This window comes from Pantoea agglomerans (genome assembly GCF_021397715.1).
Taxonomy (GTDB): domain Bacteria; phylum Pseudomonadota; class Gammaproteobacteria; order Enterobacterales; family Enterobacteriaceae; genus Pantoea; species Pantoea astica.
Genome location: NZ_CP090207.1, coordinates 627,282 through 741,227 on the forward strand (window position 1 = coordinate 627,282; position 113,946 = coordinate 741,227).

At 56.0% G+C, this 113,946-nt stretch carries 107 protein-coding genes, 1 tRNA gene, 1 other RNA gene, 1 pseudogene and 1 riboswitch (1 of these 111 cut by a window edge); of the genes and pseudogenes, 57 read left to right on the forward strand and 53 right to left on the reverse strand.

Annotated features, from left to right (window positions below; all coding sequences use genetic code 11):
* Positions 1–62 precede the first annotated feature (62 nt).
* Positions 63–806 carry a 3'(2'),5'-bisphosphate nucleotidase CysQ gene (cysQ, locus tag LZU96_RS03095; RefSeq protein WP_233987018.1) on the forward strand — a complete coding sequence of 248 codons (744 nt, stop codon included), beginning with the start codon at positions 63–65 and terminating at the stop codon, positions 804–806.
* 61 nt (positions 807–867) lie between these two features.
* On the opposite strand, the gene LZU96_RS03100 is transcribed toward cysQ, so the two are convergent.
* A complete protein-coding gene (locus LZU96_RS03100) occupies positions 868–1,425 on the reverse strand; it encodes a YtfJ family protein (protein WP_233987019.1) in 558 nt (185 codons plus the stop codon).
* A 315-nt stretch (positions 1,426–1,740) separates the two neighbouring features.
* Here LZU96_RS03100 and LZU96_RS03105 point away from each other — a divergent pair, with 315 nt between their 5' ends.
* Positions 1,741–1,947 carry a DUF1107 domain-containing protein gene (locus LZU96_RS03105; RefSeq protein ID WP_003855513.1) on the forward strand — a complete coding sequence of 69 codons (207 nt, stop codon included), beginning with the start codon at positions 1,741–1,743 and terminating at the stop codon, positions 1,945–1,947.
* 179 nt (positions 1,948–2,126) lie between these two features.
* On the opposite strand, the gene LZU96_RS03110 is transcribed toward LZU96_RS03105, so the two are convergent.
* On the reverse strand, positions 2,127–3,449 hold the full coding sequence (locus LZU96_RS03110; protein ID WP_233987020.1) for a hemolysin family protein: 1,323 nt from the start codon (positions 3,447–3,449) through the stop codon (positions 2,127–2,129).
* 519 nt (positions 3,450–3,968) lie between these two features.
* Here LZU96_RS03110 and tamA point away from each other — a divergent pair.
* The 3 genes from tamA to LZU96_RS03125 are packed head-to-tail and all read left to right on the forward strand — an operon-like array spanning position 3,969 to position 9,807.
* The gene (tamA, locus tag LZU96_RS03115) at positions 3,969–5,684 is read left to right on the forward strand and encodes an autotransporter assembly complex protein TamA (RefSeq protein WP_233988119.1); all 1,716 of its coding nucleotides are present in this window, start codon (positions 3,969–3,971) and stop codon (positions 5,682–5,684) included.
* The gene (tamB, locus tag LZU96_RS03120) at positions 5,681–9,451 is read left to right on the forward strand and encodes an autotransporter assembly complex protein TamB (protein WP_233987021.1); all 3,771 of its coding nucleotides are present in this window, start codon (positions 5,681–5,683) and stop codon (positions 9,449–9,451) included. The genes tamA and tamB overlap by 4 nt, the downstream gene beginning before the upstream one ends.
* A gap of 2 nt (positions 9,452–9,453) precedes the next feature.
* The gene (locus LZU96_RS03125) at positions 9,454–9,807 is read left to right on the forward strand and encodes a gamma-glutamylcyclotransferase family protein (protein WP_233987022.1); all 354 of its coding nucleotides are present in this window, start codon (positions 9,454–9,456) and stop codon (positions 9,805–9,807) included.
* A 59-nt stretch (positions 9,808–9,866) separates the two neighbouring features.
* Here LZU96_RS03125 and ppa read toward each other — a convergent pair whose 3' ends face one another.
* The 3 genes from ppa to LZU96_RS03140 all read right to left on the reverse strand — a co-directional run bounded on the left by ppa (position 9,867) and on the right by LZU96_RS03140 (position 11,422).
* Positions 9,867–10,397 carry an inorganic diphosphatase gene (ppa, locus tag LZU96_RS03130; protein WP_003855519.1) on the reverse strand — a complete coding sequence of 177 codons (531 nt, stop codon included), beginning with the start codon at positions 10,395–10,397 and terminating at the stop codon, positions 9,867–9,869.
* A 100-nt stretch (positions 10,398–10,497) separates the two neighbouring features.
* Positions 10,498–10,947: a DUF441 domain-containing protein gene (locus tag LZU96_RS03135; RefSeq protein ID WP_233987023.1), complete on the reverse strand. Its 450-nt coding sequence runs from the start codon at positions 10,945–10,947 to the stop codon at positions 10,498–10,500.
* 64 nt (positions 10,948–11,011) lie between these two features.
* Positions 11,012–11,422, reverse strand: a complete 411-nt coding sequence (locus tag LZU96_RS03140; protein WP_233987024.1) for a lysozyme inhibitor LprI family protein — start codon at positions 11,420–11,422, stop codon at positions 11,012–11,014.
* Between the two features lie 171 nt (positions 11,423–11,593).
* Between LZU96_RS03140 and LZU96_RS03145 the strand changes: the two genes are divergently transcribed.
* Together LZU96_RS03145 and LZU96_RS03150 are read left to right on the forward strand one after the other, a co-directional pair.
* Positions 11,594–13,153, forward strand: a complete 1,560-nt coding sequence (locus LZU96_RS03145) for a methyl-accepting chemotaxis protein (protein ID WP_233987025.1) — start codon at positions 11,594–11,596, stop codon at positions 13,151–13,153.
* Positions 13,154–13,345: 192 nt separating this feature from the next.
* Positions 13,346–14,032 carry a hypothetical protein gene (locus LZU96_RS03150; RefSeq protein ID WP_233987026.1) on the forward strand — a complete coding sequence of 229 codons (687 nt, stop codon included), beginning with the start codon at positions 13,346–13,348 and terminating at the stop codon, positions 14,030–14,032.
* Between the two features lie 22 nt (positions 14,033–14,054).
* Here LZU96_RS03150 and fbp read toward each other — a convergent pair whose 3' ends face one another.
* Positions 14,055–15,062: a class 1 fructose-bisphosphatase gene (gene fbp, locus LZU96_RS03155; RefSeq protein ID WP_094120585.1), complete on the reverse strand. Its 1,008-nt coding sequence runs from the start codon at positions 15,060–15,062 to the stop codon at positions 14,055–14,057.
* 168 nt (positions 15,063–15,230) lie between these two features.
* Between fbp and mpl the strand changes: the two genes are divergently transcribed.
* Both mpl and LZU96_RS03165 read left to right on the forward strand, forming a co-directional pair.
* Positions 15,231–16,583, forward strand: a complete 1,353-nt coding sequence (mpl, locus tag LZU96_RS03160) for a UDP-N-acetylmuramate:L-alanyl-gamma-D-glutamyl-meso-diaminopimelate ligase (protein WP_233987027.1) — start codon at positions 15,231–15,233, stop codon at positions 16,581–16,583.
* Positions 16,584–16,936: 353 nt separating this feature from the next.
* Positions 16,937–17,677 carry an oligogalacturonate-specific porin KdgM family protein gene (locus LZU96_RS03165; RefSeq protein ID WP_233987028.1) on the forward strand — a complete coding sequence of 247 codons (741 nt, stop codon included), beginning with the start codon at positions 16,937–16,939 and terminating at the stop codon, positions 17,675–17,677.
* Positions 17,678–17,717: 40 nt separating this feature from the next.
* Here LZU96_RS03165 and yjgA read toward each other — a convergent pair whose 3' ends face one another.
* Positions 17,718–18,260: a ribosome biogenesis factor YjgA gene (gene yjgA / locus LZU96_RS03170; RefSeq protein ID WP_233987029.1), complete on the reverse strand. Its 543-nt coding sequence runs from the start codon at positions 18,258–18,260 to the stop codon at positions 17,718–17,720.
* Positions 18,261–18,374: 114 nt separating this feature from the next.
* Between yjgA and pmbA the strand changes: the two genes are divergently transcribed.
* From pmbA to LZU96_RS03225, 11 genes are all read left to right on the forward strand, one after another.
* Positions 18,375–19,715, forward strand: a complete 1,341-nt coding sequence (gene pmbA, locus LZU96_RS03175) for a metalloprotease PmbA (RefSeq protein WP_233987030.1) — start codon at positions 18,375–18,377, stop codon at positions 19,713–19,715.
* A 67-nt stretch (positions 19,716–19,782) separates the two neighbouring features.
* Positions 19,783–20,169, forward strand: a complete 387-nt coding sequence (gene cybC, locus LZU96_RS03180) for a cytochrome b562 (RefSeq protein WP_233987031.1) — start codon at positions 19,783–19,785, stop codon at positions 20,167–20,169.
* 296 nt (positions 20,170–20,465) lie between these two features.
* Entirely contained in the window at positions 20,466–20,801 is a 336-nt protein-coding gene (locus tag LZU96_RS03185) for a glycine dehydrogenase (RefSeq protein WP_233987032.1), read from the forward strand.
* Between the two features lie 13 nt (positions 20,802–20,814).
* Positions 20,815–21,171 carry an SFCGS family glycine-rich protein gene (locus LZU96_RS03190; protein WP_009087404.1) on the forward strand — a complete coding sequence of 119 codons (357 nt, stop codon included), beginning with the start codon at positions 20,815–20,817 and terminating at the stop codon, positions 21,169–21,171.
* A gap of 2 nt (positions 21,172–21,173) precedes the next feature.
* On the forward strand, positions 21,174–21,473 hold the full coding sequence (locus LZU96_RS03195) for a DUF4312 family protein (protein WP_233987033.1): 300 nt from the start codon (positions 21,174–21,176) through the stop codon (positions 21,471–21,473).
* A gap of 131 nt (positions 21,474–21,604) precedes the next feature.
* Positions 21,605–22,381: a DUF4311 domain-containing protein gene (locus LZU96_RS03200; RefSeq protein WP_094120579.1), complete on the forward strand. Its 777-nt coding sequence runs from the start codon at positions 21,605–21,607 to the stop codon at positions 22,379–22,381.
* A gap of 12 nt (positions 22,382–22,393) precedes the next feature.
* Complete coding sequence (locus tag LZU96_RS03205) at positions 22,394–23,035, forward strand: DUF4310 family protein (protein ID WP_094120578.1); 642 nt, start codon at positions 22,394–22,396, stop codon at positions 23,033–23,035.
* 43 nt (positions 23,036–23,078) lie between these two features.
* Positions 23,079–24,209: an amidohydrolase/deacetylase family metallohydrolase gene (locus LZU96_RS03210; RefSeq protein WP_233987034.1), complete on the forward strand. Its 1,131-nt coding sequence runs from the start codon at positions 23,079–23,081 to the stop codon at positions 24,207–24,209.
* Complete coding sequence (locus LZU96_RS03215) at positions 24,193–25,314, forward strand: DgaE family pyridoxal phosphate-dependent ammonia lyase (RefSeq protein ID WP_233987035.1); 1,122 nt, start codon at positions 24,193–24,195, stop codon at positions 25,312–25,314. The genes LZU96_RS03210 and LZU96_RS03215 overlap by 17 nt, the downstream gene beginning before the upstream one ends.
* The gene (dagF, locus tag LZU96_RS03220) at positions 25,311–26,051 is read left to right on the forward strand and encodes a 2-dehydro-3-deoxy-phosphogluconate aldolase (protein WP_233987036.1); all 741 of its coding nucleotides are present in this window, start codon (positions 25,311–25,313) and stop codon (positions 26,049–26,051) included. The genes LZU96_RS03215 and dagF overlap by 4 nt, the downstream gene beginning before the upstream one ends.
* Before the next feature lie 125 nt (positions 26,052–26,176).
* Positions 26,177–28,087, forward strand: a complete 1,911-nt coding sequence (locus LZU96_RS03225) for a BglG family transcription antiterminator (protein ID WP_233987037.1) — start codon at positions 26,177–26,179, stop codon at positions 28,085–28,087.
* A gap of 37 nt (positions 28,088–28,124) precedes the next feature.
* On the opposite strand, the gene LZU96_RS03230 is transcribed toward LZU96_RS03225, so the two are convergent.
* Entirely contained in the window at positions 28,125–29,024 is a 900-nt protein-coding gene (locus LZU96_RS03230; protein ID WP_233987038.1) for a LysR family transcriptional regulator, read from the reverse strand.
* Positions 29,025–29,153: 129 nt separating this feature from the next.
* On the opposite strand from LZU96_RS03230, the gene LZU96_RS03235 reads away from it, so the two are divergent.
* Positions 29,154–29,858: a pirin family protein gene (locus LZU96_RS03235; RefSeq protein ID WP_233987039.1), complete on the forward strand. Its 705-nt coding sequence runs from the start codon at positions 29,154–29,156 to the stop codon at positions 29,856–29,858.
* Between the two features lie 53 nt (positions 29,859–29,911).
* On the opposite strand, the gene dolP is transcribed toward LZU96_RS03235, so the two are convergent.
* Genes dolP through LZU96_RS03255 form a run of 4 tightly spaced genes read right to left on the reverse strand, consistent with a single transcriptional unit; the run spans position 29,912 to position 33,523 of the window.
* Positions 29,912–30,484, reverse strand: a complete 573-nt coding sequence (gene dolP / locus LZU96_RS03240) for a division/outer membrane stress-associated lipid-binding lipoprotein (protein WP_233987040.1) — start codon at positions 30,482–30,484, stop codon at positions 29,912–29,914.
* Between the two features lie 14 nt (positions 30,485–30,498).
* The gene (diaA, locus tag LZU96_RS03245) at positions 30,499–31,086 is read right to left on the reverse strand and encodes a DnaA initiator-associating protein DiaA (protein ID WP_233987041.1); all 588 of its coding nucleotides are present in this window, start codon (positions 31,084–31,086) and stop codon (positions 30,499–30,501) included.
* A 14-nt stretch (positions 31,087–31,100) separates the two neighbouring features.
* Positions 31,101–31,496: a YraN family protein gene (locus LZU96_RS03250; protein ID WP_233987042.1), complete on the reverse strand. Its 396-nt coding sequence runs from the start codon at positions 31,494–31,496 to the stop codon at positions 31,101–31,103.
* Positions 31,454–33,523 carry a penicillin-binding protein activator gene (locus LZU96_RS03255; protein WP_233987043.1) on the reverse strand — a complete coding sequence of 690 codons (2,070 nt, stop codon included), beginning with the start codon at positions 33,521–33,523 and terminating at the stop codon, positions 31,454–31,456. Before LZU96_RS03255 ends, LZU96_RS03250 begins: the two co-directional genes overlap by 43 nt.
* A 62-nt stretch (positions 33,524–33,585) precedes the next feature.
* Between LZU96_RS03255 and rsmI the strand changes: the two genes are divergently transcribed.
* Both rsmI and rnpB read left to right on the forward strand, forming a co-directional pair.
* Positions 33,586–34,449 carry a 16S rRNA (cytidine(1402)-2'-O)-methyltransferase gene (gene rsmI, locus LZU96_RS03260; RefSeq protein WP_233987044.1) on the forward strand — a complete coding sequence of 288 codons (864 nt, stop codon included), beginning with the start codon at positions 33,586–33,588 and terminating at the stop codon, positions 34,447–34,449.
* 33 nt (positions 34,450–34,482) lie between these two features.
* Positions 34,483–34,861, forward strand: an RNA gene (gene rnpB, locus LZU96_RS03265) — RNase P RNA component class A.
* Between the two features lie 413 nt (positions 34,862–35,274).
* On the opposite strand, the gene LZU96_RS03270 is transcribed toward rnpB, so the two are convergent.
* The 10 genes from LZU96_RS03270 to LZU96_RS03315 form a co-directional block, all read right to left on the reverse strand.
* Positions 35,275–36,249: a glutathione S-transferase family protein gene (locus tag LZU96_RS03270; protein WP_233987045.1), complete on the reverse strand. Its 975-nt coding sequence runs from the start codon at positions 36,247–36,249 to the stop codon at positions 35,275–35,277.
* Positions 36,250–36,325: 76 nt separating this feature from the next.
* On the reverse strand, positions 36,326–36,739 hold the full coding sequence (locus LZU96_RS03275) for a DoxX family protein (RefSeq protein ID WP_233988120.1): 414 nt from the start codon (positions 36,737–36,739) through the stop codon (positions 36,326–36,328).
* 203 nt (positions 36,740–36,942) lie between these two features.
* Complete coding sequence (locus LZU96_RS03280) at positions 36,943–37,227, reverse strand: YqjK-like family protein (protein WP_233987046.1); 285 nt, start codon at positions 37,225–37,227, stop codon at positions 36,943–36,945.
* A complete protein-coding gene (locus LZU96_RS03285) occupies positions 37,227–37,622 on the reverse strand; it encodes a phage holin family protein (RefSeq protein WP_233987047.1) in 396 nt (131 codons plus the stop codon). Before LZU96_RS03285 ends, LZU96_RS03280 begins: the two co-directional genes overlap by 1 nt.
* A gap of 2 nt (positions 37,623–37,624) precedes the next feature.
* Positions 37,625–37,930 (reverse strand): DUF883 family protein, encoded by a 306-nt coding sequence (locus LZU96_RS03290; protein WP_031377216.1) that lies wholly within the window; start codon positions 37,928–37,930, stop codon positions 37,625–37,627.
* Between the two features lie 35 nt (positions 37,931–37,965).
* On the reverse strand, positions 37,966–38,340 hold the full coding sequence (locus LZU96_RS03295) for a DUF1090 domain-containing protein (RefSeq protein ID WP_233987048.1): 375 nt from the start codon (positions 38,338–38,340) through the stop codon (positions 37,966–37,968).
* 195 nt (positions 38,341–38,535) lie between these two features.
* A complete protein-coding gene (mzrA, locus tag LZU96_RS03300; RefSeq protein ID WP_233987049.1) occupies positions 38,536–38,883 on the reverse strand; it encodes an EnvZ/OmpR regulon moderator MzrA in 348 nt (115 codons plus the stop codon).
* A complete protein-coding gene (locus LZU96_RS03305; RefSeq protein ID WP_031377213.1) occupies positions 38,883–39,557 on the reverse strand; it encodes a DedA family protein in 675 nt (224 codons plus the stop codon). The genes mzrA and LZU96_RS03305 overlap by 1 nt, the downstream gene beginning before the upstream one ends.
* A 323-nt stretch (positions 39,558–39,880) precedes the next feature.
* Entirely contained in the window at positions 39,881–40,657 is a 777-nt protein-coding gene (gene exuR / locus LZU96_RS03310; protein WP_233987050.1) for a transcriptional regulator ExuR, read from the reverse strand.
* Between the two features lie 85 nt (positions 40,658–40,742).
* Positions 40,743–42,047 (reverse strand): MFS transporter, encoded by a 1,305-nt coding sequence (locus LZU96_RS03315; protein ID WP_233987051.1) that lies wholly within the window; start codon positions 42,045–42,047, stop codon positions 40,743–40,745.
* 398 nt (positions 42,048–42,445) lie between these two features.
* Here LZU96_RS03315 and uxaC point away from each other — a divergent pair, with 398 nt between their 5' ends.
* The 3 genes from uxaC to LZU96_RS03330 are packed head-to-tail and all read left to right on the forward strand — an operon-like array spanning position 42,446 to position 46,807.
* Positions 42,446–43,861: a glucuronate isomerase gene (gene uxaC / locus LZU96_RS03320; RefSeq protein ID WP_233987052.1), complete on the forward strand. Its 1,416-nt coding sequence runs from the start codon at positions 42,446–42,448 to the stop codon at positions 43,859–43,861.
* Positions 43,862–43,863: 2 nt separating this feature from the next.
* Entirely contained in the window at positions 43,864–45,312 is a 1,449-nt protein-coding gene (locus tag LZU96_RS03325) for a tagaturonate reductase (RefSeq protein WP_233987053.1), read from the forward strand.
* Between the two features lie 4 nt (positions 45,313–45,316).
* Positions 45,317–46,807 carry a UxaA family hydrolase gene (locus LZU96_RS03330; RefSeq protein ID WP_233987054.1) on the forward strand — a complete coding sequence of 497 codons (1,491 nt, stop codon included), beginning with the start codon at positions 45,317–45,319 and terminating at the stop codon, positions 46,805–46,807.
* 471 nt (positions 46,808–47,278) lie between these two features.
* Here LZU96_RS03330 and sstT read toward each other — a convergent pair whose 3' ends face one another.
* From sstT to LZU96_RS03345, 3 genes are all read right to left on the reverse strand, one after another.
* Positions 47,279–48,511, reverse strand: coding sequence for a serine/threonine transporter SstT (gene sstT / locus LZU96_RS03335; protein WP_233987055.1), 1,233 nt, complete (start codon positions 48,509–48,511; stop codon positions 47,279–47,281).
* Positions 48,512–48,746: 235 nt separating this feature from the next.
* The gene (locus tag LZU96_RS03340) at positions 48,747–49,715 is read right to left on the reverse strand and encodes a TerC family protein (RefSeq protein WP_233987056.1); all 969 of its coding nucleotides are present in this window, start codon (positions 49,713–49,715) and stop codon (positions 48,747–48,749) included.
* Positions 49,716–49,970: 255 nt separating this feature from the next.
* Positions 49,971–50,957, reverse strand: coding sequence for a Gfo/Idh/MocA family protein (locus LZU96_RS03345; protein ID WP_233987057.1), 987 nt, complete (start codon positions 50,955–50,957; stop codon positions 49,971–49,973).
* A 146-nt stretch (positions 50,958–51,103) separates the two neighbouring features.
* Here LZU96_RS03345 and LZU96_RS03350 point away from each other — a divergent pair, with 146 nt between their 5' ends.
* Positions 51,104–52,792, forward strand: a complete 1,689-nt coding sequence (locus tag LZU96_RS03350; RefSeq protein WP_233987058.1) for a chloride channel protein — start codon at positions 51,104–51,106, stop codon at positions 52,790–52,792.
* On the opposite strand, the gene LZU96_RS03355 is transcribed toward LZU96_RS03350, so the two are convergent.
* Positions 52,789–53,292 carry a M48 family metallopeptidase gene (locus tag LZU96_RS03355; protein WP_233987059.1) on the reverse strand — a complete coding sequence of 168 codons (504 nt, stop codon included), beginning with the start codon at positions 53,290–53,292 and terminating at the stop codon, positions 52,789–52,791. The two genes, LZU96_RS03350 and LZU96_RS03355, sit on opposite strands and share 4 nt — an antisense overlap.
* 82 nt (positions 53,293–53,374) lie before the next feature.
* On the opposite strand from LZU96_RS03355, the gene rlmG reads away from it, so the two are divergent.
* The gene (gene rlmG, locus LZU96_RS03360) at positions 53,375–54,493 is read left to right on the forward strand and encodes a 23S rRNA (guanine(1835)-N(2))-methyltransferase RlmG (RefSeq protein ID WP_233987060.1); all 1,119 of its coding nucleotides are present in this window, start codon (positions 53,375–53,377) and stop codon (positions 54,491–54,493) included.
* On the opposite strand, the gene LZU96_RS03365 is transcribed toward rlmG, so the two are convergent.
* Both LZU96_RS03365 and LZU96_RS03370 read right to left on the reverse strand, forming a co-directional pair.
* Complete coding sequence (locus LZU96_RS03365; protein ID WP_233987061.1) at positions 54,494–56,515, reverse strand: NADPH-dependent 2,4-dienoyl-CoA reductase; 2,022 nt, start codon at positions 56,513–56,515, stop codon at positions 54,494–54,496.
* Positions 56,516–56,660: 145 nt separating this feature from the next.
* Positions 56,661–57,368 (reverse strand): polyphenol oxidase family protein, encoded by a 708-nt coding sequence (locus LZU96_RS03370; protein ID WP_233987062.1) that lies wholly within the window; start codon positions 57,366–57,368, stop codon positions 56,661–56,663.
* 108 nt (positions 57,369–57,476) lie between these two features.
* Here LZU96_RS03370 and LZU96_RS03375 point away from each other — a divergent pair, with 108 nt between their 5' ends.
* The 4 genes from LZU96_RS03375 to LZU96_RS03390 all read left to right on the forward strand — a co-directional run bounded on the left by LZU96_RS03375 (position 57,477) and on the right by LZU96_RS03390 (position 62,674).
* Entirely contained in the window at positions 57,477–58,286 is an 810-nt protein-coding gene (locus LZU96_RS03375; RefSeq protein ID WP_233988121.1) for a 5'-nucleotidase, lipoprotein e(P4) family, read from the forward strand.
* Between the two features lie 582 nt (positions 58,287–58,868).
* The gene (locus LZU96_RS03380; protein WP_233987063.1) at positions 58,869–59,504 is read left to right on the forward strand and encodes a carbonic anhydrase; all 636 of its coding nucleotides are present in this window, start codon (positions 58,869–58,871) and stop codon (positions 59,502–59,504) included.
* Positions 59,501–60,976, forward strand: coding sequence for a SulP family inorganic anion transporter (locus LZU96_RS03385; protein WP_233987064.1), 1,476 nt, complete (start codon positions 59,501–59,503; stop codon positions 60,974–60,976). Before LZU96_RS03380 ends, LZU96_RS03385 begins: the two co-directional genes overlap by 4 nt.
* A gap of 276 nt (positions 60,977–61,252) precedes the next feature.
* Complete coding sequence (locus LZU96_RS03390; RefSeq protein ID WP_233987065.1) at positions 61,253–62,674, forward strand: GGDEF domain-containing protein; 1,422 nt, start codon at positions 61,253–61,255, stop codon at positions 62,672–62,674.
* A 20-nt stretch (positions 62,675–62,694) separates the two neighbouring features.
* On the opposite strand, the gene ddlA is transcribed toward LZU96_RS03390, so the two are convergent.
* A complete protein-coding gene (ddlA, locus tag LZU96_RS03395) occupies positions 62,695–63,792 on the reverse strand; it encodes a D-alanine--D-alanine ligase (protein WP_233987066.1) in 1,098 nt (365 codons plus the stop codon).
* A 295-nt stretch (positions 63,793–64,087) separates the two neighbouring features.
* Here ddlA and LZU96_RS03400 point away from each other — a divergent pair, with 295 nt between their 5' ends.
* Together LZU96_RS03400 and LZU96_RS03405 are read left to right on the forward strand one after the other, a co-directional pair.
* The gene (locus LZU96_RS03400; protein WP_233987067.1) at positions 64,088–64,480 is read left to right on the forward strand and encodes a polymorphic toxin type 44 domain-containing protein; all 393 of its coding nucleotides are present in this window, start codon (positions 64,088–64,090) and stop codon (positions 64,478–64,480) included.
* The gene (locus tag LZU96_RS03405) at positions 64,458–64,895 is read left to right on the forward strand and encodes a hypothetical protein (RefSeq protein WP_233987068.1); all 438 of its coding nucleotides are present in this window, start codon (positions 64,458–64,460) and stop codon (positions 64,893–64,895) included. The genes LZU96_RS03400 and LZU96_RS03405 overlap by 23 nt, the downstream gene beginning before the upstream one ends.
* 31 nt (positions 64,896–64,926) lie before the next feature.
* Here LZU96_RS03405 and LZU96_RS03410 read toward each other — a convergent pair whose 3' ends face one another.
* Positions 64,927–65,409, reverse strand: a complete 483-nt coding sequence (locus LZU96_RS03410; RefSeq protein WP_233987069.1) for an Hcp family type VI secretion system effector — start codon at positions 65,407–65,409, stop codon at positions 64,927–64,929.
* A 594-nt stretch (positions 65,410–66,003) separates the two neighbouring features.
* On the opposite strand from LZU96_RS03410, the gene LZU96_RS03415 reads away from it, so the two are divergent.
* Positions 66,004–66,201 (forward strand): hypothetical protein, encoded by a 198-nt coding sequence (locus LZU96_RS03415; protein ID WP_409520467.1) that lies wholly within the window; start codon positions 66,004–66,006, stop codon positions 66,199–66,201.
* Between the two features lie 51 nt (positions 66,202–66,252).
* Here LZU96_RS03415 and LZU96_RS03425 read toward each other — a convergent pair.
* Positions 66,253–66,505, reverse strand: a pseudogene (locus LZU96_RS03425) (D-alanine--D-alanine ligase A); the annotation flags it as partial.
* Positions 66,506–67,423: 918 nt separating this feature from the next.
* Here LZU96_RS03425 and LZU96_RS03430 point away from each other — a divergent pair.
* Complete coding sequence (locus LZU96_RS03430; protein ID WP_233987070.1) at positions 67,424–68,758, forward strand: gluconate:H+ symporter; 1,335 nt, start codon at positions 67,424–67,426, stop codon at positions 68,756–68,758.
* 55 nt (positions 68,759–68,813) lie between these two features.
* Here LZU96_RS03430 and yjjJ read toward each other — a convergent pair whose 3' ends face one another.
* The 6 genes from yjjJ to LZU96_RS03460 all read right to left on the reverse strand — a co-directional run bounded on the left by yjjJ (position 68,814) and on the right by LZU96_RS03460 (position 73,394).
* Positions 68,814–70,118: a type II toxin-antitoxin system HipA family toxin YjjJ gene (yjjJ, locus tag LZU96_RS03435; RefSeq protein WP_233988123.1), complete on the reverse strand. Its 1,305-nt coding sequence runs from the start codon at positions 70,116–70,118 to the stop codon at positions 68,814–68,816.
* Positions 70,119–70,793: 675 nt separating this feature from the next.
* Positions 70,794–71,279: an Hcp family type VI secretion system effector gene (locus LZU96_RS03440; RefSeq protein WP_233987071.1), complete on the reverse strand. Its 486-nt coding sequence runs from the start codon at positions 71,277–71,279 to the stop codon at positions 70,794–70,796.
* 17 nt (positions 71,280–71,296) lie between these two features.
* Positions 71,297–71,635: a DUF1493 family protein gene (locus LZU96_RS03445; RefSeq protein ID WP_233987072.1), complete on the reverse strand. Its 339-nt coding sequence runs from the start codon at positions 71,633–71,635 to the stop codon at positions 71,297–71,299.
* Positions 71,629–72,087 (reverse strand): STM2901 family protein, encoded by a 459-nt coding sequence (locus LZU96_RS03450; protein ID WP_233987073.1) that lies wholly within the window; start codon positions 72,085–72,087, stop codon positions 71,629–71,631. The genes LZU96_RS03445 and LZU96_RS03450 overlap by 7 nt, the downstream gene beginning before the upstream one ends.
* A 238-nt stretch (positions 72,088–72,325) precedes the next feature.
* Positions 72,326–72,401, reverse strand: a tRNA-Ile gene (locus LZU96_RS03455).
* Between the two features lie 201 nt (positions 72,402–72,602).
* On the reverse strand, positions 72,603–73,394 hold the full coding sequence (locus LZU96_RS03460; protein ID WP_233987074.1) for an SDR family NAD(P)-dependent oxidoreductase: 792 nt from the start codon (positions 73,392–73,394) through the stop codon (positions 72,603–72,605).
* A 138-nt stretch (positions 73,395–73,532) separates the two neighbouring features.
* Here LZU96_RS03460 and LZU96_RS03465 point away from each other — a divergent pair, with 138 nt between their 5' ends.
* Both LZU96_RS03465 and mug read left to right on the forward strand, forming a co-directional pair.
* Complete coding sequence (locus LZU96_RS03465; protein ID WP_233987075.1) at positions 73,533–74,117, forward strand: TetR/AcrR family transcriptional regulator; 585 nt, start codon at positions 73,533–73,535, stop codon at positions 74,115–74,117.
* Complete coding sequence (gene mug / locus LZU96_RS03470) at positions 74,114–74,626, forward strand: G/U mismatch-specific DNA glycosylase (RefSeq protein WP_233987076.1); 513 nt, start codon at positions 74,114–74,116, stop codon at positions 74,624–74,626. Before LZU96_RS03465 ends, mug begins: the two co-directional genes overlap by 4 nt.
* A 78-nt stretch (positions 74,627–74,704) precedes the next feature.
* Here the strand turns inward: mug and rpoD are convergent, their stop codons facing one another.
* The 3 genes from rpoD to rpsU form a co-directional block, all read right to left on the reverse strand.
* Entirely contained in the window at positions 74,705–76,546 is a 1,842-nt protein-coding gene (rpoD, locus tag LZU96_RS03475) for an RNA polymerase sigma factor RpoD (RefSeq protein ID WP_094121968.1), read from the reverse strand.
* Positions 76,547–76,988: 442 nt separating this feature from the next.
* The gene (dnaG, locus tag LZU96_RS03480) at positions 76,989–78,734 is read right to left on the reverse strand and encodes a DNA primase (protein ID WP_233987077.1); all 1,746 of its coding nucleotides are present in this window, start codon (positions 78,732–78,734) and stop codon (positions 76,989–76,991) included.
* 118 nt (positions 78,735–78,852) lie between these two features.
* Complete coding sequence (rpsU, locus tag LZU96_RS03485) at positions 78,853–79,068, reverse strand: 30S ribosomal protein S21 (protein ID WP_001144069.1); 216 nt, start codon at positions 79,066–79,068, stop codon at positions 78,853–78,855.
* 277 nt (positions 79,069–79,345) lie between these two features.
* On the opposite strand from rpsU, the gene tsaD reads away from it, so the two are divergent.
* Positions 79,346–80,359 (forward strand): tRNA (adenosine(37)-N6)-threonylcarbamoyltransferase complex transferase subunit TsaD, encoded by a 1,014-nt coding sequence (tsaD, locus tag LZU96_RS03490; protein ID WP_233987078.1) that lies wholly within the window; start codon positions 79,346–79,348, stop codon positions 80,357–80,359.
* Between the two features lie 30 nt (positions 80,360–80,389).
* Here the strand turns inward: tsaD and plsY are convergent, their stop codons facing one another.
* Complete coding sequence (gene plsY, locus LZU96_RS03495; protein ID WP_233987079.1) at positions 80,390–80,995, reverse strand: glycerol-3-phosphate 1-O-acyltransferase PlsY; 606 nt, start codon at positions 80,993–80,995, stop codon at positions 80,390–80,392.
* Positions 80,996–81,103: 108 nt separating this feature from the next.
* Between plsY and folB the strand changes: the two genes are divergently transcribed.
* Together folB and bacA are read left to right on the forward strand one after the other, a co-directional pair.
* Positions 81,104–81,463 (forward strand): bifunctional dihydroneopterin aldolase/7,8-dihydroneopterin epimerase, encoded by a 360-nt coding sequence (gene folB / locus LZU96_RS03500; RefSeq protein ID WP_094120656.1) that lies wholly within the window; start codon positions 81,104–81,106, stop codon positions 81,461–81,463.
* A 192-nt stretch (positions 81,464–81,655) separates the two neighbouring features.
* The gene (gene bacA / locus LZU96_RS03505) at positions 81,656–82,474 is read left to right on the forward strand and encodes an undecaprenyl-diphosphate phosphatase (RefSeq protein WP_233987080.1); all 819 of its coding nucleotides are present in this window, start codon (positions 81,656–81,658) and stop codon (positions 82,472–82,474) included.
* A gap of 15 nt (positions 82,475–82,489) precedes the next feature.
* On the opposite strand, the gene LZU96_RS03510 is transcribed toward bacA, so the two are convergent.
* Both LZU96_RS03510 and LZU96_RS03515 read right to left on the reverse strand, forming a co-directional pair.
* Complete coding sequence (locus LZU96_RS03510; RefSeq protein ID WP_233987081.1) at positions 82,490–83,722, reverse strand: multifunctional CCA addition/repair protein; 1,233 nt, start codon at positions 83,720–83,722, stop codon at positions 82,490–82,492.
* A gap of 158 nt (positions 83,723–83,880) precedes the next feature.
* On the reverse strand, positions 83,881–84,501 hold the full coding sequence (locus LZU96_RS03515) for a TIGR04211 family SH3 domain-containing protein (protein WP_069729240.1): 621 nt from the start codon (positions 84,499–84,501) through the stop codon (positions 83,881–83,883).
* A gap of 272 nt (positions 84,502–84,773) precedes the next feature.
* Between LZU96_RS03515 and LZU96_RS03520 the strand changes: the two genes are divergently transcribed.
* The 3 genes from LZU96_RS03520 to hldE all read left to right on the forward strand — a co-directional run bounded on the left by LZU96_RS03520 (position 84,774) and on the right by hldE (position 90,468).
* Positions 84,774–86,090: an inorganic triphosphatase gene (locus LZU96_RS03520; protein WP_233987082.1), complete on the forward strand. Its 1,317-nt coding sequence runs from the start codon at positions 84,774–84,776 to the stop codon at positions 86,088–86,090.
* A gap of 28 nt (positions 86,091–86,118) precedes the next feature.
* The gene (gene glnE, locus LZU96_RS03525) at positions 86,119–88,971 is read left to right on the forward strand and encodes a bifunctional [glutamate--ammonia ligase]-adenylyl-L-tyrosine phosphorylase/[glutamate--ammonia-ligase] adenylyltransferase (protein ID WP_233987083.1); all 2,853 of its coding nucleotides are present in this window, start codon (positions 86,119–86,121) and stop codon (positions 88,969–88,971) included.
* 69 nt (positions 88,972–89,040) lie between these two features.
* Positions 89,041–90,468, forward strand: a complete 1,428-nt coding sequence (hldE, locus tag LZU96_RS03530; protein ID WP_233987084.1) for a bifunctional D-glycero-beta-D-manno-heptose-7-phosphate kinase/D-glycero-beta-D-manno-heptose 1-phosphate adenylyltransferase HldE — start codon at positions 89,041–89,043, stop codon at positions 90,466–90,468.
* Positions 90,469–90,510: 42 nt separating this feature from the next.
* Here hldE and ubiK read toward each other — a convergent pair whose 3' ends face one another.
* The gene (gene ubiK, locus LZU96_RS03535) at positions 90,511–90,933 is read right to left on the reverse strand and encodes a ubiquinone biosynthesis accessory factor UbiK (protein WP_233987085.1); all 423 of its coding nucleotides are present in this window, start codon (positions 90,931–90,933) and stop codon (positions 90,511–90,513) included.
* Between the two features lie 170 nt (positions 90,934–91,103).
* Positions 91,104–91,262, forward strand: a riboswitch (FMN riboswitch).
* A 110-nt stretch (positions 91,263–91,372) separates the two neighbouring features.
* Here ubiK and ribB point away from each other — a divergent pair.
* Positions 91,373–92,029, forward strand: coding sequence for a 3,4-dihydroxy-2-butanone-4-phosphate synthase (gene ribB / locus LZU96_RS03540; RefSeq protein ID WP_094120650.1), 657 nt, complete (start codon positions 91,373–91,375; stop codon positions 92,027–92,029).
* A 251-nt stretch (positions 92,030–92,280) separates the two neighbouring features.
* Complete coding sequence (gene ygiD, locus LZU96_RS03545) at positions 92,281–93,066, forward strand: 4,5-DOPA dioxygenase extradiol (RefSeq protein WP_233987086.1); 786 nt, start codon at positions 92,281–92,283, stop codon at positions 93,064–93,066.
* 38 nt (positions 93,067–93,104) lie between these two features.
* On the opposite strand, the gene LZU96_RS03550 is transcribed toward ygiD, so the two are convergent.
* From LZU96_RS03550 to tolC, 3 genes are all read right to left on the reverse strand, one after another.
* Positions 93,105–94,265 (reverse strand): glutathionylspermidine synthase family protein, encoded by a 1,161-nt coding sequence (locus LZU96_RS03550; protein ID WP_233987087.1) that lies wholly within the window; start codon positions 94,263–94,265, stop codon positions 93,105–93,107.
* A 7-nt stretch (positions 94,266–94,272) separates the two neighbouring features.
* A complete protein-coding gene (locus LZU96_RS03555) occupies positions 94,273–94,947 on the reverse strand; it encodes a DUF1190 family protein (RefSeq protein WP_094120647.1) in 675 nt (224 codons plus the stop codon).
* Between the two features lie 143 nt (positions 94,948–95,090).
* The gene (gene tolC, locus LZU96_RS03560; protein WP_233987088.1) at positions 95,091–96,557 is read right to left on the reverse strand and encodes an outer membrane channel protein TolC; all 1,467 of its coding nucleotides are present in this window, start codon (positions 96,555–96,557) and stop codon (positions 95,091–95,093) included.
* Between the two features lie 213 nt (positions 96,558–96,770).
* Here tolC and nudF point away from each other — a divergent pair, with 213 nt between their 5' ends.
* The 6 genes from nudF (at position 96,771) to LZU96_RS03590 (ending at position 102,222) form a co-directional block, all read left to right on the forward strand.
* Positions 96,771–97,403 (forward strand): ADP-ribose diphosphatase, encoded by a 633-nt coding sequence (nudF, locus tag LZU96_RS03565; RefSeq protein ID WP_094120645.1) that lies wholly within the window; start codon positions 96,771–96,773, stop codon positions 97,401–97,403.
* Positions 97,403–97,828 carry a DUF1249 family protein gene (locus tag LZU96_RS03570; protein WP_111139895.1) on the forward strand — a complete coding sequence of 142 codons (426 nt, stop codon included), beginning with the start codon at positions 97,403–97,405 and terminating at the stop codon, positions 97,826–97,828. The genes nudF and LZU96_RS03570 overlap by 1 nt, the downstream gene beginning before the upstream one ends.
* Positions 97,829–97,870: 42 nt before the next feature.
* Positions 97,871–98,698 (forward strand): 3',5'-cyclic-AMP phosphodiesterase, encoded by an 828-nt coding sequence (gene cpdA, locus LZU96_RS03575; protein ID WP_233987089.1) that lies wholly within the window; start codon positions 97,871–97,873, stop codon positions 98,696–98,698.
* A gap of 3 nt (positions 98,699–98,701) precedes the next feature.
* Positions 98,702–99,283 carry an esterase YqiA gene (yqiA, locus tag LZU96_RS03580; RefSeq protein ID WP_233987090.1) on the forward strand — a complete coding sequence of 194 codons (582 nt, stop codon included), beginning with the start codon at positions 98,702–98,704 and terminating at the stop codon, positions 99,281–99,283.
* 49 nt (positions 99,284–99,332) lie between these two features.
* A complete protein-coding gene (gene parE / locus LZU96_RS03585; RefSeq protein WP_233987091.1) occupies positions 99,333–101,228 on the forward strand; it encodes a DNA topoisomerase IV subunit B in 1,896 nt (631 codons plus the stop codon).
* Between the two features lie 94 nt (positions 101,229–101,322).
* Entirely contained in the window at positions 101,323–102,222 is a 900-nt protein-coding gene (locus LZU96_RS03590; protein ID WP_094120641.1) for a LysR substrate-binding domain-containing protein, read from the forward strand.
* Positions 102,223–102,350: 128 nt separating this feature from the next.
* Here LZU96_RS03590 and LZU96_RS03595 read toward each other — a convergent pair whose 3' ends face one another.
* Both LZU96_RS03595 and LZU96_RS03600 read right to left on the reverse strand, forming a co-directional pair.
* A complete protein-coding gene (locus LZU96_RS03595; RefSeq protein ID WP_233987092.1) occupies positions 102,351–102,659 on the reverse strand; it encodes a putative quinol monooxygenase in 309 nt (102 codons plus the stop codon).
* 48 nt (positions 102,660–102,707) lie between these two features.
* Positions 102,708–103,289: an NAD(P)H-dependent oxidoreductase gene (locus LZU96_RS03600; RefSeq protein ID WP_233987093.1), complete on the reverse strand. Its 582-nt coding sequence runs from the start codon at positions 103,287–103,289 to the stop codon at positions 102,708–102,710.
* Between the two features lie 161 nt (positions 103,290–103,450).
* Between LZU96_RS03600 and LZU96_RS03605 the strand changes: the two genes are divergently transcribed.
* From LZU96_RS03605 to ftsP, 4 genes are all read left to right on the forward strand, one after another.
* Positions 103,451–104,218, forward strand: coding sequence for a transporter substrate-binding domain-containing protein (locus LZU96_RS03605; protein ID WP_233987094.1), 768 nt, complete (start codon positions 103,451–103,453; stop codon positions 104,216–104,218).
* A 167-nt stretch (positions 104,219–104,385) separates the two neighbouring features.
* Positions 104,386–106,659 (forward strand): DNA topoisomerase IV subunit A, encoded by a 2,274-nt coding sequence (gene parC / locus LZU96_RS03610; protein WP_233987095.1) that lies wholly within the window; start codon positions 104,386–104,388, stop codon positions 106,657–106,659.
* 45 nt (positions 106,660–106,704) lie between these two features.
* Entirely contained in the window at positions 106,705–107,442 is a 738-nt protein-coding gene (locus tag LZU96_RS03615) for a 1-acylglycerol-3-phosphate O-acyltransferase (RefSeq protein WP_094120636.1), read from the forward strand.
* Between the two features lie 143 nt (positions 107,443–107,585).
* Entirely contained in the window at positions 107,586–109,016 is a 1,431-nt protein-coding gene (gene ftsP, locus LZU96_RS03620; protein WP_233987096.1) for a cell division protein FtsP, read from the forward strand.
* A 101-nt stretch (positions 109,017–109,117) separates the two neighbouring features.
* On the opposite strand, the gene dkgA is transcribed toward ftsP, so the two are convergent.
* Positions 109,118–109,945, reverse strand: coding sequence for a 2,5-didehydrogluconate reductase DkgA (dkgA, locus tag LZU96_RS03625; RefSeq protein WP_233987097.1), 828 nt, complete (start codon positions 109,943–109,945; stop codon positions 109,118–109,120).
* Positions 109,946–110,149: 204 nt separating this feature from the next.
* Here dkgA and LZU96_RS03630 point away from each other — a divergent pair, with 204 nt between their 5' ends.
* The gene (locus tag LZU96_RS03630) at positions 110,150–111,058 is read left to right on the forward strand and encodes an AraC family transcriptional regulator (protein WP_233987098.1); all 909 of its coding nucleotides are present in this window, start codon (positions 110,150–110,152) and stop codon (positions 111,056–111,058) included.
* A gap of 28 nt (positions 111,059–111,086) precedes the next feature.
* Here LZU96_RS03630 and LZU96_RS03635 read toward each other — a convergent pair whose 3' ends face one another.
* From LZU96_RS03635 to LZU96_RS03645, 3 genes are all read right to left on the reverse strand, one after another.
* Positions 111,087–111,749 carry a DedA family protein gene (locus LZU96_RS03635; protein WP_031376521.1) on the reverse strand — a complete coding sequence of 221 codons (663 nt, stop codon included), beginning with the start codon at positions 111,747–111,749 and terminating at the stop codon, positions 111,087–111,089.
* Between the two features lie 207 nt (positions 111,750–111,956).
* Entirely contained in the window at positions 111,957–113,147 is a 1,191-nt protein-coding gene (gene metC, locus LZU96_RS03640) for a cystathionine beta-lyase (RefSeq protein WP_233987099.1), read from the reverse strand.
* 135 nt (positions 113,148–113,282) lie between these two features.
* Positions 113,283–113,946, reverse strand: partial view of a TRAP transporter large permease gene (locus LZU96_RS03645; RefSeq protein ID WP_233987100.1) — the 3' portion only. Its footprint extends 623 nt past the window's final position; 664 of the gene's 1,287 nt are visible here — the last part of the coding sequence; the start codon falls outside the window, past its right edge; its stop codon occupies positions 113,283–113,285.

The following is a 113,946-nucleotide window of genomic DNA, read 5'->3' on the forward strand; positions in this document are numbered from 1 at the left end:
CTAAAATGTAACCATCAGGCGTTGAACTGAACGTGCAGCCGATGGACACAACGAGGTGAAAAATGTTAGAGCAAATTTGCCAACTGGCACGCGAAGCGGGCGACGCGATCATGCAGGTTTACGACGGCGCCGCGCCGCTTGACGTTTCTCACAAATCGGACGACTCGCCGGTGACTGCCGCCGACATTGCCGCGCATCAGGTGATTGTGAAAGGCCTGGCGCAGTTGTCACCGGCGATACCGGTCCTGTCAGAAGAAGATCCGCCCGGCTGGGAGGTGCGTCAGCACTGGCAGCGCTACTGGCTGGTCGATCCGCTTGATGGCACCAAAGAGTTCATCAAGCGTAACGGCGAATTTACCGTCAATATTGCCCTGATTGAAGAAGGCAAGCCGGTGATGGGCGTGGTCTATGCGCCAGCGCTGGGCGTGATGTACGCTGCCGCAGACGGTAAGGCGTGGAAAGAAGAGGGCGGCCGGCGTGAACAGATTCATGCGCAGGATGCCCGGCCACCGCTGGTGGTGGTGAGCCGCTCACACGGCGATGACGATGAGATGAGGCAGTATCTGAAGCAGCTCGGCGAACATCAGACGGTGGCGACCGGCTCATCGCTGAAGTTCTGCCTGGTGGCGGAAGGTAAAGCGCAGCTCTATCCACGCTTCGGGCCGACCAACATCTGGGATACCGGTGCGGGCCACGCGGTCGCCATGGCAGCAGGTGCTCATGTGCATGACTGGCAGGGCAAAACGCTGGATTACGCACCGCGCGAATCCTTCCTCAATCCTGGCTTTCGCGTTTCTCTGTTTTAGTCCGTTAAGCGGGAGGGCAACCTCCCGCCATGCGGTCGGCCTGGTGCGCCAGCAGTGAGGCTTAGTGCGCCAGCAGAGAGGTTACCAGGTTAACCACCTGCTGAACTTCCTCCTGCGTCAGCGGCCCATCCTTCACAAACTTCACTGCGCCATGTTTATCCAGCACCACAATGGCTGAGCCGCCCGGTTGCAGCTGCCAGGCACGCTGCACATTTCCCTTATCGTCGACAATAAACTGTGACCACGGATACTGCTGTTTATTGCTTTCGATGCTGCTGCGAACAAACATCCCGGTGCCGGGAATCGCATCATCAGTATTGACGATGGTGGTGGTCTGATAACGATCGTGCGGCAGTTTCGCGGCTTTGATCGCCTCGATTAACGCCGCATTCATCTGCTTCGCGGAAGAGCGCCCGGCGATATGCTGAATCACTCGAACTTTCCCGCTCAGCTGAGCACTATTCCAGTTTTTGTAGCTAAACTTATCCTGCTGCAGTAACAGCTCACCTTTGTCATTCACACCGGTGGCCGGAACGCGCGCATCCTGCTTCAGATCGTGCGCCAGAGCGCTTACCGGTATCAGTAACGACAAAACTATCGCTGCCAGAGTGATTCGCATCGTGGTTTCCTTAAGTGATCAGACCAGTTAGTCATTTTATTGCAATAGTAGGCAGGGATGATGCAGCTGTCCTGGAAAGGTGTCAGGTTTGTTATCAGCGCCACAATTCCGTAACGACTGAAGGTTTATACTGTGTTGTGTGAGCGTGATAACAGAGTGTTCTGTAATGATGTGTCAACTCAGTAAAAAAATTCATTTTTCGGAACATCAGCAGCGCTGAGTGTTCTATAGTTTATCCCGAATTCGCGCTTCATGGGCTCGTACCTAATTTGGAAACGGCGAAGCGTGCTTAAAATTGTACAGGAGTTAATCAGTATGAAGATCTTCCAGCGCTATAATCCGCTGCAAATAGCGAAATATGTAAAAACGCTGTTCAAAGGAAGGTTGTATATCAAGGATGTTGGCGCGTTTGAGTTCGACAAGGGGAAAGTATTAATCCCGCGCGTCAAAGACAAACAGCACCTGAGCGTGATGTCAGAAATTAACCGCCAGGTCGTTCGTCTGAAACTTGAGTTCAACTAATCACAAGGGCGCCGATGGCGCCCTTTGAGCCTGGCCTATCAGGCTATTTTATTTGCCATTCTGAACCTGGGCAGTGCTCACAATCCTCACGTACTACGTGTACGCTCCGGCTGTTCCGCGCTGTCCGTGTCCAGACTGTCTGCAACAATGACGCCTTATGGCGCAGGCCCTTAGTCATTCTACTCTTCTTCGCTTTTCGTCATGTTCAGCACCGGCGGCCGCTCATCAATGCGGGTAACCAGTAACTGATCGATGCGATAACTGTCTATATCGACCACTTCGAATTTATAACCGGCAAACTTCACAAAGTCGGTACGCTTCGGAATTTTACGCAGCATATACATCATAAAGCCGCCGATGGTTTCGTAGTTGCCTGACTGCGGGAAGTCATCAATGTCCAGTACCCGCATTACATCATCAATCGGCGTTCCGCCTTCTACCAGCCACGAATTTTCATCACGCGCCACAATCTGTTCTTCCATGCCCTGGCCGACCAGATCGCCCATCAGCGTCGTCATCACATCATTCAGGGTAATGATCCCGACCACCAGCGCATACTCATTCATGATCACCGCGAAGTCTTCACCGGCGGTTTTGAAACTCTCCAGCGCTTCAGACAGCGTCAGCGTATCGGGCACAATCAGCGCCGAGCGGATCTGCAAGCCGCTGTTCAGCGCCATACTCTGGTTTCCCAGCACCCGCAGCAGCAGCTCTTTCGAGTCAACGTAACCAACGATATGATCGATATCGCCACTGCAGACCAGGAATTTAGAGTGAGGATGCTGGGCGATTTTGGTTTTCAGACTGGTTTCATCTTCATGCAGATCAAACCAGACAATGTTTTCACGCGAGGTCATCGAAGAGGGCACGGTGCGTGATTCCAGCTCAAACACGTTCTCGATTAACTCATGTTCCTGCTTACGCAACACGCCAGCCAGCGCACCCGCTTCCACCACCGCGTAGATATCGTCAGAGGTGATATCGTCTTTGCGCACCATCGGCAGTTTGAAGATGCGGAAGAAGACGTTGGCCAGACCGTTGAACAGCCAGACCAGCGGGCGCATCAACAGCAGGCAAAAACGCATCGGGTTGATGATGCGCAAGGCGATGGTTTCCGGGGCGATCATACCGACCCGTTTTGGCGTTAAGTCGGCGAACAGAATAAACAGGCTGGTAACGATGGTGAATGAGCAGATGAAACTGAGTTGCTCCGCCAGTTCCGGCGCGACAAAACGGTTAAACAGGCTGCTGAAGGCTGGCGAAAAGGCGGCGTCGCCGACAATACCGCCGAGAATCGCGACGGCATTCAGGCCAATTTGCACCACGGTAAAGAACATGCCCGGCGTTTCCTGCATTTTCAATACGCGTTGTGCATTGACGTTGCCTTCATCCGCCAGCAGCTTGAGTTTTATCTTGCGGGCGGCCGCCAGCGAGATTTCCGACAGGGAAAAAAATGCACTGATTACGATCAGTAACAGGATGACAAGTAAGCTATCTAACATATGAGATCCAAAGGGTTATCCACTTGTCATTTTTGGCCTGGGCAGCGTGCAGGTGAGATCCGGAGCGATCTGCGTACCTGTCAAACAGGGCTATCCGTGCCAAAAATGTCTGCGCCAGTTCGACAGAAAAAACAGTGCCGGGGCAGAAATGAAAACAGGCGAAATGCCTGTGGTGGCCGATTATAGCAGGTGCTATCACCGGGCCGCCAGAGGACAAACCACCTGTTCCGATGGTGTGTTCCGCCGGACATGCCCGTCATCAGTTCAGATTAATCTGAGTGAACCTGCCAGCCGCGATCATTCGACGCCGCAGTTGTTGTATCGATCGCGTCATTTACCGACAATAGCCCGGTATTTGACTTAGATGATGATGTTGCCCCGCCGGTTACCATAAAGTGCGGCTATGATGAGGATGTTGCCGTCACGCCAGTGCGGGCAAAGATGATTAATAAGTGCCCCGCGGAAAAGGGGCCGGCATGATTAACAGGAGTACAGGTGCCACGATTTTATGTTTATTGCATGGCCAGCCTGCTGCTTGTCGCGCCAGCGCTTGAAGCGGCGACGGTACGATTACAGGTCGAAGGCTTAACCGGGGATTTGCAAAAAAACGTCAGGGCGCGCCTGTCGACCATCGGCAGCGATGAGGTCTCTAACGACGGCCGCTTTCGCGCACGCGTCTCGGTAGCGATAAAAGAGGGCCTGCGCGCGCTCGGTTACTACGAGCCGGTTATCGATTTTGAATCCCGTCCTGCGCCTGCGCGGGGTGGCCGTCCGGTGCTGGTGGCGCGCGTAACGCCCGGCGAACCGGTGAAAATTGGCGGCAGCAGTATCGTTGTTGAGGGTGAAGCCCGCAACGATGAGGATTACCGTGCCTGGGTAGCACAGGGACGACCCAAAGTGGGCACCCAGCTCAATCACGGGCAGTATGACAGTTTCAAAAGTGGCTTCTCAAATCTCGCGCTGCGTAATGGCTACTTCGATGGCCAGTTTAAAAAGAGCCAGTTAGGCGTATCGGTCGAGCGGCGTGAAGCGTTCTGGGATATCGATTACGACAGCGGCCAGCGCTACCGTTTTGGCGACGTCAGTTTTCAAGGCTCGCAAATTCGCGAGGAGTATCTGCAAAATCTGGTGCCCTTTAAGCAGGGCGACTACTACAGTTCGCGCGATCTGGCCGAGCTCAATCGCCGCCTCTCTGCCACCGGCTGGTTCAATTCGGTGGTGGTCGCGCCAGAATTTAAACAAGGGCGCAAAACCAAAGTTCTGCCGCTCAATGCGGTGATGTCACCGCGTACCGAAAACACCATTGAAACCGGGGTGGGTTACTCGACGGATGTCGGACCCCGGCTGAAAGGAACCTGGAAAAAACCGTGGATTAACGACCGCGGTCACAGCCTGGCGGCCAGCGCCTACGTCTCTGCCCCTGAGCAGCAGGTCGATCTGACCTATAAAGTCCCGCTGCTGAAAAGCCCGCTGGAACAGTACTATACCTTCTCGGGCGGCCTGAAGCGCACCGACCTCAACGACACCAAAGCCGATACCACGACGCTGGCGATGTCGCGTAACTGGGACAGCAGCAGCGGCTGGCAGAAGGCCGTTAACCTGCGCTGGAGTCTGGACCACTTTACCCAGGGCAGCGTCACCAACACCACCATGCTGCTCTATCCTGGCGTCAGCGTTAACCGTACCCGCTCACGCGGCGGCTTAATGCCTACCTGGGGTGACTCGCAGCGCTATTCAGTAGACGTTTCCGACACCACCTGGGGTTCAGACGTTGACTTCCTGATTATGCAGGCGCAAAACGTCTGGATCCGCACGCTGGGCGATAAGCACCGTTTTGTGGCGCGCGGCAACCTGGGCTGGATCGAAACCAACGACTTCGACAAAGTGCCGCCCGACCTGCGTTTCTTCGCCGGCGGCGACCGCAGCATTCGCGGTTACAAATATAAAGACATCTCTCCGCGGGATGATGACGGCAAACTGACCGGTGCTTCCAAACTCGCCACCGGATCGCTGGAATATCAGTACAACGTCAGCGGCAAATGGTGGGGCGCGGTGTTTGTCGACTCCGGCGAAGCGGTCAACGATATCAAACAGAGTAACGTTAAAACCGGCGCGGGCTTCGGTGTGCGCTGGTCTTCACCGGTGGGGCCAATCAAACTGGATATTGCCCGACCGATTGGGGATGACGAGGAACATGGATTGCAATTTTATATCGGACTGGGGCCTGAACTATGAAGCTGTGGAAAAAGGTCCTGATCGGCATTCTGATTTTTCTGGTGCTGCTATTAGGTGGCGTAGCCTTTCTGATCGGCACCACGCCCGGTCTGCACCTGCTGTTAAATGGCGCTTCGCGCTGGGTACCGGGTTTATCGATCAAACAGGTCGATGGCGGCTGGCGTAACCTGACCCTGAGCGGGCTGCGTTATGAGATGCCCGGCGTCAGTGTCGATGCCGGTCATATCCATCTGGCGGTTGACCTCAACTGTCTGCTGCACTCGTCGGTCTGCGTGAACGATGTCTCCCTGAGCGATATCAGCGTGGTGGTCGACAGCAAAAAGATGACGCCAGCCAGCGAGCCGCCGCCGGAAGAGGAGAGCGGCAACGCCAACCTCAGCACGCCGTATCCGATTACGCTGAAGCATCTCGGCCTGCACAATATCAATGTCAAAGTCGACGATACTGCCATCTCGCTGCTGGATTTCACCACCGGCCTGCAGTGGCAGGAACGCGCGCTGACGCTTAACCCGACCCATATTCAAAGCCTGCTGATTGCTTTGCCGAAAGCGGCGCAGGTGGCTAATGAGCAGGTGGTGCAGCCGAAAGTTCAGCAGCCGAAGCCGGCGGAGAAGCCGCTGGGTGAAACCCTGCAGGCGATGTTTGCGCAACCGCTACTGCCCGCGTTACCCGATTTTCAGCTGCCGCTGGATATTGATGTACAGCAGATCCTGGGCGAGCAGCTGCGCATCACCGGCGATACCGATATCGCCATCAGCCGGTTACTGCTGAAAGCGAAAACCGCTGACCGCCAGATGCAGCTCAGCACGCTGGAAGTGGACTCCAATCTCGGCAAGCTGAACGGCAGCGGACAGGCGATGCTGGCGGATAACTGGCCGGTCGATTTCTCGCTTAACGGTGAGGTAAACACCGATCCGATTAAAGGCGAAAAAATCGCGCTGAAGCTCAACGGTGCGATGCGCGATGAGCTGAAGCTGGCGCTCAACCTCTCCGGTCCGGTGAAGGCGCAACTGGATGCTACCACCCAGTTGGCGGTGGCGGGCTTGCCGCTGTCGCTACAGCTGACCAGTCCGCAGCTGCGCTGGCCGTTAACCGGCGCGGTACAGTACCAGGCCGATAACCTCGACTACCAGTTCAAAGGCAAAGCGACCGACTACGTGATGTCGCTGCGTACCGCGGTGAAAGGGGAAGCGGTGCCGCCCGCCAACATTTCGCTGACCGGTAAAGGTAATGTCGAACAGTTCAGCCTCGACAGACTGCGTATCGCGGCGTTGCAGGGCAACATCGATCTGACGGCGCTGGTGGACTGGCGTAAGGCGATCAGCTGGCGCAGCGAACTGACGCTGGCGGGCATCAACACCGCTCAACAATATCCCGACTGGCCCGCCAGGCTGGATGGCAAAATCACCACCCGCGGCAGCCTGTACGGCGGAAGCTGGCAGTTAAGCGTGCCGCAGTTGCAGCTGAAAGGAAATGTGAAGCAGAACGCGGTCACGGCGGAAGGCTCGCTCACCGGCAACAGCTACAACCAGTGGACGGTGCCGGGCATCAAACTGGCGCTGGGTCGTAACCATCTGGATGTGAAAGGCGCATTAGGTGAACAGCTGGATCTGGATGCCAGCATCGACGCGCCGCAGCTCGACAATGCGCTGCCCGGTCTGGGCGGCGTGGTCAAAGGCACGATCAAAGCGCGCGGAACCCTGAGTGCGCCGCAGCTGCTGGCCGATCTCAATGCCCGTGGCCTGCGCTGGCAGCAGATGCAGATTAACCGCGTCACGCTCAACGGGGATGTTCGCTCCGGCGAGCAGGTGGCCGGTAAGCTGCAACTGCGCGTCGAACAGCTGAAACAGGATGCGCTCAGCATTAATCTGCTGACCCTGAATGCAGACGGCAACGAGCACCAGCATCAGCTTAAACTTAATGTACAGGGCGAGCCGGTGTCCGGTCAGCTGGCGCTGAACGGCAGTTTCGATCGCCAGACGCAGCGCTGGAAAGGCGAACTGAACAACACCCGCTTTGAGACGCCGGTAGGAGAATGGCGTTTGACGCGGGCGATGGCCATTGACTACCTCAATAGCAAACAGACGGCCACCATCGGGCCACACTGCTGGCAGAACCCGAATGCGCAGCTCTGCGTACCGGAACCGGTTGAAGCCGGTCCGAGTGGCAAGGCGCACGTGGTCCTGAATCGCTTCGATCTGGCGATGGTTAAACCCTTTATGCCAGACGCGACCCAGCTCAGCGGCGTGTTCAGCGGCGACGTTCGTGTTAACTGGCTGGCTGGTAAAGGCCTGCCGACCGGCACGGTGTCACTGAAAGGTAACGGCGTCAAAGTCCAGCAGGATGTGCAGGGCAACACCCTGCCGATCGCCTTTGATACCCTGAACCTTAATGCGGCGCTGCGTGATGGACGTGCCCAGCTCGACTGGCTGATCCGCATCGCCAATAACGGCCAGCTCGATGGCAATGTTCAGATCACCGATCCGGAAAATCGCCGCACGCTGGGCGGCAACGTCAACATTCGTAACCTGTCGCTGGCGATGCTGAACCCGGCACTGATGCAGGGCGAGAAGATCAAAGGCAACCTCAACAGCAGCTTACGGCTGGCGGGCAGCGGGCAGCAGCCACAGGTGTTTGGTCAGCTTGGCCTGTCGGATGTCGATGTCGATGGCAGCTTCATGCCGGTCGATCTCACCGCCGCCAATCTCAATCTGGTGTTTAACGGCATGAGCTCGACCCTGAACGGGCTGATTCAGACCGCGCAGGGCAACATCAACCTCAACGGTAACGCCGACTGGAGCCAGCTCGATAACTGGCGCGCGCGCCTGGCGGCGCAGGGTAGCCGGGTGCGGGTCACGGTGCCGCCGATGGTGCGGATGGATGTCTCGCCGGATCTGGTGTTCGAAGCCACGCCGGCAGCATTTAACCTGTCGGGCCGGGTCGAGGTTCCGTGGGCGCGCATCACGGTGCAGGAAGTCCCGGAAAGCGCCACGGGCGTCTCGTCGGATGAAGTGATGCTGGATCAGAACCTCAAGCCGATTCAGCCGAAAACCGCCGCGATTCCGATCAACAGCAACCTGGTGATCCACGTCGGTAACGATGTGCGTCTCTCTGCGTTCGGGCTAAAAGCGAAGCTGAATGGCGACCTGAAACTGGTGCAGGATCGCTCCGGGCTCGGCCTCAACGGCCAGATCAACATCCCGTCCGGCCGCTTCCACGCCTATGGACAGGATCTGATTGTGCGTAAGGGCGAGCTGCAGTTTGCCGGACCGCCCGATCAGCCTTACATCAACCTGGAAGCGATTCGTAATCCGGATGCGACTGAAGATGACGTCACCGCCGGATTGCGGGTCACCGGCCTGGCCGATGAGCCAAAAGCCGAAGTCTTCTCCGATCCGGCGATGTCGCAACAGGAAGCGCTCTCTTATCTGCTGCGCGGTCAGGGACTCGGCAGCGATGGCGACAGTAATGCGTTAACCTCAGCGCTTATTGGCTTAGGGGTTGCACAAAGTGGGCAGGTTGTGGGTAAAATCGGTGAGACATTCGGTGTCAGTAATCTCGCCGTTGATACTGCCGGTGTTGGCGACAGCCAGCAGGTGCAGGTCAGTGGCTATGTACTACCGGGTCTACAGGTAAAATACGGTGTTGGCATATTTGATTCACTGGCGACGTTAACCTTGCGTTACCGCCTGATGCCTAAACTCTATTTGGAAGCCGTGTCCGGTGTGGATCAGGCTCTCGATTTGCTCTATCAGTTTGAGTTTTAGCAATGCGAATAATTGTCTACGGCAGTTTACGGCGCAAACAGGGAAACAGTCACTGGATGACGAATGCGCAATGGCTGGGTGATCACCAGATTGAGGGCTTTGAGCTTTTCAGTCTGGGCCATTATCCCGGCGTGATTGAGGGCAATGGAGCGGTACAGTGTGAAGTGTACCGCATTGATGCCTCAACCCTTGCGGAGCTGGATGCGCTCCGTACCAAAGGGGGAGAGTACAAACGTCATCTGATTCAGACGCCGTTTGGCAGCGCATGGCTTTACGTTTATCAACGCTCAGTGGCAGGTCGCCAGCGTATCCTGAGCGGAGACTGGCTAAAGCGTGATGAGGAGCCAGAGGCCTGAACAAAAACACCGTCCAGTTGGACGGTGTTTTTTTTTCGACTTACCGGCTGACAGCAGAATTACTTCTTCTGTGCGCGCTCGTAAGAGGAGATGATTTCAGCTTTGGCCGCTTCGGCATTATCCCAGCCATCCACTTTAACCCATTTGCCTTTTTCCAGATCTTTGTAGTGTTCAAAGAAGTGGGTGATCTGTGCGCGCAGCAGTTCTGGCAGGTCGTTCACATCTTTGATGTGATCGTACTCTTTAGAGAGTTTGGTGTGCGGAACCGCAACCAGTTTGGCATCTTCGCCAGACTCGTCGGTCATTTTCAGCACGCCAACCGGGCGGCAGCGGATCACTGAGCCTGGTACCAGTGGATACGGGGTCGGAACCAGTACGTCAACCGGATCACCATCCAGTGACAGAGTGTGGTTGATGTAGCCGTAGTTGCACGGATAGAACATGGCGGTAGACATAAAACGGTCTACAAACAGGGCACCAGACTCTTTATCAACTTCATATTTGATCGGATCGGCATTGGCCGGGATCTCAATGACAACGTAGATATCTTCTGGCAGGTCTTTACCTGCTGGCACCTGGTTCAAACTCATCGGGCATTCCTTCAGTAGTCGTATGTTGAGTGTCGGCTATTATAGCCAACTGACTCTGAAAGTATGCCCTCTTTTTGGCGTTTCGGAATGCACCCTAACGCTACTTAGCCGTCACAAACAGCGAAACTATCCCGGCCGCAATCAGCGGTCCGACCGGCACGCCACGGAAAAACGCCACGCCGATCACCGTACCAATCAGCAAGCCGCCGATGACTGAGGGCTGTACGCTCATAAAGTTAACGCCGCGTCCGCCCAGCCAGGCAACAAAAATGCCGACCAGAATCGCCACGATCGACTTCCAGTTGGCAAAAGATTTGAGTAACGCGGCTGCAGGCAGCGATCCGCTGGCCAGCGGTGCCATCACCGCCACGGTAAGAATAATGATGCCCAACGTAATGCCCTGCTTCTCCACGTAGGGGAAAAACTGCGCCAGCGGCGTGATCTTGATCGCCAGCAGCACCAGAATAGAGATAGTGACGGCGTTGTTGTGTACGAAATAACTGAGAACGGCGAGGCAGATCAGAATAATGGTCGAGGCATAAGCAGCCATGGTTTCTCCCTGAAAGTGAACACGTACGCTGACGACATCAGCCCGCGGATAATCCGGACGGTGATTAACAATCATCCGGGTTGGCGCAACTGCCTTGACTCAGCGATTGCAACATCAATGCCTGATTACGCACCAGGCTCAGGTTCTGTGCGCCCAGCGCGACGCTACCCAGCGTACCCTGATCGCTCAGCCGACTGCGGCTCGCGGCCAGCCAGCTGTCGCGGTAGCTGAGCCAGGCTCGCTGCGCCTGACGCAACTCTGTTTTCGAATCGCCGGTTAACTGATTCATCAGTTTGCCATACTGATTATTCATCTCCTGATCCCAGGCTTTACTGGCGGCGGCATAACATTGATTCATCGCCTGGGTGGTAGTCGCACCCTCCAGGCAACGATTAAGCGCGGCATCAGCAGGCAAATCCTGCGCCATCGCCACTCCGCTGGCAAGCAGCAGAGCCAGAAGCCATCCTGTTTTCATTATTCTTCTCCGGGGAACGCATCAGCGGCGATTAGCTTGATGGATGTCTCCGTGATGATCAAGCCGTTAACCATTCATTAAGGTTAAAGTTTAGCGAGGTGATGGCCGATACCTGTTCCGTTTTAGGGCCGCTGGAAATTTCGCCTTTTCTCATACACGGAAACTATCAAGATGAAACAGTTATCACTTCGCACGGGGTTGCTGGCATTGCTGGCATTTATGACACTGCTGCTGTTGGCGGTGAGTTTTATGGGTATCGTGGCAATCAACAAAGGGAACCGCTCGCTGGACGTGATCAACCGCATTCAGGGGGTTGAATTGAACAGTCTCTATCAGAGCAACGCCGATTTAATGCGCGCCCGCGCGAATGCGGCGCTGGCGGTACGGAAAATTGAAATTGGCTTGCTGGAAGAGGGCGCCGCGGTCACTAAACTGGCGCAGGCCGATGTGGTGGCATCACAAAAGAGCCTGAAGCGCTTTGTTGATGCGGGCACCGTCACGGCACACGGCAAAACGCTGGCGGATGCCGTGGCGGGCAGCTACAAGGCCTATCTTGAGCAGGGCATCAGGCCGATGATGAGCGCGCTGGATAAGCAATATACCGACGAATATTATCAGCTGCTGGAAGGCAACCTGGCCGCACTGGCCGCCCGCTACAGCAAAGCGGTGGACGATTTCGGTCAGTACGCGGATCAGGTGACCGCAGCCCAGCTGGATCAGGCGGCCTATAACGAAACCAAAATGAAAATTCTGATCGCAGTGGCGGTGGTACTGACGTTGCTGCTGTTAGTGCTGGCCTGGCAACTGCTGCGCCGGATGTTGCTCCAGCCGCTCAACAGCGCCATCGTCCATCTGGAACAGGTGGCGGCAGGGGATTTATCTCAAGCCCTGTCCGCGGCGGGCAACAATGAACTGGGCCGGCTCAATCATGCGCTGGCAGAGATGCAGCAGGCGCTGCGCGCGTCGGTCAGTCAGGTGCGTGAAGCCAGCCTGCAGATCGACATCGGCAGCCGTGAGCTGGCTGCCGGCAACGTCAATCTGTCGCAGCGCACCGAAGAGTCCGCGGCCTCGCTGGAGCAGACGGCGGCCAGCATGGAGCAGTTAACCGCCACGGTACGGCTTAACGCCAGCAACGCGCAGCAGGCGCATCAGCTGGCGAATGCGGTGTCGGATACGGCCGATCGCGGCGCTGAGGTGGTCTGCTACGTAATGGAGAAAATGCACGAAATCACCGACAGCGCCAACCGTATCGGCGACATTCTCAGCGTGATTGACGGCATCGCCTTCCAGACCAATATTCTGGCGCTGAATGCGGCGGTTGAAGCGGCACGCGCCGGTGAACAGGGCCGCGGCTTCGCGGTGGTCGCGAATGAAGTGCGCACCCTGGCGCAGCGCAGCGCCAACGCTGCCAAAGAGATCCGTACGCTAATCGGCGACTCACAATCCCGGGTTAAAGAGGGCAGCGAGATGGCGACGCGAGCCGGAGAGACCATGGATGAGATCTCGGGTGAAGTTATGCGCGTCACGGCGCTGATGAAAGAGATCTCTATGGCTTCTGATGAGCAGAGCCGCGGCATTGAACAGGTCAACCTGGCGGTGACGCAGATGGATGAAGCCGCGCAGCAGAACGCCGCGCTGGTGGAGCAGGCGACGGCAGCGACCCAGTCGCTGGAAGCGCAGTCTGGTCAGCTACAGGCGACTATGGCGCAGTTCCGCTTGCAGCCTGAGTAACACTGATGAGCGCATCCTCTATGCGCTCATTATCCCGCTGTTTTTTGCGTCTTATGCTGCGCCTGTCTCATAAGCAGTTTCCCCGCATCTCCCTCGCCGACGGTTTCTCCTTAGCCTGAATGGTGTTCAGTCCGGACCTTATTCGCTAACATTGCCCGCAGACCATCATGTTACAGAATCGGGAGCAAAGACGTGTACGCTTCAGTTATTGAAAACCTCGACAAATTATTGTCCACATATGAACATTCACCGCTCTTTTTTATGTTAATAGTGGGTCTGTTTTTTGTGGCGGGGATACTTCGCTGGCTCGCTAAGAATATAAAGGGCGAACACCTCTTCCAGCATACAATTAATAATAAAATGCGGTTCATAAAGAATGAACTCTGTGATGGGTTAGTGAGCGAGCGGGAACAAGCGCAGCTGACAAGCCGTTATATCACCCTGTTAAACCAGAAAATATATGGGGTAAAAAATAGCGCCATTCAGCAAGAAGTTATTAAAATTATCGATACATCCAGCGAAATCACAAATTTTAGATATTTTGCCGTACATCAGTATACGCTTAGCCTCAGCCGTAACGGCCGATTATACTTTAATAGAGAGAAGATAAATTCCCGGTTCTTTACTGCTATTGCGCTGTTAATCTGCAGCCTGTGCCTGCTGGCTCTGGGCTTTTTGATGATTTATGCGAGCCTTTTTATCGGGCTGGTGGTCTGCACGTTGAGTCTTGTTTTATATTTCGCCGGGCTGGATCACTTTCCGGCTAACCCACGTATGCGTAAGCGGGCAGAAGAAGAGATAGAAAAGTATTACCAGCATTGTGATGCCAGCGATAGCCGCGAAACGGAAAAAAATAAGCCTGCATTAAGCAGGCTTTGAATATGTCACTACCGACGCCAGATTATCCCTGACGGCAATCCGGGAACTCGGCCAGGAAACGCTCAACGTCGTTAACCATCGCCTCATTGCCGCAGTAGAACGGGCAGCGCTGATGCAGCGTGACCGGTGGAATATCCAGAATACGTTTCTGACCATCGCTGGCCTTACCGCCCGCCTGCTCAGCCAGGAACGCCATTGGGTTGCACTCATACAGCAGACGCAGCTTACCTTGCGGATGGCTGGCGGTGCTTGGATAGAGATAGATGCCGCCCTTGAGCAGGTTACGGTGGAAATCAGCGACCAGCGACCCGATATAGCGGGACGTATAAGGACGGTGTGTCGCGATATCCTCTTCCTGACAGAACTTCAGATATTTCTTCACGCCCTGAGGGAAACGGATGTAGTTACCTTCGTTAATCGAATAGGTATAACCGGTTTCCGGGAAGGTCATCCGCTCGTGGCTGAGGCAGAAGACGCCCAGTGACGGATCGTAAGTAAACGCATGTACGCCCGCGCCAGTGGTATAAACCATCATGGTCGATGAACCGTACACCACGTAACCGGCAGCGACCTGCTTGTTGCCAGGCTGCATAAAGTCAGCTTCGACCACCGGCGTACCCGGCTCGCTGACGCGGCGATAGATAGAAAAGATGGTACCGACAGAAACGTTAACGTCGATATTCGATGAACCATCCAGTGGGTCCATCAATACAACATATTTACCGTTTTCTTCACCTTCAAAGATAACGAACTCGTCCTCTTCTTCAGACGCGATACCGGCGACGATGCCACGGGCTTTCAATGCCGCTTTCAGTTTTTCGTTGGCGAACAGATCTAACTTCATCTGCTGCTCACCCTGAACATTCTCAACCCCACTGGCACCGAGAATATCCACTAAACCGGCTTTATTGATGTCGCGGTGGATAATTTTGGCACCCAGCTTGATGGCTGAAATCAGCGCCGTCAGTTCACCTGTGGCGTGCGGAAAGTCGTGTTGCTTCTCGACGATAAATTCGCCCAACGTTTTCATAACACATTCCCTGAATCTTCGATGGAGTGGCAGCATGCGTAACAGTCTGCCAACGTATGCGTACGCAGTTTAGCCGATTGAACTTCAAAAACCATAGTCCTAATCCGTTTCTTCCGTCTTCGAGCGGCGTTACACTGTGCGCCGAACTTTTGAGTAATGGATCTCGTTATGCGCATTCACATCCTTGGGATTTGTGGCACTTTTATGGGCGGTCTGGCGATGCTGGCCCGTTCGCTCGGCCATCAGGTGACCGGTTCGGACGCCAATGTTTATCCGCCAATGAGCACGCTGCTTGAGCAGCAAGGCATTGAATTAACAGAAGGTTACGACGCAGGCCAGCTCGACCCGGCGCCTGACTTAGTGATCATCGGCAATGCTATGACGCGCGGCAATCCTTGTGTGGAAGCGGTACTGGAACGCAACATTCCTTACCTTTCTGGCCCGCAGTGGCTGCACGATTTCGTGCTGCGCGATCGCTGGGTGCTGGCAGTGGCAGGAACCCACGGCAAAACCACCACCGCCGGCATGGCAGCGTGGATTCTTGAGGCCTGCGGGCTGGAACCCGGCTTCATTATTGGTGGGGTGCCGGGAAATTTCGACGTTTCCGCAAAATTAGGAAAAAGTCCATTCTTCGTTATTGAAGCGGATGAGTACGATTGCGCGTTTTTTGATAAGCGCTCCAAGTTTGTCCATTACTGCCCGCGTACCCTGATCCTCAATAATCTTGAGTTCGATCACGCCGATATATTTGACGATCTGCGGGCGATCCAGAAGCAGTTCCACCATCTGATCAGGATCGTGCCGGGACAGGGCAAGATCCTGCTGCCCGAGAACGATCACAACCTCAAACAGGTCATGGCGATGGGCTGCTGGAGTGAGCAGGAGAACGTTGGCGATCACGGTCGCTGGCAGGCCAGGAAGCTCACCGCGGATGCCTCGCACTGGGAAGTGTGGCTCGACGGTGCGAAAGTGGGCGAAGTGAACTGGTCGCTGGTCGGTGAACACAATATGCATAACGGGCTGATGGCGATTGCGGCAGCGCGGCATGTTGGCGTGAAGCCGGAAGATGCCGGCCAGGCACTGAACAGCTTTATTAATGCGCGTCGCCGGCTGGAGCTACGCGGCGAGGTCAACGGCATCAAAGTCTATGACGACTTCGCCCATCATCCGACCGCGATTCTGGCTACCCTGGCGGCGCTGCGCAGCAAAGTGGGCGGCACGGCACGGATTCTTGCGGTGCTGGAGCCCCGCTCCAATACCATGAAAATGGGCGTGAACAAAAACGAGCTGGCGCCCTCACTGGCGCGCGCTGACGAAGTCTTCCTGTTCCAGCCGCATCATATCCCGTGGCAGGTCTCAGACGTTGCTGACGCCTGTATGCAGCCTGCACACACCACGGCGGATATCGATACGCTGGTCTCAATGATCGCTAAAGCGGCACAGCCGGGGGATTCGATCCTGGTGATGAGCAACGGTGGTTTTGGCGGCATTCATCAGAAATTGCTGGATAAGCTCGCCTGAGTTAATAAGCGCCCGAATCGGGCGCTTATTTTATTATTATCTTTCTCATTTAATGATTTATTTAATCAGAAACAACGCCGCATAATTTGAATGTGATCTGCATACTCTTCCTGCTGTTGCCATATTGATCAACTTTCTGTCTAAAGCAGAAAGGCTTATCCCGTCAATAATTCCTAGCATCGTCTTTGTCATCATCGGATTAATAAACGGACTTTACGTTAATGAAATAATTAACCGGTGTTTATGATGTGCGCTTTATTATTTTGGCACGCTAATTTAAACGTACGTTAATTTTGGGTTAATTGAATGCGTTAAATTTAATGGCCCTGATGATTATGAATAAGGATGTTGTCATGGGAAAGAACAGATTACGGCGCGTCGCGCTGAGCATCATGCTACTGACCACTTCTGCCGCCGCGCTGGCGACGGCCACCGTCGATTACCGACATGAGTATCGTCTTCGGGATCGGACCCATTACGATAAGCTGGGGCTGAGCACCACGCTGCCGGATAATATGTGGCTTGGGGTTGAAACCAAATTTAAAACCGGCGGCGCCGATCCCAAAGATAAATATTATAACGACACGGTGTTAAACGTAGTGGAAGTGACCTTTCTGAAATCGTACTTCTGGGGAAACTGGACGCTATCGCCTTTTATTCAGCCGGAGTTTAACTCTTCACGCACCGAATGGAAGTTTGGTGTGGCGCCCTGGTATAAAGTTAATGAAAGCTGGTCTCTTGGTGGGCTCTACCGACTGGAACTGACCGATTATGCGCACGACGATCAATGCCGCACCGGCGGAATCGATTATTGCGATACCGATCGGCACCGTACCGCTAACCGGTTTGATCTCTATCTGCGCAATAAAACCGATCGGCTGACCACCACCTACAAGCTGGTCTATAAACATGCGGATGCCCGGCTATTTGCTAACCGGCATGATGATTATGAGCAGGAATTACAGTTCGACTATGCGCTCGGCGATCGGCGCGTCTGGGTGCCGTATGTGACCTTTGGCGATATTGGTCGCTCGGCCACCTCCAGCGAACGCCAGTTGCGATTGCGGACCGGCATTCTCTACATCTATCGCTAAGCAGCCTGAAGGCGGGCGATCCTGCCCGCCCCGACATCGCTTAGCTTTCGGCCAGCTCGCGCAGATACTGAAAGATCTGTCGCGCAGATTTCGGCGGCTTGTTGCCCGCTTTCTCTTTCTGCGCATTGCGGATCATGCTGCGCAGTTGCTGACGATCGGCCTGAGGATAAAGGGCGATCACATCCGTCATCGCATCATCGCCTTGTTCAATCAGGCGGTCACGCAGCATTTCCAGTTTATGGAACAGCGCAACCTGCTGGTTATGGCGATTATTGAGCTTATCCAGCGCGACGCGGATCGGCTCCACATCAATACTACGCAGCAGTTTACCGATCAGCTGCAACTGACGGCGGCGACCCTCTTTCTTGATGCGCTGTGCCAGTTCGACTTCGGCACGCAGGCGCTCATCCAGCGGGATTTTATCCAGCGAGTTTTTACCCAGATCAACCAGTTCGGCACCCAGGCGTTTCAGCTCTTCAGCGTCGCGCTTTATTTCGCTCTTGCTGACCCAGATAATCTCTTCATCTTCTTCTTCATGATTATCTGGCACATCGTCGAGCCACTCATCGGGCTGTTTGGTCATTAGTGGACTCCCAAAAAAAGAGGCTAATCCTACCAGTTTATCGGGTGACTGCGAAATTGTTCTCTGACTCTGATAGACTCAAATCATACATACATAAGATTAGACGGCAGGTCGATGAACGTATCTACTCAGGTTGCAGAACAGCGAAAAGTGTTGGAGCAGGCGATTGCGCAGGCGCTCGAACTGGCTAAAGCAAGCACTGACAGCGCGGAAGTGGCGGTCAGTAAAACCACTGGCATCGGCGTCAGCACCCGCTATGGTGAAGTGGAAAACGTCGAATTTAACAGCGACGGCGCGCTAGGCATCACCGTTTATCATCAGAATCGTAAAGGCAGCGCCTCGTCGACCGACCTCAGCCCGGATGCGATCAAGCGTACCGTGCAGGCGGCCATCGATATTGCGCGTTATACCTCACCTGATCCCTTTGCCGGTCCGGCAGATGCTGACCTGCTGGCGTATGACGCGCCCGATCTGGATCTCTACCATCCGTGGGAGATCGATGCCGATCGCGCCATTGAACTGGCGGCGCAGGCGGAACAGGCGGCGCTGCGGGCAGACAAGCGCATCATCAACACCGAAGGCGGCAGCTTTAACAGCCACGTCGGCATCAAAGTATTTGGTAACAGCCACGGTATGTTGCAGAGCTACTGCTCCAGCCGTCACTCGCTCTCCAGCAGCGTGATTGCCGGGCAGGATGGCAACATGGAGCGCGATTACGCCTATACCATTGGCCGCGCATTTGAAGATTTGCAGAGCCCGGAGTGGGTGGGTGCGGAATGCGCACGTCGTACGCTGTCGCGTCTGGCACCGCGTAAACTCTCTACCATGAAAGCACCGGTGATTTTTGCATCTGAAGTGGCCACCGGTCTGTTCGGTCATCTGGTTGGAGCGATCAGCGGCGGCAGCGTTTACCGCAAATCAACCTTCCTGCTGGATTCGATGGGCCAGCAGATCCTGCCAGAGTGGCTGACGATTAATGAGCAGCCGCATCTGCTGAAAGGGCTGGCATCGACCCCGTTCGACAGCGAAGGCGTGCGCACCCAGCCGCGCGACATCATTAAAGATGGCGTGCTGCAAACCTGGTTAATGACCAGCTACTCAGCCCGTAAACTGGGCCTGATCAGCACCGGTCATGCTGGTGGCATTCATAACTGGCGTATCGCTGGCCAGGGCCACAGCTTCGACGATCTGCTGAAGCAGATGGGCACCGGTTTAGTGGTGACCGAGTTGATGGGACAGGGCGTCAGCGCCATTACCGGCGATTACTCACGCGGCGCGGCCGGTTTCTGGGTTGAGAACGGTGAAATTCAGTATCCCGTCAGTGAAATCACCATTGCCGGCAACCTGAAAGAGATGTGGCGCAATATGGTGACCATCGGTGATGACATCGAAACCCGCAGCAATATCCAGTGCGGCTCGGTGTTACTGCCCGAAATGAAGATAGCGGGACGATAAGAAAGATGGATTCTGAAAGCAGCCGGTTGGCTGCTTTTTTTTCATCACAATAAGAAAGGAAAGAGCGATGCGTAAGCATGTGATTGCAATGTTGTCTGCTTCTCTGTTGTTCTCCAGTGCCAGCCTCTATGCGGCCGATCTGGAGCAGGATATGGATACGCTGAATGCCAATCTGAAGATCGTCAAAAAAACCGACGATGCACAGGAGATGCAGCAGGCGCTGACCAAAATGCGTACCGCAGCGCAGGATGCGCGACAGGGCACGCCGGATAAGCTGGAAGGCCAGCCGGCTGACAGCCCACAGGTGAAAGATTTCCATGCCGGTATCGACTCGCTGATCGCGCAGATCGATGTGGTCAGTGCGCTGGCGAAAGCCAACAACGTGGATGGGGCGAAACGCGAAGCCGCGAAGTTCGACGACATCCGCAACGCCAACCATAAGAAATTCCGTTAACGCCAGCGCCGGTCACCCCTGACCGGCGTTTTTCCATCATCACTTCTGCTTATTACCCGGCGTATTGCCACTTTCTCCGATCCATCCCACCGCACAGCCTGCGCACCTTATCCGCCCCATTTACGCATTTCACGCATTCTGCGATCTGTGTCGCACTAAGCGTGCAGCCTGCGATCTGGCGCACAGGCCTCACCTCGATTTCCACTTGATGCTGGAAATGTTGCGTCTCCACAGGCCGTGCTATCAGGGGTAATTTATTTTTAACGCGAATTATCCGGTCTGACAGGAGTAGCAAGGTGAGCAATAACGGCGTTCCGGTGCATGAAGCGCCACCGGAGAAAGTGCAGCAGCTGGCTGACAGGGTGATGGCGCAGATTGCGACGATCTACCAGCAGCACGGTATTGAGCCGAATGCGGTTCAGCAGCAGATGCTGCTGTCACATGTCGGAGCAATGGCGTCGCGTTCGCTGAGCGGTGAACCGCTGCCAGAAGTGGAAGCCGAGCTGTTTGAGGATATCCCGCCGGAAACGCTGCAGCTGGCGCAGCAGGTGGTGGATCTGTTTGGCAATCTGCCACGCGAAGAAGCATGGCTGCTCTCGGTGCATATCGAAGTTGCCCGATCAAACAACTGATGAGGAAGTGAACATGGTAACTGTAGTGATTGGCGATCGTTTAGGTAAAGGGCAGAAAGTCGCGGCAGGTATCGAGAAAGCCGGTGGACGCGCGGTCGTGGTACCCGGCGTGGCGGCAGACATGAAGCTCGGCGACGTGATGAAGGCGGAAAACGCCGACTTCGGCATTTCGTTCTGCGGCAGCGGCGGCGCAGGTGCGATTACCGCCCAGAACAAATATGGCTACAAGGCGAAACATGGCATGCGATCCATCGACGAAGGCGTCACCGCCATCAACGAAGGTGCCACCGTATTGGGTTTCGGTTTCATGGATAAAGAAGAGCTGGGCGAACGGCTGGTGCAGGCCTGGAACAAGAAGCACGGCAGCTGATCATGAAAGAACAATACGTTACGCAGGTGACGGTAGAGGGTAAAGGCGACAGCAAAGCGAAAGCCTTTGCCGATGCCCTGAGTCGCGTACAGAACCAGGTTCTGCGCGCGACGCAAAAAATTCTGCTGCGCATTGAGCCCCAGGATGTCCGGGTGCTGCGCGCACAGGAGAGCGTCAGAACCGAGAAATTTCTGTTCTTCTTTTTGGCGCGTCAACGGCGGAGCTACAGCGTCGAGCTGGAGATCACCGTCAGCGTCACCGTTTTCGACACCGAACAGGTGGCGTTTATCGTGACACCGTAAAAACAGAACCTTTTCACGTCAGAAAGCCGCTTGTCCGACGACGCGCTGGCCGTTTGTCACGCGACGGGCAGGCTGTGGCAAGGCGACGGCTGAGGCGTGCCGGGTAAAAACGACAACAAAGGTACAACAACATGTTTTTAATCATTTTGTTTAAGTCGTTGATCATTGGGGGGCTGGTGGGCGTCGGCGTCGGTGCTGGCGCGGCGCGGATGTTTCACGCGCCCACCACTCAGGGAATGGGCGCTTTTCGTACGCTGGGGGAACTCAACTCGTGCGAGGGCGATCCGGCTTCTCACTTCTCCTTTGGTCTTGGCTTCTTCTTTAACGCCTGGGCATCTTCTGTTGCAGCCGGATCGTTCACCCAGGATGTGGACCACCGCATCATTCCAAACTGGGGCGCCGCGGCGCTGATGGTCAAAAACCGCAACGTGGCGGAAACGCTGCACAACCCGAAAAAGATGGCTATCGCCTGCGGCATTATCGGCATGTTCGTGGTGGCCTTCCTCAACTCTACGGCATCAGCCGTACCGGCGGCGCTGCAGGTTACCGCAGTGAAAGTGCTGGTACCGGCGGCTAACCTGCTGGTCAATACCGTTATGCCAGTGATCTTCTGGCTGGCAGCGATCGATGCGGGTCGCAAATCGGGCTTCTGGGCCACCATTTTTGGCGGTCTGGCGCAGCTGATCATGGGCAACGCCGTACCTGGACTGGTACTGGGTATTTTGATCGGCAAAGGCGTGGAAGAGAGCGGCTGGAACCGGGTCACTAAAGTGATGATGACCGCCATTGTATTGCTGTTTGTTCTCAGTGGCTTCTTCCGCGGTTTCGACATGAAGTTGTTGCAGTCATTTCAGCTCGGCATCCCTGGCTGGCTCGATATGATCCACAACTCAGTCAGTGGCAAATAAGAGGCGATGCTGATGAACGAAAATAAAGGCTTCTGGTACGCCGACTGGTCATTCCCGATCTTTGTTGGCCTGCTCTCATCCGGCGTGTTTGCCGGTACGCATATGTATTACCTGTATGGCATCGGCGCCTTCAACGAGGTGGCATTTGTCTCAATGCTGCGTGCGGGCATGGAAACCGGCGTCTACGGCGCGGTCGCTGCATTCGGTGCCAGCTTCCTGTTCGCCCGCATCATTGAGGGATCGCTGGTCGGTATTCTGGATATCGGCGGTGCGATTCAGACCGGTGTCGGGCTGGGTGTACCGGCACTGTTGCTGGGGGCGGGCATCGTCTTCCCGGTGGCCAACTTCGCCGCCTCGCTGGCGACGGGCCTGGTGATCGGTGTGGCGATTGGCTACCTGATTATTCTGGCGCGTAAGTTCACCATCAATCAGAGCGACTCCACCTACGGTGCTGACGTGATGATGGGTGCCGGTAACGCCTCTGGCCGCTTCCTTGGACCGCTCATCATTCTGTCAGCGATGGCGGCGTCGATTCCGATTGGCCTCGGGTCGCTGCTGGGTGCGTTGCTGTTCTACCTGTGGAACAAGCCGATCACCGGCGGAGCCATCCTCGGTGCGATGATCCTCGGTGCGATTTTCCCCATCGCGCTCTGATGTCACCGGCGGCCCGGCAACGGGCTGCCGTTAAGGAGTCCCCATGTTCGATTTAATCATTCGCCGTGCGCGCCTCTGTGATGAACGGGTGGTGGATATTGCCGTACTGGACGGCAAAATTGCGGCCATCGGCGAAGTAAACGGCCAGGCACGCAGCGAGCGCGATCTGGCTGGCCGCGACTACCTCAGTGCAGGCTGGATCGATTCCCACGTTCACTGCTACCCAAAGTCCCCGATTTACCATGATGAAGCCGATGCTATCGGCGTCAGTCAGGGCGTCACCAGCGTGGTGGATGCTGGCAGCACCGGCGCGCAGCACATTGATGATTTTTATCAGCTGACGCGCGCCGCGCAGACTCAGGTCTATGCGCTGATCAATATCGCCCGCACCGGCATTGTTACCCAGAACGAACTGGCTGATATGTCACAGATTGATGGCGAGGCGGTGGCGCAGGCGGTGGCGCGACTGCCCGACTTTATCGTCGGCCTCAAGGCGCGTATCAGCAGCAGCGTCGTGGGTAAAAACGGTGTTCAGCCGCTGGTGAAAGCCAAAGCGATCCAGCAGGCGGTGGGCGGCCTGCCGCTGATGGTCCACATCGGTAACAATCCGCCCGATCTGGCGCAGATTGCCGATTTGCTGACCTCTGGCGACATCATCACTCACTGCTTTAACGGTAAACCCAACCGCATTCTGACGCCGCAGGGCGAGCTGAAAGCGGCGGTAAAACAGGCGATGGCCCGTGGCGTCAGACTGGATGTGGGTCACGGCAGCGCCAGTTTCAGTTTTGAGGTAGCCCGTGTCGCCATCGCGCAGGGCATTCTGCCCGACACCATCAGTTCCGACATCTACTGCCGCAATCGGCTGACCGGACCGGTTCACAGCCTGGCGCACGTGATGTCGAAATTTTTCAGCGTCGGCATGACGCTGCCGCAGGTGATTAACTGCGTCACCGCCCACGCGGCGGACGGACTGCGCCTGACGCGCAAGGGCCGGCTGGAAGTCGGTTACGACGCCGATCTGACCATTTTTACCGTGAAAGAAGAGACCCGACCCTTTATCGATTCAGAAGGTGAACAGGTCGCGGGTGAGCAGCATCTGGTCCCGCTGGCGGCAGTGGTCGCTGGCCGGTGGATCGCGATTAAAGAAGGAGCAGTGAATGAGCTCGGTATATGAAAAGTATGGCCTGAAGCCGGTGATTAACGCCTCTGGCCGTATGACGATTCTTGGGGTTTCAACTCCGAGCAGTGATGTGATCGATACGGTGAAATATGGTCTCGATCACTACTTCGAAATGAAGGATCTGGTGAACAAGACCGGCAGCTACATTGCCGGATTACTTGGGGTAGAGAATGCGCTGGTGGTCTCCTGCGCCTCCGCCGGCATCGCTCAGAGCGTGGCGGCGGTAATCGTCAAAGATAACGACTGGTTGCTGGACAATCTGCACGCGGCACCACTCAGCGTGCCGCATCATATCGTGGTGCCGAAAGGGCATAACGTCAATTATGGCGCGCCGGTCGGCAGCATGGTGACGCTGGGCGGCGGACATCTGGTGGAAGCGGGCTACAGCAATGAGTGTTCGCCAGCGCAACTGGCGGCGGCGATCACTCCGCAGACTGCCGCGATCCTCTATGTAAAATCGCATCACTGCGTACAGAAAAGCCACCTCGACGTGGCGCAGGCGGCGGCAGTGGCACGTCAGCATGGCGTGCCGTTGATCGTCGATGCGGCCGCAGAAGAAGATCTGCAATGTTATTACCAGGCGGGTGCGGATCTGGTGATCTACAGCGGCGCAAAAGCGATCGAAGGCCCGACCAGCGGACTGGTGATCGGCCGTCATGACTATGTCGAATGGGTAAAACGCCAGACCAACGGCATTGGCCGCGCGATGAAAGTCGGTAAAGAGGGCATTCTTGGCCTGACGCAGGCGATTGAAAACTATCTGACTCAGCCGAAGATCAGCGGCGCGCAGATGGTGGAAAAGATGACGCCGTTTATTGACCAGCTTAATCAACTCAACGGCGTCACTGCCCGCGTGGTGTGGGATGCCGCCGGACGGGATATCGCCCGTGCCGAGATCGCCTTTGATGAAGCCACGATCCGACAGCGCACCGGCGATCTGGTACAGGCGCTGAAAAACGGTGAGACCGCCATCTACTTCCGTGGCTACAAAGCCAACGAAGGGATCATTGAGGCGGACGTACGCAGCGTCAGTGCCGATCAGTTACAGACCATTTTTGCCCATATTCAGGCACTGTTAACCGGAGAGAAAAACGCATGACGCTGACACCCCATTTTTATCAGGATCGCCTGTGTCTCAACGTACTGGCGGGATCGAAAGAGAATGCGCGCGCTATCTGGCAGGCGGCAGAAGGACACGTACTGGTCGGCGTTCTGTCGAAAAACTACGCCAGCAATGAGGCGGCGATCGCGGATATGCGGGAATATGCCGCGCTGATCGACAATGCGCTGTCGGTCGGCCTCGGCGCGGGCGATCCGGGTCAGTCGCAGATGGTGAGTGAGATCTCCGCCGTGCTGCAACCGCAGCATGTCAACCAGGTGTTTACCGGCGTCGCCACCAGCCGTGCGCTGCTGGGTCAGTCGCAGACGGTGGTTAACGGGTTAATCTCGCCCACTGGCACGCCGGGCAAGGTAAAAATCTCCACCGGACCGCGCAGTGCGAAAAGTGATGACGCGATTGTCCCGATTAGCACCGCCATCGCGATGCTGCAGGACATGGGCGGCAGTTCAGTGAAGTATTTCCCGATGGGCGGACTGCAGACGGTGGAGGAGTATCGTGCCGTGGCGGATGCCTGCGCCAGACAGGATTTCTGGCTGGAGCCGACCGGCGGTATCGATCTGGATAACGTTGAACAGATCATTCGTATCGCGCTGGACGCCGGCGTCAGTAAAGTGATCCCGCACGTCTACAGTTCGATTATCGATAAAGCCAGCGGGGAAACCCGGATTGAAGATGTGCAGCAACTGCTGGCAATCTGTAAAAAGCTGCTGGCCTGAGGAGCCTCGTCTGACGCCAGCCCGTTGAATGGCGGGCGTCAGGCAATATGGACGTTGCCCCACGATCCCCGTAGGCTGACGGCTGAACGCCGGCTTTTTCCAACCGCAGCAACAGGTAAACCATCGTGAGATTTCCCAATCAGCGCCTTGCGCAACTGTTTGATGCCCTGCAAAACGAAACGCTGCCTCAGGATGAACTGGCGCGGCGTTTTGCCGTGTCGACGCGCACCGTGCGCACTGACATCACCGCGCTGAACGCGCTGCTGGCGCAGCACGGCGCGCAGTTTATTCTGAACCGTGGTGCAGGCTATCAGCTAAAGGTTGAGGATGCTCAGCGTTTCCAGCATCTGCAACAGCAGACTGCGTCACCGCTGCGCGTGCCGCGCACCTCGCCAGACCGTATTCGTTATCTGCTGACCCGGTTTCTCACCGCAGCCTACTCCATCAAGCTGGAGGAGCTGGCGGAAGAGTGGTTCGTCAGCCGCGCCACCTTGCAAAACGATATGGCCGAAGTGCGGGAGTGGCTGGGGCGCTATCACCTGACGATTGAGAGCAAACCGCACTACGGTATGAAGCTGTTTGGCAGTGAAGTGGCGATTCGTACCTGCCTGACCGATCTGCTGTGGGAGATCGATCAGGCGCAGCCTGACAGCCCGCTGCTGACCATCGAAGCACTGAACAGCGGGATGCTCGATACGCTGCGTCCCTTGCTGCAAAGCTGCTTCGCCCAGCACAATATCCGCATCAGTGATGAAGGCGAGCGCTACCTGCGGATCTACTGTGCGGTAGCGGTCCGGCGCATCAGCGAAGGTTATCCACTCAACGATCCCGGTGCTGAAGAAATTGGCGACGAAGTGCGGGAAGCGGCGCACCAGCTGATCACCCTGATGCGGCCGCTGGTGAGTAAGCCGATCTCACCTGCCGAAGAGAACTGGCTGCGGGTCAATATCGCCGCGCGGCGCATCCAGGCCATCGCACCCAGCGCGATCAATGCGGATGATGCTGACGCCCTGGTCGCTTATCTGCTCAGTTTTATCAACACCCATTACAACTTCAATCTGCAAAACGACCAGCAGCTGCGCGCCGATCTGCTCACCCATATCAAAACCATGATTACCCGGGTGCGCTACCAGATTCATATTCCTAATCCGCTGCTGAGCAACATTAAACAGCACTATCCGATGGCCTATGATGTGACGCTGGCGGCGGTGACCAGCTGGGGGAAATATACCCCGTATGTTATCAGCGAGAACGAGATCGGCTTTCTGGTGCTGCATATCGGGGTCGGACTGGAGCGTCACTATGATGTCGGCTATCAGCGTCATCCGCAGGTGCTGCTGGTGTGCGACAGCGGTAACTCAACTTTACGGATGATTGAGGCGATGCTGCTGCGCAAATACCCGCAGCTGCAGGTGACGGCCCGCTTGTCGCAGCGGGAATATGAGGCGCGCAGCCGCATTGATGAAGATTTTGTGATCTCTACCACCCGGCTCAGCGAAAAAGAGAAGCCGGTGGTGGTGATGTCGCCATTTCCGACCGGCTTCCAGCTGGAGCAGATTGGCAAGCTGGTGCTGGTGGATCGTACCCGACCCTATATGTTGGCAAAATTTTTTGATGCTCAGCATTTTCACATTGTCGACCGGCCGATGACCCAGTCTGCGCTGTTCCGGCAGCTCTGCGATCAGCTGGAAGCGGAAGGCTATGTTGATGCGGCATTTTATCCGTCGGTGGAGGAGCGTGAGGCGATCGTCAGCACCATGCTGGGTGAAGGGATTGCGCTGCCGCACTCGCTGGGGCTGCTGGCGAAGAAAACCGTGGTTTATACCGTGCTGGCGCCGCACGGCATCGCCTGGGGTGATGACACGGCCTACGTCATTTTCCTGCTGGCGATCAGCAAAAGTGAATATGAAGAAGCGATGGCGATCTACGACCTGTTCGTGACGTTTCTGCGTGAAAGAGCGATGACCCGGCTGCGCGACAGTACGGACTTCGCCTGCTTTAAGGCGGTGGCGATCGACTGTCTCAGCCGGTCATAGCTGGCATTTTCTCCCCGGCGGTGCGGGGAGCGCAGCATCAGCTCTTTTTCGCCAGCAGTCGCGGGATCTCGCGCAGACACCAGGCTTTGGCTTCACCCATGCTGTCACGACGCCACGCCATAATGATATCCACTTCACGGGTGTATTCCGGACTCACAACCCGCAGGCGACCTTCGGCAATATCCTGCTCAACCAGCGAATAGGGCATGGTGGCGATGCCCAGGCCCGCCAGCAACGCACGGCGCTTGTCTTCCATGCTGCTGACCGTCAGGCGCTGTTGCTTATCCAGCAGCTGTACGGTCAGCACCGGACGCTCACGCGCCGTGTCCGCCACCGCAATGCCGCGATATTTCACCCGCGTCACTTCCGACTGCGGTTCTGGCTCGTTATGAATCGGGTGGTCGGCGCTGGCGACGTAGACGCTCATCATGGTGTAGAGCTTGCGGGTATTGATTTCGGTCGAGGCGCGAAAGTGCAGATCGGGCGCGATCACAATGTCAGCCCGTCCCTGTTCCAGCCGCTCCCACGCGCCAGCCAGCACTTCAGTGACCAGCGAAAACTGGGTGTTGGCTTTATCTGCCAGCCGCGTCACCAGCGGAAACAGCGCTTCGGTCGGCACCAGCGCCTCGGTGACGATGGTCAGATGGGTTTCCCAGCCGCGCGCCAGGGCTTCCGCATCGGTGGTCAGCTTATCGGCCGCTTCCAGCAGCACCCGGCCTCGCTCCAGCAGCATGCGTCCCACGTTGGTAAATTTGGTGCGGTGACCGGAACGGTCAAACAGCACCACATCCAGCTCCTCTTCCAGCTTTTGCATGGTGTAGCTGAGCGCCGAAGGCACCCGCCCCAGTTCGTCAGCGGCTGCGGCAAAACTTCCGCGTCGATCAATCGCATCCATAACGCGTAAAGATTCAAGGGTTAACGCACGCTCTTTAGCCATCCCGGTTCTCTGTCAGGAAATTTGAACATGCCAGGCAGATTAACTGGCTAACAATCCGGCGTCCAGACTTTTACCATATGGGTATAAAGTCCGTGGCCGATCCTCGCCACCGGATGCTGGAGGTAAATCATGATAACAACACGCAGTGCGTCCGCTTGTGGTCAGGCCGATTTCGGTTGGTTGCAGGCGCGCTACAGTTTCTCTTTTGGCCACTATTTCGATCCCAAACTGATGGGCTATGCCTCGTTACGCGTCCTGAACCAGGAAGTGCTGGCTCCGGGTGCCGCCTTTCAGCCGCGCACCTATCCGCAGGTCGATGTGCTGAACATCGTGCTGCAGGGTGAAGCGGAATACCGCGACAGTGAGGGTAACCACATCATTGTCAGGGAAGGGGAAGCGCTGCTGCTCTCGGCCCAGCCTGGCGTCAGCTACAGCGAAATCAACCCGAGCAAAGATCGCCCGCTGACGCGGATGCAGCTGTGGCTGGCCGCCTGTCCGGAGCGGGAAAACCCGCGGATGCAGAAAATCGTGCTGTCGGAGGGAAAAACCGCGCAGTTGCTGGCCTCGCCGGACGGCACGGATGGCAGCCTGCAACTGCGGCAGCAGGTGTGGATTCATCAGGTTGAGCTGGCTCCCGGTGAACAGCATTCGATGCGGTTAAACGGACCCCGCGCCTATCTGCAATCGATTCATGGCTCGCTGGAGGCGATCTCCGGGACTGAGTATCAGGAGAAGCTGGGCTGTGGTGATGGCGCATTTTTGCAGGAAGAGCAACTGCTCAGGCTGACTGCCAAAACGGCAACTCAGGCGCTGGTTATTGATATTCCGGTCTGAGGATTCAGCGATAAGAAAAGGCGGCCAGGGCCGCCTTTTTGCTGTCCGGAGGTTTACTTCAGCATGGTGAAGGCGGTGGTTACGTGCTTCACGCCGCTCACCCGACTGGCCACATCGGCCGCCGCCTGCGCTTCCTGCGGCGTCACCAGACCCAGCAGGAACACTTCGCCATTTTCGGTGGTGACTTTGACGTTGGATGATTTCACCTGATCGCTGCCCAGCAGCTGCGAACGGATCTTGGTGGTAATCCAGGTATCCGAAGAGGAGGTCCCCAGCGTGACTTTCTGGCCGATACGAATTTCGTTATAGACCTCGGTTGCGCCATCAACACCCATGGTGATCTGTTTGGCACGATCGGCGATCTCCTGCGAAGGGGCCTGACCCGTCAGCAGCACTTTGCCCTGATAAGCGGTGGCGATCACGCGGGCATCACTTTTGATTTGCTGGTCTTTGGCTAAGGCGTTAGAGACGCGTAATTCCAGCGTGCCATCATCAACCTGGGTCCCGACGGTGCGGGGATCGGTGGCGGTTTTGGTGGCGACAGCGGCGCTGCCAGCAACCACGGCAACACAGCCTTGCAGCAGCATTGCGGCTAACAGAATGGCTACAGCGTTCAATGCTTTCATTGGTGCTCCTTCGGTCATTCCTGGTGTGGAAACAGGGTATTATCAATCAGATCGCACAAGCAGTTCAGGGTTAGCATATGCATCTCCTGAATGCGGGCACTGCGGTGCGACGGGATGCGAATTTCCACATCCTGCGGACCTAACAGTCCGGCAAGCTCTCCGCCATCATACCCGGTAAGCGCAACGATAGTCATATCGCGTGTAACGGCGGCCTCAACGGCTTTAACGATGTCACGGGTATTACCGCGGGTGGAGATAGCCAGCAGCACGTCGCCCGCCTGACCGAGTGCCCGCACCTGTTTGGCGTAAACTTCATCATGCAGGCGATCGTTGCCAATCGCGGTCAGCATCACGTTGTCGGCGCTTAACGCCAGTGCCGGTAAGCTGGGACGCTCGGTTTCGAAACGATTGATCATGCTGGCGGCAAAGTGTTGCGCATTGGCTGATGAGGCGCCGTTGCCGCAACTCAGGATTTTATTGCCGTTCAGTAACGACTGCACCAGCGTCATTGCCGCGCGGGAAATGGCATCGGGCAGCGCCTCAGCGGCGGCAATCTGGGTCTGGATACTTTCAGTAAAACACGCTTTAATTCTGTCCTGCACACGACCACCTGGTTCTAAACGTCTGCATTAAAGGCATTCGGCAGCCACTCGAGCGCCGTGCCGGTAATGGCGATGATGTCGAAACGGCAATTCACTGTTTCAAAACTGCCGCCGCGTTGTGCCAGCCACAGAGCAGCGGCACGCAGCAGCTTATGTTGTTTCTCGCGGGTCACGCTGGCGAGCGCGCCGCCGTAACGCGCATCGCGCCGGTAGCGAACCTCGACAAACACCCAACAGTGCCCGTCGCGCATAATCAGGTCAAGTTCCCCGCCGCGACAATGGACATTGCTGGCTTCCCATTTCAGGCCTGCCTGCTCAAGATAGCGACGGGCACGCTGTTCATGCCCGGCGCCAATCTGACGGCGATTTAGTTGGCTGGCGCGATTTCGCCCCGACGATACTGGTTCCATGTCAACTTCCTGTTGATCACACAATCCGCATCGGCGCTCAGCTTGCCGGTATTGCCATCCAGCGTAAAGCCCGGTGACTGACGCATCTGGTTAAAGTGATTCGCCAGCGTCCAGGCATCAATCCCCATCGCATACAGGCGAACCAGCGAATAGTCATTGTTAAAGGACTTCGATGCCTGCTGCATCAGGCCCGGATTGGTGCCGGAGAGCAGCGGGATATCGCTGAACTGCAGGCCATCCATCTCCAGCCGGAAGTCCGGACCGGCACCCGCCTGCGCACTACGTGAACTGGCATAGAGCGCGATGTTGCTGCGGCTGCCGGTACGCATGGTGATCATCGGTTTAATCAGCTGCAGCTCGCCTTGCGTCGAAACGATATAGACCGCATCGACCGCGCCGTCACCGCTGGTGCTGGCGACGTCTGGCGTGCTCTGCTGCGGGGCCGGAATGGTCACGCCCGCAATCGAGACGCCCTGAGGTTCGGCTGGCGCAGCATTCACCGGCGTGCCGGATAAGCTGATGCCTGCGCCGCTGTTGATACCCTGTTTCAGCTCGGCGGTGGAACCAAAACGCTGCTGCAACACGGTGCTGCCGCCCAGTGACTGCCACTCCTGCGCAAAGGCGTTAGTCACGCGATCGCCCAATCCACTGCGCGGTACCAGCAGCAGCGGCTGACGCTTGCCCTGATCCCAGATATGGTGCGCGGCATCGCGCGCTTCGTCTTCAGGAGAAAGCGCAAAGTAACAAACATTCGGATGGTTCTGGATCTTTTCCGGCTCGTTAAGCGCCAGCACATTGAGTGGCGTCTGGCTGTTAGCGACCTGCTCAACATCGCTCTTCAGCAGCGGACCAACCACGATGGTTGCGCCATCCTGCTGCGCCTGCTGCATCACCTGCTGAATCGGCTGGCTGCTGGTGTCGTAGACTTTGATCTGCGCGTTGCTGGCCGGTTCTGCGGCGGCCGGTGGCGTGGCAGCAGGTTGGGTTGCGGCAGGCTGGGCGGCGGCTGGCTGTTGCGTTGCCGTCCCGGCTGGCTGCGCTTGCGGCGCGCTGATTGGGGCGGCGGATGGACTGACCACCGCGTCAGCATTGGCGGCGGGCTGCGCACTGGCGGTAGCATCCGCTGTCGCGGGCTGTGCGGCCGCTGGCTGTGGTGCTGGCGTCAGCAGGCCATTCTTCGCGTCATTAAAGCCTTTCTGGATCGCATTGGCGAACACCTGCGCCTGACCGTTCAGCGGCAGCAGCAGCGCAATGGTGCTGGTCGAGGCTTTGGTGTAATTCTGCATCTGGCTCAGCTGAGTCGGTAAGGTCTTCGCCGCCGGGTTCTGTGGATAACGGGTCTGCCAGTCTTTAATGGCGGACTTCAGCATCTCAGCATCCTGGCTATTGGCACGCCAGACAGCGAGCAGATCCAGCCAGCCCTGCAGAACATTTTCGTCAGCGTTAATCACCAGATTACTGACTTCCTGCTGCGGCATCTGCGTCAGTGCCTGCCAGGTGGCGTCAATATTACTTTGGTGATCGGGACCTTTCAGCAGCGGCTCCTGCGCAATATAGGTACGCAACAGCGACAGCGAAGGACGGCCCTGCGCGCTGGCAATCTGCAAACCGTAGTAACGCGCCAGCTGATCCTGCGACAGCGCACCGGTTTTCACCTGCTGTAAGCGCGCCTGCGCCTCTTTGATCTGCTGTGTCGACAGCTGCAGTTGCGCTTGTAACAGCAGTAACTCCTGCTGCTGAGTCTCTGATAGCTGTTGTGGCAACTGGCTTAACTGCTGGGTCGCCTCAGGATACTTTCCTTCCTTCAACAGGGCGCGGATTGCAAGTAATTGCCAGTCGGTCTTGCTATCATCGCTGCTTTGCTGCGCTTGTTGCAGGTAATAGGCTGAATTAGCCGTGGCAGGCCCCTGAATATTGACGGTTGAGGTTTGCGGCCCCTGACCGCTACACGCGGCTAAAATCAGCCCGGCAAGAACGACAGGCAGAAAGCGTCCTGCTTTACGACGAACGACTTTTGAAGGAAGCATACTGTATCCAGTGATGTTTTTTTCAAGATGCTCAATATTAAATCGGCAATTCGGATGAAACAATGAAACAACTCGATCGGGCAGAGATTTCTGCCAGCACGCTCTACATCGTTCCAACCCCGATTGGTAATTTGGGTGATATCACCCAGCGGGCGCTGACGGTGCTTTCGAGCGTCGATCTGGTCGCTGCGGAAGATACACGTCATACCGGGCTGTTGCTACAACATTTCGCCATCAATGCGCGACTCTTCGCACTTCACGACCACAACGAACAGCAGAAGGCTGAGCTGCTGTTGACGAAGCTGCAAGAGGGGCAAAGCATAGCCTTAGTTTCCGATGCCGGCACGCCGCTGATCAACGATCCCGGCTATCATCTGGTGCGGCGTTGTCGCGAAGCCGGTGTCCGTGTCGTACCGCTGCCTGGTGCCTGTGCGGCGATCGCGGCGCTGAGTGCCGCTGGATTACCCTCAGATCGTTTCTGTTACGAAGGATTTCTGCCGGCCAAAACTAAAGGCCGTTGTGATGTGCTGCGCGCGCTGGTGCAGGAACCGCGTACCCTGATCTTTTACGAATCCACCCATCGCCTGCTGGACAGCCTGCAGGATATGGTGACCGAGCTGGGCGCTGACCGATACGTGGTGCTGGCGCGTGAGCTGACCAAAACCTGGGAGTCGATTTACGGGGCACCGGTCGGCGAGCTACTGGCCTGGGTCAAAGAAGATGAAAATCGTCGCAAAGGCGAGATGGTGCTGATTGTTGAAGGGCACAAAGCCGACGAAGAGGCGTTGCCGCCTGATGCGCTGCGCACACTGGCGCTGTTGCAGAAAGAGTTACCGCTCAAGCGAGCCGCTGCATTGACCGCTGAGATTCATGGCGTGAAGAAAAATGCGCTGTATAAGTATGCGCTGGAGCAGCAAGAGGCGTGACAAATGGCGGCGAATGCCCTATCATCCCGCGCCGAAGCTGACCAGACAGTCGCCGCTTTGTCGTCGTCCCCACTTGTGGGGAGACGGGCAGAGGGGAGGAAAGTCCGGGCTCCATAGGGCAGGGTGCCAGGTAACGCCTGGGAGGCGCAAGCCTACGACCAGTGCAACAGAGAGCAAACCGCCGATGGCCCAGTAATGGGATCAGGTAAGGGTGAAAGGGTGCGGTAAGAGCGCACCGCGCGACTGGCAACAGTTCGTGGCACGGTAAACTCCACCCGGAGCAAGGCCAAATAGGGGTTCACAAGGTACGGCCCGTACTGAACCCGGGTAGGCTGCTTGAGCCAGTGAGTGATTGCTGGCCTAGATGAATGACTGTCCACGACAGAACCCGGCTTAACGGTCAGCTTCGACTTTTTACCAAAAACCCCGCTCCGGCGGGGTTTTTGCTTTGCGATGCGCGGTGGCAGGATGAATGACGGTCCACGACGCTCTCTGTGAAAAGAACGCGGCTTAACGGTCAGCTTCGACTTTTTACCAAAAACCCCGCTCCGGCGGGGTTTTTGCTTTGCGGGCTAAGAGCCGACAGTGATGAATGACTGTCCACGACGCTCTCCGTGAAAAGAACGCGGCTTAACGGTCAGCGTCGACTTTTTACCAAAAACCCCGCTCCGGCGGGGTTTTTGCTTTGCGATGCGCGATGGCAGGATGAATGACTGTCCACGACGCTCTCCGTGAAAAGAACGCGGCTTAACGGTCAGCGTCGGCTTTTTACCAAAAACCCCGCTCCGGCGGGGTTTTTGCTTTATAGCGTGATGCGCAAAGAGCTTAACCGCGGCCGTGTGGCTCATCCCAGTCAAACGCCGGACCCAGCGAAATCACGCCGTTCGGGTTGATGGTCTTGTGGCTGCAATAGTAGTGGTGACGGATATGCGGCAGGTTAACCGTCTCTGCGATACCGGGCATCTGATAGATATCCCGCAGGAAACCGCTCAGATTAATGAAATCACCAATGCGATGACGATCGCATTTGAAATGGGTCACATAGACCGGATCAAAACGGACCAGCGTGGTCCACAACCGCAGATCTGCTTCGGTCAGCTGATCGCCAGTCAGGTAACGATGCTGACCAAGGATCTGCTCCAGCCGTGACAGCGAATGAAACAGCGCGGTGACCGCTTCGTCATAGGCCGACTGTGAAGTAGCGAAACCTGCTTTGTAGACGCCGTTATTCACTGTGTCGTAAATCCAGCCGTTCAGCTCATCGATTTTCTCCCGCAGGGCAACCGGATAGTAGTCGCCGGCGCGGGCGCCCACCGCATCAAACGCGCTGTTAAACATCCGGATGATATCGGCGGATTCATTGCTGACAATGGTGTTCTGCTGCTTGTCCCACAACACCGGCACCGTCACGCGGCCGCTGTAGTGCGGATCGGCGTGCAGATAGAGCTGATAGAGAAACTCGTTCTGATATAGCTTATCGCCGGTCGCTGCCTCAAACTCATCATCAAAGGTCCAGCCGTTTTCCAGCATCAGTGGATGCACCACGGACACATCAATCATGCTATCCAGCCCTTTCAGCTGACGCATCAGCAGAGTGCGGTGCGCCCACGGGCAGGCCAGCGAGACATAGAGATGATAACGGTCACGCTCGGCGGTGAATCCAGCTTTCCCGTCAGGGCCGGCACTGCCATCGGCGGTAACCCAGTTGCGCCATGCCGATACTGAACGCTTAAATCGTCCACCGGTAGATTTGGTGTCGTACCAGGTGTCATGCCAGACACCGTCAATTAACTGTCCCATATCGCCTCCAATGCAAACAGGGCGAGGTTATCTCCTCGCCCTGTTAAGTATATGTGTGAATACGCGTTACGGCAGATTAGCGTGCAATCGCAGCCTGTGGTTTTCTTTTGCTCAGCATGCGGTCGATGCTGTACGCGCCAGGACCCACCAGACCTAATACCAGGAAGCCGCCCGCAATGGAGAGGTTCTTCATGAACATCAGCTGGTTCACGCCTTCGGCAAAGTTACTGTGGAACAGAAACGCGGTCAGGATAGTGAAGCCGGCAGTAAACAGGGCGGTGAAACGGGTCAGGAAACCGAACAGAATCGCCAGGCCGCCGCCAAATTCCAGCAGGATAACCAGTGGCAGCATGAAGCCAGGCACGCCCATCGCTTCCATGTACTGCTGGGTTGCCGCATAACCGGTAATCTTGCCCCAGCCAGCGGTAATGAACAGAATTGGCATCAGGATGCGAGCCAGCAGCAGACCAGTATCTTCGAATTTTTTCATCATTTACTCCAACGCTATCAGTATTGCAGGGCAGGTTGCCCGCAGGGTTTATTCCCGCTGAAAGCTGTGCTGCCATTCATTGGGTTGATAGCTGGAGATGATAGTCGCGGCGTGGAAAGGTTGTAAGCGATATATACTGTCGATGTTTTTCAGAAATTCTGATGAAGAGAAGCCGGTCCGTTCAGGACCGGCTTTAAGCAGGATTAACGCGGCGGCAAAGCGGACTTGATCATGCGCCAGGTACTCCAGGCACCAAATCCGCGTTTTGCCCAGCGTAACAGCATGTTGGGACTGCGAATCGAGTAGATCGCCAGCGCGCTGCTGCCGATCGCCAGATAGCGCCGTAAACTGAGGAACGTAAACCAGCCGCGGTCGTAATGGGCGGTCCCTTCCAGCCAGTCACGGCGCGCAGCGCTTAAATCAAGTCGCTCCTGCTGCACATGCTTGAGCAGTTCATGGATGCGTTCTTCACGCTCGCGGCGGCTCATTAACGTTGATCCTCAAGTAAGCCGCGGTCGGTTTCCAGCTCTTTGCGCGTGTGGCGCAACAGCGTGGATTGACGCGATTTACGTAGCGTCCAGAGCCCGAAGATAATCGCCAGCAGGAACAGCGTGCCGGTGGTGATGGCGATGGCCATCAGACGATACTGCGCATCCACTGCCCAGATGATCAACACCATCAGACTCATCAGGCCAAAAGCGGTGAACAGCATCGTCAGGCCGACCATCAACAGCAGCTGTATCAGGTTAGCTTTCTCTTCTTCCAGTTCCACCACTGCCAGACGGACGCGCGTCTCAACCATACCCACCAGCGTGGTCACAATACGCTGGCCGATGTTTATGACCCCTTTAGCCGGGCCGTGGTTATGCTGTGAATCTGCCATAGTTATCGACGCGAAATGAGGATGCCCAGTGCGACGCCAATCGCTGCACCGATACCGACACCATGCCATGGATTTTCACGCACATAGCCTTCGGCTTTCTGCGCGGCTTCGCGGGTGGTGGCAGCGATACGCTCGCTGGATTCCCCTAAGCGCTCGCGGGAGCTGTCCAGCGCCACACGCGCTTTGTTACGCAGCTTATCCAGCTCGCCTTTGGATTTCTCAGTGCTGCTGCTCAGCACCTCTTCCAGCGTGTCAGCAAGGTTTTTCAGTTCAGCACGCAAATGTTCCGATGATGTGTCTTTAGACATAAAATACTCCTTTAACATCAGTAGATTAATTCCGATTAATAGGGCTCCGCCTGTAACTTCTTCAGCTCCCGGCGCGCTTCATCCAGTTTTTGTTGTCGCTTAGCAATCTTGTCCTTGTCATGGCCCTCATCACGCTCTTCCTTGAGTTCGTGTTCGCGCTCAGCCACTTTCTGTTTCTGAGCGTTAATTCTTTCCAGATGCGCTGCTTCCAGCTTCTTGTCGGTGCAGTCAGCGCGGACTTCAGTCAGGGCGCGCTCCAGGCCGTTAACGCGGCGCTGATTGTTATGCTTCTGCGCCACCGCAATTTCACGCTGGATATCCTGCTCTTTCTGCTGACACAGCGACTCCGCCGCCAGCAACAATCCTGACAGCGACAGCAGCGCCATTCCCAGTAACAGATGATATTTCATCAGGCTTGGTACCTTCCGTTGTTACCTGACCCGTCACCACGCAGCCTGTTTGCTTGCGGCGCGTGCTGAGAATCAACTCTCGGTTAAGCATAGACATCAGCGGTAAAAAGTTCAAAGAACACCGGGAGATAGAGTTCACCTCAGACCCGAACCCTGTGGGCAGGGTCTGAGGTGCGAACAGCGAGGAAGGGAAGATCAGGCCAGCGACAGGCGTTGAGACTGTTCGTGCTGCGCCACAATAAAGCCCTGAGGCAACAGACGACGCAACACTTTTTGCGCCGCCAGACTCTGTTCTTCACTGTCGAAATGAATAATCAGCGCGTCGCCAGATGGGGTGATGCTTTTGATGCGAATCCCCTGAGCGCTGAGCTGTTGGTAGAGGTAGAAGCCGTCGGGCAGGGTCGCGCCCGCATGGGAAACGCGAATCTGCACCACCGTTTCATGGCGCATCAGGGTTGGCGCCACGCCAATCGCAATCAGCGCAAACACGCCCGCGATCACCCAGGGTAACCACCGTTTCGGAATAGCCTGTAGTAATTTCATTACTCAGCTTTCCCGTTTTGATCCGCCTGTCGTTTACGCCACAACACCACCAGCGATCCCACCAGGCCAAACACCAGCAGCGCCAGCGGCAGCATCATCAGGAAGAACATCAGCTCATCCTCATAACGGCGGAAAATCGGCGTTTTGCCCAGGGCAAAGCCCAGCACGGTTAAAATGACGACCCAGAGGAAGGCGCTGACCCAGTTGAAGAACTGAAAGCGGGCATTGCTCAGACCGGACAATCCGGCGATGGTCGGCAGCAGAGTACGGACAAAAGCGATAAAGCGGCCAATCAGCAGGGCAGATAACCCGTGCCGGTGAAACAGGCTGTGGGCGCGAAGATGGTACTGGGCGGGCAGGTGTGACAACCATTTTTGCACCGTGGGCGTATTACCCAGCCAGCGGCCCTGAATATAGCTCACCCAGCATCCCAGGCTGGCGCCGGTGGTCAGCACCAGAATGGTTAGCGGAAAACTCATGGTGCCTTTGGCAATCAGTACGCCGACCAGAATCAGCAGACTGTCGCCTGGTAAAAATGCGGCGGGCAGCAGGCCATTCTCCAGAAACAGAATCATGAACAGCACGCCGTAAATGGCCCATACCAGCGTGGGGTCGGAAAGCGTTTCGTAGTCCTGTTGCCACAAGGCATGCAGCAACGCTTGCAAAATATCCATCAATCTTTCCTGAACATCATTGTTAAACATGTCCCACCGGGACTTGAGCACAGACTGGCAGTTAGTTGTAAATTTTAGGCGCGCAGCCTGGGCAGGATTTTCCGGATCCTTCCAGAATTGATCGTTAAATCAGCGACTTTATAAACCCCTGTCGCAAAGGGTAAGAAAAGGGCGATAACTGTAACAAAAATCACCTGTCCGAGACAGGAAAACTCGTCGGCGAACAGGAGTTTTACCTTGTGAAACGGCGTGTAAAAAGGAGCTTTACATGACCTGACACTATTGCAGATTAACTGACCATGTTGAGCGCTTTTTAACCACGGTTAGCGGGCGTTATTCGACCCGTCAGGCAGGATGACCGGATTTTCACCAAACATGTAACGGTCAACGTTAAATTCGAAGTCATCTGCCGTGGCATTGAACAGCATCTGTTTAGTATTTTCCAGATGTTGCCACATCGCCAGTTTACTGGCGGCCGGATCTTTACGCATCAGGGCTTTGAGGATTTGATCGTGGTCGTCGCACCAGCTGAGGATGCTGCGCTGATCGATGTGCTCGTGGAGTTTGAGCCAGTAAGGATTGTGCAGGCGATGCAGCCACATTTTTTCAACAATGGCGGCTAACGCGCTGTTCTGGGTCGACTGGGCAATACGAACGTGGAACTGCATATCCCATTCAGAGTCGCGAAAATGATCTTCCTGGCGCGCCTTCTCCTGAATCGCCATCAGGTCAATAATATCCTGACGCGTCACCTGGGTAGCGGCGAACTCGGCGACGTTACTTTCGATCAGCTGACGAGCCTGCAGTAACTCGAACGGGCCGAAAGTGGCGAACTCCAGCAGGCTGCTGGTGGGAGCAATGCGATGCTGCTGCTGGCTGGCCATCACATGGATACCCGATCCTTTGCGCACCTCAACATAGCCTTCGACTTCCAGCATGATGATCGCTTCACGAACCACGGTGCGGCTGACCTCCATCTCCTCAGCAATCAGACGCTCGGCAGGCAGCTTTTCGCCGATCGGATAGATCCCGGCTTCAATGCGGCGTTTCAGCTCGCTGGCCAGCTGTTGATAGAGTCGACGGGATTCAGTGAGGTCCATAGCACAGTCCAGGTAACAAACAGTGAGTTGTTATACCACTTCATGACGGGCGAGGAAATGGGCTGACTTGCGCCAGCCCGGCAGGTTAGCTGCGAACCACTGCACCCTGTGGCGCGGTTACCGCAGGCGTGAGCTCTGAAATTGGTTTATTTTTCAATACGGTCCAGATCACCACGGCACCCAGCAGATCGAATACCGCCAGCGCGGCGAACAGTGGACTGAAGCCCAGCGTATCCGCCAGCGCGCCGACCACCAGCGCAAACATGGTGCTGGCAGTCCAGGCTGCCATGCCGGTTAAGCCATTGGCGGTGGCGACTTCGTTGCGGCCAAACACGTCAGAGGAGAGGGTAATCAGGGCACCCGAGAGCGCCTGGTGAGCAAAACCGCCGACGCACAGCAGAGCGATAGCCACATACGGGCTGGTAAACAGGCCGATAGTACCAGGTGCAATCATTAACACCGCACCCATCGTCACCACCAGTTTACGTGAAACGATCAGGTTAACGCCGAACCAGCGCTGAAAAAGCGGTGGCAGATAGCCGCCAATAATGCAGCCAAAGTCGGCAAACAGCATCGGCATCCAGGCAAACAGCGCAATCTCTTTCAGATTGAAACCGTAAACCTTAAACATGAACAGCGGGATCCAGGCGTTGAAGGTACCCCAGGCCGGTTCAGCCAGAAAACGCGGCAGCGCAATGCCCCAGAACTGACGGTTACGGATAATTTCCAGCGCCGACATTTTGCGCGTGTTACCGGTCTGATGCTGCGCTTCCTGACCGGAAATGATGTAGTCGCGCTCCTCATCGCTGAGTTTAGTCTGCTGTTTCGGGTGCTTATAGAACACCAGCCAGCATAACGCCCAGGCCATGCTCAGGACGCCGGTGATGATAAAGGCCATCTGCCAGCTGTGCGCCATAATCGCCCACACCACCAGCGGCGGTGCCAGCATCGCCCCGATAGAGGAGCCGACGTTAAAGTAACCGACCGCGACCGAGCGCTCTTTAGCCGGAAACCACTCGCTGCTGGCTTTCAGCCCCGCCGGGATCATCGCCGCTTCCGCCGCGCCGACCGCACCGCGTGCCAGCGCGAAACCGCCCCAGCTGCCAGCCATCGCTGTTGCGGCGCAGAAGATGGCCCACAGCACGGCAAATACCGCATATCCGACTTTGGTGCCGAGCAGATCAAGTACGTAGCCCGCCACCGGTTGCATCAATGTGTAGCAGGCCGAATAGGCCGCCACGATGTAGGAGTATTGCTGCGTGGTGATATGCAGCTCAGTTTGTAGCGTGGGTGCTGCCACCGCGATAGTGTTACGGGTCAGGTAGCCTAACACCGTGCCGAGCGTTACCAGTCCAATCATGTACCAGCGTAACCCTTTGATTTTACGCATCCTCTACCTCTTCCAGTTCTGTATGCGGTCTTGCCGCTGTTGTTATCTGGAGCGGGACAGCTCGTGATGCAGCTCTGCTCACGCCCGCAGGTCCTGTCTGAGCGACCTTTAACTGACCTTGCCGTTTGTGAGTCAAAACACCCTCACGATGGAGCGAGAGCCTAACTTGTTATACAACTTTAAAAGTTGAGAGCCATCACAAAAACCCTTTCTGCGCTGTGGGATACTGGAAACCTGCGAAATGACAGCCATTTAGCACGCTACAGCCGACAAAAGTGTCCATAACCGTCGACAGAGAACGCCGTTTATGTGAGCAGGATCGCAAATAAATCCGCAGCGGGCTTAAATTGGTATGATAACTTTGGGCCATTAGCGGTTCAGTTGATGAGGATGTTGCTATGTCGCGTTTTATGACCGAGGATTTTTTGCTGGATAACGAGTTCGCCCGTCGTCTCTATCACGACTACGCGAAGGATCAGCCGATTTTCGACTATCACTGCCACCTGCCGCCGCAGCAGATTGCCGAAAATTATCGCTTCGCAAACCTTTATGACATCTGGCTGAAAGGCGATCACTACAAGTGGCGGGCGATGCGCGCCAACGGCGTACCGGAGGCGTTCTGTACCGGTGATGCCAGCGATCGTGAAAAGTTTGATGCCTGGGCGCGCACCGTGCCGCATACCATCGGCAACCCGCTCTATCACTGGACCCATCTGGAATTGCGCCGGCCTTTCGGCATTACCGATACGCTGCTGTCGGAAAAAACCGCGGATAACATCTGGCATCGCTGCAACGAACTGCTGGCGCAGGACAGCTTTACCACGCGCGGCATCATGCAGCAGATGAAGGTGAAGATGGTCGGCACCACCGACGATCCACTGGACGATCTGCGTCATCACCACGCACTGGCACAGGACAGCAGCTTCACGGTCAAAGTGCTGCCGAGCTGGCGGCCGGACAAAGCCTTCAATATCGAAGCGGAAACTTTCCTGCCGTGGATTGAGACGCTGGAGCAGTTGACTGACATCAGCGTGCAGCGTTTTGACGATCTGCGTAGCGCACTTAATCAGCGGCTGGATCACTTTGCGGCGCACGGCTGTAAAGTCTCCGATCACGCGCTGGACGTGGTCTGTTATGCCGAGGCGGACGACGCTACGCTGGACGCCATTCTGGCTCGCCGCCGCAGCGGTGCCGCACCTGACCCGCACGAGACCGCCCAGTTCAAAACCGCCGTGCTGGTGTGGCTGGGCAGTGAATATGCCCGTCGCGGCTGGGTGCAGCAGTATCACATTGGCGCGTTACGCAACACCAACCCGCGTCAGTATCAGCTGTTAGGGCCGGATGTCGGCTTCGACTCGATCAACGATCAGCCGCTGGCGGAACCGCTGGCCCGCCTGCTGGGGGCGCAGAACCTCAACAATGCGCTGCCAAAAACTATCCTCTACTGCCTGAATCCGCGCGACAACGAAGTGCTGGCGACCATGGCAGGCAACTTCCAGGGCGAGGGTCAGGCCGGCAAGATGCAGTTCGGTTCAGCCTGGTGGTTCAACGACCAGCTGGATGGTATGCAGCGTCAGATGACTCAACTGGCGCAGATCGGTTTACTCAGCCGCTTCGTCGGGATGCTGACCGACAGCCGCAGCTTCCTCTCCTATACCCGTCACGAATATTTCCGTCGTCTGCTGTGCCAGATGATCGGTCGCTGGGTAGAGCAGGGCGAAGCGCCAGCGGATGAGGCGTTGTTAGGCGAGATGGTGCAAAACATCTGCTTCAACAATGCCCGCGATTACTTTGGCATTGAGCTGGGAGCCTGAGAATGAAAAGGCTAAACCGTCACGACTTTCCGGGTGCGGTCTATCGCGACCGGGTGATCCAGTTCGGCGAAGGAAACTTTCTGCGCGCCTTTATTGACTGGCAGATTGACTGGCTTAACGAACATCAGGGCACCGATGCCGGGATCGTGGTGGTGCGGCCGCGTAACCGTGAGGTCAGCGATAGCCTGAATCAGCAGGATGGTCTCTACACCACGCTGATTCGCGGTCTGAACGACCAGGGCGAGTCGGTGAGCGAAACCCGGCTGATTCGGAGCCTGAACCGCGAGATTCAGCCTTATCAGCAGTTCGGGGATTTTATGGCGCTGGCGCACAACCCCGATCTGCGGATGGTATTTTCCAATACCACCGAGGCGGGTATCGCCTTTGTCGGGACGGATCAACTCACCGACCAGCCTGCCAGCAGTTTCCCTGGCAAACTGACGCAGCTGCTGTGGGCGCGCTATTCCCACTTCGGCGGAGCCAGCGACAAGGGCTGGCTGGTGGTGCCGTGCGAGCTGATTGACCATAACGGCGACACGCTGCGCGATAGGGTGCTGCGCTACGCCGATCACTGGCATCTGCCGTCAGAATTTAACACCTGGGTTCATCAGCATTGTGCTTTCTACAACACGCTGGTGGACCGCATCGTTACCGGCTTCCCGGCCGAAAGCGCGCAGATTGAAGCGGAACTGGGCTACGAAGATCGTTATCTGGTGGCGGGTGAAGTCTACTACCAGTTTGTGATTCAGGGGCCCTCGGCGCTGTTTACCGAGCTGAAGCTGAACGCGCTGGCACCGCAGGTGCGCCACGTCGATGACATTGCGCCCTATAAAGCGCAGAAGGTAGCCATCCTCAATGGTGCGCACACCGCGATGGTTCCGGTGGCGTTTCTCGCCGGGCTGGAGAGCGTCGGTGAGGCGATGGACGATCCGGCGATTGCCGGTTTCGTCGATGGACTGCTGCGTGACGAAGTGATCCCGACGCTCGACCTGCCCGCCAGCGAGCTGCACGCTTTTGCCGATGCGGTGCAGCGCCGGTTCCGCAATCCATTTATTCGCCATGCGCTGTTGTCGATTGCGCTGAACGGCATGACTAAATTCCGCACCCGGCTGCTGACACCGTTGCTGGCTGCGCATCAGCAAAACGGCGAATGGCCAACCCGCATTACCTTTGCGCTGGCGGCGCTGATCGCTTTTTATCGCGGCGAATCGGCAGAAAAAAGCTGGCCGCTGCAGGATGATGCACACTGGCTGCAGCGCTACGCCGAAGGATGGACGGCGCTGCAGGCAGATCAGATTTCACCGGAGCAACTGGTGCAGAGCGTACTAAGCGATACGCAACACTGGGGTGAAGATTTAACCCAGCGACCCGGACTGGTGGCTGTGGTGGCCCGACACCTGCAAAACATCATCGCCCACGGAATGCGTGAGGCGCTGAGTCAACTGAGATAACGCTATGCAAGACGCAATTAAAATACATTCCCGCGACAACGTCGCCGTGGCGTTGCGTGACTTAGACGCTGGCGCCACCATCGAGGTCTCTGCGCTCTCCGTGGCGCTGCAACAGGCGGTCGGGCGCGGGCATAAGTTTGCCCTGCAGCCGATCGCTCAGGGCGAGCTGGTGATCAAATATGGTTTACCGATCGCCCATGCAACCCAGCCGATCGTGGCGGGTGAGCTGATCCATTCACAGAACGCCCGAACCAACCTCAGCGATCTGGATCAGTATCAGTACCTGCCAGACTTCGTGACCATACCGCCGCAGCCGGGCGATCGCGAAGTGCAGATCTATCGTCGCGCAAATGGCGAGGTCGGTATCCGCAATGAGTTATGGATCCTGCCGACTGTCGGCTGCGTCAATGGCATTGCCCGACAGATCCTGCAACGTTTCCTTAAAGAGACGCAGCAGGCGGAAGATATCGATGGTGCCTTCCTGTTCAGCCACACCTTCGGCTGTTCTCAGCTGGGCCAGGATCATGAAAATACCCGTACCATGCTGCAAAACATGGTGCGTCATCCGAACGCGGGTGCGGTGCTGGTGATTGGACTCGGCTGCGAGAACAATCAGGTTGATGCGTTTCGCGACACGCTGGGTGCGTCTGAGAGCGACCGGGTTGAATTTATGGTCTGCCAGCAGCATGACGACGAAGTGGAAGCCGGAGTGGAACGCCTGCATGCGCTGTATGAAAAAATGCGCCATGACCAGCGTGAGCCAGGCAAGCTCAGCGAGCTGAAATTCGGTCTGGAGTGCGGTGGATCAGATGGTTTTTCAGGGATCACCGCCAATCCGTTGCTGGGGCGCTTCTCTGATCAGATGATCGCCAACGGTGGCACCACCGTGCTGACCGAAGTGCCGGAGATGTTTGGTGCGGAACGCATTCTGATGAGCCGCTGCCGTGACGAGGCGATCTTCGGTAAAACGGTCGCGATGATCAACGACTTCAAGCAGTACTTTATCGATCATCAGCAGCCGATCTATGAAAATCCGTCACCGGGTAATAAAGCGGGCGGCATTACCACGCTGGAAGAGAAGTCACTCGGCTGCACCCAGAAAGCGGGGCAAAGCCAGGTTGTGGATGTGCTGAAGTATGGTGAGCGGCTGAAAACGCCGGGCCTCAATCTGTTGAGCGCGCCAGGCAACGACGCGGTGGCCACCAGTGCTCTTGCCGGTGCCGGCTGCCACATGGTGCTGTTCAGTACCGGGCGCGGCACGCCGTATGGCGGCTTTGTCCCGACGGTGAAGCTGGCAACCAACACGCCGCTGGCCGAGAAAAAACCGCACTGGATCGATTTTGATGCCGGACGGCTGATTGATGGCATGAGCATGGATCAGATGCTGGAAGATTTCGTGGATACCATTGTGGCGATTGCCAATGGTCAGCTCACCAACAACGAAAAGAACGACTTCCGCGAGCTGGCGATCTTCAAAAGTGGGGTAACGCTGTAAGCTGGCAAAACTCGCCGTTGTCAGCGCTGGCGCGCTATACCGTTGAATATAAAAAGACGGCCTGCATGGGCTAATGCCCGTCAGTTAAGCGACCGGTGATAACGCAGTCTGGTGCCGTTCAGGGGCTGGCGGTCCTCACGCCGCTGCGCGGTTCCTTCACTTCATTCGCCTGCCTGACGGACCGCCGGGGATGGCACATCCTGTGCCGCCCCGCCTTTCGCCCGCGTCCTGCGGGCTCTCCTGACAGACTCATTCTGTTCAGCGCTGCGGATTGCCTGCCCCTGCCCAACCCCAGCCTGCTCTGAAGCTTCAGTGCGTGTTGTTAAAAAGGGCGCTCAGGCCCGCACTCCGGCACGCTCGCGCAAAAAAAAGCTGCCACGTTTGACCGCGGCAGCCTTTGCAAAGTTAACCTTAACTGATCAGCATCAGGCCTGCACGAGCCGCCTTTTTGCTGCTTTTTACCGCTGCTGATTACGCGCGACGCGGTTCGCGTTCGGCTTCCGCCTGACAGACCGCGGCGGTAAACAGAATGTCGGTAGAGGAGTTCAGCGCGGTTTCCGCTGAGTCCTGCAGTACCCCGATAATGAAGCCGACCGCCACCACCTGCATCGCCAGATCGTTAGGAATGCCAAACATATTACAGGCTACCGGGATCAGCAGCAGCGAACCGCCCGCAACACCCGACGCGCCACAGGCACACAGCGAAGCGACCAGGCTGAGCAGAATCGCGGTCGGCACATCAATGCTGATGCCCAGCGTATTCACCGCCGCCAGCGTCAATACCGTAATGGTGATTGATGCGCCCGCCATACTGATGGTCGCGCCCAGCGGAATGGAGACCGAATAGGTATCTTCATCCAGCCCCAGACGTTTCGCCAGCGCCATATTCACCGGAATATTGGCGGCCGAACTGCGGGTAAAGAAGGCGGTGACGCCGCTTTCACGCAGGCAGGTAAACACCAGCGGATAAGGGTTGCGACGAATTTTGCTGAACACCAGCAAGGGGTTCACCACCAGCGCCATCAGCAGCATGCAGCCGATTAACAGCGTCAGCAGATGAGCGTATTGCCACAGCGCGCCAAAGCCGGTTGAGGCGAGAATCGAGGCCACCAGACCGAAAATACCCACCGGCGCGCAGCGGATAACGCAGCGAACCAGCCAGGTCACCGCATGAGACGCATCATTGAGTAAGGTGCGGGTGGTGTCACTGCTGTGACGAAACGCCAGTCCGAGACCCATCGCCCACACCAGAATGCCGATGTAGTTAGCGTTCATCAGTGCCGTGATCGGATTGGACACCATGCTCATCAGCAGGCCACGCAGCACTTCAGTGATGCCGGAAGGCGGCGTGATTTCGGTGCTGCCAGCCGCCAGGGTCAGCGTCTGCGGCACCAGATGGCTGAACACCACCGCCACCACGGCCGCGAAAAATGTACTCAGCAGATAGAGCACAATAATCGGCCGGATATTGCTCTTTTGGCCATGCTGGTGGTTAGCGATAGAGGCGATCACCAGCATCAGGACCAGCAGCGGTGCCACCGCTTTCAGCGCACTGACAAACAGGTCGCCCAGCAGCCCAACGGCCAGCGCCGCATCGCGAGAAATCCAGGCGAGCGCCACACCGGCGATCAGCCCAACCATGATTTGCTTCACCAGGCTGCCTGTAAATAGCGCGCCCAGACGTGAGGAGAGAGTTTTCTGCATAGTATTTTCTATATTTTGTCGCGGATGTAGTTTTAGCGGCGATGTTTTGCAGCGGCTAAAGCGGTTTGCCCGGCGGAGTATAAGGAAAAGATCGCATGAGAAAAGAGATAATTCTGCCAGTGTGGCGGATGTCGGGTTTTTATTATGCTGGATATGGGAAGTGTGACAGAGGTATGAAATGTCGCTGCTGGTGGCGGCAAAATAAAACAGGGGCATCCGCTGCCCCTGTAGGTAATTATGGTGCGATCTTTTTCTGGTCTCTTTTGCGGTTAACCCAGGCATTAATCAGCAGGGTTGATGCCAGAATCAGGCCGACGACGCTCAGAGAGATACCGACCGGAATGTGGTAGATATCGACAATCAGCATCTTAATACCAATGAACACCAGCACGATGGCCAGGCCATATTTCAGCATCGAGAAGCGCTCTGCCACGTTAGCCAGCAGGAAGTACATGGCACGCAAACCGAGAATCGCGAACAGGTTTGAGGTCAGCACGATAAACGGGTCAGTGGTCACGGCGAAGATAGCGGGGATACTGTCGACGGCGAAGATAACATCGCTCAGTTCCACCATAATCAGCACCAGCAGCAGCGGCGTTGCAAACAGCACACCATTTTTGCGGGTGAAGAACTTCTCGCCATCAAGCGCGTCGGTCATGCGTAAGTGCTTACGCAGCCAGCGCACCACCGGCTTGTCGCCTACTGCGTGATCGTCCTCTTTCGCCATCGCCATTTTAATACCGGTAAACAGCAGGAACGCGCCGAAGACGTAGAGGATCCAGCTAAACTGCGTTACCAGCCAGCTGCCCGCGAAGATCATAATGGTACGCAGCACGATGGCGCCTAATACCCCGTAGATCAATACGCGGCGTTGCAGGTTCGCCGGAATCGAGAAGTAGCTGAACAGCATTAACCAGACAAAGACGTTATCTACTGCCAGCGCTTTTTCCAGCACGTAGCCGGTGAGGAAGGCGAGGGTCTGAGTGTTAGCGACTTCGCGCCCGGCGCTGCCTTCCAGATACCACCAGAACGCGGCGCTGAACAGCAGCGAAACTGACACCCAGACCAGCGACCAGACGGCGGCCTGTTTGAAAGTCATGGTTTGCGCGCCGCGGCGTCCCTGCAACAGCAGGTCGATGGCCAGCATAATCAGCACCACAACCGCAAAGCTGCCCCAGAGTAATGGCGTACCCACAGTTTGCATATTCGTATCCTGTCTGAAAAATAAAAAAAACGGCTGAAGTCAGAAGACGTCAGCCGCTTATTTTGTTGTAAGCAAACCTCGCCTTCCGGCAAGGTCTCACTTACAACTCAGAATCAATTCCGGGTTGCCTGATGACCGGATGCTTTCGCAACGTAGTGACGATCAATCAGCTTACAAGTTACTCCCCTTTGCAGTGGCGTAAGTTACGGCTTAGCCGGTCAGGAATCAATCATTGTCGTTAATATTTAGAAATATTTACACTGACAGCCGATCGGCTGGAAATTCCACGCCGGTCTGGCGGCGAATCTCAGTCAGCAGCGCGGCGGTAATGCGTGAAACCTCCAGTGCCGGATGGTCCACCTGCTGCTGCTCAACCAGCCGGACAAAAGTCTCAGCTTCATACAGCATGGTATTGATATGCTGCGGCTGGCTCAGCGCCTGTTTTTCCGCGCCGCGCGGGATGAAGGTGAGTTTCTGACACTCGGAGAGTTTTTCAATCACCAGCGCACCCGCTTCGCCCTGAATCTCACTCGGCAGGGAAGAGTCACTCACCTTGGAGTGCAGGATCGTCACGTCAAAATCGCCGTAGCTCAGCACCACCACGCCGTGCGCGTCAACGCCGCTCTCCAGCAGCGTGGCCGTGGCCTGTACCCGCTGCGGTTCGCCCCACAGCGCCACCGCCGACGCCAGACAGTAATAGCCGATATCCATAATCGAGCCGTTGGACCAGCGCGGATCAAAGGTGTTGGGGTTCTCGCCGTTGAGATAGCGCGGATAACGTGAGGAGTACTGACAGTAGCTCAGCAATGCTTTACGCAACTTACCCACTTCAGGCAGCGCCTGTTGCAGCCGGATAAAGTTAGGCAGGCTGGCGGTTTTAAAGGCCTCAAACAGGACCACCTGATGCTGGCGGGCGCAGGCGATCATCGCTTCCGCCTCCTGCAGATTCGAGGCCAGTGGTTTCTCACAAATCACATGTTTGCCGTGCGACATAAACAGCAGTGCCTGCTGGCAATGCAGAGCATTGGGACTGGCAAGATAGACCGCATCAATCTGCGGGCTGGCGGCCAGCGCCTCCAGCGAGGTAAAGGTCTGCTCACAGCGATAATCGTGGCTGAACGCCTCCGCCTGCTGCTGACTGCGTGAATAGACCGCACAGAGTTTCATTGCCCCGGTTTCATGGGCGGCATCAATAAACTGGCGTGTAATCCAATTTGTTCCCACAATGGCAAAACGAATCACGTCATCTCTCCGGCAGAAGTAAAGCGGCAGAGTAACATCTCTCTGGCCGGGTGCAATGGGGCCGGGCGGCCAGCAGCGGATCCTGCGATCCGCATTCCACTAATAGGATGACGCGATGATTTTCGGGGACAAAACAGGGAGCGCAGGTGAAAGCAAGTAAGCACGCATTAAACTGGACCACCTTACTGATCGCCATCCCGGTCGGGTGCGCGGCATCGCTGGTGACGCTGGCTTTTCGTGGCGTAATTGAGCTTATTAATCATCTGCTGTTCGCCAGTGGCGGCGAAATCACTGAATCCGTTCACCTCTGGCCGTGGATCTTCTGGCCGCTGCTGGTGGGTGGCGGCGGGGTGCTGGCGGGTTATTTTCTGCGCTACGCGGTCGCTATTGAGCAGCAACAGACGGTGAAAACCGACTACCTGGAGGTGATAAATGCCCGTCTCGATGCGGTTCCGACCAAAACCTCGCTTTTTCGCGCCTTATCCTCCATTGCCAGCATCGGTAGCGGCGCGTCAATAGGGAAAGAGGGGCCGATGGTGCAGCTGTCGGCGCTGTGCGGCAGCGCAATTGGCCGGATGCTGCCGGCGTCGCTTAACCTGAAAAACAGTGACGTGGTGGCGATGGCGGCGGCGGCCGGTCTGTCGTCGGTCTATCACGCGCCGCTGGCGTCAGCGATTTTTGTGGCGGAGATTGCCTTCGGTATTTCCGCGCTGCAGCGGCTGATACCGCTGATTATCGCCTCGGCCGTGGCGGTGATGACCATGTGGTCGCTGGGCTTTCGCAGTGCGCTCTATCCGCTGGCGGAAGCCAGCTTCCGGATGGATCTCAGCAGCCTGGTGATGACGGTGGTGATTGGTCTGGTTGCCGGTCTGGCCGGCTGGCTGCTGATTAAGCTGATTGCCCGCAGCAAGCGGTTGTTCAGCCGGGTAGCTTCATTGCCGCTGCGGCTCGGGGCAGGTGGCTTTGCGGTCGGTTTACTGGCGCTGATCTCAACCGATATTCTCGGTAACGGTTACGAAGTGATCGTCAAAGTGATGGCGGGCCACTATCTGCTGCCAGGGCTGCTGCTGTTACTGCTGCTCAAGACGCTCGCCACCAGCCTGTCGGTGGGCTCGAATGCGGTCGGCGGCCTGTTTACCCCTTCATTACTGATTGGCGCCTTGCTGGGTGTCATTATCGCCAGCGGCGGCGCAGCGCTGCATCTGCCGCTCGGCAATGTGCTGCTCTATGCCGCGATTGGCATGGCAGCGGTGCTGGCTGCCGTCAGCCAGGCGCCGTTAATGGCGATGCTGATGGTGCTGGAGATGACGCTCAACAGCAGTCTGCTGTTCCCGCTGATGATCGCCTCGGTGCTGGCGTCGATGGTGGTCTACCGGCTGCAATCGACCAGTACCTATCCGGTGGTGAGCCATCACTTCAACCGTTCCGAAGCCAAATATGATTTCGATAATATGCGCATCGCTGAGCTGATCATCCCCGGCGCGGCGTTGCAGCCTCACGAGTCGGTCGGCCAGGCGCTGGCGGTCAGCTCGCTGAAGCGCGAACGCTACGTCTATGTGATCAATGAAGTGGGGGCGTTTCTGGGCGTGGTCTCGATCCATGAGATCTCCCGCCGGGTGCTGGCGCAGGAGATCACGCTCGACTCACCGGTGCAGTGCGTGATGGATGACGAGTTTCCGGTGGTATACCAGAACCAGAGTATGCGCGAAGGCTGGGAGGCGTTTGCGGCGGTGACGCTGGAACGGTTGCCGGTGCTGAACAATCCGCAGGAACGGCGCTTTCTTGGGGCGCTGACCAAAACCAGCCTGATTCAGAAAGCGCAGGAGTTTCTTTAAGCGGCGTTACCGCGCATCGCCTGATCGGTCATCCACAGGCGGGCGTCAAATTCGAGCTGGTGGTAATCGGGCTCCATGTGGCAGCAGAGCTGGTAGAACGCTTTATCGTGATCCTTCTCTTTCAGGTGCGCCAGCTCATGCACCACGATCATCCGCAGAAACGGTTCCGGCGCGAGGCGGAAAAAGGTCGATATACGGATTTCGGCCTTGGCCTTCAGGTTGCCGCCCTGCACCCGCGAAATGGCGGTATGCAAACCCAGCGCATGCTTCATCACCTTGATTTTGTTATCCCAGATCACTTTACTGATCGGCGGCGCGTTGCGCATATAGCGGTTTTTCAGCGCCAGGGTGTAGTCATACAGCGCTTTATCACTCATCACATTGTGGGTGTCGGGATAGCGCTGTTGCAGAAATGCGCCTAAACGCTGATGGCTGATCAACGTCTCAACCTGCTCAAGAATAGGGGCAGGATAACCCTGAAGGTAGATCAGTGAGGACATTAGGGATTCCCGGCGAAAGACAGTATACTGCGCCCCCTTTTTGGGGCGAAAATCCATCAAAGTGTACCACGCCGGAGAATTCATGAGCCAACTTGAACTGAACGATCGCACACTGATCCTGCATCGTTTCCCGCAGATGCGTGACGAAAGTCCATTACAAGCCTGGGATGCGGCTGATGAATATCTGTTGCAGCAGACGCTGCCGGAAGGCCCGGTGCTGGTCTTCAACGACAGCTTTGGCGCGTTAACCTGCGCACTGAATCCGCGCACCGTCTGGCACGTCAGTGACTCCTGGCTGAGCCAGCAGGCGACGCGGCAGAACCTGGCGTTAAACGCGCTGGACGATGGCGAAGTCCATTTTCTCGATAGCCTGGCCGCGCTGCCAGCGGCTCCGGCCGCAGTGCTGATCAAGGTGCCGAAAACGCTGGCGCTGCTGGAGCATCAGCTGCGGGCTATTCGTCAGGTGGCGACGCCAGAGACGGTGATCCTGGCCGCAGCCCGCGCCAAAGAGATCCATAATTCAACGCTGCAGCTGTTTGAGCAAATCATCGGTGAAACCCGCACCTCGCTGGCGTGGAAAAAAGCGCGGCTGATTTACAGCCAGTTTACCCAGCCGGCGTTGCGTGAGGCCGAACCGACGCTGGTCTGGCCGCTGGATGGCACGCCTTATCAGATTCACAACTACGCCAACGTCTTTTCACGGTCGTCGCTGGATATTGGTGCGCGGCTGTTTGTGCAGCATCTGCCGGAAAATATTGAGGGTGAAATTGTCGATCTCGGTTGTGGTAACGGCGTGGTTGGGCTGGTGGCGCTGGAGCAGAACCCGCAGGCCGAGGTGCATTTCCTTGATGAATCTTATATGGCGGTCGCCTCCAGCCAGCGCAACGTGGAAGTGAACCGGCCTGAAGATCTGGCCCGCTGTCAGTTCCGCGTCAACAACGTGCTGAGCGGTTATCCGTCCGATCGTCTGCACGCGGTGCTGTGCAATCCGCCATTCCATCAGCAACATGCCGTCACCGATCACCTGGCGTGGCAGATGTTCCGCGATGCCAAACGCTGCCTTCAGTATGGCGGCGAGCTGCGCATTGTCGGCAACCGCCACCTCGATTATCACCACAAACTGAAAAAGCTGTTTGGCAACTGCACGCTGCTCGCCTCGAACCAGAAGTTCGTGGTGCTGCGCGCGGTAAAAATGCGCTAATCAGATGCTGAGCGCCAGCTGCGTCGCCTGCGCGATGGCACGGCGCGCATCCAGTTCCTGCGCCACATCGGCACCGCCAATCAGTGTAACTTTCTGACCCCTTTCCCGTAGCGCGGCTTCCAGTTCGCGCTGCGGTTCCTGTCCGGCGCAGATAATAACGTTATCAACCGCTAACAGCAGAGTTTCACCCTCGCGTTTCAGATGCAGCCCGGCATCATCAATCGCCAGATACTCCACGCCGCCCCACATCTGCACGCCGCGCGCCTGCAGGCTGGTACGATGGATCCAGCCGGTGGTTTTCGCCAGCCCGGCACCGGGTTTACCAGCCCGGCGCTGCAACAGCCAGAGTTGCCGCGTGGCGGCAGGCGGCTGCGGCGTTATCAGGCCGCCACGCTGGCTCAGACTGCGATCGATGCCCCATTCGCGATAGAAGGCGGCCAGTTCATCCTGATGCGGCGGCTGCGACAGATATTCTGCGGTGTCAAAACCGATTCCGCCCGCGCCAATAATGGCGACCCGTTGCCCTACCGGGCGCTTATCGCGCAGCACTTCAAGGTAGCTGAGCACGCTGGGGTGATCGATGCCGGGAATATCGGGTGTGCGCGGCTGAATGCCGGTCGCCAGAATCACTTCATCGGCCTCGCTGAGCTGATCAGCCTCGACCCGATGGCCGGTGACGACCTGCACACCGGCCGCCGCCAGCTGATAACGAAAGTAGCGCAGCGTTTCGCTGAACTCCGCTTTACCGGGGATCTGACTGGCAATATTGAACTGGCCGCCAATGTCGGGCGCGGCATCGTAAAGCTTCACCTGATGGCCGCGCTGCGCCGCCTGCAGGGCAAACGCCATCCCGGCCGGTCCGGCACCCACCACCGCCAGACGGCGCGGCGTGGTGGTGTCGATCACCGGCATCAGCGACTCATGGCAGGCGCGGGGATTGACCAGGCATGAGGTGACCTTGCCGGCAAAAACCTGGTCGAGACAGGCCTGATTACAGGCAATGCAGGTATTGATGCTGTTATCGTCGCCGCGCTGCGCTTTACTGACAAAGGCGGCATCGGCCAGAAACGGACGCGCCATCGACACCATATCGGCGCAGCCTGACTGCAACAGCTGCTCGGCGACGGCGGGGTGGTTAATGCGGTTGGTGGCGATCACCGGTACCTTCACCTGCTCGCGCAGGCGCTGCGTCACCCAGGCAAACGCCGCCCGCGGCACGCAGGTGGCGATGGTCGGGATGCGCGCTTCATGCCAGCCAATGCCGGTATTAAACAGCGTCACGCCGCACTGCTCCAGCTCACCCGCCAGCTGCAAGGTCTCGTCCAGCGTGCTGCCTTCTTTGATCAGGTCCAGCATCGACAGGCGGAAAATAATGATAAACGCCTCGCCGGTAGCGGCACGGACCGCGCGGGTGATCGCCAGCGCGAACTGCATACGCTGGCTGAAATCGCCGCCCCAGCGGTCGCTGCGCTGATTCGTCTGCTTCACCAGAAACTGATTAATCAGGTAGCCTTCCGAGCCCATGATCTCTACGCCATCGTAGCCTGCCTGCTGAGCCAGCCGGGCGCAGCGGGCAAAATCAGCAATGGTCTGTTCGATGTCGGCATCGCTCATCGCCTGCGGAGTAAAGGGATTAATCGGCGCCTGGCGGGCCGAAGGTGCCACCAGATCCGGCTGATAGCTGTAGCGGCCGGTGTGCAGGATCTGCAATGCGATTTTGCCCTGGTGCTGATGCACCGCCTCCGTGATCTGCCGGTGCCAGTCACACTGTGTTTCGTCGGTGAGCATGGCGCCGTGTGCGGTGGTCACGCCTTGTGGATTCGGGGCGATGCCGCCGGTAACGATCAGCGCCACGCCTTCACGCGCCCGCTCGCCATAAAACGCAGCCAGCCGGGCAGCGCCATCCGGATGTTCCTCCAGTCCGGTGTGCATCGACCCCATCAGAAAGCGGTTTTTAAGCTGGGTAAAGCCAAGATCCAGTGGCGTAAACAGCGCGGGATAGTGTGGATTGAGCTGGGTCATAATCACTCACGTCGAAGTGGTCGGATGAGTTGACTCTAGCTTCTTCTGTGTTAAAAAAAAGTGAAAGGATGTCAGGGTGTGAGTGAAATCAAAAATAACCGGCCTGGCGAAGCCGCGTTTCCAGGTCCGGTCAGGTTTAACGTGCTTAACGCCGACGAATCCACGAGTAGCGGGAGTGGTAACCGCGGGCAAAGTGGGTATTGTGACGATAGCTCGATCCGCTCTCCGCCATGCAATAGGTGCAGACGTTAACGTTCTCAATCTGCTGCTGCGGTACGCCAGCCTGTAACAGCATCTGTGTCGCCAGTGCGGGCAGGTCAAACCACACGCCCTGCTGCCGGGCTGTCGCCTGCGGACGTTGCGCCAGCGGGTTGACCGGCTGGTTGCGCTGCCAGCGTAGCCAGCCAGCAAGGGACGGGCGCCGCTGCATCTCTGCCAATTGCGGCTCGCCCAGCTCGTAACAGCAGGGACCCATCGCCGGACCGATCGCCACCCACAGGTTTTGCGGATCGCTGCCCTGTTGCTGCAGCGTCTCCACCGCGCGGGTCAGAACACCCGCCAGCGTGCCCTGCAAACCGGCATGGACCGCCGCTACCACTTTGCGCTGAGCGTCGGCGAACAAAACCGGCAAACAGTCAGCGGTGTAAACCGCCACCGGCCGGCTTCCCGTGCTGATAATGCCATCTGATTCGCAGCTTTTAGGCGGCCTGTTTTCAACATCAGTGACCACAATAGCGCTGTGACGCTGATGACCATAGGCCGCATCAGCTGGCGGAGGATCGCCGGCGGCCTGAAAGGCGTAATCGAGCCACGCCAGCGAATCGAGCAAGGTTGAGCGCGGGGTCACGGCCATAAGAATCTCCTGTCATAACGGCGTGCGTTGAGCTCCCCACAGCTTACGTTAACTGCTACATTTTTGAAGCTTTCCCACTCAGACCTTTCTCACCTTAAGGATGACATGATGAAAACCTCAGCAACCTTCGCCGCTTCCGCACTGGTCGCGCTGCTGTTAACCGGCTGTGCGACCTCGTCGCAGCAATCGGCTCAGCAACAACTTGGCCAGCAATCGGTGCTGGCGGTGAACTGGTTTCAGCAGTCAGGCGAATATCAGGCCCTGACCTGGCAAGCCTTTAACAGCGCGCGCCTCGCCTTTGACCAGGCACCGTCACTGACCGGTAAACCCAAGGCGGTGATTGTCGATCTGGATGAAACCATGCTGGACAACAGCGCCTACAGCGCCTGGCAGGCGAAGAACGGGCAGCCGTTCAGCAGTAAAAGCTGGTCTGCCTGGACCCAGGCGCGTCAGGCTAAAGCGGTGCCGGGCGCGCTGGAGTTTGCGCGTTACGTGACTCAGCATGGCGGCACGCTGTTCTACGTCTCGAACCGCGATCAGCAGGACTACGCCGCCACGGTGGCCAACATGCAGCAGCTGGGCTTCCCTAACGTCAGTGACAAAACGGTTCGTCTGAATACCGACAGCTCGAACAAGCAGGCGCGTTTCGATGCCATCAAAAATGAAGGCTATAACGTGGTGCTGTACGTCGGCGATAACCTTAACGACTTCGGCGGTGCCACCTGGCATCAGGGCAATCAGCAGCGTCGTGATTTTGTGAACCTGAACCATCAGCAGTTCGGCACACAGTTTATCGTGCTGCCTAATCCGTTGTATGGCGACTGGGAGAGTGGAATGGCGGAAAATTACAATAAACTGACGCCGCAACAGCAGCTGTCAGTGCGGGAATCGCGGCTGCAAAGCTGGAACGGTAAATAATTCGTCAAGAAAAAGAGCCTGACTTGTGCAGGCTCTGTTAACAAACGGCCCTGATTTACTTTCCTGCGTCACTATTTTGCTGCAAATCAAATAAATCATCTCTTGCTTCATTCTTATATTAATTAAAGCACGTTTCACTGCCTGTAACCGATTAAGGCGGTGAATTGTGCTAATGGTTAATTTTAGTAATTAAGAACAATCCTGGTATTTTGTCGGTTGGTTGGTATGGCAGTCGTCGGGGACATCAAAAATAATTGTATATATTTGTCAGTGTTATTTTTGGCTGAATATCCATTTATTCTTAATCTATTGATTAAATTGTTTTAATTTTGTATTTTTTTCGAGATCCCGAACCTGTCCTGCTTAATTAAATTTACATCTGGCTGACTTGAATTGACCTGTTATTGACATAACACCATGCACAACGGAGCCCGAAAATATTTATCGTGCATTGAAAATGATTAGCCCTTATAACCTTTTTTCGTGATTAGGTTCTTATTTCCCTATTGGTTCCCGCTTTATTTGTGAGCCGATACACCTTGTGGTTACCCAGGAACCGATATTCCCGGCAGTAGAGAGAAGATGATTGTGACGACACTTAAACCCTTATTAGCGAAAAATCGCAGTTGGGCATTACAGCGCCGCCAGCGTAATCCGGATTATTTTAAAAAATTTCTCCATCAGCAAAAGCCCCATTCGCTATGGATTGGCTGCTCGGACAGCCGCGTACCGGCAGAGGTATTAACCGGGTCCCATCCTGGCGAACTTTTTGTTCATCGCAATATTGCCAATATGGTGGTTGAGGACGACGACAATTTGCTGAGCGTGCTGCAGTACGCGCTCTTTTTTCTCAACGTGAAACGGATCGTATTAAGCGGACATTACGGCTGTGGTGGCGTGGAAGCGGCGCTCAATCTGCCCGGCAGCGTGCTGGAGCATCAGGACTCGGCGCTGGCGCGGCGCATCAGCGCGCTGCGTCACGATATTGACGCCGGTCTGGCTGAACAACCCGCAGCCGCAGAGGCGCAGAGCGAACTGCTCGACCGCCTGGTTGAGGCCAACGTGAAGGCACAATTCGCCAGACTGGTGCAGACCCAACCGGTACGGCAAATCTGGCAATCGGGCCAGGAACTGGAAGTGTTTGGTTGCGTTTATGACCTGCGCTCCGGCCATCTCAAAGAGTTGATCCAGCAATCTGCAGAGGAGCCTTCACCATGAATCTCGATACCCTTCGCCGCGATATCCCTGCGGGCCTGGTGGTTTTCCTGGTCGCGTTGCCGCTCTGTCTTGGCATTGCGCAAGCCAGCGGATTACCGCCGTTTGCCGGTCTGCTGACCGGTGTGATTGGTGGCCTGGTCGTCACCTCCCTGAGTCCGTCTCGCTTTGCCGTCAGCGGCCCGGCGGCCGGTCTGGTGACGATTGTGGTGGCCTCAATGGCCTCGCTCGGAAGCTTTTCCGCCTTTCTCACCGCGCTGATTCTCGCCGGTGCCTTGCAGTGCCTGTTTGGCCTGCTGCGCGCCGGGCGATTTATCTCGCTGGTGCCTGGCAGCGTCATTAAAGGCATGCTGGCGGCGATTGGCCTGCTGCTGATCATGCAGCAGATCCCGGTTGCACTGGGTGCAGCAGGGGATGCCGAACTGATTTCGCTGGTGACGGGCGAGATGACCTTCTCGCTGCCGGCGATGCTGGTGGCGGGCGTCGGGCTAGCCATCCTCTGCTTATGGACGACGGCACCCGTCAAACGCATCAAAGCTCTGGCCTGGATTCCGGGTCCGCTGATCGCCGTGCTGATTGGCTGTCTGGCCACGGTGGTGGGTGGACGCCTGTTCCCGGAGATGACGAGCGGCCTGGCGCGCATCTCACTGCCAGCGTTTGACAGCGTTTCTGCGCTGGTGGCGGAACTGGAAACGCCAGACTGGATGGCGTGGCAGAACCCACAGGTATGGGTCGTGGCGCTGACTTTAGCGCTGGTGGCTAGCCTGGAAACTCTGCTCAGCCAGGAGGCGCTGAAAAAGCTGCGTCCGCAGACGCCTGCGCCCTCGCCGAATAAAGAGATGTTTGCCCAGGGGATCGGTAACCTGGCCGCCGGCTTTCTGGGCGCCATGCCGATTACCGCAGTGATCGTCCGCAGCTCCGTCAACGTCAGCGCCGGTGCGCAAACCAAACTGTCAATTTTCATCCACGGTGTACTGCTGCTGATTTGCGGTATGTGGTTCAGCGAGATGCTGAATGCCATCCCACTGGCCAGTCTGGCGGCGGTGCTGCTCTATACAGGCTACAAACTGGCGACGCCGCGGCTGTTTGTGGAACAGTTCCGCATGGGCGCGCAGCAGTACGTGCCATTCCTCGCCACCATCGTCGGGATTATTACGCTGGGGATGCTGGTAGGGATTGGTATCGGTATCGCGACTCAGATCCTCTACAGCATCTATAAAAGTCATCGCAACGCGCTGCAGCTCACACGCTACGACGACCACTACGTGCTGCGCTTTCAGCAGAACCTGACCTTTATGCACAACCCTAAGCTGCAGGGGCTGCTGGACGAGATCCCGGAGAACAGCGTGGTGATTGTGGATAACGATAATGCTGAATATATCGATCCCGATGTTAAAGCAGTACTCAAGGATTTCGGCGATAATGCCGATAAACGGGGTATTCGCCTTAGTCAGTGGCCGGTTGCGGTAAAATAGCGCTAAGCGCAACGGTAAAATCGTCAGAACGGCAAAAATCGGATATCTCGGATATCCGGTTTTTTTATTTACGGGGCATAATTGGCCCCATTCCCGCTGCCGCCTGACGTGATTCACCTGTAAGGGGGCATTTTGCCTCAGTTTTCAAAGTTAGCCCATGAAGAGTGGTTTTATCGCAGGATGACTTTGGTGGCGCCCAGGATTAAATCATTCTGACGCCACGCCCGTTTCAGGCTGGCGTGGACAGCCCGTCTCTCTGCGACAAGGTCCGGATGTATGCGCGTTAAGCTGTTTGAAGAGCACAACGTTAAAAAAAATGCACTCTCGCTATTTTTAATCACCCTGTTGTTTAGCTTTATCGGCGGACACCTGCGCATTCCGCAGGAGCTGTCGCTGTTCTGGCCGGTCAATGCGATCGTCGCGGGAGTGATTGTCCGGAATCCCTTTCTGCATCAGGCTCGCTATTACCTCACCTGCTTCACGGCGATGGCGTTCAACGATATGGTCTTTTCCGGCTGGACGCTGGCGGCCCTGACGCTCAATGTGGCTAACCTGCTGTTTATCCTGGTCGCGGTCTCGCTGCTGGTGAAACATCTGCAGCATGATTCAGGCAGTGAACGCATCACCAGCGTATTACGCATTTTTCCGGCCTGCCTGCTGGCGGCGCTGGTGTGTGCTGCCTGGGGCGCGCTGGCGCAGCAGGCCAGGTTTGATGCCGCGCTGGCGACGGCCTGGGGCGACTGGTTCAGTGAGCAATTCTCTACCGGGCTGATGCTGTTACCCTTTCTGCTGACCCGCGACTGGCGAAACCTGTCGCTGCGGCAGTTACTGCACATGCGCAAACTTTCACCGGTGATCGCGGTGGTCTTGTCGCTGGTAGTCGGGGCGATGATGGGCGGCGCGGGCAGCCTGACATTCCCGGTGCCGGCGCTGGTCTGGTGCGCTATCGTCCTGCCGATGACGCTCACCAGCCTGGTGATTTTACTGACCGGCATTACCGAAATCATTCTGGTGTCGCACGGCGTGATGAACATTCAGGGCAATGATAATCTGCTGCCGATCAGCCATCTGACGTCAGCGCGGCTGGGTGTGGCGACGATTGCCATCAGTCCGCTGATTGTGGCTGCCAGCATGGATGCCATTCGTCAGCTTAATCAGCGTCTGGCGCTGCGGGCTAATTATGATTTCCTGACCCAGCTGCTGTCGCGGTCTGGCCTGTATGAGAGCCTGCGTACTGAGCCCTTTAGTTCGTCGCGTAAAGCCGGTGTGATCCTGCTGGATGTCGACTATTTCAAAACCATAAATGACAACTTCGGCCATGATGCCGGTGACAGCGTGCTTGAAGAGATTGCCCGGCGTATGCAGCGGGTAGTGGGTAAAAAAGGGCGTATCTGCCGTTTTGGCGGAGAAGAGTTTGTGGTGGTGTTGTTCGATCAGGACCCGGAAGCGCTCTATTTTCTCGCCGAGTCGATTCGTCAGACCATGGCGAAAGAGAAATTCTGGCTGCAGGGCAGTACGGTTACGGTGACGGTCAGCTTGGGTCTGGCACACGGCAGCGCCGGTAACGCGGGCGACTGGCCGCGGATGATTAACCGGTTAATTTCAGCGGCCGACAAGAACCTTTACCTGTCGAAACGCAATGGCCGTAATCAGACCTCACCGGTAAACCATCGCGCCATTACCAGCGACGTGGCCTGAAACCACGTCGCTGAGAGCGATTAGCTGACGCTGCTTTTCAGGCTGCTGGCCTGCTGGTGGCGTTCCATTGCCAGCTCAATCAGACGGGTGATCAGATCCTGATAACTCAGCCCGGCGGCCTGCCACAGTTTGGGATACATGCTGATGTTGGTGAAGCCCGGCAGCGTGTTGACTTCATTAACGATGATCTCACCCTCATCGGTCAAAAACACATCGACCCGCGCCATACCGAAACACTCCAGCGCCGTAAACGCCTTAATGGCAACTTCCCGGATCGCCTCGCTGGCCGCAGCGGAAATCGCCGCGGGCACCACCGTCTGTGCGCCGCTTTCAGAGATATATTTGGTGTCATACGAGTAGAACGCGTCATGCACCACGATCTCGCCGCAAGGGCTAGCCTCCGGAGCATCATTTCCCAGTACCGCACACTCAATTTCGCGGCCTTTAATGCCTGTTTCGATCAGGACTTTACGGTCAAAGGTAAAGGCCAGATCCAGCGCCGCCTCAAAGGCGTCCGCACTGTCGACTTTGCTGACGCCAACGGATGATCCCTGATTAGCCGGTTTGATAAACAGCGGCAGGCCAAGGCGATCAATCACCGCATCCGCATCCAGCGTGGCGCGCTGAGACTGGGTGACGCTCAGCCACGGCGCGACGTTCAGACCGGCATCGCGTAACAGGCGCTTGGTAAAGTCTTTATCCATACTGACCGCTGAACCCAGCACGTCAGAACCGACAAACGGCAGCGAAGCCATGCGCAGTAAACCCTGCAGTGAACCATCTTCTCCCAGCGTGCCGTGTACGATGGGGAAAATCACATCGATCTGCGACAGCGGATGCGCATCACGACGGGTAATCAGCGGTTGCTGCTGGTTGCCAGGTACCAGTGCGACATCTTCAGCCGCGCGATTCAGGGCAATCAGGGACGGATTTTCAGCGTTAAGTAAGAAGTTGGAGGCATCGTTCAGACGCCAGTGTCCCTGCTTATCAATCCCCAGCAACACCACCTCAAACCTGGTTTTGTCGATCGCATCAAGAATATTTTTGGCTGACTGCAACGACACTTCATGCTCAGCCGATTTACCGCCAAACACGATCCCTACCCGCAACTTTGTCATCAATTTCTGCCTGCTGAAAAATCAAAACAACAAGATAACATGCAGCTCTCAAATGAAAACAGGGTGGGGTAGCAGAATGTTGGGTGTGAGTTGCCAGGAGAGTATAAGCGGCGGCTGACAACTATCGTAATCGGGAAGACATCGTTCTGATGAAAATGCAGCTCTTTCGATTTGATTAAGAAAGATGTCTGTTTTTGCATTTATGTAATGCCTGCTTGATTGAGGTCACTATTCGTTCAGGTTAAACCTTTATGGTTCAAATCATGTTCCTCAGTCAGGATGACAGGAGTTTGACATGGCAGTTATTCCACTCATGCCCGGTGAGGGCTTTGATCTTCTTGCCAGAAACATCGCAGAGGCTCGTCGCGTTGGTATGCCGCGAAACATGGCGACGCCCCCGGTTTATTTGTGGTTTTATCTCAAGGTTCGAAATCATGGCCCCTGGGATTACAAACAAATGAATCCTGTCTGGGCAAATTTTGGTAACTTCAATTATGGCGCAACGGGAACGGCTGCCGGTATTCCTGCCAATGTTTTATACAGAGGCGGGGGATTCGCACAGAATCGGGCTAAAACGTCAAAAAAAGAGTGGGGGCATTGGTATGAACAAATACCCTATGGTGATGATCCTCGAGACCAGTATTGGATCAAACAGGGAATAGATTATGCCAATCAGCACGGCTATTAGGTCACTTCATTGGGCGGTAACGATCATATTAGCTTTGACTGTCGTAGTGATGGGTTATGTCTGGTATCTGAATTCTCGTCCGCCAGATGACGAACTCATCAGTAAGCGGCAGTTATCACAGGACGTCTGGCTCTATGTCACCCGATATAAAAATTCGAGTGCTACTGATAGCAACGTTTATCGCTATTATTTGAATCGTCATATTGAGCATCCTATGCCCATTATTCAGCAATCAGCGCCGGTATTGACTGCGGATGTCGGGGATGCAGCGGTAAAGGCGATTGGCGATCACGTGATGATCAGTGTAACAGGCAAGGTTTTTAACTATTCCAGTTCCGCATTTTACTATGACGGCTCTACCGTTGTAATGCCACGTATTGATTTAAACGCAACTGCCAGCAATCCATGGAAATGAAAACCGGGCTATTCATTGCCCGGTTGGTTCGTTATCTTTCGTTCCAGCAGTCAGAATGCTGAACGTTACCATCACAGTATTTCCAGGTTATTTTTTCATAAAGCAGAGAAACAGACTCAAGATGATTAATTTTTTCCACACCGGCCATCTTTATATTCGGCATTCCGGGGTTTACTGAAACGATCTTTACGCCTTCCAGTAACATATTGAAGTATTCAATTTCCTGCCCGGCATCACTGATTTTATACCACTTAAACTCAGCTGATTGCAGCGTCTGGCCTGATGTCACGGCTTTGTATAAGTAAGGGCTTGTTGAATCAAACTCCTTTTCCAGCGTAACAGGAGCATGAGTACGTATGCCTGTTATTCTGCCCGTCTGATAGTCAACCGGTAATGACACACCATGAGAAAAGCCAATTATTTCAATACTATTTTCTCGATTTTCTATATCGACGCTGCCTTTAATAAGTGCGCCACCATCATCTTTCAACCAGAGATAAGCTGGGATGGGCATAAGTAACTCCTTTTAGATTAATCCATATAAAAATTCATGCAATCCATGTTAAGTATAAGTATAAGGATAAGAGAAGTGGTGAGTAAACTTTATTCTTATTATAAATCGGAACGTATCTTCTTTGAGTGTTGCACCAATTTCAATGCAATGCCTGATGTGCAGCAATATGTTAAAATATAATGTATATTGTGATAGGGAGAGATTTTTTGTTAAAGGCCCGGCGGTTTAATAGATATAGGTTTAAAACTTAGTTGTTTATATAAGGCAAGTTATTTTCTTTTATTTGTTAACTGCTTTCGTGGGAATTAATAAAATCTAAGTCAGCCAGAAAATTCCTGAAGAGTATTTTTCTTACATAGATGTTGGAGACTGTGGTTTTGAGGCACAAGGGAATAGTGGGGTTAGCGACTAAAGCAGTTGCGCGGCCTGCAACGTGAGCACATGGCAATGGTAGTAGAGTAGGTACAGAAAGCCGCATCACCTTACGTTTCCCGCAGTACGCTGGCCGAATGGATTGAGCAGAAAAAACGTAACCGTGAATTCTTCTGCCTGATCCTGTTGTTCGGCTGCGTTAGCGACCGGCCATCGCCGGAGGTGAATCTTACCGTGAGTGTCTGTCCAAAAATCACGACCCGGCAGCGCCGCGTACTAACTGCGTCCTTCTGTTCTGCTGGACGAAACAGAGGTCGCCTGGGCTGCTGGACGGCATGTGCCGGTAAGGTCGATACCAACATCAGCTGTCAGGAAAAAGACGATAAACAAGTCGCAGTTCTTACGCAGTGCGCTAAATAAGTCGCTCCCTTACTTGGCCGATAAACCGGACCGCCTGCATTTGTTCGTGGACAGCGGTTGCTGTTGGTTGCCAGGTACCAGTGCGACATCTTCAGCCGCGCGATTCAGGGCAATCAGGGACGGATTTTCAGCGTTAAGTAAGAAGTTGGAGGCATCGTTCAGACCCCAGTGTCCCTGCTCCCAGCAACACCACCTCAAACCTGGTTTTGTCGATCGCATCAAGAATATTTTTGGCTGACTGCAACGACACTTCATGCTCAGCCGATTTACCGCCAAACACGATCCCTACCCGCAACTTTGTCATCAATTTCTGCCTGCTGAAAAATCAAAACAACATGCAGCTCTCAAATGAAAACAGGGTGGGGTAGCAGAATGTTGCGGGAGCGGCTGGCCAGCCGCTGCAAGGCGCCGCGCGGCAGGAGGCGTCACCCAGACCAGGATCGCAGCCTGATTTTGCGGAGATGACCGCGCGAGCGGGCCATGTATCACCTGACCGGCGAAATGCGAAAGGCGGCTTTGCAGTCTGATGGTTTTATCGCGACGGATAATTACTGAAATGCCGCAGCCAGCCACCGGGAATAAAAGCGTAGCCGCCTGGCTGAGATAATGGCAGCCGAAACACTCAGCCCTGGCCGCAGGATTCGCTGCTGAAGAAAATGTTAAAACTCACGCTTTAATGACTCAATTTCTTCATTATTATTCTCTTATTGTCCTATTTCAGATGATTATTGAGATTCCCCCTGGTATAGCCGATCAGACAGTCAACTTTCTTATTCAATATCCGCCGACATGCGCTGCTGTTGCAATTTTCAACAGTGTGAGCGCGGTCAAACCCATTCAGCAGAGATTTGAATATACTAGAATGGTAGGTCAGGTTTGACGCGCTGTAGAAAGCATGAACTGGCTCTTTAAAGCAGCCAGATAAACAGTTTATCAGCGATTGATGGAAGAAAATGACTTTCATTTCATTCGGTTAAACAACCATTTACCGAACCCGCTGTTTATACGGTTAATACCGAAGGCGAGAGGGTGTTGTCATTCCAGTGATGCGTTTTATCGCGTTATTGTTTCGGTCATTGATTATTCCGACCGGGAAGAAGTGAAAGGATATAACAGGGGTTACCAGAAAGGTAACAGAAGAGTGGCCGTAATTTCCAGGGATGTTTCAGCTCAAAATTTAGTTTTTAAATCACTATAACCTATCGCTATTTTGAGGCTATGTATGCTACCTTTTTTATCGCTTTTTTGGGTGCTGGCGGGGATCGTTATCCTGGTTGTACTTAATCTGAAGTATAAATTCCATAACATTTTCTCGTTGCTGATTGCCGGCATATTTGTAGCCATTATGGTCGGCATTCCATTAGGGGAAATTGTAACGGTTATTCAGCAGGGCATTGGCAGTATTATGGGGCACCTCGCGCTGATTATTATATTTGGCGCGATTATTGGCAAATTCATGACCGAATCCGGGGCCAGTCAGCAAATTGCTGATACGGTGATACGCCATTGTGGTACCCGCTATCTTTCTATTGGTTTGATGTTTATTGGGGTGATATTTGGTATCGCGATGTTTTATGAGGTTGCGTTTCTGATTGCCATGCCATTGGTGATGAACATCGCGGTGAAAGCCAACATTCCCTACATGAAACTGGTGATCCCGACGGTGGTGGGCGCGACGATGGGACACAGCCTGTTCCCGCCTCAGCCTGGCCCGGTAGCGTTAATCAGCGCGTTCAATGCCGATATCGTCCAGGTCTACCTTTATGGCGTGTTGGTGATTTTGCCAGCCTTATATTGTGCGGGTATCTTATTACCCAGGTTTCTGCCAGGCATTAACCGTATTCCGCTTAATTCGATTATCAAACCGATTGAAGAAATCGATCCCCAGCGACTTCCCTCTTTTAAAATCAGTATCCTGATTCCGTTGATTCCGGCCATCCTGATGATTCTCGCTTCCGTAGTGAGACCGCTGGCGGGTGAAGGTTCGATGCTGACTCAGGTGTGCAAGTTGACAGGCAGCGCGGAAATCAGCATGTTACTGGCGACCTTCACGGCGATCTGGTTTTTGGGCGTTAAGCGCGGCATGACGGCTGATGGCATTACGCAGCATGTCTCAAAATCGATTTCTCAGATTGCCAACGTGCTTTTTGTCATCAGTGCCGGTGGTATTCTGAAGCAGGTCATTATCGATTCTGATGTCGGTGACAGCATCGTTCAGCTGATGAGCCATGTTCCCTTCTCGCCCTTTATTATCGCCTGGTTAATCACTGCCGTTATCCGCATTCTTACCGGACAGGGCGCGGTTGCCGCCATCACCTCCGCAGGCATTGTCGCACCGATGATTGGCGCCTTCGATCTCAATCCCGCCTTAATGGTTCTTGCCGTCGCCTGTGGCAGTAACACCATTACCCTGATGTACGACGGTGGCTTTTTATTGTTTAAAGAGACGTTTGGTATCTCAATGAAGGACACCTTTAAAACCTGGGGATTGCTGGAGTTAATTAACTCAGTGGTGGGGTTGGGAATGGTAATGCTGATTAGTCAGTTTTTAGGGTAAGTGTCGACCCGCTTAGCTGAACTTTATGGTTTAAGCGGGCAGGTCATCTGCTTTTTTATCCCAGACGGGCGATACGCGAGCTGGCCTCGTCAAGATGATGGCGTAATGCCTCAAGGCATGGGGCGAAACTGGCGGAGAAACGCCCGCAACGGCTCGCTATAACAAAGAAGCTCTCTGCCTGGCCCAGCGCTTCCTGCCAGATATCCCGGCTGATTACTTCCGGTAGTGATGCTGGTCGAAGCGCGTTCACAATTGCGCCACCCGTGCTGGGCGCGAATCCCATCGGCAGAATATCGTAGGCCGGTGCAAGCTGATATGGGCGACCGTGACTGCTAATGAACGACAGGTTTCCGTGGTGCATGTCAGTATTGCCAATTAGCATCCCAAATGCCCAGAGCCGGGCAGTACCCGCTGCGGCATCAGGATGGACATGTCCTTCCTTAACAAGGCGGTTAACCAGAACAGGCCAGGAGGCGCTGGCATTGCCGACAAATTCTGACTCAAGTGCCCGCAGTGAGAAGATGCCAATACGTCCCAGTTTGCCAACGCGGTCGAATCGGGGGATCTCCAGGAATCGCTGACCACCAAAATCATATACCTCAGTCTCCACACCGAGCACCCTCAATGCCAGGTGCTCGGCTAGCAGGAGGTCGCGCCAACGTTCGCTAATCGGATTATCGTCCGGGGCTGAGAATTTCACTAAGACGTGACCGCGTTCTGTATAAGTGCAAAATTTCGGCTGTTCCCCGCCTGCAGATGATCCCGGTGCTTCACCGGCTCCAGCCGCTATTGCCAAAGCGGGGTAGGCTGTGGCGCGCTCAACGGGGATGGGTTCCGGCATTTCAAGGAAACGTTCCCGAGCCTGCTCTCCTATCAGCAGGTTGCCGATAGCATCATGGCCCTGTGCAAGCAATGCCCTGACGACATCCTGGTCTGCCCATTGTTCTGGATTCGCTGGCAGACCGAGAGCGGTCGCATAGGCTGATGCGTAGGCTCGCCCGAGATACCCTTGTGGACGCATATCAAACAGCCACCACGGCAGCCCGTCACTATGAAGACTTATTTTGTCGGTCTGTACCATGACAAATCCCTCAGGATGAACCGGAATCAGCTCGCCAAGGGGTCTGATGCGTCCTTCATCAGTGATGCGGTAAATGGGGGCAGATCGAAATCCGCGATAAACATCGCGCAGAACGTACTGAATAGATGGACCCGCTCCAATCCGAACAATGTCATCGCCCATATCTCTTATTGCGCGGGAGAGTGTTGGCTGGCTAATGCCCATTATTTCAATCAGTTGCCGAGCTTGCGTTGGCCCCTGGCTGAGTAATCGGCGTATCGTTTCAGAGCGAGTGGGCATAAAGGTGAATCGCTTTTTGAATAGATAAGTGAATAGATAGATGAATGTATACCCTATCACTTCTTCTACAATCCGTCACTCCAGAAGGGCATAGTCCCACGTCCTGATCGGGGACTCATTAGTGCAATCCGGATAATTAAATTCAACCATATCCATGGCAGGGCGGTCCTGTAAGTATCCCGCATAATCGTGCCATTCACATTTAGAGATCATCCGGCATAATCAATCTGCCAACGAAGGAGATCGCTATGCGTAAAGTCCGTTTTACTGAGCATCAGATCATCGCTGTGATTAAGTCGGGTGAAGCAGGATGAACTGTTAAAGATGTCTGCCGGGAGGCCGGTATTTCTTAATTGTTGTGGTCAATAAAAATTGGCCAGCTGCGCCAGAGCATTGCCGGGACGCGCCACTGCTGGCTTTCTGTCAGAGTTAGCCAACTGAAAAGAGTAAAAAGAATTTCAGTTTTTTCAGTGGAAAGGATCTATAGAGGATCTAATGAAAAACACAACTACCAGAGAAGTAATGAGGTTTTGTATTTTATGTGAGTCCGGAAGATCAAATTATGCGAGGGAAAACAACAAAGAAAAACCCGCAGAGTCTTAGCTGGTGCGGGTTTCAGCAGAGATTAACTGCTTTAAAAATCTGAAAACTGTTTCGCAGGGATAACCCCTTTCGCTATGCTGTAGGACGTTCGTTCCAGGAGTCATGCGCCAGCAAATTGCCGTCTTTATACAGGTGTGTAATCTTCTCGTAGTTCAGGGCGACTTCTTCCATATGACCTGTGCCCGGACAGCCTCGCGTGTCGTGCATTACCGGACTAACAGAAATTACTTTGACGTTTTCCAGTGTAATCCGGTAATACTCCACTTCCTGGCCTGAGTGGTTGATATGGTAGAAGCGGAACTCTGCACTTTTCAGCGTTTGGCCCGTTGCGGCTGCTTTGAACAGGTAAGGTGATGCGCTATCAAGCTCTTTAGTAAATTGAAATGGTGCGTGCTGACGTGTTCCGGTTACTTTCCCTGTCATTGGGTCAGTAGGGATAGTCAGGCTGTGGTGAAGTGTCCTTAACTCGATTGAGCCTTCGCGGTCTTGCACATCAGAGGAACCACGAATAGCAGCTCCGCCGTCGTCGGTCAAAAATAAATGTACTGGTACAGCCATTTCGTTAGCTCCTTGCGTTAATCATATAACCATTTACCGGCTCTGGCCGATTTAATAAACATGTCAATTGTGAAATCAGGAACATCGACAGGATCAGGTTTCCTGAATGGATTCCATGAATGTTTTATTTTGGGGTAGTAGGCTTCAAGATGGAAATCAGACATATCAACGGCAAATTCTTTTGAATAATCTTCAACTAATTCTTCAATATCATCCTGATCAAGCTGAACATCAAAATGAATATTTGCTTCTGGCGTGTACGTGCCATATTTCTTTTTCCTGAACATGTAGGCACCAGCACGTACAGAAAACATGCGTAGTACTCGTTGCTCAATGTCGTCTTCACCGATCACCATAACTTATCATTGCCTCTTGCTATGGTGTTATATTCGCGGATTGAATTGTAGGTTATCTGTGAAATATCAACCAAAAGAACAACCTCGCCAACTAACGGAATAGTACGGCCTACCCATGTACCGACCTTCCTCACCATCCTGCGTTTTACAGTCCACGGAGTGTAGCCGCCGATCCATGTAGGCATTTTCAATCCGAACGGGAACATTCTATTTCCGAATACTTTCCTCACACCTTTTGGAAGTCTGGATGTTCCTTTCAGTGCCGTTTCTGGTTTAGTCCGGGTAACCTGGTCATTTATACCTGCATACAGTGCATAGCTTGCTGAAATATCTTTAATGCCGAACTGATCAGCCGTGTTGAAAACAAACACCATGAAAAAGAGTTCAGAGGCGGTAAGATTCGATTTTCCCGCATAGAAGTATGTTCCGTTTAGTTCCTCTACTGTATCCATCAGTAACCCTTCAGACTGTAATGATTTGTTAACCATACTCCTGAGCAATCAGACGCGGGGGAAATTTTTTCCTGGAAATTTCTGTAACCATGAGGTTTTGCAGACGTCAGCTAGCTGGATCGTGGCTTGAGCACTTCAATAAATTATGTGAGGGGACAAAAAGGGGACACTAGCAATATAAATAGCAAAAAGACCGCTCTTTCGAGTGGTCTGACTGTATGTATTTACTGCTAAAATTTGGTGGCCCCTGCTGGGTTTGAACCAGCGACCAAGCGATTATGAGTCGCCTGCTCTAACCACTGAGCTAAGGGGCCAGCGGAGCGGGGATTATAAAGTATCTCTTCTGAGCGATCCAGCACTCAGCCACCGGTTGCTGAAATAAGCAGCAGGCAATTAGCTGCTGATTTTTATAACAAATATCCTGTCGGGCGGTAACAAGGTCTCAAAGTGGCACGGCAGGATACGCCGTACCAACCATAAAAATGCCCTCTGAGAACCCCCTGCCTGCGTCGGAGTTAGTTCTGGTGGTAGCGCGAAGCAGATTTGTTACGTGACAGGTGAGGCACCATCGTACCGCGCGCCCGGTCGTAATCCTGCCACATCTCCAGCTCTTCCAGCGGCGGAATGGTCACCGCTTCCTTATTGTCGAGGCCCGCCAGCGCCGCATCGACCATTTCATCCACTTCCATCAGCATTTCAGCAGGGATGGTCGCGATCGGCTGGCCGGCACGGTCAAATATCTCAGTGCGGGTTGCACCGGGTAATACCGCCTGCACCTGGACTCCGCTGTCAGCAAGCTCACGCTGCAATGCGCGCGTTAACGTCAGCACATAAGATTTAGTGGCGTTATAAGCGCCGTTGAACATCTCATGCACCAGTGCCAGCACCGAGGCGATATTGATAATGATGCCGTTGCCACGCGCTTTGAAGGCCCGGCCAGCAGCCTGCGCCAGGCGAGTTGGCGTGACGATATTTAACGTCAGCATAGTGTTGATGCGGTTGATATCCGCCTCAAGGAACTCTCCTTCTACGCTCATACCTGCGTTGTTCAGCAGCAGCGTAATGTTGCTATTGGTGACCAGCTCTGCCTCTACCCGTTGCACATCCTGTTCATCGGTTAAGTCAGCAGCCAGCACCTTAACCTGAATCGCGTGCTGCTCACTCAGCAACGCCGCCAGCTGATCCAGCCGCGCTTTGTCTCGCGCCACCAGAATCAGATCGTAACCGCGTGCAGCCAGTCGTTTCGCATAAGTTGCGCCGATGCCGCTCGATGCGCCGGTAATTAACGCTGTACCTGATGTTGACATAATGTACTCCTCGTATGATGGTCGTCATAATTCACACTAATATGACGATCATCATATGAGCAGTCAAGCTGGAATATGATGAGCGTAATAATTACTATAATAGCCAGAAGCAACGCATCTGAAACCGCAGGAGATGATATGGAAAAGCAGACCAGCAAAGCGCATACGCGGCAGCGTATCCTGAGTGAGGCTGCGCGAGTCATGCGTGAGACCGGCACCGAGGGCATCGGTGTGGCGGCTCTGATGAAGCGGGTTGGCCTGACGCACGGCGGTTTTTATGCGCATTTTGCCTCACGCGAGGAACTGGTACAGGAGGTACTGAAACACATGTTTGCCGAAGCGGGCAGTTTTGCGCCGGCGGAGCAGGTCACGCAGCCTGGCCAGCGGTTATCCGGGTTTATTGATACCTATCTTTCCGAAGCGCATCGTAATTCTCCCGCAGAAGGGTGCCCAATCGCTGCGCTGGTGAGTGAAGTCGCGCATCTGCCTGAGCAGACACGTACTATTTTTACGCAGGGGATTGATACGTTGCATGACGGCCTGGCGCAGATGCTGCGCGAGCTGGATCATGAAGATGCGGATGCGCTGGCCTCCAGCATGCAGGCTGAGATGGTCGGCGCGCTGGCACTGGCGCGTGCCTGTCCGGATGCGGATCATGCCAGCCAGCTGTTACAGCGCAGCCGCGATGCGCTGAAGCAGCGTGCCGGACTGGTGGCCGCATGAGCGAGCACAACATCCGCGACATCATCAGCGCCAACCTCAATGTCCTGTTCTGTGGCATCAATCCGGGCCAGTCAACGGCCCATCAGGGCTATCACTTTGCTCATCCCGGCAATCGCTTCTGGAGAGTCATCCATCTGGCCGGTTTTACTCAGCAGCTGCTTAAACCGGAAGAAGAACAACGTTTAACCGAGACGGGATGTGGCATCACTATGCTGGTTGAACGACCAACGGTACAGGCGAGTCAGTTAGCGCCGGATGAACTGCGGGATGGCGGCAAACGCCTGATCGACAAGGTGCTGCACTATCAGCCTGCGGCCTTAGCCATTCTGGGCAAAGATGCGTTCCGGCGTGCCTTTCAGCAGAGCAAAGTGGAGTGGGGCAAACAGCCAATATGTATGGGCAAAACGCAGGTGTGGGTATTGCCGAATCCCAGCGGCCTGAATCGCGCGTCACTGGAAGAGATGGTTGAGGCTTACAGAGAGCTGTATACCGCACTGCAAAACGGTTAAACAAAACAGTGGGGCGGGAAGGCGGATCGCTGACAGACAGGCATAAAAAACCCCGGCGAACCGGGGTTTTTGTCTGACTTAATCGTCGAGGAAGCTACGCAGCACTTCCGAACGGCTCGGATGGCGCAGTTTACGCAGTGCTTTGGCCTCAATCTGACGAATACGCTCACGCGTCACGTCAAACTGTTTGCCCACTTCTTCCAGCGTATGGTCAGTGTTCATATCGATGCCGAAACGCATGCGCAGCACTTTCGCTTCACGCGCGGTCAGGCCGGCCAGCACGTCATGGGTCGCTGAACGCAGGCTTTCTGAAGTAGCAGAATCCAGCGGCAGCTCCAGCGTGGTGTCTTCGATAAAATCGCCCAGATGCGAATCTTCATCATCACCAATCGGCGTCTCCATTGAGATCGGCTCTTTAGCAATTTTCAGCACTTTGCGAATCTTATCTTCTGGCATCAGCATACGCTCAGCCAGCTCTTCCGGCGTCGGTTCGCGGCCCATCTCCTGCAGCATCTGGCGCGAGATACGGTTGAGCTTGTTGATGGTCTCAATCATATGCACCGGAATACGGATGGTACGTGCCTGGTCAGCGATAGAGCGGGTGATAGCCTGACGGATCCACCAGGTCGCGTAAGTCGAGAATTTATAACCACGGCGATATTCAAACTTATCAACCGCTTTCATCAGGCCGATATTACCTTCCTGAATCAGGTCGAGGAACTGCAGACCGCGGTTGGTGTATTTCTTCGCAATCGAAATAACCAGACGCAGGTTTGCTTCCACCATCTCTTTCTTGGCGCGACGCGCTTTCGCTTCACCGATCGACATGCGACGGTTGATATCTTTGACCTGTTCAATGGTCAGGCCGGTCTCTTCTTCGATCTGCGCCAGTTTCTGCAGGGAACGCATAACGTCATCCTGCACTTCCAGCAGCTTCTCAGACCACGGCTTGTTCATCGCCAGCGCCGCTTTGAACCAGCTTTCGTTGGTTTCATTGCCGGTAAACAGGGTGATGAAGTTTTTCTTCGGCATTTTGCACAGTTCAATACACAGCTTCATGATCAAACGTTCCTGCGTACGGACACGTTCCATCATTTCGCGCATGTTGTTCACCAGGTAATCGAACTGCTTCGGTACCAGGCGGAACTGTTTGAAGACGTCAGAGAGGTTCTGAATTTCGGCAACGGCATCAGCGTGGCTGCGGCCTTTGCTTTTAATCACATTGCGGGTGGTTTCATACTGCTTACGCAGATCAGAAAACTTCTCGCGTGCCAGTTCCGGGTCGATAGAGTTATCGTCGTCGGAGCTGTCATCGTCCTCTTCATCTTCTTCTTCATCGTCAACACGATCGGCTTCAGAAAGCTCAGAGCCGACGTGCGTTGCCGTTGGGGCCAGATCTTCTTCTGCGTTAGGATCGACGAAACCGGTGATCAGATCGGACAGGCGTGATTCGCCTGCTTCAACTTTGTCGTACTGATCCAGCAGGTAAGTAATCGCCTCAGGGTATTCAGCAACGGAACATTGAACCTGATTGATACCGTCTTCAATACGCTTCGCGATGTCGATTTCGCCTTCGCGCGTCAGCAGTTCGACGGTACCCATTTCACGCATATACATGCGAACCGGGTCGGTAGTACGCCCAATTTCAGATTCAACGCTGGATAACACCTGAGCGGCAGCTTCCGCGGCATCTTCGTCAGTATCGGAGCTGTTTTCATTCAGCATCAGATCGTCGGCATCCGGGGCTTCTTCAACCACCTGAATACCCATGTCGTTAATCATCTGGATGATGTCTTCGATCTGATCTGAGTCGACGATATCTTCCGGCAGATGGTCATTGACCTCAGCATAGGTCAGATAGCCTTGCTCCTTACCACGGGTGACAAGAAGCTTAAGCTGTGACTGCGGGTTTTGCTCCATAAGACGGTATCCACACTTCTGTTAATTAGATTGGTGTCGGTCGGCAGCGAGCCAACAATAGCAGTGAAGGCGTTTAGTTCTTGCCGCTGCCTTCGTCGCGGCGTGGGCTTTGCCCATCAGTATTCGGCACTTAAGCCGCTTGTATAAACTCGGTGCTAATGGCCTGGCTTACTCGTCATTCTGCTCCCCGGCAGTGCTCGCTTTCCTCACGTACTCCAGTACGCTGCGGAAGCTGTGCGCTGACGGTGAACAGACTGACTTCGACGCCGACGGCCTTTAAATTCTGTGCTGATGGCCTGGCTTACTCGTCATTCTGCTCCCCGGCAGTGCTCGCCTTGATCACGTACCTGCGTACGCGATGTGGCTGTGCGCTGGCGGAGACGGCCATAAAACGCTCAATCTGTCCTTTCACACGTCAGAATGGACAAATGATTAAAATCGGTTATTTTCTGGCAAAAGCCTGGCTCAGTGTCCAGAGCTCGCGGCGCTCATCGGCGCTTAATCCCTGGGTGCGCTCACGCGCTATCAAAAACTCCAGGCGCTCTTCAAGAGCAGAATCGTAGAGGCTGGCCAGCGAGTCCTGAAACACCGCTTCGGCTTCCTCATCTACTATCATGTGGTTCCAGATCGCCAGAGTTTCAAGCGTCTGACTAAAATTTGTCCCGCGATATAACTCTAGTAGCTGTCCGGTGGTCAATCCAGGATTCTCGTTACAACGGCCCACTAATTCGATAAATAGCGGTAATCCCGGCATTTTTGACTCAGACAAGCCATCAAGCGAAGGCACCAGCGTCGCCAGCTGCGGGTTCTGAATCAGCAACGCCACCAGCACCCGCATCGTGGTGCGCTTTAACGGAGGTGCAACCGGTGCGGCTCCGCTTGCGGCCAGCTTCGGCATCAGCTTTTCAAGCTGATTGTCATCCAGAATACCCAGCTTATTGCCCAGCTCCTGACGCATATAAATACGCAGGGTTTCGCCGGGGATCTGCGAAATCAGCGGTAAAGCCAGCGTACTCAGCCGGGCTTTACCGTCGCGTGAAGTCAGATCGACCTGCGGCAGCAAGCTGTCGAATAAAAACGAAGAGAGCGGCATCGCCTGCTCCATCCTCGCTTCGAAAGCCGCTTTGCCCTCTTTGCGCACCAGCGTATCCGGGTCTTCACCATCCGGTAAAAACATAAAGCGTAGCTGACGACCATCATTCATGTAAGGTAATGCGGTCTCAAGCGCACGCCAGGCGGCTTCGCGGCCAGCACGATCGCCGTCATAACAGCAAATCACGTTGTCGGTACTGCGAAACAGTAGCTGAATATGCTCAGCGGTGGTTGAGGTGCCCAGCGAGGCGACGGCATAATCGATGCCGTACTGCGCCAGTGCCACCACATCCATGTATCCCTCGACCACCAGTAAACGGGCCGGTTCCGGATGGTTTTTCAGTGCTTCATACAGGCCATACAGCTGGCGACCTTTATGAAAAATCGGTGTTTCCGGCGAGTTCAGATATTTCGGCGTATCGTTGCCTAATACCCGTCCGCCAAAACCAATGACGCGGCCACGCTTATCGCGAATCGGAAACATGACGCGGTCGCGAAACCGGTCATAGGTGCGACCCTTGTCATTGCTGACCAGCATGCCAGCTTCCATCAACGATTCACGATCTTCCGACTGCTTACCAAAACGTTTGAGAACGTTATCCCAGCCGGCAGGCGCATAACCAATGGCGAAATGATTGATGATATCGGCGCTCAGACCACGACGATCAAGATAGTCGCGTGCTGGTTGCGCACTGGATTGCTGCAGGCCCTGCTGATAAAAACCGTTCAGGTTCTCCATCAGCTGATACAGGCTCTGGCGCTGATGGCGTTCCATCTGGCTGGGCCCGCTGCCTGCTTCGTAAGGCACGTCTAAACCGTGGGAGGTCGCTAACTCTTCGATACTTTCAACGAACTCAAGACGATCATAGTTCATTAAAAAGTCGATAGCGTTGCCGTGTGCGCCACAGCCGAAACAGTGATAGAACTGTTTTTCGCCGTTTACGGTGAAAGAGGGCGTTTTTTCGTTATGAAAAGGACAACACGCGTGGAAATTCTTACCCTGCTTTTTCAGCTTAACGCGGGCATCGATCAGATCCACGATATCCGTGCGGGCAAGTAAATCGTTGATAAATACGCGTGGAATTCGTCCAGCCATACGCCCCAGATTTTCAGCTCATAAACGGCAACAAGCCGCGCTTCCTTTCGGAAAGCACGGCCTTTTACTTGACTCTGTCTGCGTTTAACACGCGGTGGAGGCGAACCTCCGGAAGAAATTAGTACAGACGAGTGCGGCGTGCGTTTTCGCGAGCCAGTTTCTTGGCGTGACGCTTAACTGCAGACGCTTTAGCGCGCTTACGTTCGGTAGTCGGTTTTTCATAAAACTCACGACGACGAACTTCAGCCAGAACGCCTGCTTTCTCGCAAGAACGCTTGAAGCGACGCAGTGCTACGTCAAATGGCTCGTTTTCACGTACTTTAATTACCGGCATGTAACTCTCACCTCGAATAATTCGGTTTTTGCTGCTGACTGCGGCGCCAGCACATTTCAAAATGGTGCAGCATTTTACTCCAACTCAAGTTGGTTTGTAAAGCACCATGGATAATTTGAAACCAACAGGAGCGTTTGCCTGTGCGGCTGCCGGTTTTTCCAGGGGCGGGAGTATAGCGTACTCTTTAGCCGACAGAAAATGACTTTTTGCGGGGATTGGCTCCTCTGTCCGCACAATTGCTGTGCTAAACTGCGCGCCGCGAGAAAGAGGTGATGCAATGCGAATTCTGGGTATTGAAACGTCATGCGATGAAACCGGCATCGCAATTTATGATGATGAGGCCGGGTTACTGGCGAATCAGCTGTACAGCCAGGTGAAACTGCACGCCGATTACGGCGGTGTGGTGCCGGAACTGGCATCACGCGATCATGTGCGTAAAACCGTGCCGTTAATTCAGGCGGCGCTGAAACAGGCTGGATTAGCGCCGAATCAGATCGATGCGGTGGCCTATACGGCCGGTCCGGGTCTGGTGGGCGCACTGCTGGTTGGCGCCACCATTGGCCGGGCGCTGGCCTTCGCCTGGAAAGTGCCGGCGGTGCCGGTGCATCATATGGAAGGTCACCTGCTGGCGCCGATGCTGGAAGAGAATCCGCCGGAATTTCCTTTTGTTGCGCTACTGGTATCCGGCGGGCATACCCAGCTGATCAGCGTGACCGGCATCGGTGAATATGAACTGCTGGGCGAATCGATTGATGATGCAGCCGGTGAAGCGTTCGACAAAACCGCCAAGCTGCTGGGGCTGGATTATCCCGGCGGGCCGATGCTGTCGAAGATGGCGCAGCAGGGCACGGAAGGGCGCTTTACCTTCCCGCGCCCGATGACCGATCGTCCGGGGCTGGATTTCAGCTTCTCGGGCCTGAAAACCTTTGCCGCCAATACCATTCGCGGTAACGATGATGACGCGCAGACCCGGGCCGATATCGCCCGTGCCTTTGAAGATGCGGTGGTGGATACGCTGTCGATCAAATGTAAGCGCGCGCTGGATCAGACCGGCTTCAAACGCCTGGTGATTGCCGGCGGCGTCAGCGCCAACCGGACGCTGCGCGAACAGATGGCGGTGATGATGCAGAAGCGTGGCGGAGAAGTCTTCTACGCACGTCCTGAGTTCTGTACTGACAACGGTGCAATGATCGCCTATGCGGGCATGGTGCGGCTGAAAGGCGGAACGCGGGGAGGATTAGGCGTCAGCGTGCGACCACGCTGGCCGCTGGCGGAACTGCCCGCCATCTGAGTGTAAAAAAAGCCGGCTAGCCGGCTTTTTTTATTCCTGGGATTTCTTCTTACGCTTCCAGATTTTTCCTTCCTGACCACGCCACAAGCGCTGAATATTATCGTGATGACGCAGCAGGATCAGGCAGGAGAGCATCGAAACCGGAAAGGTGAACTGGGGTTTAAACCACCAGACATAGAATGGCGCAATCAGCGCGCTGACAATCGCGCCCAGTGAGGAGTAGCCGCTGAGCAGCACCGTGAGTAGCCAGGTGCCGGTAACCAGTCCGGTTAAGTCCCAGCCAATCGGCGCAATCGCCCCGAAAGCGGTCGCGACGCCTTTGCCGCCGCGAAACTGGAAGAAGACCGGATAGATGTGACCCACGCAGGCTGCAATCGCCGTCAGGCCCAGAAACAGTGGCGTGACATGCATCAGGTAAGCCAGCCAGACCGGCACCATTCCTTTCAGCACATCAAACACCAGCACGCAGGCCGCTGCGACTTTGCCACCAAGACGTAACACATTGGTCGCGCCAGGGTTGCCTGAGCCGTGCGTGCGGGGATCGGGCAGGCCAGCGAGTTTGCAAACCAGAATCGCACTGGAAATCGAACCGCAGAGATACGCGAAAATAATCATACCAGGCGCGAAAGCACTCATAACACCGTACCGTTACCTTTAGGGTCGTTTTGATCTCATCAACCGTGGATAATACGCATAATCCGCCGGAAGTGGTATCCGGCTAAGCCAAAAACAGAGACCATCATCATGGATATCGTATTTATAGAACAACTCACGGTGTTCACCACCATTGGCGTTTACGACTGGGAACAGGGGATGCAGCAGAAGCTGGTGCTCGATGTCGAAATGGCATGGGATAACCGACTGGCCGCCCGCAGTGACGATGTGAACGATTGTCTGAGTTATGCCGACGTCTCCGAAGCGATTCTGATGCATCTGACCGGCAGCCGTTTTGCGCTGGTTGAGCGGGTCGCTGAAGAAATCGCGGATCTGTTGATGAACCGTTTCAATTCGCCTGGCGTGCGCGTAAAGGTAAGCAAACCGGGCGCTATCGCCCAGGCAGCGCAGGTTGGCGTGCGAATTGAGCGCGGGACTATTCCTAAATAAGTGCGATGTGATTGCCATCACAATGAAACCAAACCAAATTACTGTCTGTCATAGCGAGAGCCGTTTCGTTGTAGCCAGCGAAATGGCCTAAGACCTTAAGGTTTTACTCAGGCTGATGCAGCATGATTTCAGGCGATAGCCTTTGCGCTAGCGCCTTTTTAATGGTTTTGAAACGGATAGAGGGAAAATTTGATGGCAGATATTCATCAGCTTTGGGTAGCTGCAATCCTGGGCGTTGTGGAAGGGCTGACCGAATTTTTACCGGTCTCATCCACAGGGCACATGATTATAGTGGGTCACCTGCTGGGTTTTGAGGGTGAGAAAGCGGAGACCTTCGAAGTGGTTATCCAGTTAGGCTCGATTCTGGCGGTTGTCGTGATGTTCTGGCGGCGTCTGTTTGGCCTGATCGGTATCCACTTCGGTGAAGTAAAACATGAAGGCGTCGGCACCGGACGTTTATCGCTGATCCACATTCTGCTCGGCATGGTGCCAGCGGTTGTCGTCGGACTGGTACTGCACGATCAGATCAAAACGCTGTTTAATCCGATCAACGTGATGTATGCGCTGGTGGTCGGCGGTGTGTTACTGCTGGCAGCGGAATACCTTAAACCGAAGCAGCCGAAAGCGGTCGGCGTCGACGACATTACCTATCGTCAGGCGTTTATGATTGGCTGCTTTCAGTGCTTAGCGCTGTGGCCGGGCTTCTCTCGCTCAGGGGCGACCATTTCCGGCGGGATGCTGATGGGCGTGAGCCGCTATGCAGCGTCAGAGTTCTCCTTCATCCTGGCGGTGCCGATGATGATGGGTGCCACGGTGCTGGATATGTATAAGAGCATCGGCTTCCTGACCATGGCGGATTTCCCGATGTTCGCTGTCGGCTTCGCCACCGCCTTCGTGGTCGCGCTGATCGCGATTAAAGCCTTCCTGGAGCTGATCAAGCGTATCTCTTTCGTCTCGTTTGCTATCTACCGCTTTATCGTGGCGGCCGCGGTCTACATGGTCTTCATGTAAGTCGCCCGCAGCCTGCTAGTCAGGCTGCGGTGTTGCCAGACCCTGCGCGACGGCGTCAACCCGTCGTCGCGTTAACTCCTCCCGCACCTCAGCGCCTTTAAAACCCGCCTCGACCACCGCTTTGGTGGGTACTGCCTGAGCCAGCGCAAACGCGCGCCGCAGATAGTCGCCCTGCGGATAGGCCATGCTTTCCAGTCCGGCACGTCCGCGCGCATCGGCTTCGCTGGTCAGCGCCATCTGCTCGACGCGCTGCGGCTTGCGCCAGGCATCGATCCGATCAAACAGTGCCACCAGCGAGTCAGCCGACTGGCGTTCAATGGTATGCACGATGTCGTGAAATTCGGTGACGATCAGCGCCAGATCGCGAATCGCATTCGGCACGCGCAGACGCTGGCAAATCGCTTCGACCAGCGGCACACCCGCCAGGCCATGCCCGTGATGGCTGGGCCATTTTTCAGGCGGCGTCAGCGCCTTACCGACGTCGTGGAACAGCGTGGCGAAACGCACCTCGACCGAGTCGGAGAGCGCTGCCGCCATAGTCAGCGTCATCAGAGTATGCACGCCGGTATCGATCTCCGGATGCCACTTCGCCGGCGCCGGAATGCCAAACAGGTTATCGAGTTCCGGAAACAGCACCTGCAACGCGCCACAGTCGCGCAGCACCTGGAAGTAAACCTGAGGATTACGGGTAGTCAGCGCTTTTTCCGTCTCTTTCCACACTCTTTCAGCCGTCAGGTGTGTCAGCTCGCCGCTGCTCGCCATCTGCTGCATCAGCTGCTGAGTCTCGTCGGCAATACGGAAGTTGAGATGGGCGAAACGGGCGGCAAAGCGCGCCACGCGCAACACCCGCAGCGGATCTTCATTGAACGCATCGGAAACATGACGCAACTGGCGATCGGCGAGGTCGCGCTGACCGTGGTAGGGATCGACCAGCGTGCCGTTTTCATCCTGCGCTATCGCATTGATGGTCAGATCGCGGCGTTGTAAGTCCTGCTCCAGCGTCACATCGGGCGCGGACCAGGTCACAAAACCGGTATAGCCTTTCCCGTTTTTCCGCTCGGTACGCGCCAGCGCATACTCTTCGCGGCTGTCAGGGTGCAGGAAAACGGGAAAGTCGCGACCGACCTGTTGATAGCCCTGCTCAAGCATGGCTTCGGGGGTCGCACCGACCACCACCCAATCTTTGTCTTTAACCGGCAGCTTCAGCAGTGCATCACGCACTGCGCCGCCCACAAGAAACGTCTTCACGCAAAACTCCAGAGAAAAAGAAATGACCTGCACGCCAGTCGCCTCCCGCGCGACACTTCAGCGGTGCATGTTGCTCTATTGTTGCACAGATTCAGCAGATTGCAGGCATGCCAAAAGGGGGATCTGGCGATCCCCTGATGAAAAACGGCAGAGACGGGTCAGTTCATCCAGCGATCGTTTTTCTTACGGCGCGGCAGCATGTGCGGTAGCAGTAAACCTAACAGCAGGCCGACACCCAGCACGCCGCCGCCATACATAAACCACTGCATGATGATGGTCCGCTGCTTGTCATCCAGCTGAACGTTAGCCGCGCTGACTTTCTTCTGCGCCACAATCAGTTCGTTTTTCAGCTTCTGATTTTCGCCCTTCAGCCCGTTAATCACGCCGTCGCTGCTGGCGACTTTGTTCTGCATTTCAGCCGTGCGCTGATTCCAGCTGTTGTCGATATTATCCAGCTTGGCGGTGAGATCTTTGACCTGTTGTTCCAGCTGCGGCACACGGGTACGCAGGCTGGGACTGGCGCTCAACTGCGACAGCGGGATCCAGGTGGTGCGGCCTTCCGAGTCACGGATCTGGCCATAATGGGTATCGTTATTGGTCTGAAGCAGCTGCACCTCTTCCCCGGCATTCAGTTTACCGAGCAGGCGAAACTGATCGCCAGGTCCGCTGCGAACCCAGGTCGATAACTCATCAGACACGTAGCGTTTTTCGTCGGCGTGGGCAGGTGCAAGGGTGCTGAGAGCCAGCAAAGTGAGTCCAGCGAGTGTAATTTTTTTCATTCGATTTCGTTTTGCTTAGTCTGACTAAAAATTTACCGGCACAGTCTGGAGAGGCCTCGCATAAATCACTATGAGAACTATCCTGGTCTCATGAGAGTGCGAAAAGGTCTGCGAAAGCACAAAGAAAGCAGAGACAGCGCGGCTTCTGTGCATTAATCTTCGCCTGATAACCCCTTGCCCTCCAGGCGACAGCATGAGTAACCTGCTGATTATCGCCTGAAATATGCAGGAAACATCCTCTTAAGTGCCAGCGGCGTAGTGAATAAAAAATTATGACCATCGAAATCGAACTAAAGTTCATTGCAACTCCTCAGGCAGCCGGGAAACTGGCTGACCTTGTCGCGGCGTGGCCGCATCAGCATCAGCATCAGCCAGCGCGCGAGCTGACCAACATCTATTTTGAAACCGATGATAACCAGCTACGGCGCTGGGATATGGGCCTGCGGATCCGTGGCGTCGATAAGCGTTATGAGATGACGCTGAAAGCGGCCGGGCAAACGCTGGGCGGGCTGCATCAGCGGCCGGAATATAATGTCGATCTCAGCGAGCCGACGCTGGATATTGCGCAACTGCCTGCCGATATCTGGCCGAAGGGCACCGATATTGCGGCGTTACAGCAACGCTTACAGCCGCTGTTCACCACCCATTTTCAGCGTGAAGTCTGGTTGCTTACCGTGGGCGACAGCGAAATTGAGCTGGCGTTTGATCAGGGCGACGTCACGGCGGGTGAGCTGAGCGAACCGCTATGTGAAATCGAACTGGAATTAAAACGCGGCGAGCGTAAGGACATGCTGACCTTCGCGCAGCAGCTGGTGGCGATCGGCGGTCTGCGGATGGGCAGCCTGAGTAAAGCGGCACGCGGCTATCAGCTGGCCCAGGGCAATCCGCCGCGCCAGCTGCGTCCTTTCCCGCTGCTGAAGGCCGGTAACAAAGCCACGGTGGAAGAGGGCATGGTGGCCGCGATGTCGGCCGGTCTCAGCCACTGGCAGTATCATGAAGAAGTCTGGCTGCGCGGCAACGCGGCGGCGCAGGATGCAGTGCGCGAAGCGCTGGATGTGCTGCGTCAGGCATTTTCCCTGTTCGGCGCGCTGGTGCCGCGTAAAGCCAGCAGCGCCCTGCGTCAGCAACTGACCACGCTGGAAGAGACGCTGGTGAATGACGAGGTGGATGCCTCCGGCTTTTGCCTCTCATCACTGGCGGTGGAAACCCAGCTGGCGCTGACGCACTGGCTGGTGGAATCGCAGTGGCAACAATGGGTCGATGCCAAAGGCCAGACCAAGTTGCAGGGATCGTTTAAACGCTTTGGCGATATCATGCTGAGCCGCATTAACGCCGATCTCAAAGAGACCTTCAGCACCGTCAAACAGCCGAATGAGTATCAGGACAAAGCGACCCGCCTGGCGCGTCAGTTGCTGGCGGTCCATCTGCTGGCCGGTGCCTATCCGCAGGAAGATGTGGCGGTCTGGCTGGCACCCTGGCAGCAACTGTTGTCCGCGATCCACGAACAGCAGGAAGCCGGATTAGCCTGGCTGGCGTCGCAGGCGCTGAAACAGCCGCCATTCTGGCTGACCAGCGGGTCGGCACGCTAATCGGATCGACGCCATCATGGAGGGATTTATGTTGTCAGCAATTCCCACGTTGTTACGCGAACAGGCCGAACGCGCCGCGCAGCAGCTTAACGACTCCCTGACTTCGCTCAGCGCGGAGCAGGTCGCCGGGCTGGCTTTCAGTGATTTTGTGCTGGAAAACCTGCAACAGCATCCCGACTGGTGGCAGACGATCCGTGATACGCCGCCACAGCCAGACGAGTGGCAGCACTATGCCGACTGGCTCAATCAGGTGATGGCGACGGTGGATAGCGAAGCCAGCCTGATGCGTGAGCTGCGGCTGTTTCGCCGCCAGATGCTGGTGCGTATCGCCTGGATGCAGTGCCTGCAACATGCCAGCACGGAACAGAGCCTGCAGCAGTTAAGCGTGCTGGCGGAAGTGTTAATCAGCCGGGCGCGCGACTGGGTTTATCAGGATTGCTGCCGTGATTTTGGTACGCCCTGTAACGCTGACGGCGAAGCGCAGCCGATGCTGATCCTCGGCATGGGCAAGCTGGGTGGCGGCGAGCTGAATTTCTCTTCGGATATCGACCTGATTTTTGCCTGGCCGGAAAACGGCACGACCCGCGGTGGACGGCGTGAGCTCGATAACGCGCAGTTTTTTACCCGCATGGGACAGCGGCTGATCAAAGTACTCGATCAGCCGACTATGGATGGCTTTGTTTACCGGGTTGATATGCGCCTGCGTCCGTTTGGCGACAGCGGTCCGCTGGTGATGAGCTTCGCCGCACTGGAAGATTATTACCAGGAGCAGGGCCGCGACTGGGAACGATACGCGATGGTCAAAGCGCGGCTGATGGGCGACGATCACGATCGCTGGAGTATCGAGCTGCAGCAGATGCTGCGGCCGTTCGTCTACCGGCGTTATATCGACTTCAGCGTGATCCAGTCGCTGCGTAACATGAAAGGGATGATCAGCCGGGAAGTCCGCCGTCGTGGCCTGAAGAACAATATCAAGCTGGGCGCGGGCGGCATCCGTGAAACCGAATTTATCGTTCAGGTATTTCAGCTGATTCGCGGTGGACGTGAGCGCTCGCTACAGCTGCGCGCTCTGCTGCCGACGCTGGAGGCGATTAAAGCGCTGGCGTTACTGCCGACAGAACAGGTGGATGCGCTGCGTGAAGCCTATCTGTTTTTGCGGCGGCTGGAGAATCTGCTGCAAAGCCTGGGCGACGAGCAGACCCAGACCTTACCCGAAGATGAACTCCATCGCGCCCGTCTGGCGTGGGCAATGGACTGTGCCGACTGGCCAGCTCTGATGGCTGCACTTGAACGTCAGATGGCGGCGGTTCGCGCCATTTTTGATGAGCTGATTGGTGAAGATACCCCCGAAATCGGCGATCAGCGCGAGCTGGCGGAGTACCAGATGCTGTGGCAGGACCCGCTGGAGGAGAGCGAGCTGGCCCCGCTGGTGCCGCAACTCAGCGATGAACAGTGCCGCACGCTGCACCAGACGCTGGAGGCGTTTCGCCAGGATATCAGCCGTCGCACCATCGGCCCGCGCGGCCGCCAGGCGCTGGATCAACTGATGCCGCGTCTGCTAAGCGAAGTCTGCCCACGCGACGATGCTGCCGTCACCCTCAGCCGTCTGACGCCGTTGCTGCTTGGCGTGCTGACCCGCAGCACCTATCTGGAGTTACTCACTGAATATCATGGCGCGCTGCGTCATTTGATCCGGCTGTGCGCCGCGTCACCGATGGTGGCCAGCCAGCTGGCACGGCATCCATTATTGCTGGATGAACTGCTCGATCCGGCTACGCTCTATCAGCCAACCGCCACCGATGCCTACCGCGATGAACTGCGTCAGTACCTGATGCGAATCCCCACTGACGATGAAGAGCAGCAGCTGGAGGCGGTGCGGCAGTTTAAGCAGGCGCAGCATCTGCGCATCGCCGCCGCCGACATCGCCGGCACGCTGCCGGTGATGAAAGTCAGCGATCACCTGACCTGGCTGGCTGAAGCGATCATCGAATCGGTGGTGCGCCAGGCCTGGCATATGATGGTCCAGCGCTACGGGCGGCCGTCGCACCTGAGTAATGAGCATGAACGTGGCTTTGCGGTGCTGGGCTACGGCAAGCTGGGCGGCTGGGAGCTGGGATACAGCTCCGATCTCGATCTGGTCTTCCTGCACGATTGTCCGGCCGATGCGGTCACCGACGGCGAACGCAGCATTGATGGCCGCCAGTTCTATCTGCGCCTTGCTCAGCGCATCATGCATCTGTTCAGTACCCGCACCTCATCCGGCATTCTGTATGAGGTGGATGCGCGATTACGGCCTTCCGGCGCGGCGGGGATGCTGGTCAGCACCTTTGAGGCGTATGAGGAGTATCAGCGCAGTGAGGCCTGGACCTGGGAGCATCAGGCGCTGGTGCGGGCGCGCGTGGTGTTTGGCGAGCCGGCGCTGGGTGAACGTTTTAACGCTATCCGTCAGGCGATTCTCTGCCTGCCGCGTCCCGCGGAGGCGTTACAGACGGAAGTGCGCGAGATGCGTGAAAAGATGCGCGCTCACCTCAGTAACCGGCATAAAGGGCGCTGGGAGATTAAAACCGATCAGGGCGGTATCACCGACATTGAATTCATCGCCCAATATCTTGTCTTACGCTACGCCGCTGAACAACCGGAGCTCACGCGCTGGTCCGACAATGTGCGTATTTTTGAACTGATGGCGAAATACCATAAAATACCCGCCGATGAAGCGCAGGCGCTGACCCAGGCGTACGTTACGCTGCGCGATGCGTTACATCATCGGGCATTGCAGGAACTGCCCGGCCATGTGGAGCCGGATGCTTTCGCCGCCGAGCGGCAAACGGTTGTTGCCAGCTGGCAGCGCTGGCTGAACTCGCCAGCGTCTCTCCCGGCGTGATGCTGATAGCACAAATCGCAACTGTGCTATCATCCGCGCACTATTTTAATGCAGTCTGGAGTGTCTGGAATGAAAGTTACTCTGCCCGCGTTCGGCCAAGCCTCAGTGCTGGTCGTTGGCGATGTGATGTTGGATCGTTACTGGTATGGCCCTACCAGCCGTATCTCCCCTGAAGCCCCGGTTCCGGTGGTGAAAGTGGACACCGTTGAGGAGCGTCCTGGCGGCGCAGCAAACGTGGCGATGAACATTGCAGCACTCGGTGCCGCCTCACGCCTGATTGGCCTGACCGGCGAAGATGATGCGGCGCGCGTGTTGAGTAACACGCTGAAAGACGTCAATGTACATTGCGATTTCGTGGCGGTGAAAAGCCATCCGACCATCACCAAGCTGCGCGTGCTGTCACGCAACCAGCAGCTGATCCGCCTCGATTTTGAAGAGGGTTTCGATCAGGTCGATCCTGAGCCGATCCACCAAAAAATGCGGGCTTCGCTGGCGGCTGCGGGCGCACTGGTACTGTCGGACTACGCCAAAGGCGCACTCTGCAGCGTGCAGACGATGATCGCTCTGGCGCGTGAAGCAAACGTCCCGGTGCTGATCGATCCGAAAGGCACCGACTTTGCCCGCTACCGTGGTGCAACGCTTCTGACGCCGAATCTCTCTGAGTTTGAAGCGGTGGTCGGTAAGTGTAAGAACGAAGAGGAGATCGTAGCACGCGGTATGCAGCTGATCGCCGATTTTGATCTCTCCGCGCTGCTGGTGACCCGCTCAGAAAATGGCATGACGCTGCTGCAGCCAGGCAAAGCGCCGTTGCATCTGCCGACCCAGGCGCAGGAAGTCTATGACGTGACCGGCGCAGGTGACACGGTGATTGGCGTGCTGGCGGCGGCGTTAGCGGCCGGTGACTCGCTGGAAGAGGCCTGTTTCCTTGCCAATGCTGCCGCAGGTGTGGTGGTGGGTAAACTGGGTACCTCAACCGTCAGCACGGTTGAGCTGGAAAATGCAATTCACGCCCGTCCGGAACAGGGCTTTGGCATCATGACCGAAGCTGAACTGAAAGCGGCGGTGGAGATGGCACGCCGGCGCGGTGAAAAAGTGGTGATGACCAACGGCGTATTCGACATTCTCCATGCCGGCCACGTCTCCTATCTGGCCAATGCGCGCAAGCTGGGCGATCGCCTGATTGTCGCGGTAAACAGCGATGCCTCAACCAAACGCCTGAAGGGCGAAAGCCGCCCGGTTAACCCGCAGGAAAACCGCATGATCGTACTGGGTGCGCTGGAAGCGGTAGATTGGGTGGTGGTGTTTGAAGAGGATACGCCGCAGCGGCTGATTGCCAGCATCCTGCCGGATCTGCTGGTGAAAGGCGGCGATTACAAGCCGGATGAGATTGCGGGCAGTAAAGAGGTGTGGGCCAATGGCGGTGATGTGCAGGTGCTGAATTTTGAAGATGGCATCTCAACCACCAATATCATCAAAACCATTCGCGGCGACAGTTAACACCCGAAGTCAGCGGGAGACCGGCTCCCGCTAAACTGATTCTTAGTGGTTACTGTCGTTATCAGTCTTAACCACATCCGCAGGATTAATGGCTGACGGTGCCGGTGAAGCGGCAGGGGATGTCGCAGCACCCGCAGTGGCAGTGTTAGCCGTGGCGGCACCGGTCACAGCCGGAGTCACCGTCGCGGCAGAGGCGTTAGCCGTTGGCGGTGTGCTGCTACCGCCGCTCTGGCTTTCCAGCTGCGCCAGACGCTGCTCCAGCGCCGCCAGTTTCTCCCGCGTGCGCAGTAACACCTGGGTCTGCACATCAAACTCTTCACGGTTGACCAGATCCATACGCGTCAGCTGCGCCTGCAGAACCTGACGAATTTTCTTTTCGACATCATCACCAAACTCACGTACCCCTTTCGGCATCGCTTCGTGAACCTGACGTGCAAGTTGTTCAATTTTTTTCGTGTCGATCATGATGATTTCCTGGTTTCGGGGAGCTGTGTCAGCATTTTACTAACCTGATAACGGTTAAGTGTAATGCCAGAAATGAAAAGGATAAACCTCAAATCGGCAACGCAGGAAATGCAAAAGCAATTGCACTATTGATGATTGCCGCTCCAGATAATCAGCGCTATAGTAAAACCGCTTATTCTCAGGGCGGGGCGCAATTCCCCACCGGCGGTAAATCAGCCCAGGCTGAAAGCCCGCGAGCGCTTCATGATGATGAAAATTCGCCATGAAGGTCAGCAGATCCGGTGTAATTCCGGGGCCGACGGTTACAGTCCGGATGGGAGAGGGTAACGACTTCTGTCGGACAACTGTGTCTGCTTCACGTTATTGCCACGTCTTTTTGACGTCACTCCTAAGCACGCCCTGATTCTGGTAACCCATACATTTAAAGGTTTTTATTACCATGAATCAGACGCTACTTTCTGAATTTGGCACGCCTGAACAGCGTGTAGAACGTGCTATCGCCGCCCTGCGTGAGGGACGCGGTGTGATGGTACTCGACGATGAAAATCGTGAAAACGAAGGCGATATGATCTTCGCCGCCGAAACCATGACCGTTGAACAGATGGCGCTGACCATTCGCCACGGTAGCGGCATTGTCTGCCTGTGTCTGACCGAAGAGCGTCGTCAGCAGTTAGATCTGCCGATGATGGTGGAGAACAACACCAGCTCTTACGGCACCGGTTTCACCGTAACGATTGAAGCGGCCGAAGGCGTCACCACCGGTGTTTCTGCTCAGGACCGGATTACCACTATTCGTGCCGCGATTGCGGATAACGCGAAACCCACCGATCTGAATCGTCCTGGTCATGTCTTCCCGCTGCGCGCGCGCGAAGGCGGCGTACTGACCCGTGGCGGTCACACCGAAGCCACCATCGACTTAGTGACCCTGGCGGGCTTCAAGCCGGCGGGCGTGCTGTGTGAACTGACCAACGATGACGGCACCATGGCCCATGCGCCTGAAGCCATTACGTTTGCCAGACAACACAATATGCCGGTGGTGACCATTGAAGATTTAGTGGCCTGGCGTCGCAACCACGAAACGCGTCACGCCAGCTAATCAGCAGCCTGATGATGAGGTGAAACAGGCCAGCCCGGCCTGTTTCACCGGTGATTCATCCACACGCGCTTCTGTCGCGGCGCTCTGAGCCGTCAGTCCGCCTTCGTCTGGCGGTATCCGTGAACGATCAGCTTCCTTAACCCCAATCTTATTCAGATTTTCTGAGCATCTTCATCAGGCTTATCCGCGTGATATAGCGGGTAAAGCGCGTATCGTAGTGGCTATCAAACATTCAATTCTGAGAACCCATTATGAGTCAGTCACGTATGCCAGCGCTGTTTCTGGGCCACGGCAGTCCAATGAATGCCCTGGAAGAGAACCGCTATACCACCGCGTGGCGTCAGGCCGGCGATTCCCTGCCGCGACCCCGCGCCATTATTGCGGTCTCCGCTCACTGGTATACAACCGGCACCGCGGTCACGGCGATGGCACAGCCCCGCACGCTGCATGACTTTGGCGGTTTTCCGCAGGCGCTGTTTGATACCCGCTATCCGGCACCGGGATCGCCCGAACTGGCTGAACAACTGGTCAGGCAGTTAGCGCCGATTCCGGTACGGCTGGATCACGAATGGGGATTCGATCACGGTTCGTGGGGCGTATTGATCAAGATGTATCCGCAGGCGGATATTCCGGTGGTGCAGTTAAGCATCGACAGCACCAAGCCGCCGGCCTGGCATTATGAGCTGGGTCAGAAGATGGCGGCGCTGCGCGACGAAGGCGTGATGATCGTTGCCAGCGGCAACGTGGTGCATAACCTGAGAAAGGTGCGCTGGGACGGCGGTGACGAAGTCTATCCGTGGGCCAGCAGTTTTGAGCAGTTTGTGCGTGACAACCTGGCGGCAGAAGGTGACGCGGCATCGCATCCACTGGTCAACTTTATGCAGCATCCCGGCGCAGCGCTCTCTAACCCGACGCCGGAGCATTATCTGCCGTTGCTTTACGTGCTGGGCTCGCGTCAGAAAGGCGAAGCGATCACCATTCCGGTGGATGGCATCGAGATGGGTGCAATCAGCATGTTGTCAGTGCAGGTCGGCTGAATGCAAACAGACCCAGGGCGGGTCTGTTTGTCAGGGCATTAATCGATAAAGGCGTGCGGATAGAAGCGGGAGAGATCCTGAGTGATCAGATCGCGATCTTCACGCAGGCCGATACCAGCCGGTTGATCGTCGATCAGCCAGCTACCGATCAGCGTGTAGCTGTCGCCAAATTTGGGCAGCGGATGGAACTGCTGGACGATCATCCCTTCTTCGCCATACGGGCCGTCAACGCGGGCAATCTCCTGACCGTTTTCGACGATACGAATATTGGCGCCTTCGCGCGAGAACAGGGGTTTCACCACATATTTGTCCATCGGCGGCACGTCGTCTTCGGCAAAGTATGCGGGCAGCAGGTTAGGATGATTCGGGAACATCTGCCACAGCATCGGCAGCAGCGCTTTGTTCGACAGAATGCTTTTCCACGCCGGTTCCAGCCAGCGTACCCCGGCATCGCCCAGCTTGGTGGAAAACATCTCGCGCAGCATGAACTCCCACGGATAGAGCTTAAACAGGTTGCTGATCACCTGGTCATGGACGTCGGTAAACTCACCTTTTTCACCCAGACCAATTTCATCCATGTAGAGAAACTCGCTCGGCAGGCCCGCTTCGGTAGCGCAATCCTGCAGATACTGCACCGTGCCACGATCTTCGTCAGTGTCACGACAGCAGGCGAAATGCAGCCAGTTAAAACCGTGCTGCTGATGCAACGCCGCAAAGCGTTCAATCAGCTTCTCCTGCAGGCTGTTGAACTGATCGCTGCCTGCGGGTAACTGTCCGGCGCTGAGCTGGTCTTCCAGCCAGAGCCACTGGAAAAACGCCGCTTCATACAGCGAGGTGGGCGTATCCGCGTTGTTCTCCAGTAATTTGGCATCGCTCTTGCCATCCCAGGCGAGATCGAGACGGGAATAGAGCGAAGGCTGACGCTGATGCCAGGAATCACGCACGAAATCCCAGGTATGTTTGGGAATGCGGAATTTGGTCAGCAACGCCTCGCTGTTAACGACTTTGTCGACCACCTGCAGGCACATCTGATGCAGCTCAGCGGTAACCTCTTCGAGCTGTTCGATCTGCGCCAGCGTGAACTGGTAGTAAGCATCTTCACACCAGTAGGGCTCGCCATGCATGGTATGAAAACGAAAACCGAACTCGGTGGCTTTTTCCCGCCAGCCTGGGCGTTCTGAAATGGCAATGCGTTGCATCGGGGCGTTAGCCTCCCATTGAACGGCTGGAGGTGCCGGTAGCGCTGCTGCGCTGCATGCTGTTCTGCTTAGCCACCGTCTCGCCAAAGCCGCCGCGGGTAATGGTGGAGGTTGTCGCGGGCTTCGGTGCTAACGCGGTTTTCGGCACGTTCATGGTTTTGCCTGAGGTGGCCGCGCCATAGTTACGACCGGAAGCATCCACAAACTGACCGTTTGCCGGGCTGTTAGGCGTTTTAGGTGAGAACAGCGGTTGCTGAGCGAAACCTGCGCCGCCGCCCATCATCCGGCCCATCATGTAGCCAGCCATTAATGGCATCCAGAAGCTGCCGCCGCCCTGCTGTGCTTCCGCATTATTGGTGCTGCCAACGCCAGCCTGAGCCGGCGTCTGCTGACACTGATTTTCGCCAAATTCAGCGACGCAATCTTCGCGGGTCGCATATTTTGGCGCGGTACGTTCCGCCTCTTTTTTGGCTTCATTGAAGGCGGTGGTGCACTGTGCGCTCTGGCCTGGATTGGCTTTCGAACAGTCATCCGCGTTCTGATACATCGAGACCGATTCGTCGTTTTGTTCACAGCCAGCCAGCATAAATACCGCCGAAACGGCGATAGCAACGGGCGTTAAATGGCGTGCCTGCCAGCTTTTACGAAAAGCGGCATAGCGAATAGATTTTGTGCGTTTCATTATGATTATCCTGTGCCCAAAGGTAGCGCATAGAATAGGGGATGAGGGGTCAAAATTGAAGCTGAGGGCCTGATACTGTAGGGATCTTTACTTAGCTATACGTTCCATAGAGAGACGGGCCGCAAAGCGACCCGTCTGTGCAATCAGTTACCGAAAGGATTGCTGCTGTTGCTGCGCGCCGCAGGGCGTGCTGCCGCGGCAGAGCCGTTGGCGGAAGGACCGTTATCCACCCGCGCGGTCTGCTGCGCATTTTCTGGCGCGACCGTTTCCGGTGAGGTAGGGATCTCTTTACCCAGCTGGCTGTTCAGCGCCTGCAGGTTCTGCTCGTTGAGCGTTCCCAGCGCATAGCTGATGTTCAGCTGGTTGATCAGGTAGCTATAACGCGCATCAGAGAGTTGCTGCTTGGCGTTATAGAGCGCGGTGGTCGCATCCAGCACGTCGACGATGGTACGCGTACCAACCTGATAACCCGCTTCAGAAGCATCCAGTGAACTCTGTGCGGAGATCACGGCCTGTTTGTAGGCGTTGATGGTACTGATCGATGCATTCACGTTGTTAAACGATGAGCGCACGGTCTGCACGGCGGAACGGTGCGCGCTTTCCAGCTGTTCGCTGGCGCTGACGAAGCTGTACTGTGCCTGTTTCACCTGAGAGGTGACGCTGCCGCCGCTGTAGAGTGGCAGGGAGAAGCTCAGAGCAACCTGGTTAGAACCGGTAATAGAATCAGTAGATCCCTGGCTCTGGTTCGCACGGCTGCCACCATATTTGCTATTCGACATACCGGTAGAGGCTGTCAGACCAATAGTGGGCATATGACCCGCTTCCATCTGACGAATCTGCTCGCGTGCCAGATCCTGGTTCAGACGCGCAGAGAGCAGCGACAGGTTACGGCTTTCCGCCTGCTTGAGCAGGGCGCTGACCGCATCCGGCTTGTTGGTTTTGAAACGATCAATATTAAGCGATGCCAGTGCCTGATAATCCATGCCGGTAATCTGACGCAGGGATTCAACGGCGTTATCCAGATTGTTGCGCGCGGTTACTTCATTGGCTAACACGCTGTCATACTGTGCGCGGGCGTTCTGCACGTCCGTAATCGCGACCAGACCGACGTTGAAACGCTGGGTGGTTTGATCCAGTTCGCGATAGATCGACTGTTTCTGCGCTTCGGTGTAAGAAAGGGTATCAATCGCTTTCAGCACGTTGAAGTAGGCGGTGGCGGTGTTCAGAATCAGATCCTGCTGTGCGACCTGATAGGTGACATCCTGGATGCCGGCCGATTTTTCCTGCAGGGTCAGCGCGCGCCATTTCGACATGTCGAAAATTGTCTGGGTTAATTGCAGCGTGCCGCTGGTCGTGTTGGAATGGAGACCGCTGCTGTCACGATAGCCGTTGTTATAGGTGTAGTCTGCACCCAATCCGAGTTGTGGTAATAATGGGCTACGCGCTTCGTTGATTTTCTCAAAGGCAGAATCGCGATCGGCAGCGGCGCTGCGCAGATCCGGGTTGCTCAGACGTGCTTGTTGGTAAACCTGAAGCAGGTCTTCGGCCTGGCTGGCGAAGCTGAAACCGCCCAGGCTCAGCCCAATAAAAAATGGGAGCAGTTTTTTCATTTGCATTCCTTGTGTTGCAGCAAATTGCAGTGGTAGCGCTGCCGGGTAAGCCAAAAAATTATCGCCGATTCTAGCAGAGGGCAACTGTGAGATAAGTTGGCTGAAAGTGCCTTCTTCCCCTAATTTACGTAAATAATTCAGAAAGAACCACTCAGATGGAGCACCGTGCCAGGCTTTTTTCGCTCCACCCCAATCTGCACAAGGAACCAGATGATGTCGGAAGAAAAAAAATCCCCTGTGACTTTTACAAAAAACGATGTAGAAATTATTGCACGCGAAACCGTCTACGATGGTTTTTTTTCAGTGGTACGCTATCGCTTCCGTCATCGCCGTTTTAATGGCGAAATGAGCGCCGAAGTGCAGCGCGAAGTTTTTGAGCGCGGACATGCTGCCGTGCTGCTACCTTATGATCCCTTACGCGACGAAGTGGTGCTGATCGAACAGATCCGCATTCCAGCCTATGACAGCAGCGCATCACCCTGGCTGCTGGAGATGGTGGCCGGCATTATCGATCCCGGTGAAACCGTTGAGCAGGTGGTGCGTCGTGAAGCGGTCGAAGAAGCAGGATTACAGGTTGGGCGAATTAAGCCAATGCTTAATTACCTGGCCAGTCCCGGCGGCACCAGTGAACGTTTGTCGGTGCTGATTGGGGAAGTGGATGCCAGCCAGGCAACAGGATGCCATGGTCTGGAGGAAGAGAATGAGGATATTCTTGTCCATGTGGTCAGCCGCGAACAGGCTTATCGCTGGGTGGAAGAGGGGATTATTGACAATGCGGCGTCTGTCATCGCCTTGCAATGGCTGGCGTTGCACCATGAAAAACTACGACAAGAGTGGAAACCATAATGAAACAGCGCTATACCCCTGACTTCCCCGAGATGATGCGGCTGTGCGAAACCAATTTCGCCCAGTTACGCCGCCTGCTGCCGCGCAATGATGAGGCGGGCGCATCGGTGATCTATCAGGTGAGTGGCGCCCGTTATCAACTGACGATTCAGGAGTCAACGCGTTACACCACGCTGGTAGAGATCCGCCAGGTCGCGCCTGCGGTCAGTTACTGGAGCCTGCCGTCGATGTCGGTGCGGCTCTATCATGACGCAATGGTCGCCGAAGTGTGTTCAACGCAACAGATCTATCGTTTCAAAGCGCGCTATGATTATCCTAATAAAAAACTGCATCAGCGTGATGAAAAACACCAGATAAACCAGTTTCTCGCAGACTGGCTGCGCTACTGCCTGGCGCACGGCGCGATGGCAGTTCCGGTCTGCTGATGCGTATAATGCATTAAATGGCGTGGAGACGAAGGAAACGCTTTGGATAGCCTGCTAACTCTTCCTGCAGCGAACGGTTCCGCAATCAGGATTCTGCAAATCACGGACACCCACCTGTTCGCGGGAAAACATGAATCGCTACTTGGGGTCAATACCTGGTCGAGCTATGAGGCGGTGCTGGATGCGATCATTGCGCAGCATCGCGACTATGACCTGATTATCGCCACCGGCGATCTCGCCCAGGACCACTCTGTTGAAGCCTATCAGCATTTTGCTGAGGGCATTTCACGTTTACCGCGGCCCTGTGTCTGGCTGCCGGGCAATCACGACTTCCAGCCGGCGATGGTCGATACCTTCGCTGACGCCCGCATTAATCCGCATAAACAGGTTCTGATCGGCGAACAGTGGCAGATTGTCCTGCTCGACAGTCAGGTGTATGGGGTGCCGCACGGTATGCTGAGCGACTATCAGCTGGAGTGGCTCGAAAAAGCGCTGGCGCGCTATCCGCAACGTCACACGCTGGTGTTGCTGCATCACCATCCGCTGGCGTCCGGCTGTACCTGGCTTGACCAGCACAGCCTGCGTAATTCGCACCAGCTGGATGCGGTGCTGCAACAGTTTCCGCTGGCGAAGACGCTGGTCTGCGGGCACATCCACCAGGAGCTGGACGCAGAGTGGCATGGCCGGCGGGTAGTGGCGACGCCCTCCACCTGCGTGCAGTTCAAGCCGCACTGCACCAGCTTCGCGATTGATACCGTCGCACCAGGCTGGCGCTGGTTCACTCTGCATCCCGACGGTCAGCTTGAAACCGAAGTTAACCGCCTCGATACCGATATCTTCCGCCCCGATTTAGATTCGGATGGATACTGACTGATGGCGGCGCTGCTTTATCTGCACGGTTTCAACAGCTCACCGCAGTCGGCGAAGGCGACACAGTTTCGCCAGTGGCTGCAGGCCACGCATCCGGAAATCGAGATGATCGTGCCGCAGTTACCGACCTTTCCGGCCGATGCGGCCGCGATGCTGGAGGAGCTGGTATTGAGCCGCAGTGGTGAAACTCTTGGGCTGGTGGGCTCCTCGCTGGGCGGTTACTACGCCACCTGGCTGTCGCAATGTTTTATGCTGCCCGCCGTGGTGGTGAATCCCGCGGTACGGCCTTTTGAGTTGCTGACGGATTATCTCGGCGACAATCAGAATCCCTACACCGGTCAGCAATATGTGTTAGAGTCACGCCACATTTACGATCTGAAAGTGATGCAGATTGAACCGCTGGAAGCGCCCGATTTACTCTGGCTGCTGCAACAAACCGGCGATGAAGTTCTCGATTACCGTCAGGCGCTCGACTATTACAGCGCGTGCCGCCATACGGTCGAAGAGGGCGGAAACCATACATTTACTGGATTCGAGCGCCATTTCCCGCAGATTCTGGACTTTCTCGGTCTGAATCATCCCTGAGTAATGCGGAAATCGCACCCCATTTCACCCTTCTAATCAGACATTTACGATGAGTCAATCAAACTATAACGCGGATGCCATTGAGGTCCTGACTGGCCTTGAGCCTGTTCGCCGTCGCCCGGGCATGTATACCGACACGACGCGACCCAACCATTTGGGTCAGGAAGTGATTGATAACAGCGTCGATGAGGCGCTGGGCGGCCACGCGAAGCGGGTTGAAGTGATACTGCACCCCGATCAGTCACTGGAAGTGATCGATGATGGTCGCGGTATGCCGGTGGATATTCACCCGGAAGAGGGCGTGCCCGCGGTGGAACTGATCCTGTGCCGCCTGCACGCTGGCGGCAAATTCTCCAACAAAAACTATCAGTTCTCGGGCGGCCTGCATGGCGTCGGCATTTCGGTGGTCAACGCCCTGTCAAAACGGGTCGAAGTCACGGTACGCCGCAATGGCGAAGTGTATGACATCGCCTTTGAAAATGGCGAAAAAGTGCAGGAACTCACGGTGACCGGCACGGTGGCGAAACGCAACACCGGCACCCGCGTACACTTCTGGCCTGATGAAAGTTTCTTCGACAGCCCGCGCTTCTCGGTTTCACGTCTGTCGCACCTGCTGAAAGCCAAAGCGGTGCTCTGTCCGGGCGTCGAAATCGTCTTTAAAGATAAGCTGAATAACACTGAACAGCGCTGGTGCTATGAAGATGGCCTGACCGACTACCTGTGCGAAGCGGTTAACGGACTGCCAACGCTGCCGGAAAAACCCTTTGTCGGCAGCTTTGCCGGTGATGTGGAAGCCGTTGACTGGGCGCTGTTGTGGCTGCCGGAAGGCGGCGAGCTGCTGACCGAAAGCTACGTTAACCTGATCCCGACCATGCAGGGCGGCACCCACGTTAACGGTCTGCGTCAGGGCCTGCTGGATGCGATGCGTGAGTTCTGTGAATACCGCAACATCCTGCCGCGCGGCGTAAAACTCTCGGCGGAAGATATCTGGGATCGCTGCGCCTACGTGCTCTCTGTGAAGATGCAGGACCCGCAGTTTGCCGGACAAACCAAAGAGCGGCTCTCGTCACGTCAGTGCGCAGCCTTTGTGTCGGGCGTGGTCAAAGATGCCTTCAGCCTGTGGCTCAACCAGAACGTGCAGGCGGCTGAGCAGCTGGCCGAACTGGCCATCTCCAGCGCCCAGCGTCGTCTGCGTGCGGCGAAGAAGGTGGTGCGTAAAAAGCTCACCAGCGGTCCGGCGTTGCCTGGCAAGCTGGCGGACTGTACCGCGCAGGATCTGAATAAAACCGAACTGTTCCTGGTGGAAGGGGATTCGGCAGGCGGCTCGGCCAAGCAGGCGCGCGATCGTGAATATCAGGCGATCATGCCGCTGAAAGGCAAGATCCTCAATACCTGGGAAGTCTCCTCAGATGAGGTGCTGGCGTCGCAGGAAGTGCATGATATCTCCGTGGCGATCGGTATCGATCCCGACAGCGAAGATCTGTCGCAGCTGCGCTACGGCAAAGTCTGCATTCTGGCGGATGCCGACTCCGACGGTCTGCATATCGCGACCTTACTCTGCGCGCTGTTTGTGAAGCATTTCCGTTCGCTGGTGAAAGGCGGCCATGTCTATGTGGCGATGCCGCCGCTCTATCGCATCGATCTGGGCAAAGAGGTCTACTACGCGCTGGATGAAGATGAGAAAGAGGGCGTGCTGGAGCAGCTGAAGCGTAAAAAGGGCAAACCTAACGTCCAGCGCTTTAAAGGGCTGGGTGAGATGAACCCGCTACAGCTGCGCGAAACTACGCTTGATCCTAATACCCGCCGGCTGGTGCAGCTGACCATCAGTGATGAGGACGTCGACCAGACGTTACGCATGATGGATATGCTGCTGGCGAAAAAACGTTCCGAAGACCGGCGAAACTGGTTGCAGGAAAAAGGCGACATGGCCGACATCGAAGTATAAAAAACAGGACGCGCCAGCGTCCTGTTTTCTCAGGTAGCGGGTCACGATCGACAAGCGGCCCGGAGAGGTCCACACAGCAGAGACAGCAGCGATTGTGAAAATTACACTGGAAGAGTTACGTGCCTGGGTGGCGGTAGTGGATACCGGCTCCATCACCGCCGCGGCCGACCAGCTTTCGCAGACCAGTTCAGGCATCAGCCGCGCCCTGAGCCGGCTGGAGAGCAAACTGCAAACCACCCTGCTTCATCGCACCACCCGACGGCTGGCGCTGACAGAAGAAGGGCAGGTATTTCTGGAGCATGCGCGTCAGATTCTGGCGTCGGTAGAGCAGGCAGAAGAGCAGATTGCGCAGCGACGCGAGATGCCGTCAGGGCGGCTGCGGGTCAATGCCGCTACCCCGTTTATGCTGCATGTGATTGTGCCGCTGGTGGAGGCGTTTCGCGCGCAATATCCGCTGATTCAGCTGGAACTCAATACCGACGATATCCTGATCGATTTGCTGGAGCAGCAAACCGACGTCGCCATTCGCATCGGCGAACTGCGCGACTCCACGCTGCGTGCGCGGATGCTGGGCAGCAGCGCGATTCGTCTGATGGCCAGTCCGGCCTATCTGGCGAAGGCGGGCACGCCGCAAACCGTCGCCGATCTTGAGCAGCATCAGATTATCGGCTTCAGTCATCTTGATAATCACAACGTCTGGCCGGTCTGGCAGCCCGACGGCGAATTTATGCGGATTAAGCCGACGCTTTCCGCCTCCAGCGGCGAAACCATCCGCCAGCTGGCGCTGGCCGGACAGGGCATTGCGCGCCTCTCCGACTTTGTCAGCCGGGAAGATTGCGCCGCCGGGCGGCTGGTGCCGGTATTGCCTGATGAAACCCGTGAGCTGCGTCTGCCGGTGCATGCGGTCTACTATCGCAACACCACGCTCTCTTCACGCATTGGCTGCTTTCTCGACTTTCTGCGCACCGAGATCGACCGTCGCCAGCTGCTGTAAGCCTTCATGTCATCATAAAAAACCCCCGTCATGGACAGGGGTTTGAGATACGGACAACGTCTGGCCGGATTCGCTTTCAGAGCCTGCCTGCACCGGGAACAGAACAGGGATCAGGGCTACAGCAATAATCAGGCGCTGGGTTCCAGCACCAGGATTTTCACATCCACCACATCATCTTTAATGACGGCGCGATGCGCATCCATGTGCGGCATCTGCTGATGCTGCTCCAGATGACGCAGCGTTTCCCACTGTTCCAGCATAAAAATGGAGTCCGGCGAGTTCTGTTTCCACGGCACCTGTGCCTGATGGTCCAGCAGCGCATCATACTGGTGGCATCCCTCTTCCTGCAGCACGGTCGGGATCAGCGCTTTTACGGCATCCAGCACCGCCTGACGGCGACCGGGTTTTACACAAATTTCAGCAACGACGGTTAACATTCGCGGATTCCTCTTTCGCGGGGGAGTAAAGCGTAACGGTAGCCTGGCTTAGCCAAACACGCGAGTAAGATGATCGCGATACGCCGCAATGTCACGCGGCACATCAGGCTGCTTGATGACGTCATTACAGATAAAGGTCGGCAGCGCTTCCATACCCAGGAACTGGTTGGCTTTATGGAAGTGCAGATAGAGCCCGTCCACGCCGACGCCTTCAAAGAACTGCTCCGGATCGGTAAAAGCCTGCAGCGGTGCGTTCCAGGTCAGTGACAGCATATATTTTTTGCCCTGTAGCAGGCCGCCGGAACCATATTTTTTGGCGGCGTCAGCGCGGGTACGACCATCGCTGGCGTACAGTGAACCGTGACCTTCGGTAAAGACTTCATCAATATAACGTTTTACGGTCCATGGCTCGCCCATCCACCAGCCTGGCATCTGATAAATCACCACGTCGCTGTCGAGATATTTCTGCACTTCGTCAGCGACCACGTAGTCGCTGTCCGCCACGGTGACCGAGACCTCATGGCCCAGGTCACGCAGCTGGCTGGCGGCGACGTCAGTCAGGGTATGGTTCAGTTCGCCTTTTGAGTGGGCAAAGGTTTTGCCGCCGTCGATAATTAAAAACTTACTCATTCGAATAGGTACTCCGTTTTCTGTGTATGACGCTCAGCTTACGCGCGAAGCGGCAGCAGAGAAATGGGAGGCTGATCACAACACTTTTGCTGTAGCGGCAACAATACGCCGATTTATGGCACCATCAGTACGCAAACCAACCTGCCGAAGAAAAGCCCATCATGAAAAAAATTGTCATCCTTGCTCTGCTGCTGGCCAGCGGAGCCGCTCAGGCGCAGTCGCGTCTGGAGAGTGTTATCAGCAGCAAAGTGCTGAAGGTCTGTACCACCGGTGACTACAAGCCTTACAGCTACCTGCGGCCCGACGGCCAGTATGAAGGGCTGGATATCAGCATGGCGAATGCGCTGGCCGCCTCACTCGGTGCCAGAGTGCAGTGGGTGGCTACCAGCTGGAAAACCCTGATGTCCGATTTTCTGGCGAAGCAGTGTGATATTGCGCTGGGTGGCGTGTCGGTTACCCTGAAGCGCCAGCAGACCGCCTGGTTTGCTCAGCCGCTGGGTGTGGATGGCAAGATCCCGCTGGTGCGCTGTGCCGATAAAGACCGCTATCAGACGCTGGAGCAGCTCAACCGTCCGGAGGTGCGCCTGGTCGAGCCGGCGGGCGGTACCAACGAAGCCTTTGTTCATAGCCATCTGCCGCAGGCCTCGCTGACCCTGTTCCACGATAACGTCACCATCTTCCAGCAGCTGGTAGACAACCACGCCGATGTGATGATCACCGATGCCTCTGAGGCGCGCTATCAGCAGCAGCGCTTCCCGACGCTGTGCGCCATCAATGCCGATAAGCCGCTACAATATGGCGAGAAGGCTTACATGATCCCGCGCGATGACATCAGCTGGAAACTCTATGTCGATCAGTGGTTACACCTGAGCACCGCGACCGGAGAGTACCGCGAGATTGCCCGGCAGTGGATGGGCGATCAGCCCTGACGTCAGCAGTCCGATTTCCACTGCGTCAGCGGGTTAACCCGCGCCTGCTGACCGCCTGTCGCCGCGTGCTTCCCCTGTGACTAACACCGGCGAATAAGGTACTATCCTCGCCAAACCACCGCCGGGTGTCCCGCCGTTGTGGGCCACGATGTGAGGATGAGAAATTCATGAGTGAACTGACGCAGGATGGTGCAGAGCGTCTTGCCCTGCACACATTTACCGAGAATGCGTACTTAAACTATTCGATGTACGTCATCATGGACCGCGCCTTGCCTTATATTGGCGACGGCTTAAAGCCGGTACAGCGACGTATTATCTACGCCATGTCCGAACTGGGACTGAGCGCCAGCGCGAAATTCAAAAAATCAGCGCGTACCGTCGGTGACGTGCTGGGTAAATACCATCCGCACGGCGACAGCGCCTGTTATGAAGCGATGGTACTGATGGCGCAGCCGTTCTCGTATCGTTATCCGCTGGTGGATGGACAGGGCAACTGGGGCGCGCCCGACGATCCCAAATCCTTTGCCGCCATGCGTTACACCGAATCACGCCTGTCGAAATATGCTGAACTGCTGCTGGGTGAGCTGGGTCAGGGCACGGTCGATTATCAGCCGAACTTTGATGGCACCCTGCAGGAGCCGAAGATGCTGCCGGCGCGGCTGCCGAACATTCTGCTGAACGGCACCACCGGGATTGCGGTCGGTATGGCGACCGATATTCCGCCGCACAACCTGCGTGAAGTGGCGCAGGCGGCGATCACCCTGATCGACCATCCTAAAACCACGCTGGATGCGCTGCTGGATATCGTACAGGGCCCGGATTATCCGACCGAGGCGGAGATCATCACGCCGCGCGACGAGATCCGCAAAATTTATCAGAACGGGCGCGGCTCTATCCGCCAGCGCGCCATCTGGAAGAAGGAAGAGGGCGAGGTGGTGATCACCGCGCTGCCGCATCAGGTGTCGGGTGCGCGGGTACTGGAACAGATCGCCAGCCAGATGCGCAATAAAAAGCTGCCGATGGTTGAGGATCTGCGGGACGAGTCGGATCATGAGAATCCGACCCGTCTGGTGATCGTGCCGCGCTCAAACCGGGTCGATCTGGATCAGGTGATGAACCACCTGTTCGCCACCACCGATCTGGAAAAGAGCTACCGGGTTAACCTGAATATGATTGGCCTGGATAACCGTCCGGCGGTCAAAAACCTGCACGAAATTCTGTCGGAATGGCTGGTATTCCGCCGTGATACGGTGAAACGTCGTCTTAATCACCGGCTCGACCGCGTGCTGCGTCGTCTGCATATCCTCGACGGTTTGCTGGTGGCCTTCCTCAATATCGATGAAGTGATCCACATCATCCGTACCGAAGATGAGCCGAAGCCGGTGCTGATGTCACGCTTTGAACTGAGCGAAACCCAGGCCGAATCGATCCTCGAACTGAAGTTACGCCACCTGGCGAAGCTGGAAGAGATGAAGATTCGCGGCGAGCAGGCCGAGCTGGAAAAAGAGCGCGATCAGCTGCAGGCGACGCTGGCCTCTGAGCGCAAGATGAACACTCTGCTGAAAAAAGAGTTACAGGCCGACAGCGCCAGCTATGGTGACGAACGTCGCTCACCGCTGCGTGAGCGTGAAGAAGCGAAAGCGCTGAGCGAAACCGAGCTGATCCCTTCCGAGCCGGTGACCATCGTGCTGTCGCAGATGGGCTGGGTGCGCAGCGCCAAAGGGCACGATATCGATCCGGCCGGGCTAAGCTACAAAGCGGGCGACAGTTATCTGGCCGCCGCGCGCGGCAAGAGCAACCAGCCGGTGGCCTTTATCGACTCCACCGGCCGCAGTTATACCTTAGATCCAACCTCGCTGCCGTCGGCGCGCGGGCAGGGCGAGCCGTTGACCGGTAAGCTGACGCCACCGGCGGGCGCGGTCGTTGAGCAGGTGCTGATGGAGCCGGACGAGCAGCGCTTACTGATGGCGTCTGACGCGGGCTATGGCTTTATCTGCACCTTTGCCGATCTGGTCTCCCGTAACCGCGCCGGTAAAGCGCTGCTGACGCTGCCGGAAAACGCCAGAGTGATGACGCCAATGGCGGTACATCATGAAGATGACATGCTGCTGGCGATCACCCAGGCGGGACGGATGCTGATGTTCCCGGTCGGTGAACTGCCGCAAATGTCGAAAGGCAAGGGCAACAAGATCATCTCGATACCGGCCGCTGAAGCGGCTGCGGGTCAGGATAAGCTGGCATGGCTGATGATTCTGCCGCCGGGCAGCGCCATTACCCTGCATGTCGGCAAGCGTAAGATGCTGCTGCGCAGTGAAGAGCTGCAGAAATTCCGCGCCGACCGCGGACGTCGCGGCACGCTGTTGCCACGCGGCCTGCAAAAAATTGATCGTGTTGAACTGGATGCGCCTGCGCGTCCGGCTATTGCGGACAGCGAAGCGTAAACTACCCGGCTGACACTGTGTCAGCCGTGGCTCAATGAGGGAACTATGTTACTGATACTGCGTACCATTATCGTGGTAATTTATTCGATATTAGTCTCTGTGTTTGGCTGTATCTGGTGTCTTTTTTCACCGCGCAATCCGCGCCACGTCGCCACTTTTGGCCGCCTGTTCGGTAAATTGTCGACGGTATTAGGGCTTAAAGTAGAGTTGCGCCGTCCGGAAGGGGCTGACAACTACGGCAATGCGATCTATATCGCTAATCACCAGAACAACTACGACATGGTGACCGCCGCTAAAATCGTGCAGCCAACCACGGTGACGGTCGGCAAAAAGAGCCTGTTGTGGGTACCGTTTTTTGGTCTGCTCTACTGGCTGACCGGTAATCTGTTGATTGATCGGGATAACCGCGCCAAAGCACACGGCACCATCGGCCAGCTGGTCGATCAGTTCAACCGTAAGCGCATCTCGTTCTGGATGTTCCCGGAAGGCACGCGCAGCCGCGGTCGCGGTTTAATGCCGTTTAAAACCGGCGCATTTCACGCCGCCGTGGCGGCCGGTGTGCCGATTATCCCAATTGTGGTCTCCAATACGCACGACAAGATCAAACTGAATCGCTGGAACAATGGGCTGGTGATCGTTGAGATGCTGCCTCCGGTTGATGTGAAAGCGTTTGAATCTTCCTCGGTGCGTAAGCTGGCAACCCACTGTCGTGAACTGATGGCGGCGAAGCTGGAAGAGCTTAACGCCGAAGTCGAAGCTCGCGAAAAAAGCGGTAAAATCTGACCGGCGATTGCATCGCCGAACCAGCCTGCAGGGATGCCGCACGGTGAGGGGCTTAACGGCTCGCCGTAAAAGCAGCACAGCACATAACAGCAATAAAAACAGGGTTGGCGCGTCAGCGCCACGCGTAAAAGGTCAGAAGTTTTATGTCTTTCAGCAGACGTCAGTTCATCCAGCTTTCTGCTGGAGTGGCGCTTAGCGCCGGTATTATGCCTCATGCGGCTCGTGCCGCGTCCGCCGCCAATGGTGATACGCCACTGCCGATTCCGCCGTTACTGGAATCCCGTCGCGGTCAGCCGCTGTTTTTGACCATGCAGCGCAGTCACTGGGCATTCAACGGTGATAATAACAAGGTTCCGGTATGGGGCATTAACGGCCTCTATCTCGGGCCGACGGTGCGCGTCTACAGCGGCGACGACGTGAAACTGATCTACAGCAACCGCCTCAATGAGCCGGTGTCGATGACCATCAGCGGCCTGCAGCTTCCTGGCGCACTGATGGGTGGCGCACCGCGCATGATGTCAGCCGGCGTCGACTGGGCGCCGGTACTGCCGATTCGTCAGGCGGCCTCGACCTGCTGGTATCACGCCAATACGCCAAACCGCATGGCGCCGCATATCTACAACGGGCTGGCGGGGATGTGGCTGATTGAGGACGATATCAGCAAGCAACTGCCATTGCCGAAACACTACGGCGTTGACGACTTTCCAATCATCATTCAGGACAAGCGGCTCGATAACTTTGCCACGCCGGTTTACGACCCGCCGCAGGATGGCGGCTTTCTCGGCGACACGCTGCTGGTGAATGGCGTGCGAAATCCTTTTGTCGAGGTTTCCCGCGGCTGGGTGCGTCTGCGTCTGCTGAACGCCTCGAATGCGCGCCGCTATGAGATGGTGCTGAGCGATAACCGGCCATTTATGGTGATTGCCAGCGATCAGGGCTTTCTGTCCGCGCCGGTCGCGGTACAGCGCCTGTCACTGGCTCCGGGTGAACGACGCGAGGTGCTGGTCGATATGTCACAGGGCGATGAGGTATCGATTACCGCCGGCACCGCGGCGGGCATTATGGATCGGCTGCGCGGCTTCTTTGAGCCGTCATCGATCCTGACCTCGACCCTGATCCTCACTTTACGCCCCACCGGGCTGCTGCCGCTGGTCACCGATAATCTGCCCATGCGACTGCTGGCCGATCAGATTCTGGATGGCGTGGCGGTGCGCACGCGTGAGTTCCGGATTGGCGACAGTATGCCGGGCATCAACGGCGCCATCTGGGACATGAACCGTATTGATACCACCGCGCAGCAGGGCACCTTTGAGCGCTGGATTCTGCATGCCGATCGGCCACAGGCGCTGCATATTCAGGGTGTGATGTTCCTGATTAAGAGCGTCAACGGCGCGCAACCGATGGGCGAAGATCGCGGCTGGAAAGATACGGTCTGGGTTGATGGTGATGTGGAACTGATGGTCAGCTTCCCGCAGAGTTCGTCAGATCACTTCCCATTTGTCTATTACAGCCAGACGCTGGAGCTGGCGGATCGCGGAACTGCCGGTCAGCTGGTGGTGCAGCCAACGCAGTAAGCCGTACGGCGTAACGAAAAAGGGCAACGTCACGTTGCCCTTTTTTTAGTGCGACAACAGCAATGAACCGCGTCACGCCGCGCCGCAAACGGGTTCACCGCTTAGCCGTTAAAGGTTTCCGGGTCCGGCCCCAGACGGTTGCCGCTATCCAGCTTAGTAATATCACTCACTTCATGCTTATCCAGCCGGAAATCGAACACCTTAAAGTTCTCTTCGATACGTGCAGGCGTGACCGACTTCGGAATCACCACCAGCCCGCTGTCCAGATGCCAGCGAATGACGATCTGCGCCGGGGTTTTGCCATATTTCTTCGCCAGCGATTTAATCACCTCCTGATCAAATACGCCTTTACCGCCCTGCGCCAGCGGGCTCCAGGATTCCGTCTGAATCTGGTGCATCGCATTCCACGCATGTAGCGTGCGCTGTTGCAGCATCGGATGCAGCTCGATCTGGTTGACGACCGGCGTCACACCCGTCTCATCCAGCAGGCGCTTGAGGTGGGATTCATGGAAGTTACAGACGCCGATACTTTTGGTCAGCCCCTGCTGCTGTAGCTCGATCATTTTCTTCCAGGCATCAACATAGTGATCTTTTTCCGGGCACGGCCAGTGCATCAGATAAAGGTCAACCTGCTCCAGTTGCAGCTTCTGCAGGCTGGTTTCCATCGCCTGCTGAACGTTCTGCTGATCGTCATTCCACAGCTTGGTGGTGACGAAAATCTCGTCGCGCGGCACGTCGGTTTCCTGCAGCGCCTGACCAATCGCTTCCTCGTTCTTGTAAGCGGCGGCGGTATCAATGGAGCGATAGCCGACCTGTAAGGCTTTCAGAACCGCCTGGCGCGCTTCGTCGATACTGGCCTGCCACACGCCCAGTCCCAGTTGCGGCATCATATTGCCATCGTGCAGTTTGATAATGGGTTGGTCTGCCATAGTTGCTCCTTTCCGTTGCAGTTAACCAGTGAGATTTCACTGTGCTTAAGTCTAGCCAACAATTCACAGCCTGCCTGTCGGGCTGAGCGTGCGCAACAGCAACACACTGCCCAATCCGGCAAACTTCTTGCCTGATTCTCCAATTCGCTGGCGGTTCAGGCAGTGTCGCGGCACACTGACTTTTTATCCTGATAAGGAGTCTGAATGGCGCACGATGCCCTGTGTCACCGCCTGGCGCAGCAGGTGGTGACCTTAATGACCCACGGTCGCGATCGTCTCTGTCCGGTCAGTCATGTTTCGCTGATTTATGCTAATCAGTATCGTCCGCGCACGCCGATGATGTATCAGCCCGGCATTGTGATCCTGTTTCAGGGCAGCAAAACCGGCTATCTCGGCAGCACGGTGTTCCAGTACGACGCCAGCAAGTACCTGATGCTCACGGTGCCGCTGCCGGTGGAGTGCGAAACCTGGGCCTCGCCAGAGGTGCCGATCGCCGGTTTATGCCTGAATGTCGATACCGCCAGCCTGCAGGATTTGCTGATTGAGATCGGTGACGATGATCAGTTTCAGCCGCAGCCGCTGACCTCCGGCATCCACTCGGCGTGGCTGACAGAACCGATGCTCTGCGCGGCGGAACGGCTACTGGATGTGATGACGCAGCCGCGCGATGCCCGCGTGCTGGGGCCGCATATCGTGCGTGAGATTATCTATTATGTGCTGACCGGCCCGCTGGGCGGGGCGCTGTTGTCGCTGGTGAGTCGCCAGACCCAGTTCAGCCAGATTGCGCGTGCGCTGCGGCGCATTGAAAATCACTTTGCCGACAATCTCAGCGTTGACGCGCTGGCGGCGGAGGTGAACATGAGCGTCTCGGCGTTCCACCACAACTTTAAAGCGGTGACCCAGACGTCACCGTTGCAGTATCTCAAGCGTTATCGTCTGCACCAGGCACGGTTACTGATGCTGCATGATGGACTGAAAGCGAGTGCAGCGGCGGTGCGGGTTGGCTATGAAAGCCCGTCGCAGTTTTCGCGCGAGTTTAAGCGCTATTTTGGCGTGACGCCGGGCGAAGAGGTGAGTCGGGTGCGGCAGACGGTGGCAGACCCGTCCGCCTGACAGGCGGCGGGTCATCACCAGAATGGCGTCAGGCCTGCTTCTGCCGACGTTTTTTCCAGATCACAATAATGCTGCCGAACAGGCCGAGAAACAGCAAGACCATCGGCAGCACCATCAGAATCGCCATCACCTGATCTTCATGACGTTTGATAAAGGGTACCTGGCTGATACCATAGCCAAACGCCACCACGATGCCGACCCAGAGCACACCGCTCAGCCAGTTAAACAGCTGAAAGCGGCCATTCTGTAAACCGGCAATGCCCGCCATGGTCGGCAGGATGGTGCGGATAAAGGCGAGAAAACGACCCACCAGCAGCGCCATCAGGCCATGACGGTTAAACATATTCCAGGCGCGCTGATGATATTGCGCCGGCAGATGCATCAGCCAACTTTTCACCAGCCGGGTATTGCCCAGCCAGCGCCCCTGCAGATAACTCAGCCAGCAGCCGAGACTGGCGGCCGTGGTGAGGATCACCATCGTCGGTATGAAATCCATCACGCCTTTAGCGACCATCGCGCCCGCCAGCAGCAGCAGGCTGTCGCCCGGCAGGAAAGAAGCGGGTAACAGCCCGTTTTCCAGAAACAGCGTCAGGAACATTACGCCATACACCACCCACACTACATCCGGATTTGCCAGCGCGGCAAAGTCCTGATGCCAGAGCGCGTGGACAATCTCGTGTAAAACACCCATTAGCTATTCCATCACGTCACAAGGAAAACCCGCCTTATCAGGCTGCCGCGAGAGTGACAGGCTGAGCCTGCCTGGTCTGCAGGGGCTCAGCGCTTCACGCTCGGCCTGGTGCCTGAACGGTCCGGGATAAATTTTAACAATAATCAGGCCGCAGCCCGGCAATCTCTGCTGGCGGCGACCACCACGTTTATCTTCTGTTTAGCTTACTCAGCGCATCAGGCGCGCAAAACCCGCCTCAAGGTCGGCGAGCAGATCCTCAACGTGCTCCAGACCAATATGCAGCCGCACCAGCGTACCCGTGAAATCGACCCCGCCGGCTGGGCGAATCGCGGCCAGTTCTTCCGGCTGATTCGCCAGGATCAACGACTCATAGCCGCCCCACGAGTAGGCCATGCTGAAATGATGGAAGTGATCGAGGTATTCCGCCAGCTGCGCCGGGCTGAGTTTCTGGTGCAGAATAAAGGAGAACAGCCCGCTGCTGCCGTTAAAATCGCGCTGCCAGAAAGCGTGGCCCTTACTTTGCGCCAGCGCCGGATGGTTAACCCGGGCCACTTCCGGCCGGGCCGCCAGCCACTCAGCCACCTGCAGCGCGCTCTCTTCATGCTGACGCAGCCGGGTGCCGAGCGTGCGTAATCCCCGGCTCGCCATGTAGGCGGTATCCGCATCGACCATCTGGCCCATCAGATAGGAGTTCTCGCGCAGTTGATCGATGCAGCGCGCGTTGGCGACCGCGGTGCCGATCATCGCGTCACTGTGGCCAATCAGATATTTGGTTCCGGCCTGAATCGAAATATCGATCCCATGTGCCAGCGCGTTGAACAGAATACCGGCGGCCCAGGTATTATCGATCATGATAATTGCGTCGGGGGCTTTAGCCCGCACCGCCGCCACAATGGCCGGGATATCCTGCACTTCCATGGTGATTGAAGCGGGTGATTCCAGAAAGACCACCCGGGTGTTGGGCTGGATCAGCGCCCCGATTTCGCTGCCGATACAGTGATCGAACCAGCCAATCGAGACCTGCATCTTTTGCAGAATTTTGTGGCAGAAGTCCTGAGTCGGCTCATACACCGCGCCGCTCATCAGTACGTGGTCGCCCGCCGCGACAAACGCCAGAATCGCATTAGCCACTGCCGCGGCGCCGCACGGATAGAGCACGCAACCGGCGCCGCCTTCCAGTTCGGTCATTGCGTCCTGCAGCGCAAAGTGGGTCAGGGTACCGCGGCGACCATAAAACAGTTCACCTTTTGCCCGACCGGCGGTGGCGCGTTTTTTGTCTGCTACGCTGTCAAAAACCAGTGAGGAGGCACGCTGAATTACGCTATTCACCGAGCCCTGGGTATAACGTTTGCTGCGTCCTGCGCTGACGAGGGTGGTATCAATTTTTTTGGTGCTCATGAGTCGCCTTTGCCGCTTCTGCCTGAGCCTTCACGTTAGCACGAAAAGGCCGGCAGGGTTGAGACTCAATGGCGATTATCAGAGTGCGTCGCAGGATAAAAATCGGGTCCGCAGGCGAACCCGATTTTGCGGGTGCTACATGACGCCCATCAGACGCGGTAACCAGAGTGAAATCGCCGGAATATAGGTAATCAGCATCAGCACGATGAACAACATGCCGTAAAACGGCAGCATGGCACTGACCACCTGCTCAATTTTCTGCTTACTCACCGCACTGGCGACAAACAGCACCGTGCCGACCGGCGGCGTAATCAGGCCGATGCCGAGGTTGGTCAGCATGATCATCCCGAAATGAACCGGATCGATTCCCAGCGAAGTCGCGACCGGCAGCAGCACCGGCGTCAGGATCAGAATCAGCGGAGCCATATCCATCAGCGTCCCCACCACCAGCAACAGAATGTTGATGCACATCAGAATCACATACTTGTTATCCGACAGACTGGTGAACGCCTCGGTAATCAGCGTCGGCAGTTGCATAAAGGTCATCACCGCGCCAAACCCGGCGGCGAAGGCGATCAACACCATCACGATGGTGACGGTTTTGATGGTGCGGAACAGCAGGATATGCAACTGGTTCCATTTGAAGTCACGATAGATAAACATGGTGACGAAGAAGGCCCAGATACAGGCGATCGCCGCCGACTCCGAGGCGGTGAAAATACCGGACAGAATCCCGCCCATGATAATGACGACGGTGAACAGCCCCCAGAACGCATCGAAGAAAATCTTCAGCGCCTGA

Excerpts from the sequence above, each read along its gene's own strand:
- LZU96_RS03100 (WP_233987019.1), bottom strand. The coding sequence starts at position 1,425 with ATGCGAATCACTCTGGCAGCGATAGTTTTGTCGTTACTGATACCGGTA.
- LZU96_RS03305 (WP_031377213.1), bottom strand. The coding sequence starts at position 39,557 with ATGGATATTTTGCAAGCGTTGCTGCATGCCTTGTGGCAACAGGACTAC.
- LZU96_RS03595 (WP_233987092.1), bottom strand. The coding sequence starts at position 102,659 with ATGTTAACCGTCGTTGCTGAAATTTGTGTAAAACCCGGTCGCCGTCAG.
- LZU96_RS03140 (WP_233987024.1), bottom strand. The coding sequence starts at position 11,422 with ATGAAAACAGGATGGCTTCTGGCTCTGCTGCTTGCCAGCGGAGTGGCG.
- LZU96_RS03365 (WP_233987061.1), bottom strand. The coding sequence starts at position 56,515 with ATGACCCAGCTCAATCCACACTATCCCGCGCTGTTTACGCCACTGGAT.
- cybC (WP_233987031.1), top strand. The coding sequence starts at position 19,783 with ATGCGTAAGCATGTGATTGCAATGTTGTCTGCTTCTCTGTTGTTCTCC.
- rsmI (WP_233987044.1), top strand. The coding sequence starts at position 33,586 with ATGAAACAACTCGATCGGGCAGAGATTTCTGCCAGCACGCTCTACATC.
- rpoD (WP_094121968.1), bottom strand. The coding sequence starts at position 76,546 with ATGGAGCAAAACCCGCAGTCACAGCTTAAGCTTCTTGTCACCCGTGGT.
- LZU96_RS03165 (WP_233987028.1), top strand. The coding sequence starts at position 16,937 with ATGGGAAAGAACAGATTACGGCGCGTCGCGCTGAGCATCATGCTACTG.
- LZU96_RS03330 (WP_233987054.1), top strand. The coding sequence starts at position 45,317 with ATGCAAGACGCAATTAAAATACATTCCCGCGACAACGTCGCCGTGGCG.
- LZU96_RS03230 (WP_233987038.1), bottom strand. The coding sequence starts at position 29,024 with ATGGCTAAAGAGCGTGCGTTAACCCTTGAATCTTTACGCGTTATGGAT.
- yjjJ (WP_233988123.1), bottom strand. The coding sequence starts at position 70,118 with ATGCCCACTCGCTCTGAAACGATACGCCGATTACTCAGCCAGGGGCCA.
- LZU96_RS03380 (WP_233987063.1), top strand. The coding sequence starts at position 58,869 with ATGATTGTGACGACACTTAAACCCTTATTAGCGAAAAATCGCAGTTGG.
- LZU96_RS03105 (WP_003855513.1), top strand. The coding sequence starts at position 1,741 with ATGAAGATCTTCCAGCGCTATAATCCGCTGCAAATAGCGAAATATGTA.
- LZU96_RS03520 (WP_233987082.1), top strand. The coding sequence starts at position 84,774 with ATGACCATCGAAATCGAACTAAAGTTCATTGCAACTCCTCAGGCAGCC.
- LZU96_RS03405 (WP_233987068.1), top strand. The coding sequence starts at position 64,458 with ATGCCAATCAGCACGGCTATTAGGTCACTTCATTGGGCGGTAACGATC.
- LZU96_RS03235 (WP_233987039.1), top strand. The coding sequence starts at position 29,154 with ATGATAACAACACGCAGTGCGTCCGCTTGTGGTCAGGCCGATTTCGGT.
- tolC (WP_233987088.1), bottom strand. The coding sequence starts at position 96,557 with ATGAAAAAACTGCTCCCATTTTTTATTGGGCTGAGCCTGGGCGGTTTC.
- LZU96_RS03390 (WP_233987065.1), top strand. The coding sequence starts at position 61,253 with ATGCGCGTTAAGCTGTTTGAAGAGCACAACGTTAAAAAAAATGCACTC.
- metC (WP_233987099.1), bottom strand. The coding sequence starts at position 113,147 with ATGAGCACCAAAAAAATTGATACCACCCTCGTCAGCGCAGGACGCAGC.
- ddlA (WP_233987066.1), bottom strand. The coding sequence starts at position 63,792 with ATGACAAAGTTGCGGGTAGGGATCGTGTTTGGCGGTAAATCGGCTGAG.
- LZU96_RS03340 (WP_233987056.1), bottom strand. The coding sequence starts at position 49,715 with ATGCAAACTGTGGGTACGCCATTACTCTGGGGCAGCTTTGCGGTTGTG.
- LZU96_RS03325 (WP_233987053.1), top strand. The coding sequence starts at position 43,864 with ATGAAAAGGCTAAACCGTCACGACTTTCCGGGTGCGGTCTATCGCGAC.
- hldE (WP_233987084.1), top strand. The coding sequence starts at position 89,041 with ATGAAAGTTACTCTGCCCGCGTTCGGCCAAGCCTCAGTGCTGGTCGTT.
- parC (WP_233987095.1), top strand. The coding sequence starts at position 104,386 with ATGAGTGAACTGACGCAGGATGGTGCAGAGCGTCTTGCCCTGCACACA.
- dolP (WP_233987040.1), bottom strand. The coding sequence starts at position 30,484 with ATGAAAGCATTGAACGCTGTAGCCATTCTGTTAGCCGCAATGCTGCTG.
- LZU96_RS03270 (WP_233987045.1), bottom strand. The coding sequence starts at position 36,249 with ATGGGACAGTTAATTGACGGTGTCTGGCATGACACCTGGTACGACACC.
- LZU96_RS03630 (WP_233987098.1), top strand. The coding sequence starts at position 110,150 with ATGGCGCACGATGCCCTGTGTCACCGCCTGGCGCAGCAGGTGGTGACC.
- mzrA (WP_233987049.1), bottom strand. The coding sequence starts at position 38,883 with ATGAAATTACTACAGGCTATTCCGAAACGGTGGTTACCCTGGGTGATC.
- LZU96_RS03450 (WP_233987073.1), bottom strand. The coding sequence starts at position 72,087 with ATGGATACAGTAGAGGAACTAAACGGAACATACTTCTATGCGGGAAAA.
- rlmG (WP_233987060.1), top strand. The coding sequence starts at position 53,375 with ATGAGCCAACTTGAACTGAACGATCGCACACTGATCCTGCATCGTTTC.
- parE (WP_233987091.1), top strand. The coding sequence starts at position 99,333 with ATGAGTCAATCAAACTATAACGCGGATGCCATTGAGGTCCTGACTGGC.
- LZU96_RS03515 (WP_069729240.1), bottom strand. The coding sequence starts at position 84,501 with ATGAAAAAAATTACACTCGCTGGACTCACTTTGCTGGCTCTCAGCACC.
- LZU96_RS03210 (WP_233987034.1), top strand. The coding sequence starts at position 23,079 with ATGTTCGATTTAATCATTCGCCGTGCGCGCCTCTGTGATGAACGGGTG.
- folB (WP_094120656.1), top strand. The coding sequence starts at position 81,104 with ATGGATATCGTATTTATAGAACAACTCACGGTGTTCACCACCATTGGC.
- plsY (WP_233987079.1), bottom strand. The coding sequence starts at position 80,995 with ATGAGTGCTTTCGCGCCTGGTATGATTATTTTCGCGTATCTCTGCGGT.
- tamB (WP_233987021.1), top strand. The coding sequence starts at position 5,681 with ATGAAGCTGTGGAAAAAGGTCCTGATCGGCATTCTGATTTTTCTGGTG.
- LZU96_RS03615 (WP_094120636.1), top strand. The coding sequence starts at position 106,705 with ATGTTACTGATACTGCGTACCATTATCGTGGTAATTTATTCGATATTA.
- ppa (WP_003855519.1), bottom strand. The coding sequence starts at position 10,397 with ATGAGTTTGAACCAGGTGCCAGCAGGTAAAGACCTGCCAGAAGATATC.
- LZU96_RS03385 (WP_233987064.1), top strand. The coding sequence starts at position 59,501 with ATGAATCTCGATACCCTTCGCCGCGATATCCCTGCGGGCCTGGTGGTT.
- dnaG (WP_233987077.1), bottom strand. The coding sequence starts at position 78,734 with ATGGCTGGACGAATTCCACGCGTATTTATCAACGATTTACTTGCCCGC.
- LZU96_RS03550 (WP_233987087.1), bottom strand. The coding sequence starts at position 94,265 with ATGCAACGCATTGCCATTTCAGAACGCCCAGGCTGGCGGGAAAAAGCC.
- glnE (WP_233987083.1), top strand. The coding sequence starts at position 86,119 with ATGTTGTCAGCAATTCCCACGTTGTTACGCGAACAGGCCGAACGCGCC.
- LZU96_RS03275 (WP_233988120.1), bottom strand. The coding sequence starts at position 36,739 with ATGAAAAAATTCGAAGATACTGGTCTGCTGCTGGCTCGCATCCTGATG.
- ubiK (WP_233987085.1), bottom strand. The coding sequence starts at position 90,933 with ATGATCGACACGAAAAAAATTGAACAACTTGCACGTCAGGTTCACGAA.
- LZU96_RS03205 (WP_094120578.1), top strand. The coding sequence starts at position 22,394 with ATGAACGAAAATAAAGGCTTCTGGTACGCCGACTGGTCATTCCCGATC.
- LZU96_RS03460 (WP_233987074.1), bottom strand. The coding sequence starts at position 73,394 with ATGTCAACATCAGGTACAGCGTTAATTACCGGCGCATCGAGCGGCATC.
- LZU96_RS03110 (WP_233987020.1), bottom strand. The coding sequence starts at position 3,449 with ATGTTAGATAGCTTACTTGTCATCCTGTTACTGATCGTAATCAGTGCA.
- LZU96_RS03215 (WP_233987035.1), top strand. The coding sequence starts at position 24,193 with ATGAGCTCGGTATATGAAAAGTATGGCCTGAAGCCGGTGATTAACGCC.
- LZU96_RS03195 (WP_233987033.1), top strand. The coding sequence starts at position 21,174 with ATGAAAGAACAATACGTTACGCAGGTGACGGTAGAGGGTAAAGGCGAC.
- yqiA (WP_233987090.1), top strand. The coding sequence starts at position 98,702 with ATGGCGGCGCTGCTTTATCTGCACGGTTTCAACAGCTCACCGCAGTCG.
- LZU96_RS03400 (WP_233987067.1), top strand. The coding sequence starts at position 64,088 with ATGGCAGTTATTCCACTCATGCCCGGTGAGGGCTTTGATCTTCTTGCC.
- LZU96_RS03280 (WP_233987046.1), bottom strand. The coding sequence starts at position 37,227 with ATGAGCCGCCGCGAGCGTGAAGAACGCATCCATGAACTGCTCAAGCAT.
- exuR (WP_233987050.1), bottom strand. The coding sequence starts at position 40,657 with ATGGACCTCACTGAATCCCGTCGACTCTATCAACAGCTGGCCAGCGAG.
- mug (WP_233987076.1), top strand. The coding sequence starts at position 74,114 with ATGAGCGAGCACAACATCCGCGACATCATCAGCGCCAACCTCAATGTC.
- cysQ (WP_233987018.1), top strand. The coding sequence starts at position 63 with ATGTTAGAGCAAATTTGCCAACTGGCACGCGAAGCGGGCGACGCGATC.
- yjgA (WP_233987029.1), bottom strand. The coding sequence starts at position 18,260 with ATGACCAAACAGCCCGATGAGTGGCTCGACGATGTGCCAGATAATCAT.
- LZU96_RS03250 (WP_233987042.1), bottom strand. The coding sequence starts at position 31,496 with ATGGAACCAGTATCGTCGGGGCGAAATCGCGCCAGCCAACTAAATCGC.
- uxaC (WP_233987052.1), top strand. The coding sequence starts at position 42,446 with ATGTCGCGTTTTATGACCGAGGATTTTTTGCTGGATAACGAGTTCGCC.
- dagF (WP_233987036.1), top strand. The coding sequence starts at position 25,311 with ATGACGCTGACACCCCATTTTTATCAGGATCGCCTGTGTCTCAACGTA.
- LZU96_RS03635 (WP_031376521.1), bottom strand. The coding sequence starts at position 111,749 with ATGGGTGTTTTACACGAGATTGTCCACGCGCTCTGGCATCAGGACTTT.
- LZU96_RS03430 (WP_233987070.1), top strand. The coding sequence starts at position 67,424 with ATGCTACCTTTTTTATCGCTTTTTTGGGTGCTGGCGGGGATCGTTATC.
- rpsU (WP_001144069.1), bottom strand. The coding sequence starts at position 79,068 with ATGCCGGTAATTAAAGTACGTGAAAACGAGCCATTTGACGTAGCACTG.
- tamA (WP_233988119.1), top strand. The coding sequence starts at position 3,969 with ATGGCCAGCCTGCTGCTTGTCGCGCCAGCGCTTGAAGCGGCGACGGTA.
- LZU96_RS03135 (WP_233987023.1), bottom strand. The coding sequence starts at position 10,947 with ATGGCTGCTTATGCCTCGACCATTATTCTGATCTGCCTCGCCGTTCTC.
- ribB (WP_094120650.1), top strand. The coding sequence starts at position 91,373 with ATGAATCAGACGCTACTTTCTGAATTTGGCACGCCTGAACAGCGTGTA.
- nudF (WP_094120645.1), top strand. The coding sequence starts at position 96,771 with ATGTCGGAAGAAAAAAAATCCCCTGTGACTTTTACAAAAAACGATGTA.
- LZU96_RS03190 (WP_009087404.1), top strand. The coding sequence starts at position 20,815 with ATGGTAACTGTAGTGATTGGCGATCGTTTAGGTAAAGGGCAGAAAGTC.
- fbp (WP_094120585.1), bottom strand. The coding sequence starts at position 15,062 with ATGAAAACGTTGGGCGAATTTATCGTCGAGAAGCAACACGACTTTCCG.
- LZU96_RS03370 (WP_233987062.1), bottom strand. The coding sequence starts at position 57,368 with ATGGCCGTGACCCCGCGCTCAACCTTGCTCGATTCGCTGGCGTGGCTC.
- sstT (WP_233987055.1), bottom strand. The coding sequence starts at position 48,511 with ATGCAGAAAACTCTCTCCTCACGTCTGGGCGCGCTATTTACAGGCAGC.
- LZU96_RS03290 (WP_031377216.1), bottom strand. The coding sequence starts at position 37,930 with ATGTCTAAAGACACATCATCGGAACATTTGCGTGCTGAACTGAAAAAC.
- LZU96_RS03570 (WP_111139895.1), top strand. The coding sequence starts at position 97,403 with ATGAAACAGCGCTATACCCCTGACTTCCCCGAGATGATGCGGCTGTGC.
- LZU96_RS03555 (WP_094120647.1), bottom strand. The coding sequence starts at position 94,947 with ATGAAACGCACAAAATCTATTCGCTATGCCGCTTTTCGTAAAAGCTGG.
- LZU96_RS03605 (WP_233987094.1), top strand. The coding sequence starts at position 103,451 with ATGAAAAAAATTGTCATCCTTGCTCTGCTGCTGGCCAGCGGAGCCGCT.
- LZU96_RS03600 (WP_233987093.1), bottom strand. The coding sequence starts at position 103,289 with ATGAGTAAGTTTTTAATTATCGACGGCGGCAAAACCTTTGCCCACTCA.
- LZU96_RS03355 (WP_233987059.1), bottom strand. The coding sequence starts at position 53,292 with ATGTCCTCACTGATCTACCTTCAGGGTTATCCTGCCCCTATTCTTGAG.
- LZU96_RS03255 (WP_233987043.1), bottom strand. The coding sequence starts at position 33,523 with ATGCTTCCTTCAAAAGTCGTTCGTCGTAAAGCAGGACGCTTTCTGCCT.
- LZU96_RS03145 (WP_233987025.1), top strand. The coding sequence starts at position 11,594 with ATGAAACAGTTATCACTTCGCACGGGGTTGCTGGCATTGCTGGCATTT.
- LZU96_RS03440 (WP_233987071.1), bottom strand. The coding sequence starts at position 71,279 with ATGGCTGTACCAGTACATTTATTTTTGACCGACGACGGCGGAGCTGCT.
- ftsP (WP_233987096.1), top strand. The coding sequence starts at position 107,586 with ATGTCTTTCAGCAGACGTCAGTTCATCCAGCTTTCTGCTGGAGTGGCG.
- dkgA (WP_233987097.1), bottom strand. The coding sequence starts at position 109,945 with ATGGCAGACCAACCCATTATCAAACTGCACGATGGCAATATGATGCCG.
- LZU96_RS03375 (WP_233988121.1), top strand. The coding sequence starts at position 57,477 with ATGAAAACCTCAGCAACCTTCGCCGCTTCCGCACTGGTCGCGCTGCTG.
- LZU96_RS03285 (WP_233987047.1), bottom strand. The coding sequence starts at position 37,622 with ATGGCAGATTCACAGCATAACCACGGCCCGGCTAAAGGGGTCATAAAC.
- LZU96_RS03410 (WP_233987069.1), bottom strand. The coding sequence starts at position 65,409 with ATGCCCATCCCAGCTTATCTCTGGTTGAAAGATGATGGTGGCGCACTT.
- tsaD (WP_233987078.1), top strand. The coding sequence starts at position 79,346 with ATGCGAATTCTGGGTATTGAAACGTCATGCGATGAAACCGGCATCGCA.
- LZU96_RS03200 (WP_094120579.1), top strand. The coding sequence starts at position 21,605 with ATGTTTTTAATCATTTTGTTTAAGTCGTTGATCATTGGGGGGCTGGTG.
- LZU96_RS03465 (WP_233987075.1), top strand. The coding sequence starts at position 73,533 with ATGGAAAAGCAGACCAGCAAAGCGCATACGCGGCAGCGTATCCTGAGT.
- LZU96_RS03315 (WP_233987051.1), bottom strand. The coding sequence starts at position 42,047 with ATGCGTAAAATCAAAGGGTTACGCTGGTACATGATTGGACTGGTAACG.
- LZU96_RS03445 (WP_233987072.1), bottom strand. The coding sequence starts at position 71,635 with ATGGTGATCGGTGAAGACGACATTGAGCAACGAGTACTACGCATGTTT.
- LZU96_RS03125 (WP_233987022.1), top strand. The coding sequence starts at position 9,454 with ATGCGAATAATTGTCTACGGCAGTTTACGGCGCAAACAGGGAAACAGT.
- ygiD (WP_233987086.1), top strand. The coding sequence starts at position 92,281 with ATGAGTCAGTCACGTATGCCAGCGCTGTTTCTGGGCCACGGCAGTCCA.
- pmbA (WP_233987030.1), top strand. The coding sequence starts at position 18,375 with ATGAACGTATCTACTCAGGTTGCAGAACAGCGAAAAGTGTTGGAGCAG.
- LZU96_RS03295 (WP_233987048.1), bottom strand. The coding sequence starts at position 38,340 with ATGAAATATCATCTGTTACTGGGAATGGCGCTGCTGTCGCTGTCAGGA.
- bacA (WP_233987080.1), top strand. The coding sequence starts at position 81,656 with ATGGCAGATATTCATCAGCTTTGGGTAGCTGCAATCCTGGGCGTTGTG.
- mpl (WP_233987027.1), top strand. The coding sequence starts at position 15,231 with ATGCGCATTCACATCCTTGGGATTTGTGGCACTTTTATGGGCGGTCTG.